The sequence below is a fragment of the Rhodococcus qingshengii JCM 15477 genome (assembly GCF_023221595.1).
GTDB classification, from domain to species: Bacteria; Actinomycetota; Actinomycetes; order Mycobacteriales; family Mycobacteriaceae; genus Rhodococcus_F; species Rhodococcus_F qingshengii.
Genome location: NZ_CP096568.1, coordinates 172663 through 288005, shown reverse-complemented (window position 1 = coordinate 288005; position 115343 = coordinate 172663). Strand labels below are relative to the sequence as shown.

Here is a 115343-nt window from a genome sequence, read left to right as displayed (position 1 = left end):
GCATGACGCGCCACCCAATGGAATATCGCGCCGATGATGATCACCGGACCGGCAAGGTTGGCGGGCAGTAGTGCCCCTACTTGCCGCAACATCTCAGCGGCGGCATCGGCGTTCTTGTCCGTCACATGTACGAACAACAGATCACGGACAGTCGCATCGTGCATCGCGGCCGCGATAAGCGCTGCATGTTCGTCCGTGACGACGATTCCCCCGTCATTCTTCGCTCGACCGATATACGGCGCTAATCCACTGGTGAACGCGAGTTCGGCTGCCCCGCGTGGATCCATGGCCGCCAATTTCACTCGCTGCTGATCGAAACCTTGCGCGACCGTTGCGGCGCGCTCTGCGCCGAACTGAGCCGGTTCGAAAGCTGCGCGCATCTGCGCACGAGTCTGCAGCGTGGCCACGCCGAGTGACTGCGCCTCCAACACGATCGGATGCGACCGCAAATCCATCTGGTCACCGGCCTGCAACGCGAGCGATCCGACGCCGTGCCACCGGCGAACGACACCCTCGGTGAAGACGTACACCGGTGTAACCGCATCCGGTCGGAACTGCTCGAACACCTCACCCACAGCATCGCCACGCTCAACCGGCCCGAACACCACTACCAACATTTCGCGGCACTGGGCGAACGGAGTGGCGCCCTCCAGATTCGCCAGAACTCGCCCCGACTCGACATCAGTCAGCTTGATCATCGCAACCGGCATCGGCTCGAGATCGAGGGCGATCACAACCACCTCATCGACAGGAATATGACCGCCGAGCGCAACAGCACCGGCAACGCAATCGGACGGCGAAGACAAACGAAAAGTACTCACAGGTAACCCCTTTGGGTCGTGGGGGTGCGCTGGTGAGGCGCACCGGACTAGGACAACACCGATGACACTGCCACATGCCTCCGACAGAAAGAGCCATGAACGGCGGTGAAATGCCGCTTGCCCTCGCCGTGCCGGGGGCAGGGCGAGACGCGAGAAAGGCCCTGGTCCAGAGGGTGCGGACCAGGGCCTTCCCCGCGTCTGCGGGGAGGGGTTTAGGCGATCGCGGCGACGACGTCCGCACTATTCGTCACCAAGGCAGCGTGACCCTCCCTGATCGCTCGGTGACACCCTTCGGAGGCGGCCGAGGTCACCGGACCCGGTACCGCCAGCGCGGGTCGGCCGAGCTTGGACGCCCACGTCAAAATGTCACGAGAACCGCCGCGCCAACCGGTCTCTACAACCACCGACGCCTGAGACAGGGCGGCGATCAAGCGATTCAGCGCGAGCGAACGATGCCGAGAGGGGACTGAGTGTGTGGGCGGGTACTCACTGACCACAAGGCCGCCATGCTCCGAGATGTCTCGGAACATTCGCTCATGTGCAGCGGGATGAGCCCGGTCGATGCTTGCTGCTGTGACTGCGATCGTCGCACCGCCCACTGCCAAGGCAGCACGATGTGCGGCAGAAGCAATTCCGAAGGATCCTGTCGAAACGACAGTCCAACCCGTAGCGGACAGGTCACCGGCAATCTCGGAGGTCACATGTTCGCCGTATGCCGTCGACGCCCGGCTTCCCGCGATCGCGATCATGCCCCGATCGGAGTGCAGGGAACCAGTGCCGAGGACCCAGAGCCCAAGAGGGCTCACATCATCCCCGTCTGCGCCGGTGAGGGCGCTAAATCGTTCGCGTGGCCACTCCGCGTCGTCGGGAGTGACGAACCGCCCGCCGAGATGCTCGGTGACCTCGAGGAACTGCGCGGCCCGATCGCCTCGCCGTAGATCCTCAGATCCCAGAGGCAATCCCTCGACGGGCACTCGGTCCCTAACAGCTGCTGCAGCCTCTTCGACTCCGAGCTCCTCGACCAAAGCGACCAACGCCGCGGATGGCCCGTCCGAGACCACGGACAAAAATGCCCACGCCTCACGCCTGCTATCGAAAATTGCACTATCGACACTCGGTACTGAAACAAACACCACGACAGATCCCCTTTGAGTGGGAACAAGGTGAGCTGGTCACGCTCACCGAAAACGAACTAGGACAGCACAAACACTAACCGACAGCACCGACGGAATTGGTCCGAAATGCCCCTGACCCTCGCCGTGCCGGGGGCGGGGCGAGACATGGAAGAAGGCCTGGTCGCGCGGTTGCGCGACCAGGCCTGATCCATGGGTGGTGGCCGGCGAATCCTCGGGATGGCGCAGGCTCCGCTATATCGCAGCGACGCTCTCCGCTGTCATGGCTCCGACCGCAGTGCGCGCTAGTAGCGAATTGGTTCGCTGTGCCTGTGCGATCCACTCTGACTGTTCACTCTCATTGAGTGACAACCATTCTCGCGACGTCAACACTGCGCAGTCGAGTGCTGCAACAACCGTGATTGGTGTGAGAAGCCTCCAAGCGGCTAAACGATAAACATCGGCGAACTGTGCATTGACCGGAGGCCACTGCGCATCTGGGTGCAACCTCGAAAAGGACTGCGCTGCAACGTTCTCCACTGCCGCAGCAACCGGGTAGTGCCGAGACTGCCGAAACTCTCCGCTGTGGATTTCTGTTCGATGATCACTCATGAGCAGGTCTCCTCTGAGACGGTTCCGGCCGCCGCGGTCTGCGCACCTTCATCGCGACGTTTATGCCCGCTGAGCTTGTGATACGGCATGGTGTCAGTCCAACTCCCCCCGACTATGGAAGGAATCGTCACAGACTTTTTGTTGACCCGGACAACCGGGTACCAACCTCCGGACCACTGGACGAGATCGCCCTTCGAGATCGTGTCAGGACCGTAGTTCGTCGCCTTCCCGGACTCGATTTGCTGAGCCCGGACCGCTTCCCAGTAACTGATCTGGTCCTCGCGCTTGGCGATCCTGCCTTCTAGCAGTTCCCGGTAAGCACCTTGCGCAGGTGGGAACTGCTCGACCTGCTTGGTGTCGCCCAGGACAAACAACGTCCGTTCATGTCCGTCGCGCTCGCGCTGGTCCGCCCGCTGATCGGCGTGCAACTTGTCGATGCGGTTCTTCACCGTCACAGGGCTGTAGCGAGCCTCTGTAGTCGCAGCTGCGGACTCTGCACGTCGTTGCGTTTGCCGTGCATCATTCTGGGCGGAAACTGCCTGACCTAGCCGCCTGTGCGCCGTATCGAGTGCTCGGCGATGGCGCTGTTCGGAATGATGACCGATCTTGATCGGCTCTCCCCCGGGAGGCAGCGCTTCGACCGCGCGATGTTCCGCCTTCCACGCCTGTTCCGCTCTATCCGAGCGGCGTTCCGCCTTCAGTTCGAGTGCAGCGACGCGCTCCGCCTGCCGATCGATGCGATCGGCTTCAACCTCGACCGCCGGCCTAGCTGTGGCATCGATTGAAATCTCGACCTCGAAACCCTGCGCCCGTAAGGCATCTGCCGTCATGTCGATCAAGCGAACACGTGGCGCTCGATCGCGACTCCCCCGCATTCCCCACATCGCAATGCTGCGAAACCACCGCCACCCGTGCGCCCGTAGTACCTCGCCGGAACCGTCACCGCGGGAGGTTCCATCGATCAACGTGCCATCAACCGCGCTGTGCGAAATCGTCAACATGCCAACTCCAAAATAACCGGTAGAGGGAGGATGGTCAGTCCGCCCACACTTCACTAGGACACTGATCATTATACTGCCTGACCTGCTAATATATGGGAAACTTTCGATGAAGATGCCCCTGACCCTCACGGTGCCGGGGGCAGCGTGAGGGTCAGGGGCAGCGGGCGGTAGGTTGTGTTCGGAACCCCGCAGTTTCGGCCCCTAGCCGACATGTGTGTGTTGAAGTGGATGAGGGTATTGAAACGGCAGTAGTACAGAGGATGAGGATCCGCACCGATGACGCAGCAAGAGCCGTGGCGCAGGATCTCCAACCCTGTTGATTTGCCGGCCTTTAGCGGTGCCGCCGACCTGCGAGTGCTTGATGCAGAGGTTTTCGAATGCATCCTTCGTGACCACCTGATTCCTCGATCCTCAGAGCGAAAGTACAACGCGCACTGGCGAAACTTTTGGAATGTGCTGGCTTTCGACGATGAATTGGCGGATCGGGCGACGGCCATCCTCGAAGACTTCGTGGATCAAGCTAAAGCAGCTCTCGACGCAGGAGAGTTGGATGACAAACAACAAGGCCGCGCCAGGAAATTCATCGACAAATCGGTCATGGCGCTCGACCGAATCGACAAGGCAGAGGATGCGCCTCTGGCCTGGATAGGCGAGCGGGCAGCACAGTTCAACCCGCGATCACGCGAGGTCATAGAAAAGCTCGTCCAAGCGATCGCGGAACACCGCAAGACTTTGGACAACGAAAAACTCTGGCGAGTACTCAGACGCGTGGGACTGGACCCGGACGCACGCTGACCTCTCATTGATCGCGGCCTTCGCACTGTGGCGGATTCTCCAATACGTCGGTATCGCGACGGTGGGTGGTGTCAGCGCAAAGCCGCGGCGACAGCGAGCTGCGAAAGATCCACTACTGGACCGTCTTCAGCCCAGACCTGAGTCCTACCGACTGTCAGGATTTCGCGAGAAGGCAGCACACACCACGGTTCGACACGCGAGAGCACCTCATGAACGAGAACAGTGGCGTGGAACCGTGTCGGCACAGTAGTGACGTCGAGCAACTCACCTCGCCGCCGCAAATCGGCTGTCGATCGAGCAGTGCCGTTACTGATCACCACTTGCCGAAGCGGAAGACCGCGTAATGCGAGTACTCCAACGACGTGCGGTTCCAGCCAACCTTGTTCGCGCCATGCGGAAAGGATCCCTCGCCCCTTGGGCAGAGAGATCTTCATGATCGCTTCACTCGCATAATCAGCAGCCTGTTGTGATCGTTCCTGGGTGTCGGCCGGCGGGCGACACAACTGCAGAAGTCTGGTGTGCGGAATCGCCGCATTCTGGCGATTACTGCCCGCCATCCATCGCTGGACGGTGCGAACACTGACGCCGGCCGCATTTGCGACGGCAGCCGTATCGACGTGTCCGGTGGAGGTACGCCCGTAGCAGGTCCCCAACATCGCTTCGAGGCGCTTGCGCGTCCAACGAGGGGCCGCAGGAGCCATCACGGGCGATCGATCCCCATCTCGTCGATGCGTTCGAATTCCCAGCCGGCGACATACTGCTCATCGGCATGGTTCGTCATCCACTTGGACACACCTTCATCACCGTTCTGCTCGAACGCAGACCACATTGCTTCGACATCGGCGGGGGTGAGTTCGAGTTGGATCTGGCGGCCCCGCTTGTAGGTCTTACCGGCGGCGCTCGGACCTTGATGACCACGTACGCGAAGGTGACCACCCCGATTTGCGAGTGCCTTGCCTTTCGACGTCGCTCGAAAAGATGCCAGCGCAGCTTTGCGTCCGCGCTGCGTCGTGGCCGCTTGCCGTGATTTCTTTGCCAGTTTCTGCAACGTGTCGGCTCTGGGTTTACCGATCCGTTGGTGTCCCTCTGTCGCTACCCACCGCTGAACCGTACGTTGTGTTACCCCAAGGTCTTTGGCTGCATCTGCAGTGTTGAGCCCACCTCGCTTGTTGAATCCGTACGCAGCGAGCAACAGTCCTCGAACGTCCGGAGCTCCTCGTCCCGGCGACACCGACGCACCGCTCCTTCCGGTGAGGGCACCGAAGATCGTCGAGCGGCGGCCAGGATCTTTGTTCGTGTTCTTACGTGCCATCACTGATCACCGCCGACGGCGTAGTCCGCGGCATTCCAATCCAAATGGAGTTGGTCTTTTCCTCGGTAGCCCTTGCCAGTCAAGAACTCGACCTGATCGGCAAGCAAGGCTGAGCCTTCCCATTTGTACTGTCCGAACCCGCGACCTAACGTCTCTTTCTCTCCAGGCCAGGAAGCGATCGGATCAGGATTGTCGGAGACGTACAGAACGGTGTCGTTCGAGATGGCAACTGGCCAACGGCCACTGGCCTTACCGATCTTCACCACCCGACGGAGGATATTCGCCCTGGCCTTCGCGATGATGTGATGGCGCCGCTCCGGCGCATAACCTGGCCGACCCTTCATGAAATCGCTACTGCCGAGCATGCCCAGAGTGCGCGTGTAGACAACCTTGAGCTGATCGCGGGCGAGCTGAGCATCAGGATCATCGAGGTCCAACGCCGAACGCGCATCCCGGATCCGCTTGTACCAAGGATCGAGAACTCTCCCGTGCTCGTTCCACACATACGCCTCGAGAACTTCCGGCTCATATCCGAGTTCGAGCGCATACTGCATGGTCGGCGTTGTCACCCATTTGGGCTCGTTAATCGAAAGCCCTCTCGGGTTCAAAGGATTCGGGTACCGCCAGTCCGAGGATTCCGGAATCTCGATCTTCCAGTAACCGGGCAGAGACTTGTCGAAAACGGCACCGGCTTCATGATGCTGCGGATCTCCAATTCCGAGTTCGAGACTGGCGATGCCCGCGGCGTGGGATCCGCCTCGGTCATACGCGTGAATAAAGAGATGCTCGGCCTCATCTGCAGTCAGGGGCCGTGACCAGTCGATATCAGTTTCGGTGTTACTCATCTGAGACGGCGGAACCGGTTCTGACGGTGCGAAAACCGTGTCTCGTTCCCGCGAACGAGTGCTGATCATCAGATCGAACCCCGTAGTAGACGCAGACATTGCCCATGGAAACTTCAACGCATCGGCGAACGTCGCTAAGCGTGCCGCCAACACTGCCGGCGTCGGCGCATCGGCGAGGATCGGCATGTCCAATTCGTCCTGACCCATTGCCGAGACGAACGCTACCCAGACACCGCGCTCGTCGCCATGCCACACTCGAGTCCACGTACCCAGACGATCACCGAATTTTCCGCCCAGAGACCAGCCTTCCTTCAAAGCCTCAGTCACGAAAGGGATTCCTGTAGTCAACGTGCGCATTTCTTCAGCACGTTTACGCGGGTCATCTCCGAGAGCCCCTGTCTCGATCCCGAACCGCCGCGCCATGGTATCGGTCACCCAGATCTGCCCGGGTTCGCTCCACCGATCATTCACTGCGGTACCGAAGTTCTGTGCCCGGATCACTTCAGCAATGTGCCCCACATGAAGGATCGGGCCGGGGTCGATAACCTCACCGCTAGGTAGCCATAATCCATCGACGTCGAGTACCCCCGCCGGCCCGGCGAAGTGCCGTCGATCCGCCGCACTGCCTGTTGTCTTCGGGTGGAATCTTACTGCGCGACTTTCGTTGGCGAGCGTCGAAGTTCTCCCTGAGTTTCCGTCTGAAGGTAGGGATATTCCGGACAGCGGCGACATGTTTTCCACCATGTCATCGCTATTCGGAGATGAAACAGACAGCACCGCACGAGTTTTGACCGTGCTGTCGAGCCAGCACTCGATGTGCATCGGGCGCTTTTCGAACGCGAAGGGTGAGGTGAGTCCACACATCGAGCACGGTGCGGCCGGGAAGATCGGTTCGGCGACCCCTCTGCAGCCTTCCGAGTCGTGATAGCTGGCCACCTGCTCCTCCTCGGCGATAACAGATTCGTTCAAGTTCTGCGTGTGATCGGGCAGGGAGGACTGTAGGTCATGACCCCGACTGGATTTCGCTGACAAAATGTCTGAAAGGTGCGAGAGATGGTGTACCTGAGAGGGGCGGGGTATGGGGCTTTCGTCTACAGGTCTGCCGCTGCTGCCAGGATTTCTTGTGTCATCCGATCCTGAAGGGCCGGTTCCGTCGGAATCGGAGGGACCTGTTCCGTCGGAATCGTCATCGCCAAGTACCTTCCACAACCTCAACGCGGTCAATCGCTGACGCCGATCTTCACAATGGATAGTGCGCTGGACCGTGTACCTAGGCGTTTTTCCCGCGCGTTCTTCGCCGATCAGGATCCCTTCGTCGTACAAGGCTCGCAGTGCCGTGCCTCGGTCGATCTGCGGAGCATCCGACATCGACTGTGCTGCTGCCTTGAGAACCTGCTCGAGAGCAGTCGATTCCACGAGCAACTGCGCTTCCCCATCGCGTGGCGTCGGATCAGTGAGCACGTAGCCGAGGCGGATTCCACGCGCATCCTCGCGATATTTCTTCACGTCCTGAAATTCGCCCACAAGTGTCCGTCGCCATCCCAACCTGTTAGCCAGCGGAAACATAGGAGCCTCGCCGGTCCGAACATCGTCGACATACGCCAACCCGGTACGTAGGGCATGGGCGATCAGCTCGCGAACCCGGGCGCCAGTGCGAGAAGGCAAATCAGGATCGGCGGCCGCGGTGATCGCGTCGCGGAGCCCGACATGGACAATCTCGAGGGTCTGATCGACTTCTTCCTCTGTCAATGCGCCCACGTCGAGTAGGAAACGGGTCATAGCAACCCAACCGCCCCAGATCGCGCCCACGGCTTCGGCTTGGCGCACACTCTCTCCACTCGAGCGCAGAGACTCGGCATAATGTGCAGCCGCTCGAGACGCTATTTCGCGAGTCTCGTCCAAATGACTGGCCAGATACTGCAGGAAGCTGGCCATCAACAATGCGCGGCCATGCCGACTCTCGTCCCGGTCGAGAGTGATGAGCTTGTCCAACTCGATCTCATCCGCTTGCAGCGGTACTGCAAGCATGCGCTGCGCTCCCGATCCGGGACGAGGCATCACCTCGGACGTGACAACAGCTGACGCGCGAGGGGGTGTGCCATCGAGAATGCCCAAACCATCACGAGTGGAACGCGATCGAGATTCTCCGTTATGCACCATGCGCGCGAATTCCTCGAGGGACTTCTGAGCGGCACCCCAATCCCGAGTTGGAGCCACGTCATCAGCCCAGTAGAGCGCATCCTTCGCCGAATTCAGTTTAATCCGAAGGGCGTTGAGAGTGTCTCCATTACCCGACATGGACGACGCTGGCCGCCGCCGATCCCACAACTCCCCCCAATGATGCATCGCGATGGATGTCAAAGACGTCTTGTACGAGCCCGGTGAGCCCACGATCAACAGCACCCACGGGTTCGGACCGAGAGCAGATCGATAGACGTGCCCGAGCAACGTCGCGGACACACGCGAGGGAAACTGCGTCAACATCGAGCCCGAATGCGCCAAGAACGATTCTCGGATCCGCGCTGCATCTCGAATCGGTGCAGGCAGGTCGTAACGAGCCAAAGGCCCACTCAGCAATACCGGAGCCACACGTGCTCCCTCACCACTGATCGCACCTCCGGCATGCACAAAGAACCACTCCCCTTCCGGGGTCTGCCGCCATCCCGTGGATCTGAACCGAACGGTTCGCGCGATCGTCCCACCGGCGACCTTGAGTGCATCACGCAACTTTGCTATTCCGGAAGGGCGTGAGTCGTAAGCGGGCGGACCAGGCAACGATTCGACCCAACCACAGTCGCGGTAGTCGAGCGCAGCGATTCGCAGCCGCATGAATTCCCCGGTGTCTGGATGCGTGTAACCGATTATTACCGCTGAAAGTTGCTTGGGCGCAGGAGGATTCGCCTCCTTCTGTCCGACAATTCCCTCTCGCCCCATCAGTTTGGGCAGGTCGATGTCGAACGACTCGTCCTGAGCCTCCAGGTATTCCATTTCGACGATGCGGGCATCCAAACCCAAGACGAGTTTGGCGCTCTCTTCACCATCTTTGGTCGTTGTGATCTCGACCAACTGCATATCGACGATCCGATACGTCGGCGCTGAAATCGCCGAACCGCGCTGAACCGTGGATCCTCCAGACGCGGCAGACACGCCGGTTTCGAGGACACGCGCAGATCCAGACGGCGGACTAGCGGCCTGCTCTTGAGTTGCTGGCACTTCATCGGGATCAGGATCCTGCAGCAACGGCGGTACCGGAACCTGAGCGATTTCATGTGCCCCACGAGCTGCATTGCGCGCCAGACGCCAGGCGGCCACTGCCTCGTCGGCCGCCTGACCTGCCCACTCACTGCCCTCCGTTGCGGCCTGGAGACGGCAACGATCAACAGCTTCACTCAAACTTTCGAAGCGAAGTTCCGATTCCAGGGCCCAACGCTTGGCGCGCTTGAACGAGAGCTGTGAATCACTTGCATCAGTGATCAATGCGACGTGAGCATGAGCCTCCGCTGCCGCCTTTTCGACAAGTAGGTGCTTCCCGCGCACCGCACCCGCGTACGCGTGCGCCGCGACCTCGCCGGCATTGACGGGGATGAATCCGCCGAATTCGTCGTGCCCACTCCACTGCCCTGCCAGTACGTGATCAGAGAAATCGCTCTTGGGCTCAAGCGTCGCCGGTAACAGCAGTTGTACGTGCGCCCCCACTCCCCCGAGCAAGGACGCAAGATCGATGCCCCGATTCCAACCGGCATCGTCGCGATCGAGAACGATTCGAACGGTGACCCCGTGAAAGATCTCTGCACACTCAGGAGGAAAACTGCGCCCACCTTGCGCATTGGTCGTAGCGACAAGACCCAACTGTTCAGCGGTGTCGACATCCTTCTCGCCTTCGAGGAGCCAGACAGTTTGCCCAGTATCGATTGCCTCAAGGATTTGAGGCAATCGATAGAGCACCGCGCGGAATTCGTGGGGTTTCTGCTTGACGCGCCGACCGAGAGGAGAAATGAAAACTTGCCGAAACTGCTTGTGCCGACCCAGCTCGCAGCTGGTGCACTCTTCCCGAATCACTTCCTGGACGAGCTTGCCTTCTTCATTGACGTACGGGTACGCAGTGACATGCACCCATTCGTGATCAAGTTCACGAGCTGCAGATTTCGTCGCAATCGGCTTGGGGAGGGCGCCCAGCTTCCCTCGGCGTCGGCCGGCAGTCCGCTGACGTGCCGACCGCCCGGCGAGGACTGCGGTGGAACTCCCAGGAGGAAGGGGTGTATCGAAGAGGTCTGACGTCGAGATTCCCAGAGCGTCGACTATGTCCTGCGCGCTAGCGGAGCAACCATGGCACTTGAGCAGGATCTTTCCGCCTGCACCATCATCCGTCCACGTCACCGACAGGGACGCGTTGACGTCCGGATGAACTGGGCACCGCGCTGAGAGCTGCGTGGAGCTGCGCACCTTCATTCCACCCGAGGACTCAAGTAGTCCTCGAATGTTCTCCATCGACCACATATGGCCGCGGCGCGCGGGCAAGGTCATCATCTGGTACCGACGGGTGCGTATGTCACAACGACACGGCCCACAAAGGTGGCCTCCCCAAGCGGGGTTGAGCTACCATGAAGACGCACCGCTCCTTTCACGGATCGAGCGGACGGAAAATTCGAGAAAAGCCCCCCTCCTGCCGCCAAGCACGGGGGGTTTTTCGCTGTTTAGGTAAAGATCATGTCCCCACCATCCGTAGTTGCTGGGGTCGAGACCGTCGTTCCACAGCTGCAACCAAACGGTCGACTTGGACATTGCTAGATGCGTACTGGCCGGGATCGAGGCGGTGCAACGACTCCGGATCAAGCTGAACGATGATGTAGTCGGGCACGTCGAAGCCATGAACGAGAGCAAGGACGAGTACTGCGTAGTCGCCAGACGGGAGACCGATCTCCCGGGCGCGTTGCTCGTAGACGTTGTGTTGACATTCAGGCGCCCGAGTTGCAATGAACCCGCGCGGCCCCTTGTGTGGACGTGCCATAGCGCAACCTTAGATCCAATTCGTATCTGATAGCGATTACCCCCATTTCCGGGTGTGTCGCGTGCTGGTGTCGAAACCATGGTGACAGCTCACTCGCCTTCCTTTGATCGCCAGGTATCCCGTCCTCAAAAGAGAGGAGGTCCTTGGAGATCACTCCTGTGACCGATCCCGTCGAAGGATTTTTCGTGAGTCTGCTCCGGGCTCATCACATCTCCGCACTCACAGTCAGGAGATGACACGACAGATGTAGCCAAACGAAACCCGAATCCCTCTACGCGCGAACCTGGGCGCAAAAGTGTGGGGAGCATGGGGAGCGAGACGAAGTTGCAGGTCAATGCACCTAAAATGCTCCCCACACGAGTGGGGAGCATAGTGGGGAGCGAAGTGGGGAACGAGGAGAAAGACGTAAGTTCAAACCAATATTGGAGAAGGAACTACTCCCGCACAGTCCTACTTCGGCCTGGTACCGAGATGGATTTGCAATGCAACCGCTACGACGACACTGCGCGACGGTGCGCCGAACTCCGCGACTTTCTCATCGAGCCAGTCTCGCTGCGCTTTTGTAAACCGCAACTGAACCTGGATTCCACCTCGAATCTGAGGCGACTTCCGTCGCTTGGGCAACGAACTGAATGCACCAGCTTGTTGGCTCTTCGCCGACCTCTGCCTCAGGATCTCCCCTACTTCGCCGATCTGTTCGTCCAAAGCGACTTCGGCGACCTCGGCGTACGTCCCCCCGATCCGCCCCTTCTCAGCCTTGAGCGCCGTAAGAGTGGCGCTATCGATGTAAATCGGCATGTTCTCGACCGCGTCGACATCATCCGGCGCGTCATCGACATTCGTCACCGGAGTGGATGATGCGGCCTGCTCGGCGGGTTTCACATCACCTGCGCCCTCCGGATCGGCCGACGGCGCGGCCAACGAGGACATCGGTGACTTCGCCGGCTGAAGGGCTTCGACAGGATGCGTTTGAGAGGCGCTGTCCGAACTACTCGGTGCCTGCGTGTTCGACGAGACCTTCGGATCTGGCGGGGTTTCGGAACGCTCTGGCTCTTCCGGCATCGGCATGTCTGGTGCTGTGGAATCAACCGCGGGCGACGTCTGCTCAGCGGTATCGACAGGGTCCACGGGAACTGGTGGCCGCGGCGCTCGCGTCGGCGGAAGCATTCGAGCCAGCCCCGCTCCCCTGCGCCCGGGCCCACTCGGCGCGGAAAATGCGTCCTCGAGGCTTTCACGCGCGACTTTTCGTGCGCTCACGACACTGCCTCGACTTCCTGATTGATCTCGGTCAGTTTGCCGATGATTTCCATCGTGAGCTTTTCGTAGTCTTCTGCGAGCCCAGTTGCGTTGCGCGCCAAAAAGTCTTCTTCAGGCTTAGTTCCTGCTCGAAGTGCCTTGAGGCGGCTCTTCTGCGCGGCAGCAGCTTGAGTTTCGAGCTCGTGGGCGAGGATGCCGTGGCGACGTAGGTCGAAGCCGGCCGTTTCCAGGTAGCGGATGTAGGTATCGAAGACGGGAGCTGATTCCCCGATAATCTCGTAGACAGAGTCTCGAACTGCATCTTCGAGCCGAGATGATCGGGACCCGATGCCGAAGAGGACGACGCCGGCGAGGCGGAGGTCCGGATTGACGCGTCGAGCTCGTTTGAAACGCTTCGCAATACGAGTGAGACCGTCAAGGCTGCCTTCATCTGCCCGAGTGGGGATTACCACGCCTTGGCAGCACGCCAGAACGGCATCGAGGATCATGACGTCGCCCGGAGGGGTGTCGAACAAGATCAGATCGTAGTTCGCCGCGATACCGGAAAGGGAACGAAACAGCAGGTCACCTAATGTTTCGGGCTCACCGTCGTCGTCGCTATGCGACCTGTTGGCACGTGAAAACATCAGGCCCTGGATATCGGCGAGCGTGGGGCCACCGGGAACTACGTCGAGACCTGGCCGGACATCCTTGAGCAGCGGGGGCTCAGTGCCGGTGATGAGCGCATTGAGCAGGTCTTGGCCGTCGGCTACGTCGTACCCGAGGTCGCGGGCGAGGTTCCCCTGAGGGTCAAGGTCGAGGATGAGGACTCGCCACCCACCAGCGGCTGCAAGCCCGCCACAGTTGGCGCTCAATGAGGTTTTCCCTACCCCGCCTTTGCCGTTCGCGAAGGCAATGGTGTTGGGAATCTGCTTGTTGAATGCAGTTTCGGAAACGGCTGGTGCGATGTTCTGTGCCATTTGGTCACTCCGACGTTGGTTAGGTTCCGGATGAAAGGTGTCTGCCGATTTTCACGCCCCACAACGCGTAGGACATCGCGTGTGATTGATGGCGGTCATTACGGGGTGTATTCACGCTGCAGTGCACGCAGGAATTGTTGCCCGTAAGTGTGCTGCATTCCCTACGTGATTCGCTGCCTGCATACAGGTAGTGAATCACGGGTGAAAACTACTTGCAAGTCATACGTGAAAACACGCAGGTAAACACGGTGGAAATCACGCCAGAAACCATGCCGGAATTATGGCGGGAAAGTGGGCGTGTGTTGCCGTAAGAACCGATGCCTGGAACTGTGCCGGAAGCCTCGCCAGAACCTCCGGCGGAAGGAGCGAGGGAACCACTACCGGAAACATCGGAGGAAATCGCACGTGAAACGACAGTGGAGTTGAGGCCAGAGAGGCCAGGAGAACAACTGCCGGAAACCGCAGTAGTCGAAACGCCTCAAATCTCAGTGGAAGACGTGCTGGAAGCCGGGCCAGATTTGAGGGCGGAGGCGACAGGAGAATCCACAGAGGAACCCGAGGCAGAAGCTGCAACGGAACGCGTGACGGACGTCGTGCCGTAATCGGGAGCGGATACTGCGGGAGAAAGATCCGAAGACGTCACAGCCGTAGTCAGGCCGAATTCCACCCAAATCGACCCCCCATATCTCGCAGACAGGCCGCCGTCGTCCAACGCGGGCACGAATTCGCCTTTTCCCTGAACAACGGAATTGGTGCCATAAACGGCGGTATAAATCCGCTTGAACGGCAGTTTTGTCCTAGATACTCAATGGGGAGTTTGTCCTAGATACTCAATGGGGAGAACTGCTGGCGTGGTGCGCGACGCGGATCCCCGGCTGGACCGCGATCGTGCCTCTGACTGTTGATCCGATTGCTGAGTCCGACCTCGGTCGTCGTATGCAACGCGTGAAGCAGATCTGATATGTGGACGTGCGGCTGTAGCTCGACGACAAGGTCGACGAGTGTGTCCTCAAGGAGCTCTTCAGCAGCTCGATAGAGCTTCCACAGCTGGGATAGTTCCCACGCGAGAAGTAGGGGGCTGGCGAAGAAGAATCCAGCACACATCTTCCGGATCCTGCGCACTTGAGGATTACTGAATTGGCCTGCAATACGAGGGTCGCCCCAACGTGCAAAGTACGAGCTGGTGGAGCAGTCCACAGCGCTTAGATCTAGCAGTGCGGCGATGCCTTCGCAATCGCTCGTTCCTAAGCCGTTTCTTGCCTCCTGGAGGGCAAGGCCGAGAGCCCGTTGACACGTCGTTGTGTACTCGGAAAGGGTGAGGCGATATACCTCAAGTTCACGCAGATCGGCCACCGTTCGGAAGTCTTGACGTCCTCCGGTGAATTCGGTAGCAACCAGCAGGGCTTCGGTGCCGTCCCAGCGGAACTTGGATTGCTTGTATACCTGCCGATGCCATGCCAGATCATCGATCCAGTGCGCAGGTTCCATGCGCGTCGAACCTAGCGGCAGGGGCATGCCGTCAATGATCGCAGCATTATGGGCCTCTGTCACGAGGAGTCTAGGTGGGGAGGAGTCGGCTATGGGTGACCAGTCGACACACAGTCGACACACAGTCAATCGACGGTCGGTGGCCTACAAGATGGATTGCAGAAGGCAACCGGCGGGGCAGTGAAAGTGAGATGTCGCTCAGATGAGGCCAATGTGGTCGAGTAGTAGTGGGCGTCTGGTGAATAGATGGTGGGCGCTTGGTGGCTCTGTGGCGAGGCTCCCGTTTGCAATGATATGAGACGCATATGGGGCACCCGGCGGCCTCATGGGGGCCTCATGAGGCCGAGTGGGGGCAAGAGGCGAGCGCGAATGGCAGGGTCGTCGTTCCGCGACACGAGAGCAGTCGCCTTCTTGGCTGCGGCTGTAGGAGAACCCGATACCGACCGAATAGGGACCGAAGTCCCATCTGCGTGAATTCGTATGCGGTTATAGAACTTTCAACAGCATTCCGTGGGGCCGGGGTGCGTCTATGTCGCGATATTGAGGGCTCAAAGTTCGGCGAGAGGGGTTCGTGCAGGGTCAAATCGCAGTAGTTGTGACGGACATTACACAGGTAATAAAACCCCGTCCTACCACCGACTTGCCAGCAGTTTGTGTTCTGCTACGAACCGCGCGGTTTATTATCACTGTCGGATAACCGCAGGTCAGATTAGTGTCCTTGCGAAGGTTTACCCGCTTTGCGCCATTTCCCTGTGTTCGGTGGGTGACTGACGTGTTCGTGATGTAACTGCCCGCCGCTATACCTAGTCGTGCGGCACAAGGTCGGAGCCGCGCGACACACGGCCGAAGCGATAGGCGGATAAAGATGATTGTGCGATCAGGATGTGTTCACGCGCCTCAGGGGCAGCCTGAGCGTCTTTCATTGCCCGCCCAGGGAATCAGTCGAGGGGGAGTGCGATGAGCGCTCCACGGGTACCTGAGCAGACACTCGCCCAGGGCGTCTCTATGGTGCGACGCCGGCACGAATCTCTCGAAGCCGATTTCGCAGCACCAGCGAGCGCTACTGATCCGGCACCCGAGGACGACGATCTCGTCGATCCTGTCGTTTCGTCGAATGTCCATCTGCCCACTGCAATTGCGACGCAGCTAGCAGAAGCACGAACCGTACGTCGTCTGACCAACGGCGAGTTCATCATCGCAGCGATCGAAGCGACCCACGACCGGCTCAACGACTTCATCCACCCGGGGGGTGTAGTGGGTGGCCGACTTTTCAAGGCCAGGGGAGTGGGATCGACATCGCCGTCCAAAGTTCCGACCACGCCTGTTGCCTACTCCCTTCGCGCTTCCGACTTCGAAGTGCTCGATGAGCTGAAGAAGGATTTTGCCGCTCGATCCAGAAGCCAACTCATCACTGCGGCACTCACTGCGCACTTCCAGCTTGAGAACGAAAAGGACTGAAACCCATGGTTTTCGAAAAAATCCGCACCACAGCAAAGTCCAAAGCCATCGGGGAAGAGGCTGATCCGGACAACCCGACTGTCCGACGGACTTCCGACTTCACCGCGACTTCGAGGACCAAAGTTCGTCGTCGACCGGTATTCCTCGCGGCCGGGATCGCACTGGTAGTCGTGTTCGTCATCGGCGCTGTAGCTCTGGTTAACGGAATGCGTCAAGTGACGAATGTGCTGGTGGTGTCACAGGACATCGCACAAGGGCAACAGATCACCTCACAAGACCTCACGACCAAACAAGTCAACGCCGATGCTGGAATCGCCTCCGTCGCAGTAGAAGACAAAGCCACCGTGGTCGGACAGGTTGCAGCCGTGCCAATTCCGAGCGGAACCGTTCTTAACCCCAACGCGATCACTTCCGCCGTTATCCCCACCAAGGGCCTGACATTGGTCGGTGTCACCGTCAGCTACGCGAAACTGCCCGCCGAGCCGCTCCGCGCCGGCGACATGGTGCGCATCGTCGACACACCCCGCGACCAAGATGACTCCCCAGTCCAAGGCCCCATCACCAGCAAAGCGCAGGTTGTTTCCACAACTCTCATCGAAGCGACACAGGAAACCACTGTGGACGTGCTGGTGCAGGCGGACGAGGCGTCATGGGTATCAGCTCGCGCAGCGACACGACGTGTCGCGATCGTGCTCGACACCAGAGAGAAGTAGTCAGATGTTCGTCGTACTCGCCTCGGCAACCGGCGCTCCCGGTGTCTCGACGACCGCTCTTGGACTCGCTCTCAGCTGCGAAAACAGCGGCGTACTTTACGTCGAAGCGGATCCCGTCGGCGGATCACCGCTCCACAGTGGATATTTCAAAGGAGCAATGCGCCGAGGACCCCGCTCCCTGATCAACCTCGTAGAGCCTGCGCGCCATGGAAAAATTGGCGAATCGTTCAGTGCCCAGTCGCTGAACATCCCAGAAACCAATGTGTGGGCCGTACCGGGTCTACGTACCGCGTCTCAAGCTGATTCCATGGCAACTACCTGGGGACCTCTCGGTGCTCACCTTCGTGCAATCGACAGGCGCGGCGCCACAGTAGTTGTCGATGGCGGACGTCTCGGGCATCGATCAGGACCGCACGATTTGATAACACAATCCGATCTGATTCTTGTGGTAACTCGTACGAGTCCAACGGCTTTGGGATCACTCAAAGGCGTGCTCGACCAGCTGCGTGCGCAGCTGCGCGCCGTCCGGTCACCGGCTGCTATCGGGCTGGTGGTGATCGAAGACAAGTACTACAGCGCTTCGGAAATCGGCAAGGCGCTTGGAGTCGACGTCGCCTTTACTCTGCCTGATTCACCCAAACACGCGAAAATCTTCTCGGAGGGGCACGAGCTCACAAAGTTTCAGCGAACCCAGTCCCGTTATCTCCGGAACCTCGAAAGCGCATGGCCAAAGATGCAGGCATACATCGAAGAACACCGTCCCGAATGGGTGAATCCTTCCCGGAATCAGCCCCTTCCTGGCAGTCAGCCTGCTCCCGCATCCATTGGAGATCCCTCATGACCGATCGGAACGAACAGGACCCTGCACGTATACCGCTGTGGCTAGTCCTCAACGAGGTCGACGAATCCGATGCCTTGGCTATCGACCATCAAAGCGCGTCGGACGTGCGTGGCGTGGACAGCGGTGAGTCCCACCATCTCGACTCAACCGGCGCGCTTCACACGCAGCATCGAAGTAACAGCGCGGCCGCCAGCCTCCTCAGCGCAGCAGGGCATGGCAATGCCGTACACACGGCAACAATGTCCGAGCCGGCATGGACGCCGCCTCCCGCCACTAGCGAGATCGTCAAATCTATTGACTCCGCAGGTAGCGCAGTTGCGTACCGACGCCTCGTACGCAAGCTCGTAGACGAAGCCTCGCAGGAACTCAGTCAGGTCGTCGCTGCCCGCAAGCACGACGTCGAGTCAGACGAGACCGCCGATACCCTCCTGCCCTATACGCAGGAAGAAGAGCAACACAAGGGTCGGGAGATCATCGCCGACAAGGTCAAGCGGTACATCACGTTCGGAATCGAAAGCGGATCCGGGGCGATCGATGCCGGCGCTGAGAAGCAGCTCGCGCAAGACGTCTACAACACGATCTTCGGTCTGGGTCCGTTGCAAGTCCTCGTCGACGACCCGACGATCGAAAATATCCTTCTGACCGGCACGAGGGTCGTGGTCATGTATCCGGATGGGCGGCTTCAGAAGCGTCCAAAGATTTTCGATTCCGACGAGGAACTCATCGACTGGTTGATCAACCTCGGACAGCGATCTGAGGGCGGCGGACGCACCTTCGCCGTCAACAACCCGCATTTGAGATTGAACCTCCCAGGCAATATTCGCCTCTCCGCGATGGCGTGGACAGTCCCCGAACCGCACGTGGCGATCCGCCTGCACCGCCTCAAGGACATCACTCTCGACACTCTCGTCGGATACAAAGTGATGCCAGACCTCCTCGCGAACCTGCTGGCAGCGATGGTCATCGGCGGTGCATCGATCGTGACTTCAGGTCCCATGGGCTCCGGAAAGACAACCCTCACCAGAGCGCTCGCGAACGCCTTGCCGCTCGAAACCCGTATCGGCACAGCCGAAACCGAACGAGAGCTCTTCCTCCACGAGATGCCCGGACGAGAAGACTTCATCGTGCCGGCCGAGGTGATCACAGGTGGCGGTGAACGCGACTCGACGACCAACGAATTCAAGGGCGCCACCGACCTGTCCGCCATCCTCTATGCATTCGTGCGCATGCAACTCGAACGAGTCATCGTCGGCGAGGTCGCCGGCAAGGAGATCATCGCCATGTTCAAAGCGATGCAGATGGCGAAAGGCTCGCTGTCCACCACACACGCTGACGATGCCAAGGGTGCGATCAACCGATTGGTTACCGTCGCACTCGAAGCCGGCGTGACCGAGCGCTACGCCATTCGCCAGGTGGCTGCCCATATCAACCTGATCGTCCAGCTCGACACTGCCTATTCCACCAACGACGCCGGCGAGCGCGTGCACACCCGCTACATCAGCGAAATCATCTGGATCGAGCCAGGTGAGGACGGAATGCCCGCGGTCTCGACAATCTACGAAGGAATCCCTGGCGGCACAGGCGAATACGGGACATTGCCGCCGAAACTTCGTCGCAAAGTCATCGAGGGCGGATTCCCTGAACAGAGCATCCCGCGCCACTCACTCAGATTCGAGGAAGGGTACTGATGTACACATTGCTCGCAATCCTTCTCGTTCTGGTCCTCCTCGGAGGAATCGCGCTCATCTACAACGGATGGAAAGACAGGAGGGACCCCACCGCCCCACAGCGACATCGCCGATCCCCGATAAAGATCAGCAGGAGAAACAAGATCCTGCTCGTCGCCGGGGTACTCGTCGGCGGTTTGACCTGGATGGTCAGTGGTTGGTTCATCGCGCTGCCGCTCGGACCCGTGATCTTCGTGGGCCTGCCGTTCCTACTCGGGAAACCAGCCGCCGAAGGGGAAATCGCGCGCCTGAATGCAATGGAAGAGTGGGTGCGCAACCTGAGCGGTGTGCTGGCCGTGGGAACTGGAATAGAACAGGCGATCATCGCGACGCACAAGGCAATGCCCGAAGCGCTCACCACCGAAATCAGTCGACTCATCCAACGCCTACGCACCAACACCCCGATCATCGACGCGCTTCGCGGTTTCGCTGACGATCTGGACGACGCCACAGGAGACCTGATCGTCGGATCACTCATTCAAAGCGCCGCCATCCGAGGATCCGGTCTGACAGCAGTGCTCGATCGACTCTCGAGGTCGGTGGCCGAAGATGTCCGGAACAGACGAGCCGTCGAAGCAGCACGAAAAGGCAGTCGGACTACTGCTCGGTGGGTCACCATCATCACCATCGGATTCACCGTCGGCCTGTTCCTTTTCACCGACTACATGACCTTCTACAAAACTCCTGCGGGACAGCTCATTTTCCTCGTTCAAATCGCAGGTTTCATCGCGTGCCTGTTGTGGATGAAGAAGCTCATCCAACCGCCGAAACTGTCGAGATTCCTCGGAACAACCCGGCAGAACTCGAGCGCGAAAAGCGAGAGCTTCATCGAAGGAGTCCTGTCATGACGTTCCAAATTCAAGCGGCCCTGCTGGCGATCGTTCTTAGCGTCGGACTGATCTGCCTTTTTCTCCGATTCGCCCCGGCGCAGGCGTCGCTCTCCGATGTCCTCGACAACCTTGGCGCGCACCGATCGAACGAGGCCCCCGACGAAGCCTTCGACGACGACTCCATCCGTGGGAAGGTCGGAACGCGACTTTTGCCGTACACCACAGACTCCACGATCCTCAGAATCCCGCGATCGGATCTGGCGATACTCAAGATCGGGATTCCGTACTTCCTCGGCGACAAGGTCCTCTCTGCGCTCGTCGGATTGTTGTTCTTCCCTGCACTGAACCTGATGCTCACAGCCCTCGGACACGGGCTTCCCTGGGGAATTCCGACGATCCTTTCGATCGCCGTCGCCGGAGTTCTCTTCATCACCCCCGATATCGATGTCCGCAAAAAGGCAGCCGCCGCCCGCGAGGAGTTCAGCCGCTCTCTCGGCGCCTACATCGAGTTCGTGGCCCTCAACCGCACAGGAGGCGTCGGTGCTGTGCAGAGCCTCGAACGTGCAGCTGCCGTTGGAGATTCCTGGGTCTTCCGACGGCTCGACGAAGAGCTCATGCGGGCTCAACGTTCTGGTCAGGCTCCGTGGGATACCCTCACCCGCATTTCCGGTGAACTCGAATTGCCCGACCTCGCCGACCTTGCGGACATCATGACTCTGACAGGCGAACAGGGAGCGTCAGTCGCAGTCACACTCAGCGCCCGAGCATCTGCGCTTCGCAACGCTCAACTCTCCGATGAACTCGGCAAGGCCGGATCGGCAACGGAGAAGATCCAAGCACCGCTTGCCGTCCTCGGAATCATTTTCATGGCAATGCTATTTATCCCTGCCTTGTCCAACATTGTTCTCGGTTCATAGCCATGGCAACTCTTCAATTACCTACTGAAGGCCGTAACCGCGACCAGAACGCAAACGCTCCACCAGCACATACCCACTCTACGAGCAGTACCTGCCATCACCCCCGAGATAACCTGCAAACGCCAAGTTTCTGTCCTTCTGAAAAAAGTTTTACTCGGACGGTCACAGCGGCACACGAACCGCACCTCTTCTCCAGTAGAGGGCAAAAACAAACAGGAGGACCAAAAATGATCACCAATTTCGCCCACCGTGCTCAGCGCGCAACCACCGTCACAACACTTGCCGGCATCGCGATGATCACAGGCTTCCTCGATCGAGCAGGTGGAACCGCCAAACGACGTTCGGATCGTGGTGGAACGCTCGAACAGGTCATCATCTGGGCTGGCGTCGCAGCCCTCGCAATCGCGGCAATCGCCTACATCGGTCCCGTTGTCATGCGCTACCTCAACCAAATTCAGTAAACGAGGCGTACAGGGGTGGATCGTCGACAGCCTCCTGACATGACGATCCACCCCTCGACAACGAAACTCGAATCTCCTGATCAAGCGATATAGAAGGGTGCGCTGCGATGACTCTCACGAACCGCCACCGGCACAACGACGGAGGCAACATCCTTCGCTTCTGGATCGTCTCCGCCGCAGTATGTCTCTTTGCCCTATTCGTCTTGATACAACTCGGCCCGACGGTGCAGAAATACCTCGCGACCATCGTCTGACAACGCACCACAGAAGGAGGGCACTATGCAGCCATCCACGGCAACCCCACTCGCGCGCTTGCGATCTCAGCTCAGCAGCGACCGTGGTGGCGTCCTTGAAACTGTCATCATCTGGCCGGTCGTGCTCCTACTGTTCTTCGGTGCCGTCCAAGGAGCCCTCTATTTTCATGCGCGCAACGTCGCGATGAAAGCTGGTGAGGAAGGTCTTCGCCAAGCGCGATCCCAGTTCGGCACATCGGCGGCCGGCACAGCGGCCGCGTACGGATTCATCACGCAGACAGGAGCGACGGTACTTCGTGGTCCTGCCGTCTCCGTGACACGCAACCAGCGCGAGGCCACCATCCGAATTGTCGGACAGCCGATTTCACTCATCCCATTCCTGAACCTGACCGTCAACATCGATCAGAGCGCTCCGGTCGAACGCGTTACCAACCCGGGAGACCCCTGGTGAGCGGCCACCGTCCGGAAACAGACCGGGCAACGGAATCCATCAGACCCCGTGGAGGAGAGGTCACCGCAATGACGGACTCAGAGCGATCCGGGAACGGAAAGACGACCGACCGAAGTCACGTGAACCTTATAGAAGCAACCGTTGTGGTCCTGTTTGCCATAGCCGGCACGGCTGCCTTCTACTTCTTCATCCAAGACCCAACGATCATTTTGCAATTCGGAAGCCCGTTGATCCCATGAACACGACATCTCCGACGAGCGGAGAAACCTATGACGAGAACACGCAGAAACCGGCTCCTCACGGCCGCGGCCCTCGCGCTCTTTCTCCTAGTCCTTGGGGTAACGACCGGATTCGACCCCGACATCCTCTTCCTCTACCGACCCATACCGTATTGAGCGCACTGACCAACCTGCGCAGACGAATACACGCCAACGACCGCGGCGCCGAAACCCTCGAGCTCGTCATCATGACGCCCGTAGTCCTGCTGCTGATCGCGGTCATCATCGTTGGCGGGATGGTCACCATGGCCCACCAAAAAGTGGAACACGCCGCAGCCGAAGCATCTCGATCAGCTTCCCTCGCCAGGACCATCTCTCAAGCTTCAACCAGCGCGAAGGAAGCGGCGACCTCAGATCTCGCGGCGAAGGGACTCGACTGCGTCAACCTCTCGATCAGCACAGACACCAGCGGATTTCGTACCCGCCCCGGCGTGACAGCGACAGTGCGAACCACCGTGACGTGCGACGTCTCCCTCGACTCCCTCGGACTCTTCGGGATCAGTGGAGTACGCACCATCCAGCACACAAGCTCCTCGCCGATTGACACCTACCGAGAGAGAGTCCGATGAACAACCTCATCGCGAAGCTCCGCAAGCCGGAAGACGATCGAGGATCGATCGTGCTCTGGACAGTGATTATTGCCTTCGGGCTGCTGCTTTGCCTCGGCCTCGTCGTCGACGGAGGTGGAAAACTCCATGCCAAACAACAAGCCCAGCTGGTAGCAGAAGAAGCCGCACGCGCTGCTGGCCAAGCTGTCATCACCCCCCTCGCCGCCCGCGGTACGGCTGTGATCGTCAACCCTGCAACTGCCATGAGCGAAGCACAAAAGTACTTGGCCGCAACCGACATCAAGGGTGTAGTCGTCCCAACCGGGCCCAACACCCTCCTGATCACCACAACAGCTCACTACACGCCGAAAGTCCTCGGGCTCATAGGTATAGGCGAACAAACGGTCGTCGGAACAGCGCACGTGAACCTCAACCGCACCAACACGGGCGCCGGAGCGATCGGCGCCCCATGAGCGAACTCGGGATCCGGACCCACAACACCGCTCATCAGAGCCTCGAAGGTGCAACTTCTTCAATTATTTTCCGTACGAGCGAGAGGACCCCGACGTGAATGTCGCCGCAGCCCGCCTCAAAGGCCTGCTCTACCTCATCGCCCTCCTCGCGCTCACTGCCGGAATCCCGTTCGCGCTCTACACATTCGCCGGAAACCCCCTCGCCGGCGTTACCAGCCTGACCTTCGACGCAATCAAAGAAGCACTCACCACCCAAGACGACGGAACGCTCTTCCTCTCTGCACTGACAATCATCGGTTGGATCGCCTGGGCCACCTTCGCCTACTCGATCATCATCGAACTCGCTGCAGCGCTTCGCGGTGTCAAAGTCAGACGCATCAAAGGACTTCAATTCCAACAGCACTCGGCAGCGATACTCGTCAGTGGCGCACTCCTACTGATCACCGCTGGCACAGCAACAGCCACCCCCGCGGCCGACATCCTTGGCCCCAACCACGCTTCACCGACCTCGATCAGCGCACCCGCGTTCTTCGACGACGCTCAAACCCAGTCCCCGCAACAGAGCGCCCCTTCCTGGACGAAAACCCCAGCGCAGACACCAGCCGGGACAACCATCGTCACCGAATCCGGCGACACACTATGGGGCCTCGCCGAGCGTCATCTCGGAGACGGAACACGCTATCCGGAAATACAGTCACTCAACCAGAACGCAATCCCAGACGAAGCCTGGATCGACGCAGGCATCACACTGACATTGCCCGCCGCCCCCGAGAAGCAACTCCACGGCGCCTACACGGTCAGGGCAGGGGACACACTGTGGGACCTCGCCGAAACGTATCTGGGTGACGGCTCCCGCTACCCCCAAATTCACGGCGCCACCGGACCACTGACCACCGACGTGATCCAAATCGGCCAACAGCTCTTTCTGACGCCCGCCGCCACCGGTGCAGAAGTAGCTCCACCCGCACCATCGCCCAACTCTGCTGCAGAAACGCCAGCGGCGGAATCATCCGCACCCGCTCCAGAGATTGCACCCGAACCTGTCCCTGAGCCCGCACCACAACCAGCACCCGAGTTGGTGCCGGACGTCGCGGTGTCTCCCACTGCCGCGGCTCCGGAGGCTCCTACTGAGGCAGCTCCGGAAACTCCGGAGGTGCCCGTTTCGTCTGCTCCGTCCGAGGTAGCGGGGGAGCAGTCGCCGTTGGTGGTTCCGGATGTTCCGGAGTTGCAGGAAATGGTGCCCGGTGGCGATGAGATGGCTCAGGCTGAAGCGCGCGCTGCGGAGGAAGCTGCCGCGCGGATCTTCGGTATCGAGATCCCAGGTGCTCCCGCTGCAGAGGCGGCGGAGCCTTCGGTGGCTGAAGCGCCGGCGACAGAGCCTGCCCCCCAACCTGCTCCGCCGGTATCTGTTGAGGTACCCGCCCCCAGCGAGGCTCCTGCTGCCGCCCCAGCGCCAGCACCGGCCCTCGACGAGAACTCAGCCCTCGCCTCAGCCCCCATCGCTCCGGGTGCCCCCGACTCGACCATTTCTCAATCCGAGCAGCTCAACACACCGGAAATCGCACCAGAACCTACGCCAGAACCAACACCAGAGACTGGCGCACAACAGGCCACACCCGCAGACACCCAAGACTCTGAAACGCTCGTCCCTCTAAATACCACCGCCACACAACTGCCGGAAAACGCAGCAGCAACCACGGCCCTCACCTCGACCGACAACGCCCAGGACAGCAAAACCGTCATGGGACTGTCCGCACTCGCCGGCATCGCTCTTCTCGCCGGCGTTGGGCTCTTCCGTCGACGCCAGCAGAATCGCAGGCGCCGTGGTGAACGCATTCCAATGCCCAAGGAGTCGACAGCACTCGTCGAGCAGCAGATTCGTGAGAACGCGGACCCTTCCCTCCTCGCACTCCTCGACAACGCACTCCGCGACGTCGCTGACATCTGCCGTACCAACTCCATCCCGCTACCCGCACTTCTCGGAGTCTTCCTTCACGACCGCAGCATCGAACTCGCGCTCGTAGACGACATTGAACTACCCGCCCCATGGCAACGCGACACCGAGACATCGGCCTGGACCATCACCGCCGACGACGAACTCGACCCCCCACTCACCACCGTCAGCCCCTACCCGGCCCTGGTGGAAATCGGCGAAATCGAAGGCGGATCCAGACTCCTCCTCAACCTCGAACAGCTTTCCCACCTCGGAATCGCAGCCCCCACAGCAGAGGCCCGCGACATCATCCGAGCGCTCGCAGTGTTCCTCGCTTTCTCCCCGCTCGGCGACAACCTCAAACTCACCCTTGTTGGCACAGGCGAAGCTCTCGCGCGCCCGAACACCGACGGATCAGCACTGATCGAATACGCCTCAACCGCCGACGCAGTCCTCGAACGGCTCGCCCGACACACACGGACCGACGCACAAGCCCTCTCGGACAACGGAATCGACGACATCGCGCAGGCACGCATCGAATACACAGACAGCGCTATCACCAATCCCGAAATCATCCTGCTCTCCGAGCCGCTGACACCCGCACAACGCGAAATCTTCGACAACATCCTCGCCAACGCGCCACGAGTCGCGTTCGCCGCGGTCACCGCTGCAGACGACCCCACAGCAGACTGGACACTGACCACCAGAACCGACGGATCCGCCACACTGCGCCGCCCAGGCAGACCCGCCTTCGACCTCACACCCGCACGCATCTCCGAAGCAGAATTCGACGCAATCATCGACGTCCTCGAAACAGCAGACGCCGACCCCATCGCCGACGCCGCTTCCCAGAACGACCCATGGACAGCAGAAACCTTCGACGACCGCATCGCAGAAGCAACATCGGTCGACGACCTCCTACCCCACCAGGCACCGACCGTCCATTTCCTCGCAACAGAACCGAACTTCGACACCGCAACAACCGAATTCGACGACGACGAAGCCGACACCGAACCCCTCACCTACCTCAACCCCGCCGACGAATCATCGATCAACAACACACCAGCCACCGCAGAGAACACACCACCCTTCGCGATGGCGATCGCGCCGACACCAGACAACGCACTCTCCGTCGACGAACACATCTGGATCCACATCCTCGGGACCCCACGCGTGACAGCACTCAACGAAGGATCCGACGTCGGCCGACGACCTCACCTCACCGAACTCGCAGCCCTCATCGCCACCCACCCACACCCCGGAATCCGCGGACCCCAAGTAGACGAAAAGATCTGGCCCAAACAGACATACGCAAACCTCAGCCTCTCCGAACAAACCACAAAACGCACCGCCCGCCGAAACACCGCCTTCACCAGACTCCGCAACTTCCTCGGCGAAACCGCCACCGGAGACCTCGCATTCCCCAAGGTCTTCGACAACACCGGAAACACCCCATACCGCCTCGACGACACCGTCCACACCGACTGGGACATCTGGAACAACCTCATCGGAGGCCACCCCGCCACCGCCGACCACAACGAACTGACCACAGCCGTCGCCCTCGTGGAAGGAACCCCATTCACCACGAAAAAAGCGCCCGCACGATACGGCTGGGCAGAAGAACTGCGCCAGAACATGATCTCCGAACTCACCGACGCCATTGAAGAACTCTCAGCACGTCACCTACAAGAAGGCGACACGCGCATCGCACTCGAACTCGCCCAGAAAGGCCTCGACGTCGACGAATACCACGAGGGACTCTGGCGACTCGCGATCATCGCAACCCACGGCAGCGACGACATCACAGCTACACAGGGCCTCATCGACGCACTGCTCACCAAACTCGCAGAACTCGACGTCGACCCCAACGAGCAGACATCTGAACTACTCCAGATACTCGACGACTTCCACGACACCGCCGGCGAACGCCCGTACCGAATCGCCCAGAGAGCATCCTGATGCGAACCAACAGACCCAGGGAGCCCAATAACTTGACATGCGAGAGTGTGACCTCCAGCCGATACGCTCCGAACAACACCGATAGGGCTCCCGAACCGGAAGCCCCGAAGGGGGAACCATGACCCACAACATCTTCCGTAAGACGGCAGCTTTGACGTTTGGACTCGTCACAGCCACCGCCATTGTCGCCGCATGCGGAACGGACGGCGACACTTACGATCCCGCTCCCACGTCAACACAACAGCCGGTCCTGACGGGCCCGGAGGGTTCGCTCAAGTCACCAGAACAACAGGCAACAGAAGCCGCGACAGCGAAGATCAACGAGTTCTACGCAGTTCTCGCAAGCATCCAGAATGATCCAGCAGTTGATATCAATAGACTGGATGGAGTCGCGGTCGACCCGGTGTTGGCGGGCATCAAAGGGGATATCACGACACAGCGATCGAAGGGTGTCGTGAGTTCGGGTGCGATCACAGTCCTAGATACTTCGGTGACGAGACAGGAAGCACCAAAGGATGCAGAGGGTAACCCCATTGCTGGTGAGGCTTTCGTGGAGATGCGAACATGCGTAGATATCTCGGCATTGAGTTCGACTCTGCCTGATGGGACGAGCGCGTTAAGTCCGAATCGCGCTCCGGAACTCGCGAAGTTCACCGTCAGAAACGCAGCATGGCCGGACGCGAGTGGTTGGCGCATTGCAAGTCAACCAACGAAGCCAGGTACGTCCTGTGACTCGCCGTAAATTCACGAAACACTCTACGAATCTCGAACTTTCAGCCGAATTAGGAGGTGTTCAGTTGAGCATATCAAGAGCTTTCCGTCGCTCCTCAGCGGCGATGTTCAGTATCGCTGCTTGCATGAGCATGATGCTCGTAACTCAGTCATCGGCCTATGCGGCTCCAGGTGATTCGTGGGGCGGTGGCGGGGTTGGAGGTAACACGGTTACCGCAGGTGCTGGCTACATCTCGGTCCCCTCAGGTGGAGGTGTTTCAGGAGCGTCCCCCGGGATGCAAACAGGTGGTGGCGGAGCGGGTGGCGGCGGCGCTGGCGGAGGAGGCGGTGGTGGTGGAGCAGGAGCGAGTGGCGGCGGTGCCGCTCCCGCAAATAGCGGCCCTCCCGTACTGCAACGCAACAGCTGCAGCAACCTCCGAAACAACTGCGCCCCAGCGCCTGCTGCACCAGGAATTGATCTCCCTCCGACCCCGGTGTCTCTTGCGGAGGTGATGAACGTCGTCTCATCTGCGGTCTCGGCGTTGCAGGTTGAGCCGATCGACATCGGAATCACGCCTGAGCCGACAAACACGGGAGAAAAAGTCGGTTTGGTTGGTTTCAATAGCTGGCTATGGGTGAACAACCCTTCGGAGCGGACCACCGGCCCGATTAACCGTACGGTTACTACTGGAGTTATTACAGTCAACCTGAATGCGGTGAACACAGGACTTGCAGTCAATTACGGAGATGGGTTACCGACTATCCCGCCGGTGTGCCCGGTCAATTCAATTCCGTATACCGATGTGGCGATGGATCTGCCGAGTCCGACCTGTAATCACTTCTTAGGCAAGTCTTCTCAGGGCCAGCCCGGTGGGGTTTTCCGTCCGTCGGTCAGCTCGATTTGGGTGGTGTCGTGGTCGGCGATTACCCCTACGGCGAGCTTCGGCGGAACTATTCCGATCACTCCGACCGCTACCACTGAGGTTCGTGTTGGAGAAATGCAGGTGTTGATCACAAAGTGACAGGTTCGAACTGAGTCTCCGCGAGCAAGGCTTGAAAGCTCCCTGAACGAACCCGATCGGGTTCGTTCAGGGAGCTTCCTTTTGCGCGGATGAAGGACTGCCGCAGGGGAATTACTTGTCGGACAACGCGCTGTGCGCGTGGTCGATTTCCTTGAAAGCAGTCGGAATGAGGGATCGGAGTAGGACGCAGATCCGTTCGGCGACGACGTGAGCGGGCTCGTTGGGTCCACACTCGATGAATGGGACATCAAGCAGCGGAAGTCTTTCCTGTCGGGAACCGCGTTCACGGATTCGCACAACGGTCCACCCCATATCTTCGAGTAGGCGGGATTTTCTCGTGTCGCTGTCGAACTTTTCTTTGTGCCAGTACCAGCCGTCGTACTCGACGACGAGGCCCAGTTCGGGTGCGACAAAGTCGATCGGTATCGGGCAGCCGTCCACGCGACGTGGTCCGTCGTAGTCGTAGACCTTAAGTAGTGCGGCGATTTGTGTGCAGACTTCGCTTTCGCGTCGGGAGGTTCCTGCGTTGCATCGGGGGCATCCAGCTCCTCCGTAAGCGCGGTTGGAGATTGTCGCTTTCCATGCGTGGTTCTTGTCGCATGTCCACCACGCTTTCGTTCCGCTTCCCGCTGAATATTCCGTTGGGGGAGCGGTGTTTCGGGTGGGGTGCCATTCCGCCGCGAGGACCGGTCTTGTTGTTGTGAGGTCGTTGAATCCGGCAAGAACTTTGTAGCCGGAGCAGATGGGGCATGAGCTCCCCGAGCTACGCCACTGAACAGCTGCTTTCCACAGATGTTGGTGGGCAGTGCATGACCATAATGCTTCGTGGTCGCTTCCGAAGGTCACAGATTCTGGTGAGCGTGTGTTGTCGGGGTGCCATTCAGGAATCAGGTGTGGGTGGGTGGTAGCGAGGTCGTTGAATCCCTGAAGTACTCGACGATTCGAGCAGTACGGGCAGTCTTGACCGATAGATCGTGACTCCGGGGGTGCTTGCCATTCGTGGCCTTCGTTGCATTGCCACCAGATTTTCTTTTTGCTTCCGATCGTTACTTCTGTCGGTTTCACGGTGTTTCGGGTCGGATGCCATTGGCTGGCCAGCTGTGGCATCACTGTTGCGAGGTCGTTGTATCCTGTGAGCACTGTTCGGTTAGTACAGACGGGGCATCCATAGCCGCCGCCGCTGCGATTGATAATTGTTGATTGCCATTCATGGCCGGAACTGCAGGCCCACCAAACCTTTTTGCCGCTGCCGGATGTGAAGTCGGTTGGGGTGAGTGGGTTTCGGGTGGAATGCCATTCTCGGGCGAGGTCGGGACGTGTTGTTTGTAGGTCGTTGAATCTAGGGAGTACGGCTTTCCCTGCGCAGAATGGGCAGCCCGTGCCCTTCTTCGTTCTGCTGTTGACGGCCGCGCGCCATTCGTGTCCGATTTCGCACTGCCACCAGGCTTGCTGGGGGGTTCCGTTGCCGACTTGTGAGGGGGTCGTGGTGTTTTTCGTAGGGTGCCATTGGGACGCGATCAGCGGGCTTCGTGCGGCTAGGTCGTTGAAGCCGGCGAGCACTTGCCATCCGCCACAAACGGGGCATTTGGATCCCCTGCTGCGTCGCTCAACCGTTGCCTTCCACTCGTGTCCGAGTTTGCACAGCCACCAGGCGGCCTTGTTGCTACCTGTTCCTACCTTGGTGGGGGCGGTGTCGTTGAGGGTTGGGTGCCACTGGGCTGCGAGGAGCGGGTCTTGAGAAGCGAGGTCGTTGATCCCTACCTGAACTACTTTGTTGGTGCATACAGGGCACCCAGTCCCTCCTGATCTGCTGGAGACAGCCGCTTCCCATGAATGTGATAGCTCGCATAGCCACCACACCTTCTTGTGGCTGCTGCGCGTGACCTCTTCGGGCCCTAGTGAATTGCGGCTGGAATCCCATTGCGCAACGAGTTCAGGGCTGGCTGTCGCGAGGTCATTGACACCGGGGATGAGTCGGCGTCCGCTGCAGAACGGGCACCCTGTCCCTCCGGACGTGCGGTTTGAAATGGTCGCTTCCCACTCGTGTCCCTTCGTGCACATCCACCACGCCTTCTTCGCTGAGAAGGCCGAGACTTCAGACGGTTCGTTCGAGTTCTTGTTGGGATGCCACTGATCCGCAATGTTCGGATATTTCGTCGCTAGATCTGTTTCACCGGGTATCGCCCGTGATCGCCCGCAGAATGGACACCAGGTTCCTTCCTTGTCAGTTCGCGCCGCGACTTTGCTTTGGAAAGAATGGTTTCGCGCGCATAACCACCACGCTCGAAACTGACTGTGCACACTGAACTCTGAGGCGCGGCGCTCATTGCGTTCGGTATCCCATTGCGCGGCGATCTCCGGTCGGAGTGTGGCGAGATCGGTTTCTCCGGGAACTACGCGAACTGTCATGTGCGGATCCTTGCGTAGAGGTACGACAGAATTTGGCTTAGTCAGGGCAGGTGCTGCTTATCTCGTGCAGTTGGAGATGGCCAAATCCGGTTCCACCCAATCTGTTTCGGTCTCGATCGCCAGCGGTTCGCCGTAGATGTCGAGATGCCGGAGGTCGTGGTAGAGGTCCCAGCAAAAGTTCGGTTCATCGTGATGGGTGAGGTGTTGGTGCGCTGCCCAGGCGATGATGTTGGCCATTTGAGTGCCGGCGGAGATTTCTGGGGGCGTGGCGGTTTCGATGATTCGGTGCAGGTCGAATTTTGGTGGTGGAGGCAGTTCTGTTGTGGTGAAAAGGATCCCGAACGCGCTGTCGCCTTCGAGGCGGGTGTTGATTTGTCGGAGGAGTGCGGTGTGGAGTGCGTCTTGCTCGGTTCTGTGGCTTTCGGGGGTGGTTCGGGTGTAGACGCTGCCGATGCGGATGTTCTGGTTGCTGATGGTGTGGAGTGCGTTTGAGAGTGCGCGTTGGCGGCGGTGTTTCACGACTGAGCTTTCAGGTTGCACAGATCGAAGGATTTCGGTGTCGACCGGAATTCGATGGCGGTGGGTGACGTGTGCGCGAGTTGCGTCCCAGTCTTGTGCGACATGGGGCCAGTCGTCGGGAGTAGCTTCCAGCCATGCGATTGTGACGAATCCGCTGGCAGATGTTCCGTGTTGACCAACATGGATCAGGCTGGGTGAGGTGAGCGACATCGTTGTTGGCCTTGTCTGTGTGGGGAATTGAGTTTCGAGGGTACGCCTATCGACGTGGCATGGCAACTAATGTGGCCTAGCGGTGTGGCTTAGTAGTAGGGTTGCAAGCAACCTTGGTTGGCCAACCGAGTGTCTATAGTCGGCTACTATTGCGACATGGATCGTTTAGATCGCGCTGTCTCCGACTTCGATTCCGCGATGGCACGGGCGGAAGAAGCGCGGGTCGAATTGCACGCCGCGATCCTTAATGCCTTGAACGAGGGCGTAATTCAGGCCGAGATCGTCCGCCGAACTGGCTACACGCGCGAAACAATCCGCAGGCTGGCTCGCGCAGCCGGTAAATGAATGGCTCAGTGCTGCCGGTGCCGGCGTTCTGCTTTGTATGTGGCGATTCGTGCTGCGTTGGATAGTGGTGTGCGGCAGTCGGATTTGGTGAGGCGGACTGGTTATTCGCGTGAGTATTTTGCGGCGGATTGCGCGTGAGGTGGATGGGGAGTAGGGGGTCATTTCGGCTGGGTGGTGGTTCGGTCGAGGTGGGTGAGCATGGTGGTGAGCATTTCGTGTAGTGCGTCGTGTTCGGTGAGTGCTGTTGTTTTGGTGTCGCTGTCGTCGAGTGTGGTGATGAGGTTGCGGCGGGTGGTGATCGAGGTAATGAGTTCTTTGAGGCGACTGCGGGTGAGTGCTGTTGTGATGGCGGGGAGCCAGGTTGGTGTGGTTGCACGGAGTGTTTATCGGTAGGCGTTGACGATGGGGTCGGCGTTGCCTTTGTTGGTGTAGATGGTGTGTAGGGCTTCGAGGTCGTCGGGGTTGAGGACGGCGGTGTGTTCGATTCGTCGTGTCATGGTTGTGTGCCTTCCGGTGTGGGGGTGTGGGGTAGTTAATGCGGATGTTGTGGGGGCGGCAAGGACGGATTGCACGCGGTCGGGCGTGTCGTGTGGCGGTGACTCGCCAGGGCGAGGGTTGGGTGAGTGGTTCGGTACGGTTCTGGTGATGTGACAGTTCTCCGTAGTGTGCTGCAAAAATTACACTCCAAGAAGTAACTTTTGCAGATCAATAGAAATTTACGCTGATATAGTGGTGCGTATGTCCAGCGATTCCCGGATCCTCGACCTTGCTGACCTGTCGTCGGAGCAGTGGGGTCTGTTCACCATGGCGCAAGCAAAGGGCCTGGGTTTCTCCGCGCAGCAGATTGCTCGCATGGCTAAGGCTGGAATGGTGGAGCGGATCCGCCATGGTGTCTATCGGGTCGGTGGGGCGCCGAGTGTTCCGTCCGAGCGGCTGCGGGCTGCGTGGATGATGATCGAGCCCGGTGTGACTGCTGGTGAGAGGCTACGCGAGGGGTCTCCGGCTGTTGTGACGCACAGGTCTGCTGCGTGGCTTCACGGGCTTGGTGACGTGGATGCGGATGTGATGGAGTTCGCGACGTCGAAGCGGCGGCAGTCTCGTCTGTCCGATGTTCGGTACCGCGTTGCGTCCTATGAGAGGGATGAGTGGACACTCGAGGATGGGCTGCCGGTTACGACGGTGCTGATGACGATCGTCGATCTCGCTTCTGGGCATCTGGATGGTGGGCATCTGGCGGGGATCGTTCGTGATGCTGTTGTCGCTAATCGTGTGGATTCGGAGAGTGTGAGTGAGGCGCTGCGGCCGTTTGCGCATATGTACGGGGTTCGTCTGGGCGATGGCGAAGCTCTTCTGAGTCGCTTCCTGGAGGAAGCTGGGATTCCTCAGTCCACACGTGCGCTGGGCCAGCGTCTGGCTGGTCAAGGAGTGCTTGATCTCCCGAACTCCGCGTTCGTGGATCTTCCGGCGCTGCAAAGCCTTCGAGATACGGTGGCTCTGATGAATTCTCCGGCGCTGCAAAGTTTTCGGGATTCGCTGGCGCTGGTCAATTCTCCGGCGATGCACAGTGTTCGGGATGCGGAGGGGTGGATCCATTCTCCTGTCATGCAGAGCTTTCGGGATGCTGCGCTGGTCAATTCTGAGGCGATGCAAAGTATTTGGGATGCGGCGGCTCTGATGAATTCTCCGGCGATGCAGAGTCTTCGGGATGCGGCAGCTGCTGTGGATCTGCCGGTGGTGGAGGCTGCTCGGAAGATCGCCGACAGCCAGCGGCGCGCGCAGTGACGCGAAGTCGAGGAGCTGCGGCGTTCAAGCGGTCGCTGACGGACCGGCTGAAGAAGGAGTCCCAAATTCGAGGTCGCCCGTTCGAGCATCTGCGGCGGGAGTTCTATCTCCAGCGGTTCCTGGCGCGGATCTTCTCGCAGCCGGAGGGGCGTTGGTTGCTCAAAGGTGGGGCGTCGTTGTTGGTGCGGCTCCCAGATGCACGGTACAGCCAGGATATCGACCTTCTGCATACTGCAGCGGGCCTGAAGGAGGCAGTCGAAGATCTGCGGGAGGCGGCAGATCTGAGTGAACTTGATCCACTTAGCTTCGTGATACGCGATGAGCCTGTCGCGATGACTGGTGGCGTCGATGGCGCGAAACTGAAGGTTGAGGTCTATTACGACGCGCTGTACCTCTTCAGTTTTCCGATAGACCTTTCCACTGAGCTTGTTGCGGTCGGTGACGTCGATTACCAGTCCCCGAGACCGATTGTGGTCATGGAGGGTTTGGCTGCGATGCCGGAGTTCGCGTTGTATCCGTTGCCGGCGCAGATCGCCGACAAGGTGTGTGCAATGTATGGGCGGTACGGGCGGGATGGAGGTCCGTCGACGCGGTATCACGATCTGGTGGATCTGGTACTGATCATTTCTGCGTGGCGTTTCCCGGCGGATGTGTTGGCGCGTGGTCTATCTCAGGAGTCTGAACGTCGTGGATTGGTGCTGCCGGCCGCTATGTCGGTGCCTTCGGTGGGGTGGTCTGCCGGTTACGAAGCGATCGCTCGGACGGTCTCAGGGTTGCCTGGTGGGGTGTTGACTCTGGATTCGGCGTTGGTGGTTGCAGGGCGCTGTCTTGATCCGATTTTGTCGAATCAGGTTGTCCTCGGGTTTTGGGACCCGGATGCCGGTAGGTGGGGTGGATAGTGTTGTGCGGGACTTGGTGTCGGTGGGATGCAACTGTGTGAGTGTTTGTGATGGGTTGCTCCTGAGGTGAATGGGCTTGCTGCCCGAATGCTCCGAATGTCTCAGCGTGCATCGGGATGCGTGGATCGCGCTGGATGACGATCGTTCCGTCCCTGTGCGGAAGAACTTCGACGCTGGGCGGGGACATGTGATGCAGGTGTTGTGGGGGCGGCAAGGACGGTGTGCGCGCGGTCGCGCGTGTCTCGTCGTGTCGGTTGGGGTTGGTGGGAGTAGTGAATCTGGTTGTGGTGTGGTCCGCAACGTGATCTGTGGATAGCCGTGTTTCGCTGGGGATAACTTTGCGCGTTTCCTGGTCGGAGCTTTTCAGGGAATCGGGTCTCTTATAATTTTCGGTAGCGAGAAATGGCTGGTTTCGTTCGAACTGCGGTGTCGTGCAGGCGCCTTGTGTGATCGTATGGAATGGGTGCGGATAGAATTTTCGGTATTCGTTGAAGTTCTTCCGGACTGTCGGTTTCTGGATTTATTTCGGACCTGTTGGTCTTTCTCGCTTTTGACTACATGGTCGGTTTTTCGCCATGTTGTTGCAGGTCAGTAGCGGAAGCTGGACCAGATTGAAAGCGGAAGCTGGACCAGATTGAAAGCGGAAGCTGGACCAGATTGAAGCTTCTACCGCAGTTAATCCGATGTGCGGTTTCTGTGGCCCCCTTTCCGGTGTCTTCATGCATACTGGGTTTTGTTGTCCGATTGTTTCTCTCTGTCGGGTATTCGTTCCGTCCATTCTTGGACCAGTAATTGGGGGTTTTGCACCATGGTTTTTGCAACAGTTTCCGCTCAGTCGATCGTGGAGGAGATGGATGCCGCTTCTAGAGGCCCCCAGGAGGCTTTCGGTTACATCGCGTTAGCGTCGGTGTTTGCGTTCGTGGTTGTGGTGTTGGGTGTGCGGGCGGTGGCTCAGGAGATTCACCGGCGAGGCGGGTATGGCGTGTCGGTGGGGTCAGTCGTTGCGCCTGCGGTGGTGTCGGGGGGTGCGTTGGTGGGTGCGTTGGTTTTCGGGTTCCGGGCGTTCGATCGTGTTGATACGGGGCTGTCGATCCTCGATGCGGCGTTGTCGCTTTTGTTTGTGGTGTGCTTGATTGTTGCGCTCGGGCTGGGGATCTTTGTGTCGACGAAGGCTGTGAAGGCGCTGGCGTGAGGCGGACGGCGGGTGAGTGGCGCCGAACGCTGCTGGCCGGTGGTCGTCGACGGTGAATGGGTTCGATTTCAAGGAAGAATTAACGACGGGGCAGTGATGGGTAAGGCGAAGAGCAAGCGGAAAGCTGTTGTGCGACAGGCCCCTCTGAGGCATTCGCCTGGCGATGATCTCCGGCATGGACTTGCAGTTCGGCAACGAGCGGATATGGCGTTGTCGACTGGTGAGTTGAAGCCGTCGCAGATGCCGTTGTTGTTGGATGCGTTCGACGAGGCGGCGACGCCGGTTGTGAAGTATCTGGAGCCGTGGGGTCTCGTGGTGTGGGAGTTGCGGAGTTTCCGCGCCTCGGGAGTTGTCGGTCCGATGTTGAAGTGGTGGACCGACCTACACGGTCAACCAGCCGCTGTGTTGGCTGCGGATCCCGAGCGGTACTTCATGTTGGGTGGCACTCAGAAGTCGTACTACGGCGCGGCCGATGAGGAGGACATGATTGTCATGTACTGCGGCTATCGGTGCACGAGCCGAGCGACTTTGGATCGGCACGCCTATTTTGCGTCCGAGGAAATGACGGCGCTGATTTTGGCGGGAAGCGAGGGTTCAGCGGATGTCGGTGTGACGCTCGCTGATCTGCCCTCACCATCCGGTGTCGCCTATTTGACGCAAGCGGTGGGCGGATTGGTGCTGCTGTGGAACACCATCGACGATCTGCTATCGGTTCAAGTGGTGCCGATTACGGGTGCTCAGGACTTCATCGTCAACCAGGGGGAGAAGAAGGTTGGGTGGGGATACAGGTTTGGCGAGCACAAGTACCTACCGATGCCGTTTGCCGAGGCGCAGCTGAGTCTACCTGAGAGTGATTCTCCGCCAACCCTTCAGAACGTCGGCGGGTACACCCCAGGGATGCCCGACGATGCGCCGGATTGGTCTCGTAAGGGGATCTATCAGGGGTGGACTTCCGAGCAGATCCTGGCAGTGTTCCTCTCGTTCACACACATGCTTCGCCAGAGCGCGCTGGTGGATTCGTCGACAATTCGGACTGCTAAGTCGTCGTTGAGTGGGCGACGTCGCAAGCCGGGGCTGGTGACGTACTTGTCGTACCGATCTCGTGGGGGATCCCGTGCAACTGCGGGCGAGGACGGGTCCCCGTCGCGGGTGTACTCGCACAGGTGGACTGTTCGAGGCCATTGGAAGCGGCAGTGGTATCCGAGCGAGCAGCGGCATCACCCGATTTGGATCTCGACGTACATCGCGGGGCCGGAAGGTGCGCCGATCAAGACGTCGGACAAGGTGACTTTGCTTTGACAGGCGATCGCTGTTGAGACCGCAGCAGGAGCCGGGTAATCGCCGCTGCTCGCTGTGTCGTGACCTGTGAAAGAGGTGTGCGGGGCTATGACCCGAAATCTCATCTCATCGCGCGATTGGGTTAGGGGCGTTGGTTGCGGTGGCAGAGTGCGAGGGTTCGAAGGGGGAGTATGCGTATCAAGGACAATCATCCGGAACTGTTTCGGCAGTTGCACCCGGCACGAAATGTGGGGCTTGATCCTGGGTCGGTGACGAATTCGTCCCACACGATGTTGTGGTGGCTGTGCCCGGCCGGCCACGAATGGTTGGAGACACCGTTTCAGCGGACATCGCACATGGGGTGGAAGAACGGCGACCGCTACGCCTGTCTGTATTGCGTTGCTCCCGGGTGCGTGGTGAACAGTTGTGGTCATCGAAAGTTTCGGGGCAGTAAGAACGCGTTCTTCCGTGTGCTCGCGCATCCCTGTGACAAATGTGAGATCACCGAGCACGCACGTCTGATCCTCGATGCGCAGGCTGATGCTGGTCCTGCCGCGGTGAAAGTTCTCGAGGACAGCCCATTGTATGCGCTGTTCTGTAGCAGGGGATCCGAGGTCGTGGAGTGGTGGGAGCAGGCATTTCCGCTGTTCGAAGCCTATTTCGTTCGGGAGCTGTACGACCCTGAAACTCTCGAAGCGGACACCCTCGGCGACGCCACCACAGGGCCCGAGACTTGCGAAGCCGTACTCCGCGAGCTCGACCTCGTTGACACCGCACTCAAGGCAACCGACGCCGCCTACAGGCGCGTCCTTGACGAAGCCAGCCGTCTCTACTTGAAAGACTGACTGCCAGGACATCATTGGAGGATCTGCGCTTGACCGACACGCGAGTACACCTCACAGAGCCCATACCTGGGCTTCCCATCTACTTGACCTTCGCGGAGATCAAGCATCTACCAGACCTCACCGCGATATTCCGACAGGCCACCGAAGAAGTTGCACAGGGTACAGATCCCGAGACCATCGCCACGCGCATCAAAAGGAAGGCCAGATTCGCCAACTCCCTCTTCGAACAGGCGATGAACTATCGATACATCACCCAGACGGGAGACTCGTTCAGCTTGATTTCCGCAAGTCAGCCCGGATGGATCAACATCACCGTTCATCCCCACAACGCGGGGGAACTGAGAGTGATCAACAACTTCTTGAACGCCCACGATGAGCTCTACGACGCGAATGCCCTGGACACAGAGACCAATCGCCCCCATTCTTCTGGTGTCTTCAATAATGGATGAGACCTTCGAATGCAGGCGCACGACTAAGAGAGTCCTCGTTGTCCCCCTACATCGGATCGGTTCATTGGAAGATCTGCCCGACTGGTGAATGAACGCATGCGGTGCCGAAATTGTCTGCCCCGCCAAGTAACCTTCACGATGCGACGAGAAGTAGGTCGCCACATTGACCAGACCGAAGCGAAAGCCAAAGTCCTGACCTGCAGCATCCCTTGCAGGTCAGTCACATGTGGCGACCTGATCTCATTCAGTATGACGATTCAGAGCTACCGCGAAACCACCCGTGATAAGCCTGCGCAGCTCCCGCGCAATCATCCCAGTGCGACATGTCGAGACGCGCCCATCTGACCTCCGAAAACTACTGCAGTCCAAGCAGCCCCTGCCATAGCAAGGGTCTGCTTGGACGGATCCGGAGAGCGCAACTACTGGTTAGCTTCCGAAGGGACTTCCCGAGCTGGTCGAACCGGAGCTTCCGGCAGTGTTCGAGCCGCCGTCGTTATCGCCGGGGTTTCCCTCACCGCCACCTCCACCACTGTTGGATTCAGCAGCTGAGATGCCAATTATTTGCGGCCCGGAAGCTTGCGTATCGGACACGAGCACGTTGACCTCGAGGTGGTCTCCTCCGTCCGTCTCGAGGATGATCCGATGATCGCCGTCGTGGGCGTCGGATGGAACATGGAAGGAAACCACTGCGGAACCTTGATCGTCAGTGGTGAATTCGCCGACCAGGACGGGATCGGACGCCATGAGTGCCCTTCCGGCGGTGTTCTTCTTCATCCAGTTCGCGCTGACGACAACTTCTTGACCTCGTGAGAGTGTCGTGTTTGCCGTCGGGGAGTTGCCGGCCCCGGTCCATCCGAGCTGTTGCTCGAGGACCAAGGCTGCACACTGGCGCACCGGTATGGACTTTCCGGTGATCCGGCAGTAGTCACTCGCTTGTGCGTACGAGGTATGAATGTCGACACCCCACTTCCGGCTACCGGCCATAGCCAACGGGTTGGGGTTGCAGACGGCGTCCCCGGCGATGCAGAACGAACTCAGGACCTTGGGATGGGCGTTGACGAATGGCGTCACGTCGACGTGAGCTTCGCCCATCGCCGGGTTGAGGTTCACAGATCCACCCGGCGCCGTGTCGAGTGCGCTTCCGATGTTTCCGGGAGTGCTCGGGATTCGGTTCGGGTCACCGAACAGGATGACCGCATTCAGATTGTTCAACCGCTCCGGCGCGGTCTGCTGTGTTTGAACGAGGAACTTGTTGATTACGTTGGCGCCCTGGGAATATCCGGAGAGGATGATCGGTGTATTTGCGCCCTCGCACTTTCTGCTCACGACGGTGTATAGAAAGTCGAGTTTCCGGACGCCCGCATTCACCGAATCGCGGTACTCGTAGAAGTTGTATTCGGAGTTCCACAATTCGACAGGTATGGCTGGGTAGGAGAGGCCGAGTTGGTTTATCTGTCCGGGGTGTCGTGCGTCGAGTGCCTTGTACGCTGAGTCGACAGGCCAGCCCATTCCGTTGTCGGTGTAACCGACCGGATATGCGTACTCGTCCTCCCGGTTCGAAGACCGGGGGCTTTCCCCTGATCCACGGATGCCGATGAAGAACGGCTTGCCGCAGTCGTAGGTGCCGAGAGCGGGAAGGTACTGGTCCCACACCGAGGTGAAGCTGAACTTCACATCAACCGGGATGTTGCTGCCCACGGTGGTGCCGTTTCCGAGTTGGCCGTAGTCGTTCCAACCCCAGCATTTGGTCACCATGTTCGGCATGGCGGCGCACACGTGCGCTACGCCAGCCGATATGGCATAGGCGTCGCTGACGCCTATCACTTTCGATTCACCAAGTCGCATGTCCTCGACGTTGTAGAAGCGGGTGTCGGTGGTGCCGTCTCCTCGGAAAGCGGGCATGGAGCTGACACAGGTCACTTCACCGGTGGTGAGCAGGGCACACTGATGGGCTCCCATCGAAGGGGAAGCGCTGGCTTTGGCGCCGATGTTCAGTCGGGTGGTCGTGCCGCTGCCGTAGATATTTCTCGGGGACCAGCATGTGACGGCACCGGAAAAGAGCACCGCGCAATCTTGGCTGCCGCCGCCGTTGAGATCGAGTGAGCTGACGTCGGAGACCGACGGCGTGTAGTCCTTGACCCTCGGTTGTCCCATTCCCTGGTTGGGGCCGTCTGGATAGATGGTCCACAACCTGCAGCGGACGGTCCGATCGCTGCGCAGTGCGCACACTTCGGAGGCGTTGACGGCGACGTTGACAGCGGAGCCGAGGTCCATGGGTGCAGGTTCGCTGCTGAACCAACCGTCTGAGGTTCCGTAGCTCCTGCCTTCCGAAATAAACGAACCCCAGCAGGAGAGCGCGCCGGAGACCGAGACTGCGCAGATACCGGCGGGGCCGGCTGCGATCTGCACGATCCCCTCCAACCCCGTGATTGTCGTCGGCGATTCGTACACGAGGCGTTCTCCGTTGGGGAGATAGTTCATTTCACCCCAGCACGTGACGGTTCGGTCGGCCAGGAGTGCACACGTGAATGTCAGCCCGGAAGCGAGCTGGCGTGCATTCTCCACGCCGTCGATCCTGACGGCCGTGGGGTGGACTTGTTGGTTTCCGTCTTCAGGATTCGGCACACCGAGGACCATCCCCCAGCACTGAACATTGCCGTCTTGGACGATCTGGCAGGTGTGGTAGCCCCCGGCTGACATGGTGCCCGCGCCGGTCTGCGGTTGGCCGACCGCAGGTTGCGCGGTAGCTGCACCCGCGGAAAGGGTCAGGACCTGTGCAAGCGACATCACGAGGGCAGCCGCAAACAACAATGTCCACAGGCGGAGGAATCTGCTCACGGATTGGTTGCTGTTGGCACGCCCGAAGAGTGGGAGGTTCATCCGAGTACCACTATGAGGCGCAGAAGCAGGGGGATCTCGGCTTCGATACGCATTATCGGTAGGGGCACTGTGGAAGTCACGTGTTCTCCTCGGGAATGAGAGTTGGCAGCGTATTCGCTCGGGGGAAAGTCTGATTGAGCGACGACACCACCGACATGTTGTGTATCGGAAGTTGCGTGCGTGGGACCGGTAAACCGGAATCCGGGTGGATTACAGGTATAGGTCAGCTGCCGAACATATTGCCGAGACTTCCTGCGCCGCCAGCGCTTCCACTGCTCCCCTCACCACCACTGTCGTTGTCGTCGTCAGGGTTGGGAACGGTAGCACCGATTTGGAAGCTGCGGAGGTGGTAGACGAATTCGTAGGGTTCAGCTGGGTCGACGCAGCCGGTGAGCACGGAGTATGTGTCGTCGGTCAAGCTCGGCAGCGCGACGGTGTATGGGCTGGTGGCCGTGGTGAAGGAAGCGAGCGGGGGGTCGAATGTCGGTGGGGTGGTGGTGACAACGGTCGGGTACACCACGTTGGAGAGGTCACTGATACCGGGAAGGCTCGGGGCGCTGCCGGGGTTGGTAGCGAATTGGTCGAGAGTCTCCTGCAGCGCAGCAGCATCAACGGTGCCGCGCGTGACGATCGGAGTCGAGCACATCGCACCGCCGGTAGCTGTGGCAGTGATGGTCGCTTCGTGTCCGGTGACGGTCGCGGTCAGGAGGGGGGAGTTGCCGGCCACGGTGTAATGCGGTGTTGGGTCGGCGTGTGCAGTAACCGGGGCGAGGAGCAGTCCGGCTGCGAGTGCGCCGCTTACTGCGAGGCCGATCTTGGTACGCAGTGTCATGACACTTCCCTTTCCATGGTGCGCTTTTCTAAGCGCGGTTGTTGATATGGATGTGGTGGCATAGCGATGTGGCGGAGTTCAGGTGAAGTGTGCAGCGCGTGCGTACCAGCTGAAACCGACCAGTCGATCCACCTGGAACGGGTCAAAAGTAGTCGAATGGATCGATGGCGCACAGACCCCAAAAATGGTGGCACAGCCACTATAAGCAAGCCGACCTGATCAGATACGTGGGGCGAGCGGTTGACCGTCCGGGTCGTATTCGAGTCGGACGATGTCGTCGCGGGTGCTGTGGACGATGGTGGCGAGGACGTCTCGGCCGGGTGGGAGGATCCGGATCGTGAGTGTCCCGGATCGTGCCCGGGTGAGTGCGTCCACGGCGGCGGTGATGACGCGGTCGCGTATTTCGTCGGGTGCGGTGTCGAGGGCGTGGTCGTCGAGCAGGACGACCTCGACGCCGCGTGTGCGGGCAGAACGCGCTTCGGCGGCGATGTGTGGGACGGCCAGAGTCGGGGCTCGTAACGTGTCCCGGAGGTGAGCTTCGAGGAGTTGGCAGTCGAGGCGTTCCTGGCCGGTCAGTGGGTCGGCGTCGGTGATGCGTTCGAGGAGGGGTCGGGCGAGGTCGTCCAGGCGTGTGAGTTGGGCGTCGCGTTCGTCGAGGACAGCGGTGTCGGCTGCTTCGGCGGCGATGCGCAGCGTCGTCTCCTGGCGGAGGGCGAAGATCTCGCGTGCGGCGGGCCGGATGGTCCAGGCGAAGAAGGTCGCCATCAATAGCGGTGCGAGGTTGATCGCGGACATCGACAGCCCGTAGGCGGCGCTTTGACCGGTCCGCGCTGCCCAGAGCATGCAGCTGGCCAGGACGGCAGCCATACCTATCCACGCCCACACGGTGCGGCCTCGGACACACATGTAGGTGTAGATCGCCGTCGATGCGGCCAGTGGCCACAACTGCAGGAGCCCGTCGATCGGGACGGGGACGACGACAAAGATCAGATTGACCGCGATCGGCCCGGACAGCGTCAGGTATGCGGCGGCCGGAGCCGCAAGCGGATCGCCCGGAACCCCGATGAGGCCCACTGCGCCGATACTGACGACGATCCAGGCTGCGAACTCGAACCATCCACCTCCGGGGGGATTCGTGGACCAGGCGACCAGAGCGAACGTCGCCACGTACGCGGTGACCACGGTTTTCGCTGCGATGGTGCGCAGACCGAGCAACTCTCGAACATCGTGAACATCGTTGTCGTCGTGAGTCATTCGGATTCCCACCCCAGGTGTACTGTCGTGCCGACGCCGGGGCGGGTGTCCACGTGTGCCGATCCGCCGGGGACGGCGCGCATGCGGCCGAGAATGCTGACGGTGATGCCGAGTCGGTGCGGTGCGACGTCGGAGGCGACGAAGCCGGACCCGTTGTCAGCGACCTCGATTCGGACGCCGGTGCCGGTCACTGCCGCTGTGACCGTTCGTAGAGCTTCGGATCCGGCGTGCAGGCGAGAGTTGCGCAGGGCCTCCGACAGTGCCGACCCCAGTGCGCGAACACAATCGGCAGGCAGGAACGGCAACGACGCGGCAGCGGTGTCGATGACCTCGAATCTGGCCTGGGCGTCAGCGTCGGTGGCCGCGGTCCTCAGGTGGACAAGTGCGTGTTCGAGTGAGAACGGTTGTGCTGGTTCGCTTCCGATACGGAGATCGTCGAGTTCCGCCAGCGTTGTTTCGGAGAGGTCGCGGAGAAGAGAATGCGGCTGACCATGTGAGGCAGCCAGAAGTGTCGAGAGCACGCTGTCATGGATGAGCGCGTCGAAACGTTCACGCTCGACGATACGAGCACGTTGGGCGGCGGCGTCAGCTGCCGCGGCGTATGTCTCGTCGGTGGTGGCATCGAGCACCCGCCCGGTGCGTAGTGCCATCGCGGCGCCGCCGACGAACAAGGTGCAGAACATGATCGCGAAGGCGATCTCCGGGACCAACATCCCTGATTGCGCGCCGTCGCGGGCTACGAGGTTGATCAGCTGTACACCCGTGCACCCGATCACCAGGTGAACGAATGCGACCGGTGTCGACCAGACAAGTACAGCGGCGAGGCTTGCCAGACCGGGGAACGCGGCGAGCCACACGCCATCACTGGCGGGGAGGTCCGGTCCGTTCCACGCCGCCGGCCAGGTGGCCACCGCGATAAGAAACACCGTCGCCGCTAAGGCAGCGGAGGCGCGCATCGCCTGCGTATCGGTTCGAAACGACAGCGCGCCGGGGATGAGTCCGGACCCGAACACGACAACGACCATGGTCGGCGTCCACCACGGGTCCATACGGGGAGCGAGCTCGGTGATCGATGGCCACAAGATCACCAGGTATGCGACGTATCCGATGCTTGTGAAGCGCGCGAACATTCGCAAGATCCGGTCAGTGTCTTCCGTCCGTACGGCCTTCTGGTCAGGGCGAAGCGACTGATGGGTCATCGGATCGGATGCTCCGGCACAGGTAGCCAGCCGTCTTCAAGGGCGCGCTTGTAGAGGTCTGTTTTCGTTCGTGCCGGTCGTCCGGCGTCGGCGTATTTGATGCGGATACGTGCGAGGTAGTCGTTGACCGTATTCGGAGTGAGTCCGGTCATCCGCGCTACGCGATCGGCTTTCTCTCCGGAGGCGTACAAGGTGAGGACGTCTTGTTGCCGTGGGCTGAGCCCGACGTCGGACAGGTCGGGATCGCCGTCGATGGCGGCGGCCCATTCGGTGGTCGCTACAGAGTGGCCGGCGGCGGCAGCGGCGATGGCTTCGATGATCTCCTCGGTCGGCGCCGACTTGCGGACAATACCCAGCACACCTGCCTTCGCTGCCAACCTGACCAGATACGGGTTTTCGGCACCGGTGAACACCAACGCTTCCAGTCCTGCCGCCCGCAGTCGGTCGACATTCGCAGTCGGGGAGGAACCATCCGCCAACCTCAGATCGAGCAGAACGAAATCCAATGGAATCTGCTGATTCAGCAGGTCTGTGACCGTGGCGGCCGAGGCAGCCATTACCAAATCGGGCTGTCCAGAGAGCATCGCTTGGACTCCCAGTACTACCGCGGAGTGATCTTCGACCACACCAATCCGTTTCATGCCGGTCTCTGTCATCGCATCAGCCGTCCTCTATCGAGAGCGCTGAACCGATTTCAGCTACCCGCGTGCATTATCGATATTTCAGCACATCGGTACCTCGTTGGTGTTCGCTAACCAGGCATACGGTCTTCCTGGATCGCCTTCGAGGTCTGTGCAAGCAGTGCGGCAGAAGACAAACGAATGTCAAGTGCCCACGATCAGCGTGTGGATGGCACGCACCTCAGTGAGGCTCCGAGTACGCGCCTCCATGCTTGATTCGGGCACATGCTGACGACTCGAAATCTGCCGGAACACGTCGACCGAAATTCATGACCGAAACTAGATCGACCGAAAGAGGCGAGTGGACCGTTTTCGGTCGGTTCGATAGCATCACTCTCAACGCAGAACGACTAACACGCCTCCGGTGGCTCCGATAGAGGGTCGGCGGCACCGAAACCGCAGAAACGCGTACAGCCGCACAACGAGGACCAGGGGAGCAGACCATGACGAAACGAGACGAGATTCCGCGTAAACCCACCCGCATCCTGACCGCGGGCGAGATTGAACGGGAAGTAGCAGGCATCCGGGCCGGTCTCGAAATGGGCGGAGTCCCCTTCACTGCCGAAGCCGAAACAGCTGCTCGATCGGTACTCGCCGGGGACCTGACGGGAGACGAGGCGATCGAGCTCGCGCATGCCGCGATACGCCGGCGGCACGGACTGTGACCGATACTTACCACTACCCGGGTACGCAAGTACTCCGAAACAGGTTCGGCTACAGAGACCCTCAGATTCTCGCCGAGGTAGAAGGCGCGATCGCTGCTGCCCGAATGGCCGAGCTGGCAGCGAACCCGATCGATGGGCACTTCGACTTCGCGCACCTGCAAGCGATCCACCGCCACCTACTCGGTGACCTCTACGAATGGGCCGGTGACATCCGCACCATCGACACCGCACCAGGCGATCTCGGAATCCTCCACGACCCACCCGCCGCCATCCCCGGCGAACTCGATCGAGTGTTCACCGACATCAACAGCGGCGTCTACGTCAATCACCACAGCCACGAAGCGTTCGTCCAGGATCTCGCCGGCCACTGGGGAGACCTGACCAGCGTCCATCCGTTTGTCGACGGAAACTCCCGCACCCAAAGGGTTTTCTTCGACCAGCTCGCACGCGACGTCGGATGGGTGATCGAGTGGCGTGAGCTCAGCGTCGACGCCGTCCAAGCTGCCCGAAACTTCGCCTACGTCGACGGTGGAACCATCCTCGCCGACGTCTTGCGCCCCGCGATCAAACCTGTCACCGAAGTTCCCGCGGATTCGATCGCCACAGCACCCCGCGGCAGCGCCATGACCTTCCCCGAGCACTGGCAGGCCATGATCGAGCACTACGACACCATGCCCGAACAGACCTATACCTGGGCGAGCCAGATCAAATCCGAAGCACCTCAAGATTACCCGCAGTCGATCGAGATTCGGCCAACTCGCAAGCCGGCCGTTCCGGGACGGGAACTTGCAGACCTCGACACCACCAAGTTTCACACCCACTGGAGTCCCGAGGTCGACCACCAGCTCATGAACAGTCGCACCATCCCACAAGACGGCAGCAGAGAAGAAGGACCGAGACTGTGAGCATCATCGGATACGCACGCGTCTCCACCCTCGAGCAAAACCCCGAACTGCAAGAACATGCACTCCGACAAGCCGGCGCGATCCGCATCTTCACCGACTACGAATCCGGCTCCAAAACGCAGCGCCCCCAGCTCACCGAATGCCTGAATTACCTCCGCGAGAACGACGGCGACGTCCTCGTTGTCTGGAAACTCGATCGCCTCGGACGATCCGTTCGCCACGTCATCGACACCGTCCATAACCTCGGCGAACGCGGCATCGCGTTCCGTTCCCTCACCGAAGGATTCGACACCACCATCGCAGGCGGCGAATTCCTCTTCCACATCATGGCCGCCCTCGCTCAAATGGAACGCCGCATGATTGTCGAACGCACCCACGCCGGCCTCGAAGCTGCTCGCCGCCAAGGCCGACACGGCGGCCGGCCCACCGTCATGACCCCCGAACGCACCGAACTCGCCCGCACGATGCGTGAACAAGGGAGGAGTCTCGACGCCATCGCCTCGACACTCGGCGTCGGCCGGTCTTCCGTCAGTCGTGCGCTTACAATGGAATTCGTCCAGTCTGTGGCTCCCCCCATTCACGGTGCATGACCGGGAATCGTGAGTTCACTATTTTGAGGTTCATCGCAAGAGGGGTCGATACGGCGGATGATCCATCCGCCTGAAGGTGCTCGTATCTATTTGAAGTGCCGATAGAGGGTGGTTCGTCCGACGCCGATGATTTCGGCGATGTCGGTGAGATGCATCCCGTTTTCCCGCATCTGTTGTGCCTGTGCGAGTTTCGTCGGCGTCATCTTCGAGGGGCGGCCACCAGTGCGGCCGTGCGCTCGGGCGGCGGCGAGGCCGACCTGAGTGCGTTCGCGGATGAGGTTGCGTTCGAATTCTGCGAGGGCGCCGAAGATAGAAAAGATCAGTTTTCCGCCGGAGGTGGTGGTGTCGATGGATTCGGTCAACGATTTGAAGCCGACACCTGTCGACGGCCATCGTAAGCTCCCCACTGGCGGCCATTTATGGCGCATTTTGTGGCCATGGTTTCTCCCCGCGTACGGCCAGATAGTTCCCCACCTGCTGTGAGTCAGATTCGGTCCCGGCAACGCTGGGTGGATGAAATCGAGCAGGGAGATCATGGAAATTTTGGAGGCGTACGACCTCACGGGTAGTTATCGGGCGGCGGCGGAGCTGGCTGGGTGTGATCACCACACGGTGGCCCGGTATGTGCAGATGCGCGCTGCGGGGCAGCCGCCGGACCGCCGGCGGCATCGAGCGCGGGCGATCGACGACTTTCTGCCGAAGATCGAGGAGTTGGTGGTCCGCTCGCAGGGCAAGGTCCGCGCGGATGTCATCCACGAACGGATCGTCGCGCTGGGGTTCACCGGCGGTGAGCGGACCACGCGCCGGACGGTCGCGGAGGCGAAGGCCCAGTTTCGGGCTGGTCGGCGGCGAGTGTATCGGCCGTGGGTAACCGAACCTGGGCTGTGGTTACAGTACGACTTCGGTGACGGGCCAACGATTTCCGGCCGGAAGACGACGTTGTTCTGCGCATGGTTGGCGTGGTCGCGATTTCGGGTGGTGATCCCGATCTGGGACAAGACATTGCCGACGGTGGCGGCGTGTTTGGATGCGACATTCCGCCGCTTGGGCGGGGTTCCGGTCTATGTCCTCACCGACAACGAGAAGACCGCGACGATCGATCACGTGGCCGGGATCGCGGTCCGCAATCCGGAGATCGTGGAGGTGGCACGGCATTACGGCACGACGCTGCGGACGTGTTTACCTGCTGATCCGGAGTCGAAGGGAGGAAGTGAGGCGACGGTGCGGATCGCCAAAGCCGACCTGTTGCCGAAGGAGGTGAACCTGCGCGAGCAGTATCACTCTTTCGGTGAGCTCGAGTCGGCTTGCCGGCAGTTCTGCACCGACGTCAACACCCGCGTCCACAGCTCTACTCGGCGGCGGCCGGTCGAGCGGCTGGCCGAAGAGTTGCAGCGGCTGCATCCGCTGCCGAAATCTCCGTTCACCGCGGTGTTCGGCACTACCCGGCGGGTGAACTGGGAGTCGACGATCTCGGTGGAAGGGGTGCGGTATTCGGTGCCGCACACGTTGATCGACACTCGGGTCTGGGCCCGCTTCCATGGTGAGGAGCTGATCGTGACCGCCGTCGACAATGATGGCGGTGCAGTCGAAGTCGCGCGGCACCGCCGCGGCCAACCCGGTTCACCGGTCCTCGACAACGACCACTACCCACCCCGCCCAGACCGCGACGCCGCCGACCGGGTGCCCAAGCCTCGTACCGCCGCCGAGCTCGCCTTCCTACAGTTGGGCCAGGGTGCCAACAGCTGGCTGGTCGAGGCTGCCGCCGCGGGAGCGCGCCGCATCAGGGCGAAGATGGCCGAGGCCGTGGACCTTTCGAAGCTGCACTCCCCGGACGCAGTCGACAGAGCGTTGGGGACGGCGGCGATGACCGGCCGGTTCGCCGATCGGGACCTGATCTCGATCCTCGACTACCAAGTCACCCACGAACACGCTGATCCGGTCCGTCGCAGCGAGAACCACACTCTGCAACCGGGCACCGCCGCCTGGTCCACCTTCGGCCAGACACCAGCGCCGGCCAGCCCAGCCACTACTGACGATGAAAGCGATGACGCCTGATGAGCACCCCTTTGCGCACTGTTACCAGCGCTAACGGCGACCCGTTGGCCGAGGCGATCGACCTGACTAAACGCCTGAAACTGCCCCATATCCGCAGGTCCTTGAGCGATATCATCCCGACCGCGAAAGCCCAACGCTGGGACCCCGCCGAAGTCGTGCGGGTTCTCCTCGCTGAGGAAGCCGCCGGCCGGGACCGGGCGAACCTGCACACTCGCCGCAAACGCGCGGGTTTCCCTACCGGCAAGACCTTCGGCGACTGGGACGAAACGAAATCGTCGATTCCCCGCGCCACCCAGGACGCGCTCCGCACCCTGGAGTGGGTCGGGCGGCGTGAATGTTTCTGCGTCTGTGGGCCTTCGGGAACTGGCAAGTCTCACTTCACCGAGGCACTCGGGCAGGCCGCAGTCGAAGCTGGGCTGGCGGTGTCTTGGTTCACCATCGAAGACCTCGGTGCCCTGGTCCGCCGGCACCGTGCCGACGACTCCATCGCCCGAGCCCTGACGAGGATCATCCGCTCCGACCTGATCATCGTCGACGACATCGGTCTGCTCCCGGTCTCTGAAGACGCCGCCGAAGGATTCTATCGCCTCGTCGACGCTGCCTACGAACGCCGAGCGATTGCCGTCTCGAGCAACCTGCACCCCTCCGGCTTCGACGAGATCATGCCCAAAACATTGGCCACCGCCACCGTTGACCGGCTCCTGCACCATGCGCACGTCGTCGTCACCGACGGCGACTCCTTCCGCCTCACCGAAGCCACCACCGGCAAGGGGGTGAAGCCCTTCAGCTAACCCAAATCAGAAAGCGGGTGGGGAAAAACAACTGGCCGCCACCGGGGAGAACCCGTGGCCACCAGCGGGGAGAACTACTGGCCGCCTACGGGGAGAACTTCGTGGCCATTGACAGACACCGCGGGTGGCGAGATCTTCACTGTCTGCAGCAGATGTGGGAGTGAGCGACCCAACCGGTCCAGGCGCCACACCACCAAGGTGTCCCCGTCGCGAAGATGAGAAAGAAGGTCGGTTAGTTGCGGGCGGGTGGTGGTTGCACCGGACGCGGTTTCGGTCCAGACCTTGAAACAACCGGCAGCGCTCAGGGCGTCGCTCTGCGCATCGAGCGTCTGATCGGTAGTCGAGACCCTCGCATAGCCCTGTGACTCCCGGAATTACGTGGCTCTTTTCGTCGGCGAACGGGATGCCCCAGCCGTTGGCCGTGGACTCGGTGGAGGTCGCAGGGCACGTGAGTGCGGGGCCGTCGGAGGAATCGAGTGAACCTGTGGGTGCTGCGCCGGCGAAAGCCACGCAGGACCCGATGTCAGCAGGGCGGGTTCGTCGCGGTCTTGTGAAATCAAAACATCGCCGGGAATGGTCAGGCCGAGATCGAGAGCTGCCCGGGCGTAGGCGCCACCGAACACCAGCTTCCGGTGCGCTGCTCCCCGAAACTCGATCCGTTCAAAGCCGTGATCGACGCCATGCTCACCGCAGATGTCGACGCGCCATGTTCAGCGTTGGGCAGCCATGATCGCCACAATTCTGTTCCCTGTGTTTGTTCTGTCTTCTCGCGTCAACAAGGCCGCGGAAGACACCTCAGCGTGGTAGTCCCTGTGGAACCGGCGCCGGACCAGCGGTGCGAGCCATGTCTTGACTACGAAATGCGGTCCCTCCCAAGACCAGAGCGCCTGATCTGGGTCCGTCACCTGCCGTAAAACGATACGAGGCCGTCCCTGACCGTGAAAAATTCGAGGCCTGCATCAGACACGGGGTTGCTATTAACCGCTGGATTCAACTCAGACTGACGCGCAGGGGGCCGGTTTGGGGACAGGTTCAGTCACTGATCGGTTAACAAAATCTAACAACATGTCCCGTTCTTTGAGTGCGGCTTCCAGTGCATCGAGGAGGTCTACCAGCACGTCATCTCCGTAGATCTGCGCATTCTTTAGGAGGTGGGCACGTCCGAGGGGACTTAGGTCGGTCATGCTGGCTGCTCCTGGTGTCGAGTTGTTCAGCCAGTTTATTGTCTGCATTCTCGCGCTATGCGTCAGGGTGGGGTTTGCGGGGTGTGAAACGAGTATGGCCGATTTCGACGCTGTCCACATAACACGCTCGGCGTATAGAATCCCTTGATTACCGATGTTCATCGGAGAGTGAACCCGTACCGTCGGCGCATCGCTTCGAGTTCTTCTACGTCTACGTCCACGTCCGTGAAGGTGGACGTACAGTCCTTCGATCGGTTCTCCGGTCTCGTAGGAGATCACCTGTCCGCGGTTGCCTGGTACGACTCCGTGTTTGTCGAGTGGGACGCCGTCGATCCCTTTGGTGATGAATCCGGTGGCGCAGATCGCGGAGTTCGCGTGGAAGGTTGACGGTGGGTCGAATAAGTATGGCAGTCGAGGAGAGAGTGCAGCCGGACGTGCCCGTCCGTGAAGCGTCAGTGGTTTTGTTCTTAACTGAGCGCGGGATGTTGCCTATTTCTATCGAGTCGCGCATTCACTGAGTCAGGCTGTGGCACGGGCAGTCTGGGCAAATTTTCGGGTGTCTGGGGTGCCAATGTGATTGAGGGTGGGCTTACATATCATCAACCCGGCTCGACAGCGTACTGGTAGCAACTGCTGAAACGCCCTTCGAGAGACTGGCCTCGGCCGCACGGTAGTTCATACGCAAGACTTTGCGGTGTGCTCGGTGGAGGGTGACCTTCGGTGTAGTCCGGAATGGAGATCCTTATCGGGATATCTTTACTCACCAGTAGGCAATGTGTCAGGGGCGTCGCGGCTCAGCGGGGTTGGCACTGAAACGTCATTTTCTCACAAGAGGGACGAAAGTCACATTTTCACTTCATGGTCAAATCAGGGTTCTTAGCCAAGTGATCGCTGTGCGGATTGCGCGCGAGTTTCCTATGAATTCGCTGGTAGTGGTTATTTCTAGCAGTTGTGACGGTTGGTTCTGCACGGCAGTACTGCACTTTCGGATCTTAAACCTCCAAATCGGACAATTTTCGCGCTGGTTTTTTCAATTGGAACGACGTAGCGTCCATCGGTGCAATCAATCAGCTAGTTGAGTAGTGAAGTACACGGTGAGTGAAGTGCAGGGCCTGGTTTCGGACTGGGCAAGCCCGAACTCGGTTCTGCGGGGCGGGTAGATCCCGCGGAGGGAAGTCATGTCGTAACACAAGGGCCTGTGGGCTGGTGCCTGGACGGGGCTAGGGACCACGCAGGCGCTCGGCCGGCAACATCTCAGGGCTTGAATCATGTCTTCGCAAGCGAGTTGCAGGCTCGGTTCCGGATGCAATTGCGATCAGGAATTTCACGCTATCTGCATTTTCGTGCGAATCCAGGAGCAATCGACTATGCCAATTCATGCGCGAGCGCATACTCAGGAATCAAGAGGAAATTGGATGACCAGGTCAGTGGCGATTATCGGCAGCAGAGGCTATCCGAGCTATTATGGCGGTTTTGAAACGCTGGTTCGGCGTCTTTCTCCCTATCTGGCCGACTGTGGTTGGGACGTGACCGTCTACGGACGTGACGGGACAACGGATCTGACTGGGAGTGAGCATGATCCGCGGGTGCGATCCGTCACAACGGTCGGTATCGAGACCAGGACATTGAGCACCCTGTCTTACGGACTAAGTTCGGTAGCGCATGCCGCGTGGAAGCGCCCAGATGTAGCTTTCGTAATGAACGTGGCAAACGGATATTGGCTACCCTTGCTCAAGGCACGCCGCATTCCAACTTTGGTGAATGTCGACGGTATCGAATGGGAACGGGCGAAATGGAGCAGGCAGGCCAAGGCGGTATTCCGTGCAGGTGCTTCATTGACCGCACGTTTCGGCGATCAATTAGTATACGATTCTCAAGCGCTCGGGGAGAGATGGCAGGCAGAATTCAAACGAGACGGAGTGTTCATTCCCTACGGCGGTACAATCCCCGAGAAGTCAGCTCCGCGCAATGAACTCGAATCAGGGTCGTATGCACTGATGGTTGCGAGATTTGTTCCGGAGAATTCCATCGAGGAGTTCTTTGCTGCTGCGGAATTACTAAGTCATCGTTGGACTGTGGTCATTGTGGGCTCGTCCGGATATGGCGGCGAATTCGACAATCGAGCTGAGTCACTCTCAGCCAGGTCTGATCGGATCCACTGGCTCGGTCATATCAATGACGATAAGTTTCTATTTTCGTTGTTCGAACACGCGGGGGTGTACTTCCATGGGCACAGCGTCGGTGGGACCAACCCCGCGTTAGTTCAGGCGATGGCCTGCGGTGCGCCAGTAGTGGCGCGAGACACGGCGTTCAACCGTGAGGTGCTCGGGGAGGCTGGACTATTCGTCGAGCCCGAGTCTTCAGCCATTGCAAGACAATTGGAGATAGTGCTTTCCGACAAGGCGCTCCAGGCGAATCTGCGGGCGAAAGTGTTGCAGCGTCAGGGTGCTGCCTACACCTGGGAGGGTGTATGTGCCACCTATGAGAAAACTCTGCGTGCTATGTCCCGGGGCGACGGTGATTGAGTGTTGCTCGTTCGATCAGTGTCGGATCGATTCGGCTTCGACTACACGTGTTGCCGGCTCCGGGGTATCCGTCACTGATCAGGAGTCGTGTTCGTCTCGACGTGTGATGCCGTGATCAATAGTGGAGTTATTGGCGACGATACCTTGAGCGTGGTCTCGACTTACGGCGATGTCTAGCCGAGCAAGACGGAAGGAGATGTTGTCAATTCCTGTGGAGTGAGTTTTCAAGCAGCTCCTATCCGGCGCTTGCAGGCTCGGTCGCCCCGGCGCCGAAGAGGTCGCGTTCTTGGAAGGCCTTCGCCCCGTCTGCCGCTGCGTCGTCAACCGGGTGATCGAGGCCGCCGACAGACCGGCGCCGGATCCGAGGAACTGCTCGGGCCGGTCCGAAGTCGTTGGTGGTCGGGCCGTGCAGATATAGCAATGGAAGTACTCGTTCATTTGTGGTGACTTGCGTACCCAGGCCGGCGGCAAGGCCACTCCCGAGTCCGGCCAACCACGAATGGCTGCTGAACGGGTGGGAGCGTTGTCACACAAGAACTTAACCAGAACGCGGTGTGTGGTGTGCGCCGGGTGAACATTCTCGAAGTGTGGACGTTGGCGACCACGGTGGATAAGTGGTTGGGCAGGAGATCAACGGGTTCGTGCGCGGACAGGGATACAACAGGTTTGGTCAAGAACCGCGAAATGCGCGGCACGCGAGTTCGTTATCGCGAGAATTCGGCTCGGCGGTTACGCTTACGTCACCCACATACAACGGGTCCCCGCAGATCAGTTTTCATACTGTTGCCTGAACAAAAGTCGAAGAGCCATAGTATCGCGCGGATGCCAGCCGAATTATTTCGCAAGAGGGAAGTTCGGGTCCGTAGGTGCGCCGCATGATCAGTGCTCGTAGATCGGCGAAGGCGTTGCAGGTCATATGCGGTGCCCGAACCTTTGATTGTGTTGCCGATACGGCACCCCTCGGACGATAAGTTATCGTTCCGCACATGGCTCAAGATATCGAGGCAAGGATTCTGCGACGGGTTTCCAATCGTGTCGGACAGGAGATGGAGCGACTGAGGGCCGGGACGCGGAGATTCGGTCGTCAAATCTCGGCGTCCGCGTCCATTCTGGGGTATTGGGAACTCGATGCGGTCGAGGAGTCGGAGATATCGACGCACGCGGGTATTTTGAGTATCTCCGGCTGGGCCGCCTCCGAGGATGAAAGCGTAGACGTCGCCGTGCGCCTCAGCGGGAAGTTGCTTGCACTTGCAGTCCCGATCTTGTACCGCTCCGACGTAGCTGAGGCTGTTGGAGACTTCGCGGCAAGGAGTGGTTGGTCGTTCGATCTGGAGGTGTCTCCGTCCTGGGCCGGTGAGGTCCTCGAGGTCGTCGCAGTCACGGCGAGCTGCCGACGTTCCTTCGGGCGACGGTCAATCCGTGTTCTATCCACAGAGGATTCGGGCGACCAGTGTGAATCAGACATGGTTGCAATCGATGACGGTGATGATTTATTGGTGTCGGGGGTTGTCGAGGATGTTGCGGTAAGGGATGGCAGCGTCGACGAACATGGCAGCGTCGACGAACCCTGCTCCGGAGCGGTGATTGCGGGACCGGTCGTTGAGGACGTCGTTGTGGTGGATGGCGGTGATTTATTGGTATCGGGGGTTGTCGAGGATGTTGCGGTAACGGATGGCAGCGTCGACGAACCCTGCTCCGGAGCGGTGATAGCGGGACCGGTCGTTCAGGTCAACGGCTGGGTGGTGATCGACGGACAGGCCGCCGACTTCATCGAAATCTGTATCGACGAACAACCGCCGATTCGGGCCCGCCGGTGCGATCTTCGCCCCGATCTCGTGGACGCCGTGGTGGCTCAGGATTTCGGTGCTGGATATTACGAGTTGGTGCCGATACGGAGGACTGCTGCGACCGACCAGATCACGTTGAAAGTGCGCGCGGTCGGGCGGTCGGGGAGGATCTGGAACTCGACGCCGGTCACCTTCACAGTTGTACAACCGGCACAGCCGGCGGAGTTGCCGAAAGCCGCCTTCGCCCGTGACTTCGAGGTGCCGGTACGTGAACCCTCGGTGAGGCCGCGGATCTGCATTTTTACCCATTCGTTGAGTATCGGCGGCGCAGAGCTCTACCTGGAAGAACTGCTGCTTCGCCTGACTGCTGCCGGTGTCGCGGACTTCATGGTGATCTGCCCCGAGGACGGTGTCATGAGGACCGCTCTGGAGGAAGTGGGCATTGCGGTGCACATTGGTTCGGATCCACCTGCCGATGCGCGCCGATACGTCGATCGCGTCGCCGAGCTGAGCAGTGTGCTGCTGGCGTGGCGTTGTGACGTCGTTATGGTCAACACCATGGGGCAGTTCATCGGGGTCGAGGCCGCGTCGGCGCTCGGTCTGCCGTCCGTATGGGTGATTCACGAGTCATTCGGCATCGACGTGTTCAACCGCCTCTTGTGGGGAGATCGCCGAGCAGAGATGCCGGAAGAAGTCGTGGAACGACTTCGTGTCGCGCTGACAACGGCTAATGCTGTGATCTTCGAATCGGAAGCGACGCGTGAGATGCTTCAGCAGATGGAACCGGCTGCAAGGACACGCTGCATCCGTTACGGAATCGAGCTGGACAAGATTACGCAATACGAGCAGACACATGACCGGGATGCGATTCGTCGAGCGTTCGGCTTCTCTCCGGCCGACCGTGTTCTTCTCTGCATAGGCACCCTCACCGAACGTAAAGCCCAAATCCCGCTCGTGAATGAATTCGCTACCGTTCTCGACGAATTCCCGAACGCGAAACTCGTTCTGGTGGGCTATGTTCCGACGGCCTACGGTGTCGCAGTCAAGCGACGTGTCGTTGAACTCGGGATAGAAGATTCCGTGCAGGTTATCGACGTCGATCCGGATCACTACCGGTGGTACGCATGTGCTGATATTCTGGTTAATGCATCAGATAGCGAATCGCTTCCACGCTCATTCCTCGAGGGCATGGCTTTCGGCCTTCCCATACTTGCCACCGACATTTTCGGTACGGCCGAGGTTGTCTCGGACAGTTCCACTGGCTGGCTGTTCGAACCGCGTTGCGGATCGCAACTCAGGGAAGGACTGCGTCGTGCGCTGGAGTGCAGCGAGACGGAACTCTCGGAAATGTCCGCACAAAGCCGCGGCGCGTCACGCAGTTTCGACGGGCAAGGCTACGCCGCGGAATACAAGGATCTTTTTCTGGAACTCGTGCGCTGATGACGTCCGGTGTTCAGTCACTGTCAGGTAGAGGCGCTGCCGGGGATCGTCGAAAAGGCCGTCGACAGTCACGAGTAGAAACTCAAGGATCCACAGTGCAGGCTGCAGGAATAGTCGAAAACTGGTGAAGGTAAACAGTAGTCAACCCAGCCTGACCCGTTCAGATGCCTCAATGGGTGCCAAGACGGAAAAGCGATGTAGTAGTGACAAGCTTCGGACTCGGCTGCACCGTGGCGAGGCCACCATCCACTTTCATCGCCTGGCAGTAGTCGAATTCCGTCCAAGTCGAAGAAAGGTTCATAGATCCTGTGTCTGGCTTCCTCAATTCTCAAAGGGATATTAGTGGATAAATCACTGCTACGTTTCAAATCATTCTGTGAAGAGGTGCTGTCAATCTGCGACGAGGTAGGTGTCACACCTATTATCTATGGTAGTCTTGCCGTCCGTCATTACACCGGGGATGAAAGTATTCCTGTGAACGATTTGGATTTTCTTGTGCCAGATGCATGCCTCGGGAGTGTGTTGGCAATACTCAACGACAGGGAAATCGAGCACAGCTTCGATTCTGAGTGGCGTTCCCTAATTCTACTCAAGGGAGGTTCGAAGATAGAATTGGATTCTATCGAGTTGTATCACCCTGGCGAACATCATTTCGACTGCTTCGATTTCTTTGGTTTGTCGCTGAAAGTCATCGGCCTCACCGCTCTTAAGGCCGTATACGACGAAGCCGCTTTTAATGATCCGGAAAATCCTAGTTACAAGAAGAAATGCGACATTCTTCGTGACGTGCCTGAATCGCATTTAGGTGTTGTTGACGGCCCACCAGCGGCTGGCTGACAGAGTAGGTGTCGTCGCTACAGCGGCGCGTGACTCATGAATCGCTTTGCTCCTTCGGGATGTACTTGCCGGGTTGTCCACTGTGTTGTGGCGGAGACGCCGGCCCAGTCTTGCTTCGGTGGCTTAATTAGAAGCCTGCCCGACCTCGTTGTCGCGAGGTTGTGGCCCCTTACAGGCCTGCCTCCAAGTGCTTGGCATGACCCTCATCAGGTGACCGGAACTTGTCAAGGCGGTTGAGTCCAATAGGTGTTGAGCGGTTGCGGTTTCGGAGTCCTCTGCAGACTTGGATTCGGCGGCCGGTCGGAGATTTAGACGCTGTCGGGTAGATTAAGAAATTTCGGCGCAGCTGTGGTGCCCAAACGGTGAGGGTGTTGCTCGCGAGCTGCAACGAGGACACTTCTGCAGTCAGCGGCATTTCCGGGGCGAGTCCGAAGTGAACATCGGCGGGAGTGTGCAAGCAGATCCCGGTACGCCGATGCTCGTGGTTACAAGTCAGTGAAGCGATCTGTGAATTCCCTTGCAGCAACTAGTGATCCAAACCGGAAGAGCCCCTTTTTTGGTCGAGCGCGGGTATTTCGCAATTCCCATTCTCGCACCGAGGACCAGCCCGTCCACTTCAATCCCGCGTCAGCAACGTCCATACCCACAACAGCTAGTTCGTGATTGAACTGGAATCGAACGGCCCAGCGTCTGCTCCACCGCACACGCAGTGATAACGTGCACGCAATCGCTGTGGCTACCCGGTGTTGTCAAATTGGGACTGTTATCCGGGTGTTGATGTAGTTTTTTCGGCCTTAGGTGCCAATGCGACAGGTGCAACGTGCGAATGCTCGGTCACAGAGGTAACTCGACCCGCGATGCCCCGCCGGGCAGTCCATCGAAGTCCTGTGGTGTACCTGTACTGATCATCCCGATTGGAGTGCTGACGAATGCAGTATGAAACTACGATTCCGTTCAGCAGGCCGTATCGCACGAAGGAGTCATTGGCGAACATTGAGGCAGTACTGCTCTCCGATCATGCCCACGGAGACGGCCCCTTCACTGCCGCAGCTACCGCCAAGCTCAAGTTGATAACAGGGGCGCCGCATATGCTGTTGACGACGTCATGCACACATGCCCTCGAATTGGCTGGCTTGTTACTTGACCTCGGCGTCGGGGACGAAGTAATTATCCCCAGCTTCACGTTTCCCTCCGCAGCAGATTCTGTGGCCTTACGCGGCGCAACTTGTGTATTCGTGGACATTGATACTTCCACAGGAAATATCGACCCCGACTCGGTCGTCGCGGCGATCACTTCTCGAACCAATGCGATTTACGTCATGCACTATGGGGGTGTTGCAGCCGATATGGAGACTTTACTCTCCCTGTCCGAGCAATACGGACTTCCTATAGTCGAAGACAATGCGCACGGACTTGGAGGCACTTGGCGAGGTAGGAAGTTAGGCACACTGGGAGTGATGGGCACTCTGAGCTTCCATGACACCAAGAACATTCATTGTGGTGAGGGCGGAGCCATTCTGATCAGCGACCAGGCGTTGATGTCGCGTGCGGAGATGATCCGGGAGAAGGGCACCGACCGAGCCAGATTCCTGCGTGGATCGGTGGACAAGTACACCTGGCAGGACCTTGGATCGAGCTACCTTCCAAGTGAATTCAATGCGGCGGTGCTCAGTTCCCAACTTGATGAATTCGATATCATCCAATCCAGAAGGCGCTACGTTTGGGATGCATATTCTCGCGCGCTTCCTGAATGGGCTACTGCGAACCGCGTGCAATTGATGTCGGTTCCTGCCGATCGTGAACATACAGGGCATCTGTTCTACATGCTGACTGCGACCGAACAGGACCGTGATGACTTGATCAGCCACCTCCATGCACTGGGAATTTCAGCACCGTTCCACTACCTTCCACTCGATACGAGCCCCGCCGGTTATAAATTTGGTCGCACACCGACCCCCTGCGTCAGAAGCATGGACTTCTCGTCTCGCCTGATTCGATTGCCACTCTGGGCGAGTATGGACGACTCACATATCGATCGGGTGGTTCGGGGCGTCACAGGCTTTCGCGCCAGCGTCTGACTGCCGCAATATTGTCCATTTGGTCGAAACGACTCTCTACGAGAACGAACTCGAAGTAACAAACGAAAACCAATGTGCCTCACAGCCCGCGTTCCTCCAGCGCCGCAAGACCGTCTACCAGCCCCTGATGAACCGAACCGAACGCATAGTGGCTGCATCCGACATCGCCTGAGTCGTTCGATGGGGGTGTTTGCGCAGTCGGCCGGACTCTGCCACGAAATACCATCGCCCATGGCAAGAGGCACGACTCTGTGGCCGACCCAACCCTGTGGCCACACGGATTCTGCTGGGGATCTCAGCTATCTCCTCGCAGTATCCTTCAGCGTCGTCATAACCGACCACGTGATAGTTCAGTTACGCCAAATCTAAGCTATGTTACGTGACATGAAAAGCTATACCACAGCATTCAATGGGCGAGTTCGTCGTACGTTTAAGGCTAGATCCTCTCGAATGTTGAACGGAGCGCGGAGCTTCTCTCTGAGACGGATCTTGCAACGCTCAGCAAACACCGAAAACGTGAGCGGTAACCTTGACTTTCCTCGCCAGGGGGACGTGGTCAGCCAGAATGTTGTCAGGGTTGCAGGGTGGGCGATGATCGGACAACGAGCTGCCGACGTTGTGCTAATCCAGATTGACAACGAGAAACCGATACGAGCGCGTCGGTGCGAGCCTCGCCACGATGTGGTTGCTGCGAAGGTCCAAGACGTTATGTTTGACGTTGGAGCTGGATTCAGCGAGACAATTGCATTGCCGGCAGGAAAAGCAGATCACAAGGTCTCGATTTCCGTGCGAGCAGTTGCTGCAGACGGTACCGCGTGGCGGTCGAATCGTGTTGTCGTGACCGTTGCCGCGCAAGTACCCGTGCCGGCGTTGCCTTCCGCTGCCAGTTTCGGGGATCTGAGTCGTTCAGCTCCGGAGCTTACGGTGGATAGGCCGCGCGTGTGTGTATTTGCCCACTCCCTGAACATCGGCGGCGGCGAGCTGTATCTGCAGGAGCTGCTGCTGAGGATGGCGGCCGACGAGGTCGCCGATTTCTTGGTGATCTGCCCACGCGACGGCGTATTGCGAGCGGAGCTCGAATCTGCAGACATCGAGGTCCACATAGGATCGGAAACCCCGTCAGACGCGCGCAGATACGTCGACCGCCGCGCTGAGCTTTCCGCGTTGTTGCTCGCTTGGAAATGTGATGTGGTTATTTCTAATACCCTCGGTGAGTTCATCGGCGCCGACGCGGCTATCCAGATTGGAATTCCAGTCGCTTGGGTCATCCACGAGTCATTTCAGTTAGACGTCTTCAATACACACCTGTGGGGTGGCCATCTTAAGAAACCTGACCAGAATGTGGTCGGAAGACTGCGAACGACTCTTCTCAATACTAATGTGAACATATTCGTAGCCGAAGCTACGGAGAACATGTTTCGCGACATGTTGCCACAACTTCGTACCCGCTGCATTCGATACGGTATCGACCTCCCAGTGATTAAAAGTTACGAGGCCGAACACTCCAAGTCGACAATTCGAGAGGGATTGGGATTCGAGGAATCGGATTTCATTCTGCTCTGCATGGGAATAGTTCAGGAACGGAAGTCGCAGTTCGCCCTTGTGTATGAATTCGCCGCAGTCGTCGAAAACTATCCTAATGCAAAACTGGTCATCGTCGGCAACCATCCTAGCCCATACGGCGATTCAGTCATCCGAGCGGTCAACGATCTTGGGATAAGTTCGTCAGTGCGTATCGTTGATATCGATTCAAATACGTATCGCTGGTTTCGTGCCGCGGATGTGCTAGTGAGTGCATCCGATGTCGAATCCCTTCCGAGATCAATCCTCGAAGCAATGACGTTTGGGGTTCCAGTTCTCGCTGCGGACGTATTTGGTGTATCGGAAGTGGTGTCAGATGGAGAAACTGGCTGGCTTTTCGAGTCTAGGAATGCGCAAGATTTACGTTTGGGGCTGATACGCGTGCTTGAAACTACAGCTAGTGAACTGGCAGTAATGTCACTAACATGCCGGCAAGTCAGTGCGAAAAATTTCGATGGACAGAACTACGCCGACGAATTTTCGAAACTGATTTCCGATTTATCGTCGAATCCAAAGGTTATCGAATCTATAGAAAGATCCGGTTGGTCTGCGGGTCAACGTAAATCTTCCTTCGTGGACGGAACGAATATCGCCTTGGAATATCCTGCGTGATTCGTTCTCCACATTGGGAGTTTCCATCGTAATAATCCAACATATGTCGGTGTGAGATTAACTTTCGCGATATGGGAAGTAACCGAGTTAGCTCCATATCCCTTGTCGATGATAGGCGCGCGTGCGCACTCGAATAGACATCAGCATGGAGAATTGCCAAGACAAAAATGGTAGATGCCTCGGGAACATCGGTTTCCGAGGCATCTACCGCTTTCTCGATGATCATCGAGCGATGGAGGTGGCGCGGTTTGGCTTGGTGCCTATCGCGACAAGCGGACAGCTGAAGGCGAGTACGGGGCAGCCGTTGTTAAGGCACTTGGGAACGAAAAAGGCCACGCGACACACATGGGCACGGCGTTCTGTTGACGTTCTGTACTCAGCGGGATATCAGTCGAGAGCGTCGATACAAATCTCGTGCCCGGAGGTACTGATTGGGAAAGCGAGCTTTGAACTTCATCAGGTACCTTGCCCTCACCACGATGACAGCATGGTTAAGAACTCGACTGAGGGGCCGGGTTTGTTCCGCAGTCGCATAGTCCTGAACCTTAGCGAGGTAGGTCCATCGTTCTCTGAGCTTTGCGTCGTCGATCTCAGTTGCGGCAAGTTCGGTGATGATCTGCACGACATCTCGGTTGTAGTCACTCAAGGTACGGCCGACAGCGTGGGGGTCTGACTCAAACTCTGATAGTGCAGTACTCACCGCGGTGGTTATTTCACTGAGCTCGTTGAAATAGCCGATAGGAATGATGGATTCGTATAGTTTGCAAATCTCTTCCGAAGCTTCGGTACGTTGAACTACGAGAGGTTTTCGATGTTTAGCTGCTTCCGCGATGGGAAGACCAAACCCCTCGTAGGCGGAGGGAAAGAATATAAATTGAGCGTTCTCGAGCAGTTCATCGACGGCGCGGTCGGACAGGCCGCCACTCCCGACGAAATGTACCTTTGTGTTTCCAGTCTTTATACCGTCTAGCTTCGTGGGTCCTATGACAACAATTTCCTCGACACACTTCGACAGGTGTGGCAGCGTCTCGCGGACCAACTTGTGATCGAAATCGTTTCCGAAAACGAGGGCATAGCGACCAATTGAAATAAGTGCGCGCACCGTGGTGGGTATGTCAGATGATGATGCGCCAGTGAAAGTATGATTTTCGGGATACCCTTGATATACCGTAACAAATTTTCCTGGACGTTCCGTCTCTGCGCAGCCAAAATAGTCGCCAAAATCATCACGAGAGAAATCGCTGATGGAGATGACTCTGTCGGAAAAGGTAACTGCATCATCGAGGATTGTCCGATACTGGTAATCCTGAGATAGAAGATGATTGCTTCTTATTGCAATAATATCCAGATGGGAGAACGCAATTCTCAGGCAATATTTATTCATTATATGCAATGTTTCGGCATGAAATATCTGACTGGGGCAATATCCGACATCGAAAAGTTCATCAATGTCATGACTTTTTATGAGGCGAATTCCATATGTATCTAGATGGTGAAACTTTGCACTTTCAGATCCAGCGACCACCGTGAATTCGATGTCAAGTAAACTGGAGGACTGGTCACGGATGTACGACAGTAGACTGAGGGCGTTTCGTGACGTTCCATTGTAGGTATTAGAAAGGTGATGAAGGTTGATCAAAACTTTGGTGGGGCCGCTAGTTCCTGCGATGACGTCGGCAAATCGGTCGACTGGATCGATATAAGAGTCAAAATATTTGCGAACAAATTCATTATAGTATGGATATCGCTTGGTCATGATGAGCTCATTAGTTGTCTGCAATGCACTTTTTTGTTCGGCTGTGAAACTTTTAGTTTCCAGATGTGCTACGAACGCGCGGTTCGCCATGACGGAAGAGTAGCCGTACTTGTTGATTCGTAGGCAAAAGTCGTTCTCTTCGCTGTATCCGTGTCCGTAAATTTCGTCGAACAAATTGAAATTCTTTATTAGAGTACGCCGTATTAGCATGCAAAATCCCGGGGTGACCGGAACTATGCTGAATCTGGGAAGTCTCCCACTTAAGGAAGTATGTAAGTCTCGGGCGTAGTCAATATCTCTTTCCAGGATTTCGCTGTTCTTGAAGTTCAGTGGAATTGAGGCAATAGTTGCATTGTTGCTACGTGGGCACACGGTCCCGTGCCGGGATGACAATGCGAGTACTGTGGCCATTTCTTCGATAAATCCCGGCGTTGTAATCGTATCACTGTTGAGTAGGAGGATATCATTATCGGTGGTATCGAGTTCGTATGCGGCTCGATTACATGTTTTGACGAATCCAATATTGGCTTCATTTCGAAAATATCGGAAATTGGGTAGACCTGATATTTTTTCGAGTATAGCTGATTCTAGAAAGTCGGCGTTTGGTCCAACGTCATTGACGAGGATCACCTGATGTAGTGATGTAACGTTGAGCAGCAATGAGTCGATACATTGGGCCAAAGAGTCCCAATCTCCATAGACCGGAACCACAACAGTTACGGCGTTGGGTGGCATACTCTTCTTCATAGGGAGCCTTCTCACTTAGGCTGTGAACCGGGTGCGATTCACTCGACGATCGCAAAGACTAGTGCATGAACTGCCGTTCTCGTTCTCCGGCCTGGACGACGCGGACGATACACGCGTTTAGATTGATGCTCGCTAGGTCGGCACGGGCGGTCTCGCCATGAATTAGACGGTCGTGTTTACTGTCGGATGTCCGCAGTGCGCGACGAATCGGATCGATTCGAGCGGAGGCAGCCAGCATTCTGCACTCGGACTCTACCTGTTGTGAGGAGAAGCCCGATGCTCACTGTTGATGACCGGGGCGAGCGGAACACGGTTGCTGTGGATGGGCGTTCGCGGGACTCGCTGAACGGGACCGTGATTTTTCGTGGTAACGACAACCACATATCTGTCGGCCCCGGTTGTACGAGTGCGGGTATGTACCTGGACTTGGGTTCCGAGAGTTCGGTTCGGATCAACGCCCGCACGGTGCTGAACGACATCTTCGTCTTCACCGAACGAGACGGCCATTTCACCGTCGGGTCGGACAGTGGTTTCAACGGGTCGACACGAATTCTGATGCATGAACCCGGTCGCGTGGATATGGGATCTGGAGTACTTTTCGCTGGCCAGATCGACGTCTCGATCAGCGATATGCACTCGATTATCGATGTCGAGACATCGGAGAGAATAAACCCTGCTAAGGACATCGAGATCGGTAACCGGGTCTGGATAGGACAGCGTTCGATGGTGCTCAAGGGGGCGCGTATCGGCGATGGATCGGTCGTAGGGGCGATGTCGTTGGTTCGCGGGACGCTGCCCGGTAACTGTGTCTGCGCAGGTGTGCCGGCCAAAGTTTTGCGTTCGGGGGCGACATGGCGCTTCGATTTGGTTCCGTCAATGGAGAACCGGTCGAGCGGCGCTGCGGGTCCACCGGTGCGTTCGGATTCGGTACTGACGCGGCTTCGTTCGGCCGCTCGTATCATGCGTGAGGGCTGAACGTCCGATCGGATGTTCGGTTGTCAGATATACTCAAATTTTTCACTACCGTGCTCAGGTGAATTCTGGCCGGAACCGAAGGAGACACTTGCGGTTTTCCATGGTGAGGGAGCTGCGTGATTCACGGGAGCTTCTTCTCAACCTGACTCGACGAGAAATCAAAGCCAAGTACAAGGGGACTGCCTTCGGCCAACTCTGGTCGCTGGCCAACCCTCTGATGGCCATGGCAATTTACACGGTCGTCTTTTCCTACATCATCAAGATCACCCCTGATCCCGGAGACCCTAGTGGCATCGATGTTTTTGCTTTGTGGCTGCTGTGCGCGCTCCTGCCTTGGACATTTTTCACCAATGTGGTTAACGGGGGGATGGTCTCACTCGTCGGTAACGCGAACCTCATTCAGAAGGTCCATTTCTCGCGCGTATCACTGGTGATCGCGAACTCGCTTTCCTCGGCTTTCACTTGGTTGATCGAGATGGCAGTACTGATTGTCGCGCTGGTATTGGTGGGATCGAAGGTCTTGATTTGGCTTCCCTGCCTCTTCGTGGTAATGATCTTGCTCTGGCTGTTTGCAACAGGAATCTCGATGATTGCCTCGATTGCGAATGTGTACTTCCGTGACACTCAACATTTTGTGAACATACTTTTTCAGCTTTGGTTCTATTTAACGCCGATAGTATATCCTGCTGCATTAGTTGTTGAGCAATCCGACAAAATTGGCCCCCTTGTGGCTGGCGTTACTTTGGCGGATATCTACAACTTGAACCCGATCGGGCAATTTTTGGAGGTGATTCGCAATCTCATTTATGACAATCGGATGCCTGAAACTGCGAATTTGATTGCTTGTGTCAGTTGGTCCGTCGGAGCTTTCGTCGTTGGCAGCCTCGTCTTCCAGCGGCACGTGAAGGGATTGGCTGAAGCGCTATGAGCGAGTATGCAATAAACATCGAAGATATATCGAAGAAATTTCGAATATATCACGAGCGTAATCAGACATTGAAAACTGCCGTCATGCGTCGACGGATATCAGTTCACGATGACTTCTGGGCGCTCAAAGACATTTCCTTCGAGATTCCGAGCGGATCGACCTTTGCGCTGGTTGGTAACAACGGGTCCGGAAAGTCAACGCTTCTCAAATGCATCGCACAAATATTGTATCCAACAAAAGGATCTATCAAAACATCGGGCCGACTGGCTGCGCTTCTTGAAGTAGGATCAGGATTTCATCCCGAATTGACTGGTCGCGAAAATGTGTACCTCAACGGGTCGATACTCGGAATGAAGAAGGCTGAAATCGATCGAAAGTTTGACGAAATCGTAGATTTCTCCGGAGTTGAGGAATTTATCGATCAACCGGTAAAGAACTATTCCAGCGGAATGTACGTCCGTCTCGGATTTTCGGTTGCCATCACCGTTGAACCAGAAATACTCGTTGTAGATGAAGTATTAGCTGTTGGTGATGCAGCTTTTCAGGAGAAGTGTACCGCAAAATTCGCTCAAATACGCCACGAAGGTCGCACGGTAGTGGTAGTCGCACATTCGATCGCGGCACTAAGGAATATGTCCGACCACGCGGCTTGGCTCGAACACGGCGAGGTGAAGGCTGTCGGCCCCGCCAGTTCAGTACTCGCGCAGTATTTCGACTCGACGCGGACAGACCTCGGCCGAGACGCGCAAGGTAGAATCCGCTACGGATCGGGTGAAGCACGGTTGGAAGCAGTGGAGGTCGTCGGTTACGGCGAAACATCTGATCTGATGCAGGTGGTTGCCGGCGCGCCGATCGAATTTCGTATCCACTACACCGCCAGCGAGAGAATCGATAATCCAGTCTTCGCTCTCACGATCGAGACTGTGGATGGGATTCTGCTCTGGGACACCAATACTCGTGACTCGGACTTTCCGATCCCGGCTATCGACGGGGGCGGAGTGTTGAATTTCATGATTCCGTCCTTGCCTCTGACTTCTGGGGAGTTCGTCGTACATGCGGCGGTGTCAGACCAGAGCACACAACACGTATTCGATCACGTTAGAGGAGCCGTGCGTTTGCTCGTAGAAAGAGGAAGCTACGGCGTCGAACGGAGCGGATACTTGGCTCTCGGCGGCCGCTGGAACACTACAGACACGATCTGATTATGCCAAATATCTGTCACGAGACGCGCGCCGGTGATGCCAGTCGTCTGCTGCAGGGAACACCGCAATGTTGAAGTCCTCGGACAGTTCGAATTACGGTGAGAACCGGAACAAATTCCGTATGGGGATTGCGACCCGAGAGCCTGAAGTTCGTGGGGCACGGGCCTGGGAACAGCAGTATATTCGGGGTCTCCGCATAACGGATACATTGGTAATTGCGGGCGCCGTATTGGTTGCGCAATGGGCGAGAGTGATGGCCGACGCGACATTCGAGGCCTGGGGGTCCGAGCATCTGCGTTACACTCTCATATCAATTGTTCTTGCGGTCTTGTGGTTGAGCTTTCTGGCGATCAATCGGACTAGATCGCCGCGAGTAGTCGGAAGCGGGCCCGAGGAGTATCGCCGAGTCGTTACGTCCACCGTACGTCTGTTCGGACTGATCGCGATGGGTTCCCTGCTGCTGAAATTCGACCTTGGCCGCGGATACCTCGCGGTAGGATTTTCCGTTGGGCTCATGGGCATTTTAGTCGGTCGACGTATGTGGCGGAGACGAATTGCAGCCAAGCGTGTTCGAGGGCTTTTGCAAACTTCGATAATTCTGATCGGTAGCCGAGAAGCTGTTGCTGAAGCAGATACTTCGTTCGCACGCGACCCAGGTTCAGGATACCGTGTTGTCGGTGCATGCGTTCCGAACTTTGAAATTGGTGCCGAAACCTACATTTCATCTCTTGGCAGAGATATTCCCATCTATGGCGACGAGAGTTGCCTGCTCGAGGCTTTAAAAGTATCCAATGCAGATACCGTAGTGGTCAGTGCGACGGAATATTTAGGTTTAAAGGGAATGCGAAAGCTGGTGTGGGACCTCGAACCCTTCAATGTTGATTTGGTTGTCTCGCCGGGGGTGATCGATATTTCCGGTCCTCGCTTGGAAATGCGCCCAGTTTCAGGATTTCCGTTGATTCACATCGAAAAGCCCCAATATCATGGAGCGAAGAAGTTCGGAAAAAAGTCCTTCGATGTTATTTTCGCGCTACTGGCGCTCGCCGCTACGGCACCATTAATCGCGATTGCCGCACTCGCAATAAAAATCGACAACCGGGGTCCCGCTTTCTATATATCGGAGCGGATAGGTTTGGGCGGTGTGCCCTTCCGAATGTTCAAACTTCGTTCGATGGTTGTCGACGCAGACTCGAAGTTTCTCGGGTTGATGCACACGAACGAGGTGGAGGGCGGGGTGCTGTTCAAGGTTCGTGACGATCCTCGAATGACACGGGTCGGTTCGTGGCTTCGCCGATACAGTATCGACGAGCTGCCCCAGTTCTTGAATGTTCTCCGCGGTGAGATGAGTGTAGTCGGACCTCGGCCGCCACTGCTGCGCGAGACCGAAGCTTACGACGATCAAATTCGTCGCCGATTGTTGGTGAAACCTGGACTGACTGGACTGTGGCAGACCAGCGGCAGGTCCGATTTGCCATGGGATGAGACTGTCCGACTGGATCTACTGTATGTCGAAAACTGGTCTCTAGTTCAGGATTTGTTGATCGTGGTCAAGACCGTGCGGACCGTAATCAGGGGCGACGGTGCGTATTGAGTGAGAATGAACTGGCGCGAACCAGTTTGGCACCTCGTTCGCACGCTACGACTCTCCGATTCTGCATCAGGCACTTGTCGGTGCGGGACACCGCAGAAGGGAACTTCACACGCTGTGAGCATTCATGATGACGGAACGAAGGCTGAAAGACAGGGTGGCCGTCGTCGGGCGACGGGCGGTGTGCACCGCCGTGCTGAACCTACGACGTCACGCAGTCCACTCGCGCGCAAGGTCGGCGGCGGAGCGCTGCTCATCATGTCCACGTTCGCCGTCTGGTTCGGGTACGAATCGGTAGTCACCGTCACCAATGCGATGGCCGCGAGGGACAGCGTAGATCAAATAAAGACCTCCCTACTTGGTGGCAACGCTGACGAGCTCAACAACAGTATCGAATCTGCGGCGCACTCCGTGGATCGATCTCACGCGGCCGCAAATTCGTTGCCATGGCGCATCGCAGCGGCAGTTCCGGTCGTGGGAAGCCCATTTCGCTCGGTGCAAGGCATCATCGATGTTGTCGACGGGTTGGTGTCGGATGTATTGGTTCCGGCGTCGAAGACGGGAGCGGTTCTGTCTGCAGGCGGCTCAGATAGCGGCCATAATTTGAATTTGGCCGCATTTGCCGACGCTGTTCCCGCTCTCGCTCAGGCGAAGGAGGCTTCGGCAGGCCTTGCCGTAGAAGCGGCAGACATTCCGTCGACCTTTTTCTCGCCTGTCGATGGGGTTCGCACTCAACTAGTCGAGCAGACCACCCAGCTCACAGGATGGCTTGACACAGGATACTCAGCAGCCCAGATCCTCCCGTCGATGCTTGGGGCAGAGGGACCTCGCAACTATTTCGTCGCCTTCCAGACAAATGCGGAGGCCCGCGGGACGGGAGGATTGATGGGAGGGTCCGCGATCGTGCGTGCAGAGAACGGCCAGATTTCGGTCGAAAAACCCGAGAGTAATCTCGAACTCGAATTGAAATACGATCCAATCGACCTAGGCCCTGAATTCGAGAAAATGTATGGCGGAGACCTGGCGAGCACCACGAACTGGCAAAATGCGAATTTCAGTCCCCACTTCCCATACGCTGCACAGATCTGGCGATCGATCTGGGCCCAGCATTCCGGCTTGACGGTCGATGGAGTCATCGCAACAGACCCAGTCGCGTTGAGCTACATCCTGTCGGCCGTCGGCCCCATTCAGATGCCTGACGGGGAGATCATCGACGAGTCGAATGTTGTTGACATCACGCTGAACCAGGCCTACTTCCGCTTCGGTGAAGATCAGTATGCCCGCAAGGATTACCTGCAAGATATCGCGAAGGCGGTTATCGAGAAAATAAATTCTCGATCGGGATCCATGAAAGACCTATTCAAGGCGATCTCAAGGGCTGTCAGTGAACAGCGGATATCTGTCTGGAGTGCGAATCCCACAGAACAAGAATTCATTGCGGGGACCGCGGTCGCCCACACCGTACCCGAAGATTCTGCTCCTTACGCCAACGTGATTGTCAACAATGGAGCCGGCGGCAAGATGGATTACTATTTGGCTCGTAGCATCGCGTACCGGGCGGATTCGTGCGAAGATGAACGACGTAATTCCACAGTAGATGTTCAACTGACCAACACTGCCCCCATGCGCGACGACTATCCATCTTACCTGGTCGGGCGAAGAACCGAGGTCACGCAGTATCCTGGACCACCCGGCACGAACCGGTCGGTGGTCTCGCTGTTCGCCACAGAAGGAGCCGAACTCAGCCAGGTAACTATCAACGGCGCTCCGTCCTTTGCGATCATGACGAAAGAGCTTGGGCACCCGGTTTTTACCGTTCAAGTGCTCACCCAACCCGGAAAATCCGCGGATATCCAGTTTCAGATGACAGAACCTGCAGCGTCCGGTGAGGCTCGTGTTCCGATTCAACCGCTGGTAATACCGGCTCATGTAGAGGTGGACGTCCCGACCTGCTGAAGTCGTCAGTGAGTTCCTTTTTCGTGGAGCAAAGAGAGGCATTACTATGATCAATCGCATGTCGTCCGGAATCGTTGTAGGTCTATTGACAGTGATACTGACAATTGGTTCCGGCACTGCACCAAGTTTTGCGGAACCCGCCGCCGCCTCGTCGCCTTCACGCTCGACGGGATTGGTCCATGTCGCCGACAGGCAATGGGAGCTGTCCGTGTACTCGGAATCTATGGATCGTGTGATCGTGTTGGACGTGTTGCGGCCAGAGACCGGAAACGAATCCCTGCCGGTTCTCTACTTGCTCGGCGAACTTTGGGAACAGAAAACAGATGTGAAAGATTTTTTCGCCGACAAAAACGTTAATGTGGTCATGCCACGCGGAGGCGCGTACACATACTATGCCGATTGGAAGAACGACGATCCGGTATTGGGCAGGAATAAATGGTCGACCTTCTTGACCCGCGAGCTCCCACCGATTATCGACGACGTCCTGAAAACCAACGGGAAGAACTCGATTGCCGGAATCTCGATGGCGGCCACTTCCGTTCTGAGCCTGGCCATCGAGGCCCCAGGACTGTACAGCGCAGTGGGATCGTACAGCGGTTGCGCTCAGACAAGTGACCCACTCGGCGCGCTGTACGTCCGAATTCTAGTGGAGGGCAGGGGAGGTGGCGATACCGCAAACATGTGGGGCCCCACAGATGACCCGACGTGGGCAGCGAACGACCCGTACCTTCGAGCGGACAAGTTGCGCGGAACTGAAATCTATATTTCTAATGGCGCCGGGCTGCCAGGCCCTCACGACACATTCGACTCACCGGGCATCGACCGAGACCCGAAAGCATGGGTTGATCGCCTGGTGGTCGGCGGCCTCATCGAAGCCGCCACCAACATGTGCACTAACCGACTGACCTCACGGCTTGACACGGTCGGTATCGACTACACCTTCAATTTTCGTGTCAACCGTACTCACGACTGGGGATACTGGCAGGACGACCTGCATGATTCCTGGCCTATGTTCGAAACTGCGATGCGTGGCAGCACATCCTAAGAATTACGGAGCAAGGATTCACACAGTGGTGATGCGAAGGCGCGGTCCTGCAGGATCGAGAGGTCACACTAATGAGTGAATCCATCGGTGTTGTGATCGTTACTCATAACGGGGAGCGCTATCTGCCCGAGCAGGTTCGATCAATCTTGACGCAGAGTCTTGTGCCCGCACTGATCGTGCTGGTCGACGATCAATCGCAGGACTCATCAGTCTCGACGGTCAGACAACTGGTTGCAGAATCAGGAATCGAACTCCGGGTGGTACAGGCACCTCCGGCACCGGGGATCGAACTTTTCACCAGAATCGCTGCGAATTTCGAGCTTGGCCTGCGTGAGATAGTGCACTGTAGGTTCGTTGCGTTCTCAGATCAGGATGATGTGTGGGAACCACATCGTCTGGCACACCAATCTGAGCGTCTGGTGGCTACCGGAGCGGCGGTCACAGTAGGCGACGGGATGCTCATCGACGAGTCGGGTCAACTATTGAATTCCACGCTTCGCGAGAATTTTCCGGTACTCGATAACTGGGATTCAGCGAGCCCGCTAGCGCGTTTCCGCTCGGTGATCAGATCGCCGATGGCGACGGGGGCCGCGATGATGATCGAAATGGCTTCGGTAGCAACGACGTTACCGGTACCACCGGGTTGGCTTCATGACCGGTGGTTGTCTCTCTTCGCTGCCAGTCGTAACGCATTAGATGTTGATGACGAGATGGTAGTTCGATATCGGATTTCTGACGGCCAAACCGTCGGTGTGAACACCGCGGTCGATAAATCGCCGGTAGCGCGAATCGGAAGCACCCTGGTACAACCGCTTGTGGCGGTGCGCAAAATGCACCATTTGACACGCCGATTGCGCCCGCTTGCCACTGATGAGAGCATTCGGCGTCAGTTGACCTTTGCGCGGATGGCGCACTTATATCTGATGCCGGGTCGCGTTGCCGCGAATTCTCTGGGGTGAGGTAGAGGATCAGTAACCTGCTCCAGAACCGTTTGGTAGAACTGAATTTCGAAATCTCACAGAATTGCTTGACAGGTCTCGCAAGTTGGATAACGGCCCCCGCTGAGACGGAGTACGAGCCCGAACAGTGTCCTGTCGCTCACGTTGCACGTTGTCTAACCCAATGGCAAACGACGATCAACCGTTCTGCGGTGCGGCTCGAACAAGGCCACATTCACAACGATCGGTGGATCGAGGAAAGCGAGTGTGCCTCAACGCCAAGTCCTCGGCGAACACGGGCTTTCTGTCACAGTCGGCAGAGATCCGCTTGTTCTCAGCGCCTCGAGTGATGTTGCGGCACTATCTTTTTCAGACAGTTCGTAGGCCAGAGGTTGACCTGCCCGGTCCGTGGTGGGCCAGGCGATGTTCAGGTCAGGATCGAATGGATTGAGATCGCGGTCGAATTGTGGGGAGTACTCGATGCTGCAGAGATACATGACGGTTGATCCGTCTTCGAGGGACAGAATGGCGTGCCCCAGGCCTTCGGACAGGTAGACCGCTTTGCGGTCGATGTCGTCGATCAGGACGGAATCCCATTCGCCGAACGTCGGGGATCCGACGCGTAGGTCGACGATGACGTCGAGGAATGCTCCTTTGACGCAGGTGACATACTTGGCTTGCCCGGGAGGTGTGTCGGTGAAGTGGATTCCGCGCAAACTTCCTGCTGCAGAAACCGAGCAATTAGCTTGCGCCAGTTCGAGGTTGCGGCCTGTTGCGGTGGTGAAGGCTGAGCTTTTGAACCATTCGAGGAAGACGCCGCGGTTGTCTCCGAATTGTCGGGGAGTGATTTCCCAAGCTCCGGCAATTCTCAGTTCACGGATGTCCATGTCACCATTCCTTGCCGTGTTCGAGTAGGGGGAGGAGGTAGTCGCCGTAGCCAGATTTGCCTAATGTTTCTGCTTGGGAGCGCATTTGGTCGGAGGTGATGAATCCTTGCCTCCAGGCAACTTCTTCGGGTGAGCCGATTTTGAGGCCCTGGCGGTGCTCGATTGTTCGCACGTAGTTGGCGGCTTCGAGTAGGGAGTCCGAGGTTCCGGTATCGAGCCAGGCGGTTCCGCGGGGGAGGATGTCCACTTGTAGGCGGCCTGCATCGAGGTAGTGACGGTTGACGTCGGATATTTCGAATTCGTCTCGGTCGGAAGGCTTCAGGTCTCGCGCGACGTCCACAACGTCGCTGCCGTAGAAATACAGTCCGGGGATGGCGTAGTTCGATTTCGGAGATTCCGGCTTTTCCTCGATGGAGATAGCGCGTCCGGCGTCGTCGAACTCGATGACACCGTAGGCGGTGGGATCGGAGACCCAGTAGGCGAAGATCGCCCCTCCGTCGATGTCCGAGAATCGTTTCAGCTGGGTGCCCAGGCCTGGGCCGTAGAAAATGTTGTCGCCCAAGACAAGCGCAACGGAATCGTTCCCGATATGTTCGGCGCCGAGGACGAATGCTGTTGCGAGTCCGTTCGGTTCGTGCTGGATCGCGTAAGTCAGATTGACGCCGAATTGGGAACCGTCACCGAGCAGGCGCCTGAATTGTTCAGCGTCGTGCGGCGTGGTGATGATGAGAATGTCGCGAATATTCGCCAGCATCAGGGTGGAAAGCGGGTAGTAGATCATCGGCTTGTCGTAGATCGGCAGCATCTGCTTGCTCACTCCGAGAGTGATCGGGTGCAGGCGCGAGCCTGTGCCGCCGGCCAGAATGATTCCACGCATACGTGCAGTGTCCTGTACGTGGGCGGATTGAAGCAAACGGATCGGGCACCGATGGGAAAACGGATCGGGCACCGATGAGCGGTAAGGTTCGAAGGGTTCGGCAAGCTTGAGGAGATGAACGTGCGACTGCTGGTCACCGGAGGTGCCGGGTTTATCGGCGCCAATTTTGTTCACCAGACGGTGGCGTCGCATCCGGGCGTCGAGGTTACTGTTGTCGATGCCCTGACCTATGCCGGTAATCGGAGCTCGCTGACCGAGGTGGAGGATCGCATCCACTTCGTCCACGGTGATGTCGCCGATCAGGGCTTGGTGGACGAGTTGGTAGCGCGATCTGATGCAGTGGTCCATTTTGCGGCGGAAAGCCACAACGACAATTCGTTGAATGATCCGGAACCGTTTATCCGGACGAACGTGATGGGTACGTTCTCGCTCCTGCAGGCTGTTCGGGCGCATAAGGTTCGGTATCACCACATCTCGACGGACGAGGTGTACGGCGATCTTGAACTGGATGACCCGACGCGATTCACCGAGTCGACGCCGTACAACCCTTCGAGTCCGTATTCGGCGTCGAAGGCGTCGAGCGATCTGATTGTGCGGGCGTGGGTGCGTTCGTTCGGGATCGAGGCAACGATCTCCAATTGCTCCAACAATTACGGCCCGTATCAGCATGTCGAGAAGTTCATCCCGCGCCAGATCACAAATCTGATCGACGGCGTGCGTCCCCGGTTGTACGGAGAAGGTCGCAACATTCGCGATTGGATTCACGTCGACGATCACAATCGTGCGGTCTGGGACATCCTGGAACGGGGCACGTCAGGCGAAACGTACCTGATTGGCGCGGATGGCGAAACGGATAACCGAACGGTGATTGCAGCCCTGCTCGAGATTTTCGGGCGCAAACCAGACGAATTCGACTTCGTCACTGACCGTCCAGGGCACGACATGCGGTACGCGATCGATCCGACGCGAATTCAACGGGAATTGGGATGGCAGCCGCGGTATCGCAATTTCCGCAGTGGATTGGAAGCAACCGTGGAGTGGTATCGCGACAACGAAAAGTGGTGGCGTCCACAGAAGGCTGTCACCGAGGCAGGCTATTCAGCTTCGGAAGCTGTAGTGGACTGAGAGTTTAGGCACTTTAGCCAGATCTTTCAGCTATCCCACAGCCCCAGTCATCTGGGACAGTTATTTATTTGGGCGGTAATGATCCTAGGCGAATCTCCTTCGCTGGGCACTCTCTCGACTTGTCGGGCCAGAACGCCGTTCTACCGACAGCCCCACTGTCCGTCCGACACCAAGGATTTCAGCGATGTCATCGGGGCGGCCACCTGGAAACACGCTTGAGGCCGTTTCTGTACTGGTGGGTCGCGTGGGCGGACCAGGGGTGCCCCGCATTATCCGATACATCAGTTAACATGAACTTGATATTTATTCCGTATGCAACGAAGAGGATTCCCCTGTGGCCGAAATTTTCATTCGCCAACTTATCGACGATCTCGACGGAAAACCTATCGACGCAGGATTGGAACACGAAATCACCTTCTCCTATCAGGGCGCTGACTACCGGATAGATCTTCGACCCACCAATGCCGACAAAATCGTGGCGGCGTTCGCCCCGTACATCAATGCGGCGGAGAAGATACCGTCTGTTGGTAAAGCCCGTGTGAAAACCCCCACTGCGACCAAGACATCGGGTTCTGGTCGATCAGCGGAGCAACTGAAAGCGATCCGCGACTGGGCCGGTAAGAACGGCTTCGGCGTCTCCCCGCGAGGGCGAATCAAAGCAGACGTCATCGATGCTTTCGACGCCGCACACTGAAGGATAGTGGATCACTGCATAGAGAGGCCTAGCTGTAGGAGGAACGGACGTTGGTGACGCGGTGCCGGCGGTAAGCGGCGGGCGGTCGTCCTCCGCGTGCTGAATGCGGTCGGTGGTAATTGTAGTGAACATTCCAGACTTCGACGGCGGTGCGTCGTTGCTGCTCGCTGCTGTATTCGCGGGAGTAGAGAAGTTCTTCGGCGAGGATGCGGTTGTACCGTTCGACTTTCCCGTTGTGTTTCGGGGTGTACGGCCGGATGCGGTAGTGCCGAGCTTCGCGGAGTGAAGCGGTGAAATCTGCTGCCCGATAGCATGACCCGTTGTCGGTAATCACGCGCTCGATTCGGGTGATGCCGTGTGCGGCGAAGAAGAGTCGGGCGTTGTTCATGAAATCGATGGCTGTTGCGGCGGTTTCGTTGTCGCGGGCCTCGGTGTACGCCAGGCGGGTGTTCCCGTCGATCGCGGAATGCAAATAGGTGTACCCGACCCGGGCTTGCTTGTTCTTCGTTTTCCGACGCTGCGATCGTTTGGCCTGCTCGGAGCCGCGGCCGTGGGCACGCCACCCGCCGCCGTCGGGGATCTTCCCGAGCTTCTTGATGTCGACATGCACCATCTGACCAGGTCGTTTTGCAACGATTACCTGCGGTTTTCGGTTGGTTTCGCCGTTCGGGTCGATGAACCGGCGACGGTGCAATCCCAGGCCTCTCAGGATTTTCGTGACCGTTCGACGGGCAATGGTGATGCCGTCGGTGCGCAGTTCGAAAGTGATGCGTGAGGCCGACCATTTCCGGGTTCGGCGCATCGCTTCGATCTCGGCCACGATGCCCGCGGCTGTGGCGGTCGGCTGATGATGTGGCGTACTGGACCGGTCCTGTAATCCCAGCTCACCGAACTTGCGATACCGGTTGACCCAGGTGGAGGCGCATTGTCGTGAAATCCCCATTTCGGCGGCGACGTGGGCGATCGGACGACTCTGGCACCGCTCGATCAGGCGTCGTCTTCCTTCCACGGTGAGTGGGGCATTACGGTGTGTCACAGGGCTGGTCCTTTTTGGTCGAGAACGGTTGTGTCGCAACTCCCATTCTTACGCTGAGGACCAGCCCGTCTACTTCAGTCCCGCGTCAGCAACGTCCATACCCACAACACCTAGCAGAAACCGATCAAGGCGGCGGGCAGCACTCCTGATGCTGGCTGTGTGGTCCAGAGATGCCTGTTGCGCCAGAGCGTCATTCGGCTGTGCGTCAGTAGATATACCGCCAGTTCCTTACAAGTGACGAAGAAGCGTGGTGTGCGACCCTCGTTCGCAGGAGCGGGTGGGTGTGGGCCCGAGAATGTTCATCTCGATCGCGCCGGCGGTGCGAAAGCCTCACGCCCGCAACTCGTTGCCACTCTGCAGCGGTTGCTGACGGGGGTAGACGTTGGTGATCACTCGCCGCGAAGTGGCGCGATCGTAGTATCGGTCAGTATCGGCTGATGTCGATACCGACCGGCTGTTCGATAACGCCGCTGCATCCGTTGCGGCAATCAACGAAGCTTTCCCGGCTGCCGGTCAGTGCAGGCGGTGAACCGGCGTAGAACTCGAGCACGGTAATCAACAGTGGGCATCCGCATTGGAGGCAGTCGCGTCCGAGTTCGGTTCCGACGACGGGCACAGTGCTCACGCGATCGACCTTAGGCCAATTTCTCGAACGCGCATCCCCACTGGCAGGCAACGGATCCCGAGCAATTTTCCGTTCCGCCGATGATCCGCGACCGTGATCGCCCACGCATCAACCCAGGCTTCCACCACTCCGTCCGCCGTCCTGGGCATGGTCCGGTCGGATCGAGTGACGTCGCCAATGCGGGCACTTCACCGTAGCTGCCTCGAGAGACGAGTCATCGGTGTGCACTGGCGGTCTCAGGTGTACCTGACACCGTTTCGGTCACGGTAGGCGCGTTGTTCTCGTTGCACGCGAGTTGCTTTCAATGCGCGAGTACTCACCGCTCGCCAGCGTTGCAGGCGTATCAAACACGCGGCGGCTCCGCCTGCCACGATCGCCGAGACGAGGGTGGCTGTCCCTACCGAGTGGGCGAGGCTCCCCGCGATGCCGGTAACAGCGATAAGCAGGACAGGCCACAAGAACAGGGCGCTGAACTTGGCGATGGGTTTCACGGAAAGCTCCTCGAGCTTTCGTCAGGGGAATCCGCACGGAGGTGGGGCGGACTGGCGTGCACGTGGTCGGCTCCCTTGTCGAGGGACTTCCGCGGAGATCATGCGTGCCGGAACCGACGCAAGGTCGGTCCGCGGATCGAGGCTCGCGATGAAAACGGAGAGACTACCGGGCCAATCGTTAACGCCTTCCACTGTATGAGGTCGCATACACAAGGTGGTCCGCCCAGTCGCTCGTCAGTAGTCGACCGGGCGGACCCGTGTGCGCCCAAATCCGACTGAAGAAAAGGCGCACAGTCCAGGTGGCCCATCCGGACTTCTGAGGGGACTCCGGGTGGGCCGTGCGCGTCGGGGCTGACAGCCGACGCGCAGTCGTAGCGGCGCGCGCGGACAAGTGCGCTTGTTCGGCGGGCTGAGTGTGTGCTGCCCAGTACCGATAGTTTTCACACCTCAGAGTTGGTTCGCCGATTCGAGCGGTCAACTCGACAGACTCCACGGACTGAGTTGACCAGTGTCGGTAGAGGTACGCCCCCGATATTTCGGCACTGTCGTCGAATGTGTGTACCTGACCCAACTCTCGCCCGTGCGCGACCAGTAGGTCCGCGACGTCGGAACGTGGGCTGGCGATGGTGGGGCGGCCTAGGTTGTATCTGCGGAGGTGCGACAGGGCCCAGGCATATAAGGGGCGTACTCACCTCGTGGCCGCTATGATTGTCGCGGTTCTAGCACAGTTGCAGCCCATGATCGGGGCGTATCGAACTTGGGCGCCGAGGCTGGTGTCGCTCCGTAGAGAGAAGCAGCTTCGGTGCTGCAGACTGTGCGTCGTAAGGTTGGTCCCCCGCGGCGTGCACGGCCCGCTGGCGCAACACTCACATGTGAGCCGGCGGGCCACCACCGTCTTCTGGTGTGCGTTGCCCGAATAAGTCTGCATCGACGAGTGGTGGACCCCAGTAGAGGATAGATGTGGTGGTCAGTGGCCCGCCGAGGAGAGTGTCGGCTCCCTCGGCGGGCCGGGTGGGCTTCGGCGGCGAACCGTGCGGTTCGAACACGCCCGAAGCCAGCCGAGGCGACCGTCCGGTCGACCGCCCTGCGACCAGGGGAACTGGCTCCGGATCGGTGCCGCTCTCAAACAGCGCAGGATCACGTCACTAGACAGTTCGGTTTCGCGCGGCAGGGCCGCCGCCCTCGGCCCACCGGATCAGCTTCGTCGGGTGGCCGAGGCGGACGGATTCCGGTTGGTTAAAGGAGCCTTCCGGGCGACACGCAGGGTGGGCTCTACTTGGTCGCCAGCTCCGGGCACCGGTATGCCACCGCTCTTTCGGCGACACGAGTCATCAGGTCCACGCTGACCCCGGTCTCGGTCGCCATCGCGGCGGAGACCGTCCCCAGTGCTCCCGGGCCGTGGGCGTTCTCCATGTCCAGGCACACGATGTTCGACATCTGCTGCGCCGCCACGACCGTGACCTGCTCCCCGGTGATGGCGGCGAAGTCGGCAGCGAGTTGGGCAGCTTCGTCGGGGCGTTGCTGGATTTGCGCTTGCGCGCCTTCGTTCATCATCTCCCCGAATTCGTCCCTGGCGGCAGGGGCGGAAGAAGATGCGCCGGCCACAGGCGCAGTAAAGTCCTGCGACGCCGGTTGAGTCTCGTCCTCGTTCGCGCACGCAGTGATCCCCACGGCCATCACGGCAACGACCAGCATCTTTTTCATGCCCGTCATCTCATCAGAGAAACGCGCTCACCGAAACCCGGGCTCCCTTCTGCTCGTGGAATCGAGGAGTTCGACGGGACACGGGTTCTCCGCAGAAATGACCGATCCCCGGGCCGTCCGTTCCGGTGATGCGCTGTGCCTATGTTTGGGGCCTGGACATTCCGGTTAACTTGGACGGAGGATCAATTCGTTCGGCGGTGCGATCGCGGACATCGCTCCGGTTCAGGATTGCACCCTTTCTCATGCAACAGGAGTACCTCCCCCATGTCCTTCGAGCAGGCGGCCATCTCACCGACTGCCTCACCGCTGTCGCTGTCCGTTCCGGCCTCTCCCGAACACATGTGGGTCCTCCGGTCGAATGGTGCGCACCGTCGTTTCTCGTCATCTTCTTTCGCGGGATGCACTCGATGATCTCGTCCTGGCCGTCGACGAAGCCGCTGCCATTCACGCCCGCAGCACGAGCGCTGTGGTGTGCGTCTTCGACAGCGCCACCGGTCCCGGCTCACTGCGGGTGCACCTGACCGCCGCCACCCACGCTCCGGTCGAGGTCTTTACTTCTTCGTTCGGATGGTTCGTGCTCGGGGCACTCGTCGACAACGCCACACTCGACCGCACACCAGCAGGACCCGCGTTCGGCGATCTGTCTGTCACCATCAGTGTGGAAAAAGCCCTCCGAACAGGCGCATAAGCCCCGCCGATCACCGCAATTGCTACGCACCGAACCTGAGGCGGTCCTGGACCGTATCGGCATGCGGTCCATCCATTACGTTCTTCCCTTCACTGTAACGATGATCGATGTCGTGTCGATAGCTCTAGTATTGCTGTGAGGGTAGTGGAGACGACGAGTTGCACGAGTCCATGTGTGTGGGGTCGCCGCGGTCTTCGTAGTCGTGTCCGCTCCGAAGCCGAGGTGAAAACTCATGCCTGCAAATCGTCGTCGCCGTGCTGCTGCTCTCGCGGCGTACCTGGCGCAATTCGCCAGTGTCGGCGACGCCAAAGGGAGACCGAAGGATTCCTTGTATGCAGGGCTTTCCCAGAACGAGCTTCTCCAGCGCCATCAGGACTACCTGCAAGCGTTGATCTGGGCGCAGGCGGCTGCCTTCTCCGACGACGACGACGACCGCGCTCTCGACGACATGAGCCGCCGTTACACCTTTCACTCGTCGTAGGGTTCGACCTCGCCGAGCCCGGCTGATCACCCGGGGCGTATCCGAAAAAAATGGCGCCGTCCCTTTCTGATGATCCGCATTACGTTCGATACGCTCCGGTTGAGCAGCCCCACGGCGCGACATGGGGCCGCTGCAGCCACCAGAAGCGTGCGGCGGCTGCGGGGAAGTCCGGCGGAACGGCGGCGACGTCGCTCCGATTCCCCTGCGGGGGCAGTTCCTTTTGCACGAGAGGAGTGCAGGATGTCGAAGGTCAACGCGTCTAATCCGGCCACAGGATATTTTTCCACGCGGTGTCGACACTGCGGAGATCTCGTCTACGAAGGAGACTGGATCACGCCCCGGGAGCGTCACGAGGTGCAACAACATCACCGAGAGCTGTGCTCGGCGCGGCTGCCCGATGCCGGTGAGGATGCGAGCCGCAGGGGCGAACAGTCTGCCGTCGTGCTGACGATCGTGCGGGCGCCGCAACCGTTGCCTCGTGCTGCAACCGGGTGAGTATCGAATAGGGGCGTCGCCGAAGGGCCAAGACAAAGAATGTCAGCTCCGAGAACAGTGCAGCTGGTTTCGGGCACCGGACTTGCGAGAATCGAGGTGACAGCGATCTCGCGTCCGCTCATTTTTCCGTCAGCTCGGAACTGCGGTCGCTGGAATTCCCTGAGGATTTCAGGTTGGATGATGGACGACCCGAGCTGACTGTAGGCGCGTGCACCGACACAACCACACCCTGCAGTGCACCGGATGGATACAGGTAACAGCGCCAGCGAGTGAGAAATCCGCTCTCAGCGGCCGAGGCTACCGGAGATCAGTCGAACAGTAGGTGCCCGGTCCTGGCCGCTGTGTGAACAATTCGAGGGAGGGAGATCTGCAAGGGATGAAAGCCCCCCCGTGAGATGAGCGATGTCGTGCACGTGACGGATGCCTTGCTTGATTCGGATCGGGCATCACCCTCACCCTGGTATCGGTGCTCGATCCGGTGGGTGCCAGGTTCCCGGCCAGTGTCCCCCCGTAGCCGAATCTGACGAACCGTCGCCGGCTTGCTCGCCGAAGACTGGGATGGGAACTGCGCGTGCAGCTCCGGCGGATTTCGAGGTGGCCCGCCGCATCAGGGTTAGGTGTCCGATCCGGCGGGCCGTGGGCCCGGACCTGGTGAGGACGAGCACACCGAACATCGTACTGCTGCATTACCTCATCGGTTTCGGGTGGTGGAGTCTGACCGAAATCGACGAAGTGGGATATTTTCGACAGATGTTGTTCGGTTATGCCCGGGTGTCGAGTGCATCGGAATTCGACGCTTCTGTGAAGTGTGCGTATCCCCAGTTCGTGCCCAGGTCGCGGTGTCGATAATTCGTGTCGAAAATCTATGTCGATTAACCTGTCGTCTTCATCTTTTCGACAGGCGTGGAGTAGTTCAGGCTGCCTACCAGAGGATGGCGATGGCGGCTTCCGCGGTCACGCCGAGCAATCCGTGTCTGCGTTTTGTTGGTGAGTGCGTGGTGCGGGTGGCGTCATGGGGTGGTTTCGGGTTGGAGTGTTGCTTCGAGTCGGGTGAGTCGTTCTTCGAGGACACCGGTGATAGCGAGCAGTCCGAGCAGGGTTGGTTCGGTGATGTCGCTGCCCTGTTGCGCGTGTTTGAGCAGCGTTGTGCGCAGGAGTGAACACATGGGGGCGTCGTCGCTGATGGGGAGTTGCTCGAGTTTGGCGGTCAGACGCCCCTTGGGGGAGGTCATGGGTAGCTCCTGCACGTGTGTGGATCATGCAGGCCGAACGAAAGGGGCGACTGCCTGCGCGGCGGTAACGGGTGGTGCGCTGGAACCGAGGCGGAAAGCAGCGCACCACAGTGTGTGATGTTACTGCGTCATTGCTGGGCGGTTGGTACGCGGGAGGTAACTGACGGCGCGCCCATGGTGCGAGAACTAACTCGGTACCGATTCACCTGTAGGCGGTGAGGTACTCCTCGGTAGTTCAATTCTCAAGTAGCTGTAACTGTGCGAAGGCTGGTAACCGGGGTGGGTGACACGTAAATTTTCGGGGGCGGCATCACCCGGTCCCCAACGGGTATGGCGAACGCTCCGCCGGTAGCCATCCCTGGTCTATCGGCGGGCGAGCCGTCCGGCGGGTTTTCGGCGTGTGGACTGCGATTCGCTGCCCGGTGGTCAGCGTGGGTTGGGGGTGCGCCACAGTGTCGGGGTGTCGCCGTCGTTGGTGTTGGCGAGGGCCCGGATTCCGTCGGCGTCCTGGGCAAGGATGTCCGCGAATTGCCGTCTGTGGGTGTCGTCGAGTCCGTCGGGAAGATTCGCACCTTCGGTGATGGATGCCGCGGCGCCGTCGAGGTAACGAGCGATCCGCAAGAGCAGCGGACGTGGGGTCGGGACGACGGAGTCGTTCGCGTCGGCGGTGATCATGCCGAGAGTCGACAGTAGGGACAGGCCGGCGACAGCTTCTTTGTCGTCGAGGTTGATGTGCGCGACTTTCAAGGCTTCGGCCAGTGCCGCGGTGGTCAGTCCGACGGCGGCAACGGGCATGGCGATCGTGCGTTCGAATTCGATCAGGTCGGCGCCGGGGGCCTCGTCGGAGAGAGACAGTGCCAGCGATTGCGCGAATGCGATCAGGCGTTCGTCGGTGAAGTCGTTCTGCGCGGTCTGGCGACTGACTCTCATCAGGGTCGCGTATTCGGTGAGTTTGTCGTCGAGGATTTTGCGGGCTTCGGTGTCGGTGATCGTGAGCCCGAGATCGAGGAGTGCGGCCCGGAATTCGGTGGATCGTGCGGCGAGCCAGGTCGTTCGTGGACTCATCGCTGCTCCTGAGAAAAGTGAGGCCGTAGTTGTCGAGGTGAGCTTAGATCGGCCGCGAACCATGGGAATGAAGTGGCCGCCGAAAGTCGCCGGGCGGTGGCAGATCACGGGAACCGTGTGCGCTACATTTTCTTTCCGCAGCCCTCTCTGTTGAGGCGGCGATGCATGCACGGGGTTCGCCGAGATATCGTCACACACCTCCCGGTGAGCCACCCCGCAATCGTGCGCCCGTCCCCTCCAGGGTTGGGCGCATTCGACCCACCTGGCTGGTACTGACGACCAGCCGGGTGGGTCACCCCTTGGGTGTGAGGTGTGTTCTGCTCTTAACGCTTAGGTCAAGTGGCAACAGGCCGAGTAAGCAAGCGATGTCCAGACTCGGGTCCTCCACGACGTACTTTCAGTCGTGGATGTATTGCACGTTCGATTCCTTGGTCTTCTTTTCCAGGTACGCGCCGAGCATCCAGATGAGGTTGTCGGCGCGCGAGTAGTTGCCGTCCGGGGTGATGGCAACACCGATCAGTGAATATTTGAGGAAGTAGCGCAGGGACTGGTTCCGGCTTCCGATCAATGTGCAGAGACGATCGACGTTGGGTTCTACGGTGTCCCGGAATTCGGGAACCCAGAGACGCAGGAGCCTGGTGATGTGGCGGTCGGGTTTGAACCCGTTCCAATGCAGGTTGCGGAGGAATTCACTGGCGAGGGGGTAGCCCATCCCGGGAAGGTCTCGATCGCGGGGCGTCATTAACAGGATGTCGGTGTCGATGTGTTTATCGCCTGGCCAGCGGCGTGGGGGCGCGATCAGGTAGCCGGCGAGGCACATCATCAGATGCTCGTTGTCGAGCGGGTGGTCGGCATCGGCTGCGAGGTCGACGACGGCGCGGGCGATGGCGAGGATCTGGCCGTAGTAGTTCGGCTGATCGGTCAGCAGCTTCGCCCAGCGGATGATTGCTTTCGCATCGCCGGTTCCGCTCTGCCCGCTCAAATGCTCACGGAGGTCAGCGAGCGTCAACGTCCCGTCGAGGACGGCGGTGTGCGTCTTTTCGGGGTCGAAGCCGTAGAGAAGTCCTTCGAGGTGCTGGTCACGGACCTTGACGAAACTCGCCCAGTTCCGGGAGTTGCTGCCGAGGGCGTTGACTGCAGCTTTGAAGACCTGTTGGTTGCTGTAGGTCTGAGTGAGGGGGTTGTCCATCGCTTCCTGATCGAGGTGGCGTACCGCGTAGTCGAGGAACTGCGAGGAGGTAGCTGCATCGGTGGGGAGGCGGTAGTGCCGTTCGATACGTGCTCTGACCTTGGGGTTCGAGAACAGTTGTTCACCGACCAGGTCGTAGTCCAGTTTCTTCACCACTGTGCCCTTCATCGCCCGAAACGGAGTGCGGGAGGCGCTTGCTTGTATGGCCGATGTCCCGCCGAACTGTGGATCGGCCTTAGTGGCAGATTGGTTACCGCGCTGATCTTTCTTCGCCAGCCTCCACCGAGGTGACCGACTATCGGCCTGGTTCTATTTCGAACGGTTTTCGGCAGTGGACCCTGCGCTCGACGCGAGTTCGAGGGCTTGGTTTCTTCCCTGATCGGTGCCGAGCAGAGAACCTGGCCGATAGGTGACCTGCACGATCGTCTGCCCCACCCGCGATGTCACCCAATACATCCGGAAGGTGGGGAGATCGGTCAAGCGCACGTGCGAGGTGCCGGTCTGCCGGGCAACCGATTCCTCGCCGACCGGCGCGTTGAACATCTCCTGTGTTTCGGCGTAGGTGTAACCCTTTGAGGTGAGGACGCTCTGCCAACTCGTGCAGCGGCCCACGAGATCGCGATACGACGCCAGTGCTGCGGTCGCTGCCGCCGCATCGGGGTAGACGACGGCTTGACTGCTGATCGTCTCCACTTCGGCGGCAGCATCGAACGTCCATGACGCGCCGGCCATGTCGGTCATGTCCGCACCGCGCAGGATCCACGATTGATTACTGCACTCTGGCTGCGTCGTTTCCTGGAGCTCGGCGGCTTCCGGGTCGGTGTCCGATTGTGGTGTCCAGCCCGCACCAGGTAATTGCGCTGCGGAAAGGAGCAGCTTCTGCGCAGCGGGTGGCATCGCGACGGCGACGGACAACGAGGTCGTTGGCGAGGCCGACGCAGAGGTTGTCGTTGGCGCGGGAATCGTCGACGAGACCGTCGTGGGCGAGGGTTCCACTGTAGGGCTCTCGGCAGTGCTGCTCTCCGAGGAGCAGGCCGCGAGCAGCGACATCACCACGAGCGCAGTCACAGCGGCACCGATGGAGCGTCCGCTGCGATCACGGAAGGCGGAACGCGTTGGCCATGCGAGGCGTCTGAGCACAGACGGAGTGTAGACGAGCGGTCCAGCTGACCGATTGTGCTCAATCACCATGAGGGAAAGTCGGTCGAAAAACGGTTGAGTGAGATATTTTCGACAGATGTTGTTCGGTTATGCGCGAGTCTCCAGTGCAGATCAGAATCCGGCTCACCAGGTCGATGCGCTGGCGCGGGCGGGCGTCGAGGCCGAGAACATTCATCTCGATCATGCCGGCGGTGCGAAAGCCTCACGCCCGCAGCTCGACGGGGTTCTGGCGCGGTTGCGGGGTGGGGACACGTTGGTGATGACCCGCCTCGACAGATTGGGGCGCTCGGTACTGCATCTGATCACCCTCGGGGCGCAGCTGCGCGAGCGCGGGATCGAATTGAAGGTCCTCGACCAGGGAATCGACACATCGACGGCGGAAGGTCGGGCGATGTTCGGGATGCTGTCGGTACTCGCGGAATTCCAGCGTGAGCTGATTGTGGCGATTATCTATACGCGTCGGTTTCCTGTGAGGGACATGGGGTTACGACACGCCTGCTGACGTCCCTCGCGGATATCCCACACCCAGTGAGTGACGGGGATTAGCTTCGAAGTGTGAATGGTCCGTTTGTTGCCGAGAAGGCGATCGGGCCTGTCGCCGGCAAGGTGACGTGGCTGGTGCTCGATGATCGGCTCGATCCGGTCGATGAGGTCACCCAGTTCGCGTTGTATCTCGACGGCGGCGGCGCGAGCGTCAACACGTTGCGGGCCTACATTCCCCGGCTTGCCCGGTTCCTGAATTGGTGCCATTTCCAGGTAGTGGAGTGGACCAAAATATCTCTGCCGCAACTGATTTTGTACAAGCGGTCACTGGAAGCGGAACCGGGACCCTCCGGTCGGGTGCGTGCCGGCAAGACGGTGAACGCACACATCACGGCGATCGTCGAGTTTCTCAGGTACTGCGCCCGGATGGGCGTGATCGACGACGCGGTCGTCGACAAGTTCGTCGAGGCCAAACATCTGCGCTTTGCTCCGGAGACGATGCCGCAGCGCGAAAACGGCGCGCATCGATACATCACCGCGAAGGTCATCAAGGCCAAGGAAGTGACGCGGCCACCGGAATCCCTCAGCGACGACGAGGTGACCGCGCTCCTCGTAGCGACGGCGAACGTCAGGGACTTCCTACTGATCCAGTTGATGGTCGAGACCGGATTGCGTGTCGGCGAGACCCTGGGGTTACGCCGGGAAGACCTGCATTTCCTTCCGGACTCGAAGGCCTTGGGCTGCGCCCTGCCCGGCGCCCATCTGCATGTGCGACGCCGGGCCAACGAGAACCACGCGCTCGCGAAGAGTCACTACCCGCGCAGTGTCCCGGTCGGCCCGCAGACGACCACGGCCTACCGCGACTACCAGTACGAACGTGATCGGCTTGTACCCGACAGTGGATGCGATTTCGTGTTCATCAACCTGTACTCGACGTCGGCGCCCGATACCGCCATGAGATATCAGAACACCCGAAACTGCCTGACCCGAGTGGCTCGCCGTGCGGGGGTGGAGGCGCGGCTGCACATGTTGCGGCACACGGCGGGTACGTCATGGGCCCGCGCGGGCACCCCGATCGACGTGGTGCAAAAGTTGATGGGACATCAGAGTCCGGTGTCGACGGCGAAATACCTGCACCCGTCCGACGAGCAGATGCGGGCCGCCGTGGACGCCGTCGCACACCGGCGGAACGCGCACGCGAAGACCATCCGATGAGCGCGGTGGCCGCCGCCGGCCATGCGATCACGCCGGGCGACGGCGACCGGTGGCACACGTTTCTGACGGAACGGCTCGATGAGCGGTGGCGCCCGAACGAATGGGACCCGCAGACGCTGATCTTCACCGGCGATCCACACAATCAGAAAACCTTTGTGTATTTGTGCGCCCATCCGAATTGTGTGCACCCGACCGGGGTTCGCAACACCATATGCTCGTTCTGCCTCACCGAAGCCAAGCCGCACAGCAAAACCCTCACGCGCCGCTTTCACGACACCATCGTCGAACCTTGTACGGTCGCCGCCGCCGACGTCCGTTGCGCACGTCCCCGATACTCCACCGCCGGTTTGTGTTTCACACACCAGAGCCGGTTCGCGCACGCGGCGAAGACCCGCGGCATCGGCATCACCGAGTTCATGGCCGACGCGCAACCACTCGGTGCGCTGGCAACCTGCGCGGTCGGGGGCTGCAGTCACCAGGTTTTCCACCCCTCGACACCACTATGCCAATCCCACCGCAGCCAGTATCGGGGCCGTCAGGACCGCGGCGAGCCGCCGATCGACGCGCACGAGTTCGCGGCCCAGGCGCTGCCGCTGATCCGCTCGCACGAATTCACCCTGGCCGGGTGCACGGATCTGGTGCGAGCGGAGCTGCTGTGGATCCTGCAAGAACGCGACCGCCGGGGATTCGGAATCTCCCTCTTGCGGATGCGTAATCTCGTCAAAGCCGCCCACGGCGCGCGCACCCTGTTCGAGGCCACCGCCTCGGACGCGCACGTCGTGAGCTTCCTGCGGATGACGTTGCCGCTGCTGCGGCAGCAGCGGGGCGCATTCGAGGGAATCGATCTCACCGAGCCGGACCGGTGGGGCCCCGAGGTCCTCGACCGGTTCCCCAGCGCCGCGGGCACCCGCAGCCGCAACCTCGTCATCGACTGGTCCGCCGTCGGCTGCGGCTGGCTACGCATGCTCGGCAAGACATGGGCCAAGGAAACCCTGCCCCGATACGAGCACCTGAGGCCGTCGCTGCGGGCACTGACGTGGGCGTCCGAGGCCCTCGAGTTCGGCCCCGCCTTCACCGATCGTCGTGCTGCGGGGCGCGGCGACATCGCCGCCATCATCGACCATTGCCGCCGCAAGACCGCCGCCACCGGTGCGCCTTTCGCGGGCAGCTACGCCGACGACAGACTGGGGAACATCAAGGCTGTCCTCGGGTATTGCCGGTCCGCCGGACACATGGACGAGATTCCCGGGGCATTCGCGCTCACCGCCGCGCACCTGAAACAACGACCGGTCCCTCCTCACCGCGACGACGACGAACCGGGGCGGGCCCTGCCCACCGAGATCGTCGAGGTCCTCGACCGGAACATGACGTTGTTGCGGCCCACGTTCACTGCCGGACACCGCGTCGAGGGATGGTCGAACGACGACTACGCAGTGATGCGGCAGACGATCTATCAGCTGCTGCGCGACACCGGCCGGCGACCGGGAGAAATCACCGCCCTGCGCCGTGACTGTCTCGACACCGATCCCGGTGGCGGCCCGGTGCTGATCTACACCAACGCCAAGGCCAACCGACTCGGGCGCCGACTGCACATCACCACCGCTGCCGCGGCGGCGGTCAGCGCCTGGTTGGCGCGGGTGACGACCCTGCGGCCCGATCGCCGCACCGCCCACCTGTTTCCGCAACTGGATCTGTCGGACCCGTGCTCGGACAAGCACTTCAAGGCGTCCGCGTTCGGCGTCATCTTCCGCCAGTGGGTGGACTCGATCGACGAACTGGCGCCCTTGATCCGGACGGTTCCCCACCCCGGTGGCCTCATCGATCGGCGGGATCTGGTCGCCTACTCGCTGCGCCACACCTACGCACAAAATCATGCCGACGCGGGCACTCCCGTCGATGTGCTCGCCGCTTTGATGGACCACCGCGACCTCGCCGTCACCCAGGGCTACTACCGCATCGGACACCACCGCAAGCGCGAGGCGATCGAACGCGTCGGCAACATGGTGATGGACCGGCGAGGTGCGCTGCGTCCCACACCCGAGCTCATCGAATATGAACGGCGAACCGTCTCCACGCTTCTCGGCGGATGCGTCGAACCGTCGAACGTCAACTCCGGCGGCAAATCCTGCCCGATCAGGTTTCAATGCGGTGGCTGCGACCACTACCGGCCCGACCCCTCCTACATCCCCGAAATCGAGCAGGAAATCCGCAAGATCAAGGCCGACGTGAAAGAGGCCGAATTGTGCGCCGCACCGCAAGTGGTGGACAACCTGCGCTACAACCTCGCCATGTTCGAGGGCATCCTGACCAAAATGACCACCCACCTGCACCGACTCGACCCCGACGAACGCGCCGCCCTCGATGCCGCAATCGGCACCATCCGCCAAGCCCGCGAACACCAACGGCACTTTCTGCCGCTGAGCGTCGCCCACCGCAGAGGCGCTGTCGATGACTGACACCCGCACCGACAGGCTCCTCACGGCCCGCCGACAAGCCAGCCGCGACAAACACGCCCACGCCCTCCGCGCACTCGACCAGCTGGTGCGATCCGGTACCCGGATCACCTACGCGCGGGTCGCCCGCGAGGCCGGCGTGTCGACGTGGCTGCTCTACAACCAGCCGGAGCTGACGACCGCAATCCGGGACGCGATGGCCCAACAGAGCCCACCCCGACACCCGCCAGGCCCCCTCACGTCCGGGGACAGCCTGCGCACCGACCTCGAACTCGCCCGGCACGAGATCGCCGCGCTCCGCACCTCCGAACGCAAGCTCCGTGAGCGGCTGCAACGCACCCTCGGCAACGAAATCGAACAGATCGACCACTCCCAGCTGGCCGCTCGCATCGCCGACCTCGAGGCCCTCGTCGCCAACCTGCGTGTCGACAACGCGCAGCTACGCGAAACCAATACTCGGTTGGTCGAGCTGACCGACCAGCAACGCGACGACCTCGAGACCGCGAACATCCTGCTCCGCCGGTACATGAAAGAAGCCAGCCGCTCGCACCCATGATCGGCGAAACACCTACACCGGCCGCGTGGCTATCGGCTTTGGAGAGAATGGTCGGGGCACAGAAGTGTTGGCGAGGTGCACCAGCCGGCGTCGGCGAGCCACCGTTGCACCGGTACGGGTAACACTGTTCTTGCCGCGGTGGCGAGCTCTCCGGTGAGGATGGGGCCATCTCCGCACAGGGCGCAGGCAACGTCGAAGACCGGCAGGTCGGGTTCGCACTGGCGACAATGATGTTGGGCTACCAGCTCGCCACGCCGGTCTTTGTCGGGACGAAGCCAGCTCACCGCGAGATCGTCGCGCTGATGCGCCGCCTCGGCTCGGGTGGCCGGTTCGTGCCTGCAAGTGGGGCAGGCGCGGGTTGTCCTGCGTGTCCGGCTCGGCCGGGGGACAGTGCCGGATACCGAACCGGACTCCGGAGCCGCGGGCTCGGGAGTTGTTGCGAGAGAGACTGTTCCAGTAGTTTTTGCTGCTGCGGCTTTGTTCAGATGCCCGTAGACGGTAGTGCGAGGCACGCCCAACATGTCGGCGATCTGGACAACGGTGTGTTCACCGCCGTCGTAGAGTTGCTGCGCGAGCTGGACCTGATCGTCGGTGAGTTTCGGTGGGCGTCCGCCCTTGCGGCCGCGAGTCCTGGCCGCCGCCACACCTTCCCGGACATTGTTCACGGCGAGCTCACGCTGGAGTTCGGCCAAAACCGACAGCATTTCGAACATCGCCCGGCCCTCGGCGGTGGCGGTGTCGATGCCCTGCTCGAGAACCTTCAAACCTACCCCGCGCTTGCGCAGGTCGGCGCCGAGCGTGATCAGGTGCAGCACCGAACGACTGAGCCGATCCAGGTGCGTGATGACCAGGATGTCGCCGTCGTCCAACAGGGCGAGCACCACATCCAACTGAGGGCGGGAGGCCTTCGCGCCGCTGACGTGATCGACGTGAATGTTTTCAGTGGTAACCCCCGCCCGGCGCAGCGCGTCGATCTGGTGGGCAGGGTTCTGATCTGCGGTCGAGACCCGGGCATATCCGAGCAGCATCCGTCGACAATACCCCGACGGTGGTTAGTCGACATTGATTTTCGACGGTGTTTTCGACACCTCTTTCGCTCGCATCGGAGGGACACCCGCCGACTCGGATTTCATTCATGTCAGGGTGTCGGGCTCGGCCCTCATTTTTCGAAACCTCGCCCATGATCGGCGACACCGCCGATCGCCTCATGCTGGCATCCACCGCTCGTCACCCATGTAACTCACCAGAGCGATGTCGCCGAATATCCTGATTCCCCAGCTGAAGAGGAGAATCCTTCCTGCCGTCGTATAGATAATGGCGAACACTCGGGACGGCTTGGCCGCTGCGCGGGCACGCGGCCGAAAGGGCGGGCGTCCGCCGAAGCTCACCGACGATCAAATCGCACTCGCCCAGCGGCTGTACGACGCCGGAGAGAACACAGTCGCGCAGATCGCCGCGATGTTGAACGTGCCCAGGACGACGATCTACGGTCACCTCAGTAAGAAGAACACCTCGGCCCCGTCCCAGCTAGCTCGTCCCGCCGCCGAAACACCAGCGACTGCTTTTGCCTCAGTGCGAGTGCCGCGGACGTGCCCGACGTGCGGCTATGAGCCGAGTACGCGAGCGGAAGCTGCTCATCAACGCGGCGACCTGGCAGTTGCCTGGCTCCATCCGAATGCCGACGATCCGGGATCGGTTGTCATCCGATCGCACTGTCACCATTGCGAACCGGAGTCGCCGGCTTTCGACGTCGCGTGCCAGGTGTGTGGGGACGGGCCGATCCTCGCCGGCGATTTCGCGCAGGCCGCCCAATGCGGTGGCGATCTTCCCGCCCCCGTTGCACACTGGCTCCTCGAGAGCGGTTGGACCGTGGAGCCGTCTCTTCTGTGCCCGGACCATGCACGCGAGGTCGCCCGATGATCGAATCGGCACCACAACTTCCTGAACAACGGGAAACACTCGACGGCGACGCTCTCGCCCACGCACTCGCGGCCATGCGGACCGTCCTTGACGGTGCCCTCGCAGGGGTCAGTGGCGCACGCGACGTCCTGCTCGCCACACAGGCCGGGGGTGACTTCGAGTCGGGCCAGGGGAATGGCGGCGAGATCGCCCTCGATTTGTATCTGGCACATGCTGCGGCGGATCTGCGCACCGCATTGTCGCTGATACGCGATCAGTTACGAGACGGACTCTGATCGAGCCCCACAGATCGAGTGCGAGCGTATGACACGAGAGAGCGGAACGACCGAGAGACCGGGGAGTCGCGGCCAGACGGCAGGCGCAGAGGCATCGCGGGTCAATACTCGACTCGGCCTTCCTTCAGCCAATCTTTCCAACTCTGTTTTTCGGTGGTGTTTCGACCTGAACGACCGCCGAGTGGGTTGACCAGCGCACATTGCCAGCATTCATACGTCAGCTGGGTAGCAGGTACGTTCTGTTGTGCATTGCACCGCGGACATAGTGCGGTGTGGGTTCCCGGCGGTGCAGGGGGGTGGCCGGGGTTGACCAGGATTGCTGCGAGTATTCCTATCGGCCCGAAGAAGAATCCTGCGAAGAAGAATCCGAGTTGGCTGCGGTTCTTCTTCGCTGCGATTGCTCCCGCGATTACTCCGAATACCAGCCAGATCACTGCCGCGGCGAACAGGATTCCAGCTATGTCGTTACTCATCTACACTCCTTGTAACGTACTTATATCCCGCCCGCGGTATTTGTCTGTGAAGAGCACATCGTAAAAATTGCTTCAACAGCAAAGTCCTGTTCGGGGGTGTGGGAGGGTGAAATTCGATGAGGTCCTGGAAACTCTAGTTCGATCGAAAACTTTCTGTCCATCCTCTGAACGACTGACAGTGAAACGTGTCTACGCAGATCGAGTTGTCCTCCTAGTGCACATATTTCGGCTGATCAGCGCGACTGGTGGCGTGCCCGGGTCCGCGCCGCACCTGCGTTTCACCCCGCATGAAGGGCCGACGATGTCGACGTTCGTGCCCACCATTGCGATAGGGGAGCCTGCGCACCGGGCGGTGCTATTCCGGTGATCGCATTCGCGCCGCGAAACGGGTGTGCGGGTGATAGCGGTTGCTAAGGTTTCTGTAGCCGGTATCGCCTTTGTCGGAGATCTCAGATTCTGTCATCGGTTTCGACCGGGTGTACTGGCGTCATTACCGCGCATTTTTGGGGAAATGCGAGGGCTGAACTGTTTCGCAGCGTCGGTGAATGGACTTTTGAGGAAATGTCAGCACTCTTCCAATGCTGGTACGAGGTATCCCGGAGGCAGTGTGGGAAGCGGTAGTTGGGAGTCGTCTGCGGCGCGTTCACGTTTTCAGGCGGCGTGGTTCGGTGTCCTTCTTCGGCACAGTGTCAATGTGCTCTGTGGGGTGGTGTACCTGAGCTTTCCGCCGCGCACGACGGTGGGTGTGGCGGTCGCCGTGGTGTTGATCGGGTGGGGTTCCTTTCGTCTGCTGACACGGTCGATGACGTCATCGACCGCGGTATGGGCGGATTACGTGCTGATTGTGGTGGTGGCGGTGACGATTCCATCGACGACCGAAGGTATCGACGTAGTGTCGTCGAACTCGTTGCCGTTGGCGGTGTCCGGGAGTGCGGTGTTGAGTTTCGCGTTCTCGCAGCGGCATTGGCAGGCGGTGTTGGCTGCGGTCGGTATCGCGCTGGCGTTCGCGGTTGGGTTGTCGGGCGTGGTGGGTGTGGAGTCGCCGTGGACGGTGTTCTGGCCGTACTTCTTCCTCGTTCAGTGTGGGATCGGGATTTTCCTGCGGCAGTTGGTCGAACGTGGCGCACGAGCAGCGGATGCGGCGGGTATGCAGCTCGCGGAGACCGAACGAGATGTCGCGGTCGCGCAGGCGCGGCGCGAGTATCAGCGTGAACATTGGGCGACGGTGCACGATACGGCCGCGGCGACGATGTTGATGATCGGGCACGGTGTGCCGTTGACGCAGGAGCGGGTGCGTCGTCAAGCTGCTCGGGATCTGCAGGCACTTCGGTCGGCGCCGGCACTGGAGTCTGGCGAGCAGATAGATCTTCGCCGGATTCTCGACGACATCGCCGTGGAGTTAGGACTCTCAGTCTCCGTGACCGGGGCCGAGCTGGTGCGGGTGTCTGGGACTCTTGCTCATGCGGTAGCGGGTGCGGTCAGGGAGGCATTGACGAACGTCGAGCGGCATTCCGGCACCCGGGCAGCATCGCTGGTGTTGCGCGAGTCCGGGGTCGACATCGTCGATGCCGGCACCGGATTCAGCGCAGCAGATGCCGCCGATACCGAGGGTTCAGCGTCGACAATGGGTCACGGCCGCGGGATCGCCGAATCCATCACCGGGCGGATGACGCGGGTCGGCGGCTCAGCGCGAGTCGAATCCGCTCCGGGAGCTGGGACGAGAATTGTCCTGGACTGGGACACCGAGAGCGCCACGGCTGCAACGGAAAGCGTCGCAGGTGATGCCGCGCGGGTGTGGGAGCTCTCCGATCCTGCCCGCCGCGCGTTTCGGCTCAGCCGCGGGTACGGGCTGGGTCTGGTCGGGGTAGCTGTCATATTGACGACGTTGATCCCGGTGCGCTTGTACGGACCCGAGCTCGTCACCGAGCCCACACAAATGGTGTTGATCGGTGTTCTGTTCGTGGTCATCGTGTTGGGGGCGTGCACGGTCACGGGGATGGCGGTGCCGCGGTGGGTGAAGGCCGCGGGATTCGCCGCGGTGTCGGTGGTGACGTTCGTTCAGCCGTTCACCACCGACGATGCGTTCGGCACGGGGGAGCATTGGGCGTTCGGGATGACCGGATGGGTGTTGCTGCCGCTCCTGCTCACATCGCCGGTGCGAATGATCATGGCGGCGTTGGTGTTCTTACGAGTGGTCACCGCCGCGGCGGCGGTGATCGGCGGCGAGATGAACGCGGGAACGTTCGAGCTGTTCGGGTACAGCCTGGCCAGTGAATTGGCAGTACAGATGATCGCCGGGTTCTTCGCCACTGACCTGCGCCGCACCGCACGGTTAGCAGCGGAGGAATCCGAGGCACAGTCCTCGCTGATCGCCGGCCAGGAGATCGCGGACCGCGTGCAGGCCGATTATCGGAGCCGTTATACCGCGCTCGAAGAAACCACGGTGCCGCTGCTGCGGGCCCTCGCCGAGGGATCGATCACCGCCGATTCCGACGGAGTGCGCGCGCGGGCAGCGGTCGAGTCCGCTCGGATGCGCCGATTGTTCCTGCACGCGGACGGGCAACTGCAGCTTCACCCGCTGGCACGCGAGATTCAGGATCTGACCGCGCTGGGGGAGAGGAACGGGGTATCGGTGGTGGTGGAGATACCACCAGATCTGTCCTCGGTCGACGGGCAGGTTCGAAGCAGTCTTCTCGCGGTCCCGGCACTGGCGGTCGCTGCTGCCCGGGAGCATGCCCGGATCGTGGTCACCGAGACCCCGGAGCTTCAGGTCAGTGTCGTCGCCGACTGCGACCCCACCCGCGTCGACGATCTGGAAGCGGTCGAGACGACGGGGATTCAGGTACGGGTCGAATACGACGAGGGCCTGATCTGGGTGCAGGCCACCGCCGCACCTACCTCAGCGTACCCGCCCGAATCAAAGCAACCGACCGCATCAGGGCACGCGCCGTCACTGTCTGACGCTGCGCGGTGAACACCACCAATCCAGGGCGAGATGCCCGCAACGAAAGGGCCGATTCGATGACTGCACCTCACCTGACCGAGATCACCGTCGCGTTGATCGACGACCACGACGTGGTGCACGAAGGCCTCGCCTCCTGGTGCGCCGGCGCGACCCCACCGATCGAGGTCGCCGGACGATACCTACGGCCGACAGAGTTTCTGCGTGATCGAGCAGACGGGCAGGGCGCGCCGATCGATGCGGTGGTGCTCGATCTGCAGTTCGGGGACGGATCGCCGCTACCTGCCTTGGACATGGTGAGCACTCTCACCGACGCCGGATACCGGGTCATCATCTATTCGATGCGCAGTGACGCGGCGACGATCTTGGACTGCATCGACAACGGTGCGGTGACGTACCTGACGAAATCGGAAGGCCGCCAACATCTCGTTCCTGCGATCGAGGCTGCGGTGACCGATCATCCGTATGTGTCGCCGAGTATGGCCGGAGCGATGTCCGCCGATACTCGGGCGTCTCGTCCGTCGTTGTCGGAGAGGGAGAGGGAAGTGCTGATCCAGTGGTTTCGGACCGAATCGAAAACCTTCGCCGCCAAAGCCCTGTACATCACCGCATCCACCGTCAACACACATTTGGGGCGCGTACGCACCAAATACGCCGCGGCCGGCCGGCCGGCGTCGACGAAAGCAGCACTCGTCGCCCGCGCTTTGCAGGACGGAATCATCAGCATCGACGACCTCTAGCCCGAACAATCTCGGCGGGGGTTGTCCGGCACGCTCGTGTGTGACGGTGGGAGAAGAAGCGTCGAGTCTGGGCGACTCACCAAGCGAGAGTTGTTGTGAGTTGCGCACGAGGAAACTCTGCGATGCCGACTGTTTCTTCATTTGCTTGCAGGCATGTACTTCGATCGACTGACAGACAGCTCTGTGTCGTGATTGATAAAACCGACATGCTGCGCAATGCGCAGCATGTCGGCGATCGAAATCAAGCTGTCGAGAGGAACAGAATGTCATATACACGAGGTCAGACGGTTTCGCGTGCAAGACCGCTCGCGCCGAGAACTGTCGGCCATGCGGCGTTGGCCGCGCTCGCGGCGGTCGCTCTGACATTCGGCTTGATTTCGACACCGACTGCCCAGGCAGACGAGACCACGTCGAGCGTGCTGTTCGTCGTCGACACGTCGGGGTCGATGGCGGGATCACCGTTGGCGCAAGCGAAGGATGCACTCCGTGCCGGGATTGGAGCACTCTCCTCGGGACAAGCTGCCGGTCTGCGTTCCTTTGCGGGCGACTGCGGTAACGGTGGACAGTTGCTGGTTCCAGTGGCAACCGACAATCGCGACCAACTCAACAACGCCACTAATCAACTCACAGCAGGAGGCACCACCCCCACGCCAGATGCTCTGCGCGCAGCGGCCGGGGATCTCCCGTCCACAGGCGATCGCACCATCATCCTGATCAGCGACGGCCAGAGCACCTGTGGAGATCCCTGCGTGGTCGCAACTGAACTCAAAAATCAGCTCGGCATCGACTTCCGCGTCCACGCAGTCGGTTTCAACGCTCCGGATGTAGCGGAAAGTGAGCTCAGCTGCATCGCAAATGTTACTGGAGGGCGATACTTCACAGCGACGAACACCACGGAACTCAGCGACGCTATATCAGCTGCCGTCGCCACCGGATCAGGAGAGATACGCAGCGACATCGATTGCGATTCACCTACTTTCATCGGAGTTCGAGGCTCTGGCGAATCACCACAAAGCCCTGATCTTTCCTACTTCCGGACGCACGCGCGCACGAACAAGCCGTACACGGAAGAGGGGGCAGTCAACCTCGGTATGGGTGAGCGCCTCGCGCCGATGTTCGGCTTCCTGCAACGTCAACAGTCCGTCGACTACGACTTCAACATCATGTCGGTGTCGTACCCCGCCATCAATGTGGAAACGGCCAACATCGGCTACTACACGAACGACTACCGGGAGTCCGTCGACATCGGTGCATCGAATTTGGGACGAATCATCTCAGCACTGCATACGAAATGCAGCGACAGTGCACGCATCGTCCTCGCCGGGTACTCACAGGGAGCAAATGTCGTCAATCGATACCTAGCGCAGAAGCAGGCTGTTACGGCACCGGAACTCGCACTCGTCAAATCTGTCGTGTACTTCGGTGATCCCAACCTCCGCCCAGGCCGCGCCGGTGAGCGGCACGAGGGAACGTCGTACAAGGCTCTCGGGGTCGTCGCGGCGGGTGTTACCAACGGTGACGCCGACATCAGCGATTATCTCTCGTCTCACCCGAACGTGGTCAGTTCGTTCTGTCTGAGTGGAGACATCATTTGCAATCCTCCCGTGGATGTCGTGTTCGGGAAAGGAATCCACGGATCGTACGGCTCCCCAGATACGAAGATCACCTGCCCGGTCAACGGGGAAAAGAATGTGGTGCTCTACCAGTGCGGCGCCTTCCGCGTAATGCGGGATCTTGGTTACGCCCTCCCCTCAGTCGAGCGCACTCCGACGCTGCTGCAACGAGGGCAGGAGATTTTGTTCTCAGTGGGAGGCTGGATCGCAAATCAGCCCAGCTTGGCGCTCTTCGCCTCGACACCTCAGGTGGTTGGCGATTTCACGACCGATGAGAACGGAAATGCGACAGCGCTGGTACGTGTTCCGGATGATGCTGACTTAGGCGATCATCACCTGATCGTCCAACAACCAGGTGGGCGTTCTGTATCGGTACCAGTCACAGTGGTCGACTCGTCCTCGATGTCGACTCCTGTGTTTTCATTTGGTCCGGAGGATGGGTTTGAGGATGGCCTCGGGTCCGGAAGCGGAAGCGCGGCCATCTTGTTCGGGAGTTGACATCTGAAACACACGAATGGCGTTCATCCTCGGACTAGCAATTCCCGCAGACGAGGTTCTGACGGGAGATTGCAACACGGGTGGTTTCAAATTTTCCGACCGAGGTGGATCGTGCAGGCGCTCGGCTGGTTTATCCCAGCCGAGCGCCGTTTCTACTTCGTCGAAGAGATTGAGTTGTCGAGGGCGGTCGCACGGTTGACGCTGGTGGTTACATCCAGACACTTCATTGCGGCATGGCAAACACCCGAATCCTTGTGCGGTGATAATCCGTACCCAAAAAATGCCCCTCGTAACTGGTGTCAAGGGACAGTAGGAACTGCCCAGGGGCGGTCGTGAGACCTGCCCGCTGACGGTCACGAGAACTGCCCGGTGGTGGCCATGGGATCTGCCCAGTGGGCTTGCGGCCACCACCGACCAGAGCACTCAGCTCAAGGGACTCACCCCTCGGCCGGCGAGTGCCTGGGTAAGTCGCACGGAGTCTCCGCTGGTCTGGCACACGTGGGCGTGGTGCAGTAGCCGGTCGACGGTGGCGGTCGCCAGCGTCTTGGGCATCAGCTCGTCGAACCCGGACGGGTGCAGGTTCGAGCTGATCGCGACCGACCGCTTCTCGTAGGCGGCGTCGACGAGCCGGTAGAGCCCCTCGGCGGCATCCTGGGCGACCGGCAACAGGCCGATGTCGTCGACGACAACGAGATCGGCGCGCAGCACACGGGCGATGGCCTTGGACACCGTGTCGTCGGCACGATGGCGGCGCAGCAGGACCCCGAGGTCTTCCAGGGTGAACCAGGCGACCTTCAACCCGGCCTCGACGGCTTGGTGACCGAGTGCCTCCAGTAGGAACGTCTTCCCGGTCCCCGACGGCCCGCACACGACGAGGTTTTCCCGACGGTGGACCCATTCCAGGGTGCGGAGTGCCTGCTGGGTCGGTGCCGGGATCGAGGATGCCTCGGGCTGCCACGCATCGAACGTCTTCCCGGTCGGGAACCCCGCAGCCGCCCTGCGGGTGGCCAGTGCGGAGCGTTCCCTTCCGGCGACCTCCTCGGCGAACAGAGCCTTGAGCACCTCGGCGGGCTCCCAGCGTTGGGCCTTCGCGGTCGCGACGACCTCCGGTGCGTGGCGACGGATGTGGGGCAGCCGAAGCCGCCGCAAGAGGTCCTCCAACTCGGCCGGCAACGGCGGCGCGGACGCCATCGATGGTGTGGTGGTCTTGGTCGTCATCGGGTCACCTCGTTCCCCTCGCGGCTGTCGTGCTGGCTGTCGTGCTGGCCGAGACGTGCCCATCCGGCGGTGCCCTGGGTCAGCGACCGTTCTTCGCCGGCACGGTGCTCGCCAACAGCGGGTTGCCGGGCGTGGTGGTCGAGGATCGAGGACAGATCGGCCTCGGCGAACCGGCCGTGGACGGCGGCGTGGCCGAGTGCCCAGTCGACCTCGACGGGGTCGAACAGCTTGGCCAGGCTGAGGGCTTCGGCCATCTTGACCCTCATCCGCGGCGTGCCCGCCGCAGCGGCCTCGACCAGCCACAGGCGGGCGCCCTCGCCCAGGTCGAGGAACTCGGCTTCCGCTGGGTTCTTCGCTCGCGGCTGCCGGTTCAACGGACCTTCCGGCTGCGGTGGGAAGTGCTCGTCGTTGATCCTCGGCGTGCCCGGCGTCGCGCGCGCGTGGCGGGCGACCTCGGCGGGTCCGTCCTCGCCGACGTGAACGATGACGACCTCCTCGCCGTCGCCGAGTCCTTGGGCACGAACCCACACCGTGGCGCCGAGCAGGGTGTGTGGCACCGAGTACTGGCCGGACTCGAACATCACCATCGGCGTGTTGCCCGGCACTACCCGGGTGGTGCCGAACGCGACTGTGTGCGGCTGTGTCGGGACCGGGTGTAGCCGTGTCCGCTCTTCGGCCAACATCTCGACCGGTGGCCGCTTCGTGGTCCGGTGAGCCCGGGTGTTGACCTTCTGACAGAACGCCTCACACGCCTCCTCGAGCTCGCTAAACGACGCGTACTCCTCACGCAGGTTGGTGTCCTTGGGCACCAGGTCGGCCTTGCTGATCTTCACCGACGACTCGGTGCCGCCCTTGGACGCCGGATCCGCCGGCACACAGGTGTGGACCACGACCGAGTAGTGCTCGGCGAAGGTGACGAGCTGTCCGTTGCGGACCGGGATCCCGGCGATGTGCTCGGTCGTGACGGTCTTCTCGTTGTCGGTCAGCACGTAGGTCGGCACCCCACCCAACCGGCGGAAGGTCTGGTCCAGCGCGGCGAACACGGACGGCATGGTCTTATCGCGCAGCGCGATCACGACCCGGAACCGCGACCACGCCAGCCACGCCACGAACTCGCCGGCGTCAAGGTGGTCGGCGACTTCTATCGCAACTACGAGCAAGGCCTGCCGTCCGAGCTCGCGCTGCTCAACCTCTTCGACCCGACCAACGGCGTGCCGGTCGCGATCATCGACGCCTCCGACATCACCGACATGCGCACCGGCGCGGTCACCGCCATTGGCGCCAAGCATCTCGCGCGCAAGCACTCGAAGGTGCTCGGCCACATCGGCGCGCGCGGCACCTCGTACTGGAACGTGCGGCTGCTGCACTCGATCTTCGAGTTCGAAGAGATCCGCGTGCACTCGCGGCGGCCGCAGAGTCGCGAGGCGTTCGCGGCGCGGCTCGAGCGCGACCTCGGCGCGAAGATCACGATCACCGAGGACTGGGAGTCGTGCGTGCGCGGCGCCGACATCGTCGTCGAGGCGTCGCGACTGGAGAAGCCCGAGCCGAAGCTGAAGACCGCGTGGATCAAGAAGGGCGCCTGCGTGATCCCGTACGGCACGATGAGCGCGGTCGAGCTGTCGCTGACCGACATCATGGACAAGATCGTGATGGACGACTGGGGCCAGGCGAAGGCCGGGCCGCTCGGTGCGCTGCGCGCGCACGTCGATTCAGGCCGGCTCTCCGAGCGCAACCTGCACGCCGAGCTCGGGCAGATCGTCGCCGGACTCAAGCCGGGCCGCGAAAGCGACGACGAGACCAATCTGTTCTGGCACCGCGGCCTGTCGCTGTCGGACATCTCACTCGGTGCCGCGATGCTCGAGAAGGCGAAGCGCATGAAGCTAGGCCAGTCGCTGCGCTTCCGCTGATATCCGGAGCCGGATTCGTGCCGATCGTCAACGCCCGCATGTATTCGGTTACGCCGTCGTGCAAGGCCGACTGGAAGCGCGTGCTCGGCTGGGCGCTCGATCGCGCCGGGCTCGACTGGCCGCTGGTCGACCACGACGCGCCGGCGCCGCTGGCGGCGCTGTGGGCGCGCGACGACCTGGGCGCGGTGATGATGTGCGGGCTGCCGTTCGCGCAGCGCAGCCCGCGGCCGACGCTGGTCGCCGCGCCGAAGCCGTCGCCGGCGCGCTACGGCGGCGCGGCGGCGTACTGCACCGACATCGTCGTCGCCGCCGATGCGCCGTACCGCACGCTCGAAGACACCTTCGGCGGCGTCGTCGGCTACACGCTCGCCGATTCGATGTCGGGCGGCGTCGCGCTGCGTCGGCATCTGGCACGCTACCGCACGCCGCAGCGGCCGCGCCTGTATCGCGCGAGCGTCGGCAACCTGATCCATGCGCGCGGCGTCATCGAGGCGCTGGCCGCGCGCCGCATCGACGTCGGCCCGCTCGACGGCTACAGCCACGACCTGCTGCGCCGCAACGATCCGCGCTTCGCTGCGGAGGTGCGCACGGTTGCCGTCACCGAGCTGCGGCCGATACCGCCGGTGGTCGCCACCGCGCCGATCACGCCCGACGAGCTGGCGCGGCTGCGCGCGGCGCTGCTCGAAACGCGCCATGCGCAGGCGCTCAACGAGCCGATGCAGCGCCTGCTGCTCGACGGCTTCGTCGTCCCCGACCCGACCGACTACGACGTGCTCGCCGCGCTCGCGCGCGCGGACACGACCCCTTTCGAGGAGCTCTGATGAAGCGACTGTTGGCCATCGTTGCGCTTGCCGCGTTGCCGCTCGTGAGCGCGGCGCAGGCTTATCCGGCCAAGCCGATCCGCATCGTCGTGCCGTTTCCGCCGGGCGGGCCCACCGACGTGCTCGGGCGCGTCGTCGGCGACGGCATCGGCGAGGCGCTGCGCCAGACCGTGCTGGTCGAGAACAAGTCGGGCGCGGCGGGCAACATCGGCGTCGACCAGGTCGCGAAGGCCGCCGCCGACGGCTACACGCTCGGCGTGATTCCAGCCGGCAACGTGGCGGTCAACCCGACCCTGTTCGCGAACCTGCCGTACAAGCAGTCCGACCTCGCGCCGGTGACGATGCTGGCGACGGTGGAGAACGTGCTCGTCGTCAATGCCGAGGCGGTGCCGGCGCGCAACCTGAAAGAGCTGCTCGCGCTGGCGAAGCAGAAGCCGGCGGCGCTCAGCTACGCGTCGCCGGGCGCCGGCAGTCAGGCGCATCTCGCCGGCGAGCTGCTCGAGCTGAGCGCGGGCGTGCACATGCTGCACGTGCCCTATCGCGGCATCGCGCCGGCGGTCAACGACCTGGTCGGCGGTCAGGTGTCGATGATGTTCGCGCCGTTCCAGACCGCGCTGCCGCACATCAGGAGTGGCAAGCTGCGCGCGATCGGCGTCGCCAGCCTGAAGCGCTCGCACGTCATGCCCGAGCTGCCGACGATCGCCGAGCAGGGCGTGCCGAAGTTCGAGGCGGTGTCGTGGTATGCGCTGATGGCGCCGGCCGGCACGCCGGCCGACATCGTCGAGAAGCTGAGCGCCGAAGGCACGCGCGTGCTGGCGCGCCGCGACATCCGCGAGAAGCTCGCGGCGCAGGGCATGGAGGCCGCCGGAGGCAGCGCGCAGCAGCTCGCCTCGACAGTGCAGGCCGAAAGCCAGCGCTGGGCCGAGGTGATCCGCAAGCAGAACATCAAGCCGGAATGACCGGCGTTTGCGCAAACCTGCCACGCCCATGAAGATTCAACCCGGCGCACTCGCGCTCGAAACGCTGCAGGCGATCCACGCCGGCGGCGAGACGCTCGCGCTCGACGACACGGCGCGCGCGGCCATCCGCGCGAGTGCCGACGTGGTGCAGCGCGCGGCCGGCGGCGCCGAGCCGGTCTACGGCGTCAATACCGGCTTCGGCAAGCTCGCCAACCAGCGCATCGATGCGGCGCAACTCGACACCCTGCAGCGCAACCTGATCCGCTCGCATTCGGTCGGCGTCGGCACGCCGCTCGCCGGGCCGGTGGTGCGGCTGATGCTCGCGCTGAAGGCGGCGTCGCTCGCGCGCGGCCATTCGGGCGTGCGCGAGGAAGTGGTCGACACGCTGCTCGCCGTGCACAACGCAGGGCTGGTGCCGTACGTGCCGTCGCAAGGGTCGGTCGGCGCGTCGGGCGACCTCGCGCCGCTCGCGCACATGACGCTCGCGCTGATGGGCGAGGGGGAATACCTGGAAGGAGAAACACGCCGGCCAGCGGCCGGCGTGTTGAAGCAGGCTGGCATCGCACCGCTGACGCTGGCCGCGAAGGAAGGGCTCGCGCTGATCAACGGCACGCAGGTGTCGACGGCGCTCGCGCTGCACGCCTTGCTCACCTTCGAGCCCGTGCTCGAGGCCGCGCTCGTGGTCGGCGCGCTGACGGTCGATGCCGCGCGCGGCAGCGACGGGCCGTTCGATCCGCGCATCCATGCGCTGCGCGGCCAGCCCGGGCAGATCGACGTCGCGCAGTACTACCGCGCGCTGCTCGCCGGCAGCGCGATCCGCCGCTCGCACCTGACCGGCGACGACCGTGTGCAGGACCCGTATTCGCTGCGCTGCCAGCCGCAGGTGGTCGGCGCCTGCCTCGACCAGCTGCGCCACGCGGCGCTGGTGCTGGTGCGCGAGGCCAATGCGGTGACCGACAACCCGCTGGTGTTCGCCGACGACCGGGGCGAAACCATCCTTTCGGGCGGCAACTTCCACGCCGAGCCGGTCGCGCTCGCCTGCGACGCGATGGCCGTCTCGATCGCCGAGGTCGGCGCCATCGCCGAGCGCCGCATCGCGATGCTGATCGACGCCGGCGTGTCGCGGCTGCCGCCGTTCCTGACGGCCGACGCCGGCCTGAACAGCGGTTTCATGATCGCGCACGTGACCGCCGCGGCGCTGGCGAGCGAGAACAAGTCGCTGGCGCATCCGGCGAGCGTCGATTCACTGCCGACGTCGGCCAACCAGGAAGATCACGTGTCGATGGCAACGTTCGCGGCGCGCCGGCTGCAGCCGATGATCGCGAACACCGCGCACATCCTCGGCATCGAGCTGCTGGCGGCCGCCGAGGGCATCGACTTCCTGCGCCCGCTGCAGAGCTCGACGGCCCTCGAGCAGGCGCACGCGCTGGTGCGCGCACAGTGCCCGCGCGTCGCCGCCGACCGCTATCTCGCCCCCGACATCGAGCGCGCGACCGCGCTCGTCACCGGCGGCGCGCTGTCGCGCGTGTTCCGCACGCTGCCGGGGTTGCCCGCGTTGTGGACGCCGGCCTGACGCGACACGATCGAAATCTTTCACGCCCACCACCCATCAGGAGCTGCACATGCCCCTCGTCAAGACCGCCATCGTTGCCGCCGCGCTCGCGGTGTTCGCGCCGTTCGTTGCGGCGCAGGAAACCAAGGTCGCGATCGCGATCTCGGGCTGGACCGGCTTCGCGCCGCTGACGCTCGCCAAGGAAGCGGGCCTCTACAAGAAGCACGGCCTCGACGTCACGATCAGGAAGATCCCGCAGAAAGACCGCCACCTCGCGATCGCGTCCGGCGACATCCAGTGCGCGGCCACCACCGTCGAGACCTGGATCGTCTGGAACGCCAACGGCGTCGCGACGACGCAGATCTTCCAGCTCGACAAGAGCTACGGCGCCGACGGCATGGTGGTGAAGCCGAACGTCGCGAAGATCGCCGACCTGAAGGGCAAGACCGTCGCGGCCGATGCGCCGGGCACGGCCACGTACTTCACGCTGGCGTGGATGCTGAAGAAGAACGGCCTGTCGATGAAGGACGTGAAGGTCGTGAACCTGTCGCCGCAGGCGGCCGCCAACGCCTTCATCGCCGGCAACGCCGAGCTCGACGCGGGCATGACCTACGAGCCGTATCTGTCGGCGGTGCGCGCCAAGCCCGAGGCGGGCAAGATCATCGCGACCACGCTCGACTATCCGATGGTGATGGACACCTTCGGCTGCACGCCGAAGTTCCTGGCCGACAACCCGAAGGCCGCGAAGGCGCTGGCCGACGGCTACTTCGACGCGCTCGAGATGATCAAGTCCGATCCGAAGAAGAGCTTCGAGATCATGGGCGCCGACGTGAAGCAGAGCGCCGAGCAGTTCGAGGGCTCGCAGAAGCACCTGCGCTGGCAGGACCGCGCCGCCAACCGGAAGTTCTTCGCCGGCGAGCACGCGCAGTTCAGCAAGGAAGCGGCCGACCTGCTGCTCGAGGCCGGGATCATCAAGCAGGTGCCGGACCTGTCGAAGCTGGCCGACACGCGGTTCATCCAATGAAAGCCATGGCTGCCCAAACTCCCATCGATGCATTGACGCCCGCGCCGCGCGCGCCGGCCGCTGCGGCCGATGGGCCCGTGCGCCGTGCATCGTCGATGAAACCGCTGACGCCGGTCGGCCCCGCGACGCGCGTCGCGCTCGGCATCGCGTTCTTCGTGCTGTTCGTGGCGCTGTGGGCCGGCATCACGCTCGGCGGGCTGGTGCCGAAGACGTTTCTCGCCGACCCGCTGACGATGCTGGCCAGCGGCTGGACGCTGCTCGCCGAACACGGCTTCGCGAAGGACATCGGCATGACGGTGTGGCGCGTCGTCGGCGGTTTCGTGATCGCCGCGCTGATCGCGCTGCCGCTCGGCGTCGCGATGGGTGCGTACAAGCCGATCGAGGCGTTCTTCGAGCCGTTCGTCTCGTTCGCGCGCTACCTGCCGGCGTCGGCGTTCATCCCGCTGCTGATCCTGTGGGCCGGCATCGGCGAGGCGCAGAAGCTCGCGGTGATCTTCATCGGCTCGTTCTTCCAGCTCGTGCTGATGATCGCGGTCGCGGTCGGCAACACGCGGCGCGATCTGGTCGAGGCCGCCTACACGCTCGGCTCGAGCGACTCGAGCCTGATCCGCCGCGTGCTGATTCCGAACGCCGCGCCGGAGATCGCCGAGACCTTGCGCATGGTGCTCGGCTGGGCCTGGACCTACGTGATCGTCGCCGAGCTGATCGGCGCCTCGAGCGGCATCGGCCACATGATCACCGACAGCCAGGCGCTGCTCGCGACCGACCAGATCATCTTCGGGATCATCGTCATCGGCCTGATCGGGCTGGTCAGCGACTTCGCGTTCAAGTGGTTCAACCGGCGGTTGTTCCCTTGGGCACAGCTCGGAAGGTAATTGCGAACATGGCCACCATCCTCTCCATCAAAGGTGTCTCGCGCCGCTTCGCATCCAACGACGGCCGCGAAACCGTCGCGCTGCAGGCGACCGACCTCGACGTCGCCGAGAACGACTTCATCACGATCCTCGGGCCGTCGGGCTGCGGCAAGAGCACGCTGCTGCGCATCGTCGCCGGGCTCGATACGCAGACCAGCGGCGACGTGCTGCTCGACGGCCGGCGCATCGAGGGGCCCGGCGCCGATCGCGGCATGGTGTTCCAGAGCTACACGCTGTTCCCGTGGCTCACGGTGCGCGACAACGTGTGCTTCGGGTTGCGCGAGCGCGGCATGAGCCGCGCCGAGCAGCTCGAGGTCGCCAACCGCTTCATCGCGAAGGTCGGGCTGCGCGGCTTCGAGAACCACTTCCCGAAGCAGCTCTCGGGCGGCATGCAGCAGCGCACCGCGATCGCCCGCGCGCTCGCCAACGGCCCGCGCATGCTTCTGATGGACGAGCCGTTCGGCGCGCTCGACCACCAGACGCGCGAGCTGATGCAGGAGCTGCTGCTCGGCATCTGGGAAGCCGAGCGCAAGACCGTGCTGTTCGTGACGCACGACATCGACGAGGCGGTGTTCATGGGCTCGCGCGTCGTCGTCATGAGCGCGCGGCCCGGGCGCATCAAGCTCGACCGCGCGGTGCCGCTGCCGCACCCGCGGCACTATTCGGTGAAGACGACGCCGCAGTTCGCCGCGTTGAAGGCCGAGCTGACCGAGCAGGTCAGGGCGGAGGTGCTGGCAGCGCAGGAGGCTGCGCAGGAGGCGGTGGCCTGAATCGGCGCGTCGGCGTGTCGCGGCCCGGCCGGCGCGTACGATCGCGTCAGGAGGCAACGCCATGACCGATCTCAACACCCAGCACAACCGCGTCGTCTGGTTCGACGTGCCGGTCGCCGATCTCGACCGCGCGATCAAGTTCTACGGCGCGGTGCTCGCGATCAACGTGAGCAAGGAGTCGTTCGACGGCGTCTCGTTCGCGGTGCTCGAGCATGGCCCCGGCAACGGCGGCTGCCTCGTGCCGGGCGCCGGCGAGGTGTCGTCGACGCAGGGCATCCTCGTCTACTTCAACGTCGACAGGCGCATCCGCGACGCGGTCGCGAAGACCGAGTCGAACGGCGGCAGGGTGGTCCAGCCGATCCACGGGATCGGCCCGCACGGCTTCCGCGCCATCGTGCTCGACAGCGAAGGCAATCGCATCGTGCTGCATTCGCAGAGCGATGCCTGAGCCGCTGCGCTGACGCGGCGCCGCGACCACGCCGGGCAGCCGCCGAACGGCTGCCGGGGTTACGCCGACAGCAGACGTCAGCCCAGCGCCGCCAGCTTCTCCGCCAGCTCGTTCGGCATGTCGACCATCACGTCGTGGCCGCACGGGAACTTGACGACCTGCCAGCCGGGCTTGCCGTCGTACAGCTTCGCGAAGTAGCGGAACGGGCTCGGATCCCAGCCGTCGGCCAGGATGTAGACGCGCTGCTTCACCGCGCTGCCGCCTCCCGCGAGCAGCAGCGGCATCTCGTAGGTGGCGAGCGCCTGCGGCACGCAGCGCCGGTTCACCCAGTCGCGCTTGTCGGCAACGACGTTGAACGCTTCGGCCGGAATCGGCTGCATCAGGCCGCAGTGCTTGTCGAGCGCGGCCGCGTGGAAGCCGCCGATGAATTGCGCCGACACTTCAGGCGGTAGCGCCTTGGGCAGGAGAGCCATCAGCGAGTCGCCGTGCTCCGGCACGAAGGCGTCGAGGTAGACCAGCGACCTGATCTTCGGCGCGATGCGGTCCGCCACGCCGGTGATCACCATGCCGCCGTACGAATGGCCGACGAGGATGACGTCGTCGAGCTCTTCGGCCTCGATGCAGCCGAGCACGTCGCGGATGTGCGTTTCGAGCGTCACGTTCTCGCCCGAGAGATGCGCGCGCTGCCCGACGCCGGTGTGCGTCGGCGTCAGTACGCGGTGGCCGGCCTTGCGCAGCGCGGCGGCGGTGTCGCGATAGCACCAGCCGCCGTGCCAGGCGCCGTGCACGAGGACGAAGTTGGCCATGGTGCCTCCTAGTGTCGGTATGGTGCGGCCAGCGTAGCACTGCCCGGCCGCCGGTTCAATGGCCGCGCTGCAGCGCCGTGCGCAGGGCGTCGGTGGCGGCAAGCCGCCCGACCTCGAAGCCGTTCCAGTTGCGCAGCATGATGTCGCTGAGCCCACGCAGGAACGCCGCGTCGCCGGCGTCGAGCGCCAGCGCCGACTCGACGACGGCGGCCATCGCGGCCTCGGCCGCACGCGTCTGCCCGTCGTCGATCTTGATCGCGACGCCGAGCCCGCGCTCGGGCAGGGCGGCGCAGTAGACGGCTTCGGCGCCGACCTTGCAGAACACGCGTTCGCCGAAGTGCTCGATCACCCGCGTGTCGAACCGGCCGCTGCCGCCGACCATGAATGGCGCCGCGGCCATCGCGTCGCGCAGCCGCCGCGCCGCGCGCGCGTGGCTTTCAGGCAGGCCGACGCCGCTGCCGAAGCGTGCGAAGCCGAGCGCCAGCGCGCGCAGCGGAATGCCATAGGTCGGAATCGAGCAGCCGTCGATGGCGCGCGGCGCGGCATCGAGATCGCAGCCGGTGGCGGTGGCCAGCGCGGCGGTGATCTCGCGCATCACCGGATGCGCGGCGTCGACGTAGCCGCGCGTGAAATCGCGCAGGTCGCGCGCGCCGGCCATGCGGCACGCCACGCAGACGAAGCCGGCGTGCTTGCCGGAGCAGTTGTTGTGCAGCGGGCCGGGCCGCTCGCCGCGCGCCGCCAGCGCCTGCGCGCTCTGCAGATGCGACGGCCAGTGCACGCCGCATTCGAGGATCGTCGCGTCGGTGCCGGCCTTCGCGAGCATCGATGCCGCGGTGCTGACGTGCAGCGGCTCGCCGCCGTGCGACGCGCAGGCCAGCGCGAGCTCGTCGTCCGTCAGGCCGAGTGCGTCGGCCGCGCCCGATTCGACCAGCGGCAGCGCCTGCAGCGCCTTCACCGCCGAGCGCGGAAAGATCGGCCGGTCGATGTCGCCGAGCGACGCGACGACGGCGCCGTCGGCGTCGAGCACCGCGACGGCGCCGCGATGCTGCGACTCGAGATGGCCGCCGCGCGTCAGCTCGACCAGAACGGGATTCACGGGCGCCTCGCGTCGGGAACGGGACGCGTGCATTCTGCGCCCGCGTTGTGTCGAGTCGTTTCGCCGGCGCCGTCGGAGCCCCGCCGCACTCGGGGTAAACACTCTCGGACGACCACTTCCTGCCGACACCCGTGCGCGCTTAAATGCCCGCCGGAACCTTCAGCGTCGCCTGACGCAGACGCGGGTTTCCGAACGACCTCAAGGAGACAAAGTTATGACCCGAAGGCATCTCCCAGTCGTCGCCGCGATCGCGGCCGCGGCCGTCCTCGGCGTGACCTCCTCGGCCCGCGCCGCCGAAGTCGACCACAAGCGCCTGATCGCAGCGGACAAGAATCCTGCCGACTGGCTGACGTATCACGGCACCTACAAGTCCTGGCACTACAGCGGGCTCGACCAGATCAATTCGAAGAACATCAGGAACCTCAAGGTGGCGTGGAGCCACGTGACGCCGAAGTCGACCCGAGGCCTGCAGTCGTTCCCGCTGGTGGCCGACGGCATCCTGTACTACAGCGGCTCGCACAACCAGGTGTTCGCGCTCGACGGCGCGACCGGCAACCTGATCTGGGCCTACAAGCAGAAGCTCAACGAAGACCTGGTCTCGAAGCAGACGCACTCGCCGTACAACCGCGGCATCGCGCTCGGCGACGGCAGCATCTACATGGGCACGCTCGACGGCAAGCTGGTCGCGATCGACATGAAGACCGGCAAGCAGAAGTGGGAGACCAAGCTGGTCGATTCCGAGAAGCTGACCGTCGGCTTCACCGGCGCGCCGTTGTTCGTCAACGGCAAGGTGATCATCGGCTCGCAGGGCGGCGAGTGGCCGTATCGCGGCCCGATCTTCGGTGTCGATGCGGCGTCGGGCAAGCAGGTGTGGCGCTTCTTCACGGTCGGCGGCAACGACGACACCGAGACCGACCAGCGCAAGACCTGGGGCGGCGACTCGTGGAAGACCGGCGGCGGCGGCGGCTGGATGGCCGGCGGCTACGACGCGAAGACCAACACCGTCTACTGGGGCACGGCGAATCCCGCGCCGCTGTACGACTGGGGCGGCGCGGAGTGGAAGACCAAGGGCGCACGCCCGGGCGACAACCTGTACACGACCTCCGTGCTGGCGCTCGATCCCGACACCGGCAAGCTGAAGTCGTATCACCAGGAGCTGCCGCACGACGCGTGGGACTTCGACAGCGCGGTCGGCGAGTTCGTGCTGCTCGAGCGCGGCGGCAAGTCGTACGTCGTGCACCCGAACAAGGGCGGCTTCGTGTTCGTCTACGACCCGCAGCTCAAGGTGCAGAACGTCTGGCGCGGCGTCAAGAACATCAACTTCGTCAAGGACATCGATCCGAAGACCGGCGAGCTGCAGGGCCGGCGCGACATGGCCGAGGGCAAGCACACCGCGCTGTGCCCGTACATCGCGGGCGGCTACAGCTGGAACGCCGGCTCGTACAACCCGGTGACGGGGCTGTACTACAAGGTCGGCAACGAGTGGTGCATGGACCTCGAGGTAGTGAAGACCACGCCGATCCTCGAGCCGATGGCGCAGCTCAACATCGGCTCCAACTTCACCGTCAACAAGACCAACCCTGACGGCAGCAAGGCGCACGGGCACGTCAGTGCGCGCGACCCGATCACCGGCAAGCTGAAGTGGGAGGTGAAGTACGACGAGCCGCCGCTGGCGAGCCTGCTGTCGACCAAGGGCAACCTGGTGTTCGTGCCCGATGCGCGCGGCTACCTGCGCGCGCTCGACGCGAGCACCGGCAAGGAGCTGTGGAAGCACAACAACGGCCAGGGCCACAACGGCGGCATCATCAGCTACATGGCCAAGGGCAAGCAGTACATCGCCGTGGCCACCGGCTGGGGCGGCTTGGCGGGCGACGACTACAAGGTGCTCTACGGCGAGCCGTTCGCCAGCATGCCGACGGACCAGGGCGCGCTGGTGGTGTTCGGGCTGTAGAGCCGACACCGATCCGAAGCAACGGGGCAGGGCGCGGCTCCCTGCCTCTTCTCGGAGGGACCGGCCGCGGGCCGTAGGGTGCACCAATGAGCAACGCTGTGCGTAGTGCGCTCGGAATCTGTGCGCTGGCCGTATCGGCAGGTGCGGCCGGCCAGTACGGCCCGATGTCATCGCGCCAGGCGCCGGCCAGCGCAC

Annotated in this window: 97 protein-coding genes and 5 pseudogenes (2 of these 102 only partly in view); 62 read left to right on the top strand and 40 right to left on the bottom strand. The window is 60.6% G+C overall.

The genetic code is table 11. From position 1 onward, the window contains the following. The 4 genes and pseudogenes from M0639_RS34905 to M0639_RS35365 form a co-directional block, all read right to left on the bottom strand. Positions 1-821, bottom strand: partial view of a DUF4192 family protein gene (locus M0639_RS34905; protein ID WP_248671253.1) — the 5' portion only. 160 nt of this gene lie to the left of the window's left edge; only the first 821 of its 981 coding nucleotides appear in the window; the start codon lies at positions 819-821; the stop codon falls past the left edge of the window. Positions 822-1033: 212 nt separating this feature from the next. After that, positions 1034-1957, bottom strand: a complete 924-nt coding sequence (locus M0639_RS34900) for a DNA-processing protein DprA (RefSeq protein WP_082893315.1) — start codon at positions 1955-1957, stop codon at positions 1034-1036. Positions 1958-2541: 584 nt separating this feature from the next. Further along, positions 2542-2994, bottom strand: coding sequence for a hypothetical protein (locus M0639_RS35370; RefSeq protein ID WP_486970054.1), 453 nt, complete (start codon positions 2992-2994; stop codon positions 2542-2544). After that, a pseudogene (locus M0639_RS35365) lies at positions 2995-3375 on the bottom strand (DUF3560 domain-containing protein); the annotation flags it as partial. It abuts the gene before it with no gap. A gap of 447 nt (positions 3376-3822) precedes the next feature. Here M0639_RS35365 and M0639_RS34890 point away from each other — a divergent pair. Continuing rightward, the gene (locus M0639_RS34890) at positions 3823-4341 is read left to right on the top strand and encodes a hypothetical protein (protein WP_052416914.1); all 519 of its coding nucleotides are present in this window, start codon (positions 3823-3825) and stop codon (positions 4339-4341) included. Positions 4342-4412: 71 nt separating this feature from the next. Here the strand turns inward: M0639_RS34890 and M0639_RS34885 are convergent, their stop codons facing one another. From M0639_RS34885 to M0639_RS34855, 7 genes are all read right to left on the bottom strand, one after another. After that, entirely contained in the window at positions 4413-5042 is a 630-nt protein-coding gene (locus tag M0639_RS34885) for an HAD family hydrolase (RefSeq protein WP_228232972.1), read from the bottom strand. Beyond that, on the bottom strand, positions 5042-5653 hold the full coding sequence (locus M0639_RS34880; RefSeq protein WP_064075534.1) for a hypothetical protein: 612 nt from the start codon (positions 5651-5653) through the stop codon (positions 5042-5044). Before M0639_RS34880 ends, M0639_RS34885 begins: the two co-directional genes overlap by 1 nt. Further along, positions 5653-10947: a telomere-binding protein gene (locus tag M0639_RS34875; RefSeq protein WP_228232974.1), complete on the bottom strand. Its 5295-nt coding sequence runs from the start codon at positions 10945-10947 to the stop codon at positions 5653-5655. The genes M0639_RS34880 and M0639_RS34875 overlap by 1 nt, the downstream gene beginning before the upstream one ends. Before the next feature lie 256 nt (positions 10948-11203). Next, a complete protein-coding gene (locus M0639_RS34870; protein ID WP_042446037.1) occupies positions 11204-11506 on the bottom strand; it encodes a hypothetical protein in 303 nt (100 codons plus the stop codon). 450 nt (positions 11507-11956) lie between these two features. Then, positions 11957-12763 carry a hypothetical protein gene (locus M0639_RS34865; RefSeq protein ID WP_156525101.1) on the bottom strand — a complete coding sequence of 269 codons (807 nt, stop codon included), beginning with the start codon at positions 12761-12763 and terminating at the stop codon, positions 11957-11959. Beyond that, the gene (locus M0639_RS34860) at positions 12760-13722 is read right to left on the bottom strand and encodes a ParA family protein (RefSeq protein ID WP_064075538.1); all 963 of its coding nucleotides are present in this window, start codon (positions 13720-13722) and stop codon (positions 12760-12762) included. The genes M0639_RS34865 and M0639_RS34860 overlap by 4 nt, the downstream gene beginning before the upstream one ends. 822 nt (positions 13723-14544) lie before the next feature. Beyond that, the gene (locus tag M0639_RS34855; protein WP_082893316.1) at positions 14545-15273 is read right to left on the bottom strand and encodes a hypothetical protein; all 729 of its coding nucleotides are present in this window, start codon (positions 15271-15273) and stop codon (positions 14545-14547) included. An 894-nt stretch (positions 15274-16167) separates the two neighbouring features. Between M0639_RS34855 and M0639_RS34850 the strand changes: the two genes are divergently transcribed. The 14 genes from M0639_RS34850 to M0639_RS34785 all read left to right on the top strand — a co-directional run bounded on the left by M0639_RS34850 (position 16168) and on the right by M0639_RS34785 (position 29786). Continuing rightward, entirely contained in the window at positions 16168-16668 is a 501-nt protein-coding gene (locus M0639_RS34850; protein WP_156525102.1) for a hypothetical protein, read from the top strand. 5 nt (positions 16669-16673) lie between these two features. After that, entirely contained in the window at positions 16674-17381 is a 708-nt protein-coding gene (locus M0639_RS34845) for an SAF domain-containing protein (RefSeq protein WP_064075539.1), read from the top strand. A gap of 490 nt (positions 17382-17871) precedes the next feature. Beyond that, a complete protein-coding gene (locus tag M0639_RS34840) occupies positions 17872-18222 on the top strand; it encodes a hypothetical protein (protein WP_197486220.1) in 351 nt (116 codons plus the stop codon). Next, entirely contained in the window at positions 18219-19910 is a 1692-nt protein-coding gene (locus M0639_RS34835; RefSeq protein WP_064075541.1) for a TadA family conjugal transfer-associated ATPase, read from the top strand. The genes M0639_RS34840 and M0639_RS34835 overlap by 4 nt, the downstream gene beginning before the upstream one ends. Continuing rightward, entirely contained in the window at positions 19910-20797 is an 888-nt protein-coding gene (locus M0639_RS34830; RefSeq protein ID WP_011133360.1) for a type II secretion system F family protein, read from the top strand. The genes M0639_RS34835 and M0639_RS34830 overlap by 1 nt, the downstream gene beginning before the upstream one ends. After that, positions 20794-21696, top strand: a complete 903-nt coding sequence (locus M0639_RS34825; RefSeq protein WP_064075542.1) for a type II secretion system F family protein — start codon at positions 20794-20796, stop codon at positions 21694-21696. The genes M0639_RS34830 and M0639_RS34825 overlap by 4 nt, the downstream gene beginning before the upstream one ends. A 227-nt stretch (positions 21697-21923) precedes the next feature. Beyond that, the gene (locus M0639_RS34820; RefSeq protein ID WP_054186639.1) at positions 21924-22157 is read left to right on the top strand and encodes a hypothetical protein; all 234 of its coding nucleotides are present in this window, start codon (positions 21924-21926) and stop codon (positions 22155-22157) included. Between the two features lie 107 nt (positions 22158-22264). Beyond that, the gene (locus tag M0639_RS34815; protein ID WP_156525103.1) at positions 22265-22411 is read left to right on the top strand and encodes a hypothetical protein; all 147 of its coding nucleotides are present in this window, start codon (positions 22265-22267) and stop codon (positions 22409-22411) included. Positions 22412-22436: 25 nt separating this feature from the next. Next, complete coding sequence (locus M0639_RS34810) at positions 22437-22862, top strand: TadE family protein (protein ID WP_046380341.1); 426 nt, start codon at positions 22437-22439, stop codon at positions 22860-22862. 391 nt (positions 22863-23253) lie between these two features. Next, positions 23254-23709 (top strand): TadE/TadG family type IV pilus assembly protein, encoded by a 456-nt coding sequence (locus tag M0639_RS34805; RefSeq protein ID WP_225989395.1) that lies wholly within the window; start codon positions 23254-23256, stop codon positions 23707-23709. Continuing rightward, positions 23706-24161: a pilus assembly protein TadG-related protein gene (locus M0639_RS34800; protein WP_064075543.1), complete on the top strand. Its 456-nt coding sequence runs from the start codon at positions 23706-23708 to the stop codon at positions 24159-24161. The genes M0639_RS34805 and M0639_RS34800 overlap by 4 nt, the downstream gene beginning before the upstream one ends. Positions 24162-24255: 94 nt before the next feature. After that, the gene (locus tag M0639_RS34795; RefSeq protein WP_064075544.1) at positions 24256-28053 is read left to right on the top strand and encodes a LysM peptidoglycan-binding domain-containing protein; all 3798 of its coding nucleotides are present in this window, start codon (positions 24256-24258) and stop codon (positions 28051-28053) included. A 118-nt stretch (positions 28054-28171) separates the two neighbouring features. Then, on the top strand, positions 28172-28795 hold the full coding sequence (locus M0639_RS34790; RefSeq protein WP_064075545.1) for a hypothetical protein: 624 nt from the start codon (positions 28172-28174) through the stop codon (positions 28793-28795). 481 nt (positions 28796-29276) lie between these two features. Continuing rightward, complete coding sequence (locus M0639_RS34785; RefSeq protein WP_156525105.1) at positions 29277-29786, top strand: hypothetical protein; 510 nt, start codon at positions 29277-29279, stop codon at positions 29784-29786. Between the two features lie 111 nt (positions 29787-29897). On the opposite strand, the gene M0639_RS34780 is transcribed toward M0639_RS34785, so the two are convergent. The 3 genes and pseudogenes from M0639_RS34780 to M0639_RS34775 all read right to left on the bottom strand — a co-directional run bounded on the left by M0639_RS34780 (position 29898) and on the right by M0639_RS34775 (position 32924). Further along, complete coding sequence (locus M0639_RS34780) at positions 29898-30227, bottom strand: DUF559 domain-containing protein (RefSeq protein WP_064075529.1); 330 nt, start codon at positions 30225-30227, stop codon at positions 29898-29900. 96 nt (positions 30228-30323) lie between these two features. After that, positions 30324-32195, bottom strand: a pseudogene (locus tag M0639_RS35355) (zinc-ribbon domain-containing protein); the annotation flags it as partial. A gap of 57 nt (positions 32196-32252) precedes the next feature. Next, positions 32253-32924, bottom strand: coding sequence for a hypothetical protein (locus tag M0639_RS34775; RefSeq protein WP_064075528.1), 672 nt, complete (start codon positions 32922-32924; stop codon positions 32253-32255). Between the two features lie 156 nt (positions 32925-33080). Between M0639_RS34775 and M0639_RS34770 the strand changes: the two genes are divergently transcribed. The 7 genes from M0639_RS34770 to M0639_RS34740 all read left to right on the top strand — a co-directional run bounded on the left by M0639_RS34770 (position 33081) and on the right by M0639_RS34740 (position 39714). After that, positions 33081-33269 (top strand): hypothetical protein, encoded by a 189-nt coding sequence (locus tag M0639_RS34770; protein ID WP_054801088.1) that lies wholly within the window; start codon positions 33081-33083, stop codon positions 33267-33269. A gap of 738 nt (positions 33270-34007) precedes the next feature. Then, a complete protein-coding gene (locus M0639_RS34765; protein WP_064075527.1) occupies positions 34008-35051 on the top strand; it encodes a type IV toxin-antitoxin system AbiEi family antitoxin domain-containing protein in 1044 nt (347 codons plus the stop codon). Beyond that, on the top strand, positions 35048-35950 hold the full coding sequence (locus M0639_RS34760) for a nucleotidyl transferase AbiEii/AbiGii toxin family protein (RefSeq protein WP_064075526.1): 903 nt from the start codon (positions 35048-35050) through the stop codon (positions 35948-35950). The genes M0639_RS34765 and M0639_RS34760 overlap by 4 nt, the downstream gene beginning before the upstream one ends. An 808-nt stretch (positions 35951-36758) precedes the next feature. Further along, positions 36759-37142 (top strand): hypothetical protein, encoded by a 384-nt coding sequence (locus M0639_RS34755; protein WP_156525098.1) that lies wholly within the window; start codon positions 36759-36761, stop codon positions 37140-37142. Between the two features lie 204 nt (positions 37143-37346). Then, positions 37347-38441 (top strand): hypothetical protein, encoded by a 1095-nt coding sequence (locus M0639_RS34750; RefSeq protein ID WP_064075524.1) that lies wholly within the window; start codon positions 37347-37349, stop codon positions 38439-38441. 170 nt (positions 38442-38611) lie between these two features. Beyond that, the gene (locus M0639_RS34745; protein ID WP_064075523.1) at positions 38612-39265 is read left to right on the top strand and encodes a zinc-ribbon domain-containing protein; all 654 of its coding nucleotides are present in this window, start codon (positions 38612-38614) and stop codon (positions 39263-39265) included. A gap of 29 nt (positions 39266-39294) precedes the next feature. After that, on the top strand, positions 39295-39714 hold the full coding sequence (locus M0639_RS34740) for a hypothetical protein (protein ID WP_156525097.1): 420 nt from the start codon (positions 39295-39297) through the stop codon (positions 39712-39714). Positions 39715-40140: 426 nt separating this feature from the next. Here M0639_RS34740 and M0639_RS34735 read toward each other — a convergent pair whose 3' ends face one another. The 5 genes from M0639_RS34735 to M0639_RS34715 all read right to left on the bottom strand — a co-directional run bounded on the left by M0639_RS34735 (position 40141) and on the right by M0639_RS34715 (position 46535). After that, positions 40141-42552, bottom strand: a complete 2412-nt coding sequence (locus M0639_RS34735) for a cutinase family protein (RefSeq protein WP_197486219.1) — start codon at positions 42550-42552, stop codon at positions 40141-40143. A gap of 265 nt (positions 42553-42817) precedes the next feature. Then, positions 42818-43426: a hypothetical protein gene (locus tag M0639_RS34730; RefSeq protein WP_064075520.1), complete on the bottom strand. Its 609-nt coding sequence runs from the start codon at positions 43424-43426 to the stop codon at positions 42818-42820. Between the two features lie 219 nt (positions 43427-43645). Further along, positions 43646-44680, bottom strand: coding sequence for a hypothetical protein (locus tag M0639_RS34725; RefSeq protein WP_064075519.1), 1035 nt, complete (start codon positions 44678-44680; stop codon positions 43646-43648). Then, entirely contained in the window at positions 44677-45879 is a 1203-nt protein-coding gene (locus tag M0639_RS34720) for a sensor histidine kinase (protein ID WP_082893312.1), read from the bottom strand. Before M0639_RS34720 ends, M0639_RS34725 begins: the two co-directional genes overlap by 4 nt. After that, on the bottom strand, positions 45876-46535 hold the full coding sequence (locus M0639_RS34715) for a response regulator transcription factor (protein WP_064075518.1): 660 nt from the start codon (positions 46533-46535) through the stop codon (positions 45876-45878). The genes M0639_RS34720 and M0639_RS34715 overlap by 4 nt, the downstream gene beginning before the upstream one ends. A 467-nt stretch (positions 46536-47002) precedes the next feature. Here M0639_RS34715 and M0639_RS34710 point away from each other — a divergent pair, with 467 nt between their 5' ends. Genes M0639_RS34710 through M0639_RS34700 form a run of 3 tightly spaced genes read left to right on the top strand, consistent with a single transcriptional unit; the run spans position 47003 to position 48719 of the window. Beyond that, complete coding sequence (locus M0639_RS34710; RefSeq protein ID WP_064075517.1) at positions 47003-47224, top strand: hypothetical protein; 222 nt, start codon at positions 47003-47005, stop codon at positions 47222-47224. Next, positions 47221-48129, top strand: coding sequence for a Fic/DOC family protein (locus M0639_RS34705; RefSeq protein WP_064075516.1), 909 nt, complete (start codon positions 47221-47223; stop codon positions 48127-48129). The genes M0639_RS34710 and M0639_RS34705 overlap by 4 nt, the downstream gene beginning before the upstream one ends. Then, a complete protein-coding gene (locus tag M0639_RS34700; protein ID WP_064075515.1) occupies positions 48126-48719 on the top strand; it encodes a recombinase family protein in 594 nt (197 codons plus the stop codon). Before M0639_RS34705 ends, M0639_RS34700 begins: the two co-directional genes overlap by 4 nt. An 86-nt stretch (positions 48720-48805) precedes the next feature. Here M0639_RS34700 and M0639_RS34695 read toward each other — a convergent pair whose 3' ends face one another. Continuing rightward, on the bottom strand, positions 48806-49081 hold the full coding sequence (locus M0639_RS34695) for a recombinase family protein (RefSeq protein ID WP_428481026.1): 276 nt from the start codon (positions 49079-49081) through the stop codon (positions 48806-48808). Between the two features lie 151 nt (positions 49082-49232). Here M0639_RS34695 and istA point away from each other — a divergent pair, with 151 nt between their 5' ends. Together istA and istB (M0639_RS34685) are read left to right on the top strand one after the other, a co-directional pair. Beyond that, complete coding sequence (gene istA / locus M0639_RS34690) at positions 49233-50774, top strand: IS21-like element IS1415 family transposase (RefSeq protein WP_030538069.1); 1542 nt, start codon at positions 49233-49235, stop codon at positions 50772-50774. Next, positions 50774-51565, top strand: a complete 792-nt coding sequence (gene istB, locus M0639_RS34685) for an IS21-like element IS1415 family helper ATPase IstB (protein ID WP_003944771.1) — start codon at positions 50774-50776, stop codon at positions 51563-51565. Before istA ends, istB (M0639_RS34685) begins: the two co-directional genes overlap by 1 nt. Before the next feature lie 137 nt (positions 51566-51702). On the opposite strand, the pseudogene M0639_RS34680 reads toward istB (M0639_RS34685), so the two are convergent. Then, positions 51703-51924, bottom strand: a pseudogene (locus M0639_RS34680) (recombinase family protein); the annotation flags it as partial. Between the two features lie 1059 nt (positions 51925-52983). Next, positions 52984-53133: pseudogene (locus M0639_RS34675) on the bottom strand (ferredoxin); the annotation flags it as partial. A 1031-nt stretch (positions 53134-54164) separates the two neighbouring features. On the opposite strand from M0639_RS34675, the gene M0639_RS34670 reads away from it, so the two are divergent. After that, entirely contained in the window at positions 54165-55274 is a 1110-nt protein-coding gene (locus M0639_RS34670; RefSeq protein WP_064074552.1) for a glycosyltransferase, read from the top strand. 268 nt (positions 55275-55542) lie between these two features. Here the strand turns inward: M0639_RS34670 and M0639_RS34665 are convergent. Beyond that, a pseudogene (locus tag M0639_RS34665) lies at positions 55543-55748 on the bottom strand (IS256 family transposase); the annotation flags it as partial. 512 nt (positions 55749-56260) lie between these two features. Here M0639_RS34665 and M0639_RS34660 point away from each other — a divergent pair. The 4 genes from M0639_RS34660 (at position 56261) to M0639_RS34645 (ending at position 63609) form a co-directional block, all read left to right on the top strand. Continuing rightward, positions 56261-58501, top strand: a complete 2241-nt coding sequence (locus M0639_RS34660; RefSeq protein ID WP_064074554.1) for a glycosyltransferase family 4 protein — start codon at positions 56261-56263, stop codon at positions 58499-58501. A gap of 342 nt (positions 58502-58843) precedes the next feature. Continuing rightward, positions 58844-59338, top strand: coding sequence for a hypothetical protein (locus M0639_RS34655; RefSeq protein WP_156525041.1), 495 nt, complete (start codon positions 58844-58846; stop codon positions 59336-59338). Between the two features lie 929 nt (positions 59339-60267). Further along, positions 60268-61416 (top strand): dTDP-4-amino-4,6-dideoxygalactose transaminase, encoded by a 1149-nt coding sequence (gene rffA / locus M0639_RS34650; RefSeq protein WP_064074555.1) that lies wholly within the window; start codon positions 60268-60270, stop codon positions 61414-61416. A 708-nt stretch (positions 61417-62124) separates the two neighbouring features. Beyond that, positions 62125-63609 carry a glycosyltransferase family 4 protein gene (locus M0639_RS34645; RefSeq protein WP_197486176.1) on the top strand — a complete coding sequence of 495 codons (1485 nt, stop codon included), beginning with the start codon at positions 62125-62127 and terminating at the stop codon, positions 63607-63609. Positions 63610-63985: 376 nt separating this feature from the next. On the opposite strand, the gene M0639_RS34640 is transcribed toward M0639_RS34645, so the two are convergent. Next, positions 63986-66112, bottom strand: coding sequence for a glycosyltransferase (locus tag M0639_RS34640; RefSeq protein WP_082893199.1), 2127 nt, complete (start codon positions 66110-66112; stop codon positions 63986-63988). A gap of 276 nt (positions 66113-66388) precedes the next feature. Here M0639_RS34640 and M0639_RS35055 point away from each other — a divergent pair, with 276 nt between their 5' ends. The 7 genes from M0639_RS35055 to M0639_RS34605 all read left to right on the top strand — a co-directional run bounded on the left by M0639_RS35055 (position 66389) and on the right by M0639_RS34605 (position 74765). Continuing rightward, positions 66389-67087: an acyltransferase gene (locus M0639_RS35055; protein WP_197486177.1), complete on the top strand. Its 699-nt coding sequence runs from the start codon at positions 66389-66391 to the stop codon at positions 67085-67087. A gap of 88 nt (positions 67088-67175) precedes the next feature. Further along, complete coding sequence (locus tag M0639_RS34630) at positions 67176-68015, top strand: ABC transporter permease (protein ID WP_228232805.1); 840 nt, start codon at positions 67176-67178, stop codon at positions 68013-68015. Beyond that, on the top strand, positions 68012-69217 hold the full coding sequence (locus tag M0639_RS34625; protein WP_064074561.1) for an ABC transporter ATP-binding protein: 1206 nt from the start codon (positions 68012-68014) through the stop codon (positions 69215-69217). The genes M0639_RS34630 and M0639_RS34625 overlap by 4 nt, the downstream gene beginning before the upstream one ends. A gap of 67 nt (positions 69218-69284) precedes the next feature. Beyond that, the gene (locus M0639_RS34620; RefSeq protein WP_082893201.1) at positions 69285-70808 is read left to right on the top strand and encodes an exopolysaccharide biosynthesis polyprenyl glycosylphosphotransferase; all 1524 of its coding nucleotides are present in this window, start codon (positions 69285-69287) and stop codon (positions 70806-70808) included. A 114-nt stretch (positions 70809-70922) separates the two neighbouring features. After that, positions 70923-72761 (top strand): DUF4012 domain-containing protein, encoded by a 1839-nt coding sequence (locus M0639_RS34615; RefSeq protein WP_197486178.1) that lies wholly within the window; start codon positions 70923-70925, stop codon positions 72759-72761. A gap of 58 nt (positions 72762-72819) precedes the next feature. After that, positions 72820-73806, top strand: a complete 987-nt coding sequence (locus M0639_RS34610) for an alpha/beta hydrolase (protein WP_228232810.1) — start codon at positions 72820-72822, stop codon at positions 73804-73806. A 71-nt stretch (positions 73807-73877) separates the two neighbouring features. Next, positions 73878-74765, top strand: a complete 888-nt coding sequence (locus M0639_RS34605) for a glycosyltransferase (protein WP_064074564.1) — start codon at positions 73878-73880, stop codon at positions 74763-74765. Positions 74766-75016: 251 nt separating this feature from the next. Here M0639_RS34605 and M0639_RS34600 read toward each other — a convergent pair whose 3' ends face one another. Continuing rightward, a complete protein-coding gene (locus M0639_RS34600; RefSeq protein WP_064074565.1) occupies positions 75017-75631 on the bottom strand; it encodes a dTDP-4-dehydrorhamnose 3,5-epimerase family protein in 615 nt (204 codons plus the stop codon). A 1-nt stretch (position 75632) separates the two neighbouring features. Beyond that, the gene (gene rfbA / locus M0639_RS34595) at positions 75633-76508 is read right to left on the bottom strand and encodes a glucose-1-phosphate thymidylyltransferase RfbA (protein WP_064074566.1); all 876 of its coding nucleotides are present in this window, start codon (positions 76506-76508) and stop codon (positions 75633-75635) included. A 120-nt stretch (positions 76509-76628) separates the two neighbouring features. Here rfbA and rfbB point away from each other — a divergent pair, with 120 nt between their 5' ends. After that, positions 76629-77633: a dTDP-glucose 4,6-dehydratase gene (gene rfbB, locus M0639_RS34590; protein WP_064074580.1), complete on the top strand. Its 1005-nt coding sequence runs from the start codon at positions 76629-76631 to the stop codon at positions 77631-77633. Positions 77634-77967: 334 nt separating this feature from the next. Next, the gene (locus M0639_RS34585; protein WP_064074567.1) at positions 77968-78327 is read left to right on the top strand and encodes a histone-like nucleoid-structuring protein Lsr2; all 360 of its coding nucleotides are present in this window, start codon (positions 77968-77970) and stop codon (positions 78325-78327) included. A gap of 28 nt (positions 78328-78355) precedes the next feature. Here M0639_RS34585 and M0639_RS34580 read toward each other — a convergent pair whose 3' ends face one another. The 4 genes from M0639_RS34580 to M0639_RS34565 form a co-directional block, all read right to left on the bottom strand. Next, on the bottom strand, positions 78356-79363 hold the full coding sequence (locus M0639_RS34580) for an IS481 family transposase (protein WP_064074568.1): 1008 nt from the start codon (positions 79361-79363) through the stop codon (positions 78356-78358). Positions 79364-79787: 424 nt separating this feature from the next. Further along, on the bottom strand, positions 79788-79988 hold the full coding sequence (locus M0639_RS34575) for a hypothetical protein (RefSeq protein ID WP_054801272.1): 201 nt from the start codon (positions 79986-79988) through the stop codon (positions 79788-79790). Between the two features lie 236 nt (positions 79989-80224). Further along, positions 80225-80479, bottom strand: a complete 255-nt coding sequence (locus M0639_RS34570) for a hypothetical protein (RefSeq protein ID WP_064074570.1) — start codon at positions 80477-80479, stop codon at positions 80225-80227. Positions 80480-81751: 1272 nt separating this feature from the next. Then, positions 81752-82192, bottom strand: a complete 441-nt coding sequence (locus tag M0639_RS34565) for a hypothetical protein (RefSeq protein ID WP_064074571.1) — start codon at positions 82190-82192, stop codon at positions 81752-81754. A 349-nt stretch (positions 82193-82541) separates the two neighbouring features. Here M0639_RS34565 and M0639_RS34560 point away from each other — a divergent pair, with 349 nt between their 5' ends. Both M0639_RS34560 and M0639_RS34555 read left to right on the top strand, forming a co-directional pair. After that, positions 82542-82871, top strand: a complete 330-nt coding sequence (locus tag M0639_RS34560) for an ATP-binding protein (protein WP_064074572.1) — start codon at positions 82542-82544, stop codon at positions 82869-82871. Between the two features lie 232 nt (positions 82872-83103). Next, positions 83104-83352, top strand: a complete 249-nt coding sequence (locus M0639_RS34555) for a hypothetical protein (RefSeq protein ID WP_064074573.1) — start codon at positions 83104-83106, stop codon at positions 83350-83352. Between the two features lie 1505 nt (positions 83353-84857). Here M0639_RS34555 and M0639_RS34550 read toward each other — a convergent pair. The 4 genes from M0639_RS34550 to M0639_RS34535 form a co-directional block, all read right to left on the bottom strand. Further along, positions 84858-85079: a hypothetical protein gene (locus tag M0639_RS34550; protein ID WP_064074575.1), complete on the bottom strand. Its 222-nt coding sequence runs from the start codon at positions 85077-85079 to the stop codon at positions 84858-84860. 426 nt (positions 85080-85505) lie between these two features. Then, positions 85506-86144 (bottom strand): hypothetical protein, encoded by a 639-nt coding sequence (locus M0639_RS34545; protein WP_064074576.1) that lies wholly within the window; start codon positions 86142-86144, stop codon positions 85506-85508. Between the two features lie 397 nt (positions 86145-86541). Continuing rightward, the gene (locus tag M0639_RS34540; RefSeq protein WP_064074577.1) at positions 86542-87501 is read right to left on the bottom strand and encodes a hypothetical protein; all 960 of its coding nucleotides are present in this window, start codon (positions 87499-87501) and stop codon (positions 86542-86544) included. Between the two features lie 141 nt (positions 87502-87642). Next, on the bottom strand, positions 87643-88473 hold the full coding sequence (locus M0639_RS34535) for a sensor domain-containing protein (protein WP_156525043.1): 831 nt from the start codon (positions 88471-88473) through the stop codon (positions 87643-87645). Between the two features lie 79 nt (positions 88474-88552). On the opposite strand from M0639_RS34535, the gene M0639_RS34530 reads away from it, so the two are divergent. The 4 genes from M0639_RS34530 to M0639_RS34515 are packed head-to-tail and all read left to right on the top strand — an operon-like array spanning position 88553 to position 93201. Continuing rightward, positions 88553-88996, top strand: coding sequence for a recombinase family protein (locus M0639_RS34530; RefSeq protein WP_231915124.1), 444 nt, complete (start codon positions 88553-88555; stop codon positions 88994-88996). Positions 88997-89049: 53 nt separating this feature from the next. Further along, positions 89050-90192, top strand: coding sequence for a tyrosine-type recombinase/integrase (locus M0639_RS34525; RefSeq protein ID WP_082893248.1), 1143 nt, complete (start codon positions 89050-89052; stop codon positions 90190-90192). Positions 90193-90197: 5 nt separating this feature from the next. Continuing rightward, on the top strand, positions 90198-92648 hold the full coding sequence (locus tag M0639_RS34520; protein ID WP_248671228.1) for a tyrosine-type recombinase/integrase: 2451 nt from the start codon (positions 90198-90200) through the stop codon (positions 92646-92648). After that, positions 92641-93201 carry a DUF6262 family protein gene (locus tag M0639_RS34515; protein ID WP_064074903.1) on the top strand — a complete coding sequence of 187 codons (561 nt, stop codon included), beginning with the start codon at positions 92641-92643 and terminating at the stop codon, positions 93199-93201. The genes M0639_RS34520 and M0639_RS34515 overlap by 8 nt, the downstream gene beginning before the upstream one ends. A gap of 29 nt (positions 93202-93230) precedes the next feature. On the opposite strand, the gene M0639_RS34510 is transcribed toward M0639_RS34515, so the two are convergent. Then, entirely contained in the window at positions 93231-94229 is a 999-nt protein-coding gene (locus tag M0639_RS34510; protein ID WP_064074902.1) for a recombinase family protein, read from the bottom strand. Positions 94230-94515: 286 nt separating this feature from the next. Between M0639_RS34510 and M0639_RS34505 the strand changes: the two genes are divergently transcribed. Next, positions 94516-95121, top strand: a complete 606-nt coding sequence (locus M0639_RS34505) for a helix-turn-helix domain-containing protein (RefSeq protein ID WP_064075564.1) — start codon at positions 94516-94518, stop codon at positions 95119-95121. After that, positions 95118-95396, top strand: coding sequence for a hypothetical protein (locus M0639_RS34500; RefSeq protein WP_064075563.1), 279 nt, complete (start codon positions 95118-95120; stop codon positions 95394-95396). The genes M0639_RS34505 and M0639_RS34500 overlap by 4 nt, the downstream gene beginning before the upstream one ends. A 101-nt stretch (positions 95397-95497) precedes the next feature. Here M0639_RS34500 and M0639_RS34495 read toward each other — a convergent pair whose 3' ends face one another. Further along, positions 95498-95869: a hypothetical protein gene (locus tag M0639_RS34495; protein WP_064075562.1), complete on the bottom strand. Its 372-nt coding sequence runs from the start codon at positions 95867-95869 to the stop codon at positions 95498-95500. 607 nt (positions 95870-96476) lie between these two features. On the opposite strand from M0639_RS34495, the gene M0639_RS34490 reads away from it, so the two are divergent. From M0639_RS34490 to M0639_RS34480, 3 genes are all read left to right on the top strand, one after another. Then, the gene (locus M0639_RS34490) at positions 96477-98843 is read left to right on the top strand and encodes a sensor histidine kinase (RefSeq protein ID WP_156525107.1); all 2367 of its coding nucleotides are present in this window, start codon (positions 96477-96479) and stop codon (positions 98841-98843) included. 47 nt (positions 98844-98890) lie between these two features. After that, entirely contained in the window at positions 98891-99571 is a 681-nt protein-coding gene (locus tag M0639_RS34485; RefSeq protein ID WP_064075565.1) for a response regulator transcription factor, read from the top strand. A gap of 263 nt (positions 99572-99834) precedes the next feature. Then, positions 99835-101682, top strand: coding sequence for a cutinase family protein (locus M0639_RS34480; protein WP_197486222.1), 1848 nt, complete (start codon positions 99835-99837; stop codon positions 101680-101682). Positions 101683-102105: 423 nt separating this feature from the next. Here the strand turns inward: M0639_RS34480 and istB (M0639_RS34475) are convergent, their stop codons facing one another. Together istB (M0639_RS34475) and M0639_RS35350 are read right to left on the bottom strand one after the other, a co-directional pair. Continuing rightward, on the bottom strand, positions 102106-102900 hold the full coding sequence (gene istB, locus M0639_RS34475) for an IS21-like element helper ATPase IstB (protein ID WP_183591811.1): 795 nt from the start codon (positions 102898-102900) through the stop codon (positions 102106-102108). Then, the gene (locus tag M0639_RS35350) at positions 102897-103583 is read right to left on the bottom strand and encodes a Mu transposase domain-containing protein (protein WP_428481027.1); all 687 of its coding nucleotides are present in this window, start codon (positions 103581-103583) and stop codon (positions 102897-102899) included. The genes istB (M0639_RS34475) and M0639_RS35350 overlap by 4 nt, the downstream gene beginning before the upstream one ends. Before the next feature lie 216 nt (positions 103584-103799). On the opposite strand from M0639_RS35350, the gene M0639_RS34465 reads away from it, so the two are divergent. The 8 genes from M0639_RS34465 to M0639_RS34430 all read left to right on the top strand — a co-directional run bounded on the left by M0639_RS34465 (position 103800) and on the right by M0639_RS34430 (position 111295). Beyond that, the gene (locus tag M0639_RS34465) at positions 103800-104807 is read left to right on the top strand and encodes an ornithine cyclodeaminase family protein (protein WP_422125135.1); all 1008 of its coding nucleotides are present in this window, start codon (positions 103800-103802) and stop codon (positions 104805-104807) included. Between the two features lie 17 nt (positions 104808-104824). Continuing rightward, positions 104825-105628, top strand: coding sequence for a phosphate/phosphite/phosphonate ABC transporter substrate-binding protein (locus M0639_RS34460; RefSeq protein WP_197486149.1), 804 nt, complete (start codon positions 104825-104827; stop codon positions 105626-105628). Next, positions 105628-106587, top strand: coding sequence for a tripartite tricarboxylate transporter substrate binding protein (locus M0639_RS34455; protein ID WP_064073800.1), 960 nt, complete (start codon positions 105628-105630; stop codon positions 106585-106587). Before M0639_RS34460 ends, M0639_RS34455 begins: the two co-directional genes overlap by 1 nt. Positions 106588-106615: 28 nt before the next feature. Beyond that, positions 106616-108160, top strand: a complete 1545-nt coding sequence (gene hutH / locus M0639_RS34450; protein ID WP_064073801.1) for a histidine ammonia-lyase — start codon at positions 106616-106618, stop codon at positions 108158-108160. 49 nt (positions 108161-108209) lie between these two features. Further along, on the top strand, positions 108210-109163 hold the full coding sequence (locus tag M0639_RS34445; RefSeq protein ID WP_064073802.1) for an ABC transporter substrate-binding protein: 954 nt from the start codon (positions 108210-108212) through the stop codon (positions 109161-109163). Beyond that, positions 109160-110038, top strand: coding sequence for an ABC transporter permease (locus tag M0639_RS34440; RefSeq protein WP_064073803.1), 879 nt, complete (start codon positions 109160-109162; stop codon positions 110036-110038). The genes M0639_RS34445 and M0639_RS34440 overlap by 4 nt, the downstream gene beginning before the upstream one ends. A gap of 8 nt (positions 110039-110046) precedes the next feature. Beyond that, the gene (locus tag M0639_RS34435) at positions 110047-110847 is read left to right on the top strand and encodes an ABC transporter ATP-binding protein (RefSeq protein ID WP_064073804.1); all 801 of its coding nucleotides are present in this window, start codon (positions 110047-110049) and stop codon (positions 110845-110847) included. 61 nt (positions 110848-110908) lie between these two features. After that, positions 110909-111295 carry a VOC family protein gene (locus M0639_RS34430; RefSeq protein WP_054802625.1) on the top strand — a complete coding sequence of 129 codons (387 nt, stop codon included), beginning with the start codon at positions 110909-110911 and terminating at the stop codon, positions 111293-111295. A gap of 77 nt (positions 111296-111372) precedes the next feature. On the opposite strand, the gene M0639_RS34425 is transcribed toward M0639_RS34430, so the two are convergent. Both M0639_RS34425 and M0639_RS34420 read right to left on the bottom strand, forming a co-directional pair. Beyond that, complete coding sequence (locus tag M0639_RS34425) at positions 111373-112101, bottom strand: alpha/beta fold hydrolase (protein ID WP_064073805.1); 729 nt, start codon at positions 112099-112101, stop codon at positions 111373-111375. Positions 112102-112156: 55 nt separating this feature from the next. Beyond that, the gene (locus M0639_RS34420) at positions 112157-113197 is read right to left on the bottom strand and encodes an asparaginase (protein ID WP_156525009.1); all 1041 of its coding nucleotides are present in this window, start codon (positions 113195-113197) and stop codon (positions 112157-112159) included. Positions 113198-113411: 214 nt separating this feature from the next. Between M0639_RS34420 and M0639_RS34415 the strand changes: the two genes are divergently transcribed. After that, on the top strand, positions 113412-115148 hold the full coding sequence (locus M0639_RS34415; RefSeq protein WP_064073807.1) for a pyrroloquinoline quinone-dependent dehydrogenase: 1737 nt from the start codon (positions 113412-113414) through the stop codon (positions 115146-115148). An 86-nt stretch (positions 115149-115234) separates the two neighbouring features. Beyond that, positions 115235-115343: the 5' portion of a c-type cytochrome gene (locus M0639_RS34410; protein WP_197486150.1), read on the top strand. The gene runs 293 nt beyond the window's last position; only the first 109 of its 402 coding nucleotides appear in the window; its start codon is at positions 115235-115237; its stop codon lies off the right edge, out of view.

Coding starts and splice junctions, on each gene's coding strand:
- M0639_RS34890 (WP_052416914.1), top strand. CDS start 3,823: ATGACGCAGCAAGAGCCGTGGCGCAGGATCTCCAACCCTGTTGATTTG.
- M0639_RS34885 (WP_228232972.1), bottom strand. CDS start 5,042: ATGGCTCCTGCGGCCCCTCGTTGGACGCGCAAGCGCCTCGAAGCGATG.
- M0639_RS34880 (WP_064075534.1), bottom strand. CDS start 5,653: ATGGCACGTAAGAACACGAACAAAGATCCTGGCCGCCGCTCGACGATC.
- M0639_RS34875 (WP_228232974.1), bottom strand. CDS start 10,947: ATGAAGGTGCGCAGCTCCACGCAGCTCTCAGCGCGGTGCCCAGTTCAT.
- M0639_RS34870 (WP_042446037.1), bottom strand. CDS start 11,506: ATGGCACGTCCACACAAGGGGCCGCGCGGGTTCATTGCAACTCGGGCG.
- M0639_RS34860 (WP_064075538.1), bottom strand. CDS start 13,722: ATGGCACAGAACATCGCACCAGCCGTTTCCGAAACTGCATTCAACAAG.
- M0639_RS34850 (WP_156525102.1), top strand. CDS start 16,168: ATGAGCGCTCCACGGGTACCTGAGCAGACACTCGCCCAGGGCGTCTCT.
- M0639_RS34845 (WP_064075539.1), top strand. CDS start 16,674: ATGGTTTTCGAAAAAATCCGCACCACAGCAAAGTCCAAAGCCATCGGG.
- M0639_RS34835 (WP_064075541.1), top strand. CDS start 18,219: ATGACCGATCGGAACGAACAGGACCCTGCACGTATACCGCTGTGGCTA.
- M0639_RS34830 (WP_011133360.1), top strand. CDS start 19,910: ATGTACACATTGCTCGCAATCCTTCTCGTTCTGGTCCTCCTCGGAGGA.
- M0639_RS34825 (WP_064075542.1), top strand. CDS start 20,794: ATGACGTTCCAAATTCAAGCGGCCCTGCTGGCGATCGTTCTTAGCGTC.
- M0639_RS34820 (WP_054186639.1), top strand. CDS start 21,924: ATGATCACCAATTTCGCCCACCGTGCTCAGCGCGCAACCACCGTCACA.
- M0639_RS34815 (WP_156525103.1), top strand. CDS start 22,265: ATGACTCTCACGAACCGCCACCGGCACAACGACGGAGGCAACATCCTT.
- M0639_RS34810 (WP_046380341.1), top strand. CDS start 22,437: ATGCAGCCATCCACGGCAACCCCACTCGCGCGCTTGCGATCTCAGCTC.
- M0639_RS34800 (WP_064075543.1), top strand. CDS start 23,706: ATGAACAACCTCATCGCGAAGCTCCGCAAGCCGGAAGACGATCGAGGA.
- M0639_RS34790 (WP_064075545.1), top strand. CDS start 28,172: ATGACCCACAACATCTTCCGTAAGACGGCAGCTTTGACGTTTGGACTC.
- M0639_RS34785 (WP_156525105.1), top strand. CDS start 29,277: ATGAACGTCGTCTCATCTGCGGTCTCGGCGTTGCAGGTTGAGCCGATC.
- M0639_RS34775 (WP_064075528.1), bottom strand. CDS start 32,924: ATGTCGCTCACCTCACCCAGCCTGATCCATGTTGGTCAACACGGAACA.
- M0639_RS34770 (WP_054801088.1), top strand. CDS start 33,081: ATGGATCGTTTAGATCGCGCTGTCTCCGACTTCGATTCCGCGATGGCA.
- M0639_RS34765 (WP_064075527.1), top strand. CDS start 34,008: ATGTCCAGCGATTCCCGGATCCTCGACCTTGCTGACCTGTCGTCGGAG.
- M0639_RS34755 (WP_156525098.1), top strand. CDS start 36,759: ATGGTTTTTGCAACAGTTTCCGCTCAGTCGATCGTGGAGGAGATGGAT.
- M0639_RS34750 (WP_064075524.1), top strand. CDS start 37,347: ATGGCGTTGTCGACTGGTGAGTTGAAGCCGTCGCAGATGCCGTTGTTG.
- M0639_RS34745 (WP_064075523.1), top strand. CDS start 38,612: ATGCGTATCAAGGACAATCATCCGGAACTGTTTCGGCAGTTGCACCCG.
- M0639_RS34730 (WP_064075520.1), bottom strand. CDS start 43,426: ATGACACTGCGTACCAAGATCGGCCTCGCAGTAAGCGGCGCACTCGCA.
- M0639_RS34725 (WP_064075519.1), bottom strand. CDS start 44,680: ATGACTCACGACGACAACGATGTTCACGATGTTCGAGAGTTGCTCGGT.
- M0639_RS34720 (WP_082893312.1), bottom strand. CDS start 45,879: ATGACCCATCAGTCGCTTCGCCCTGACCAGAAGGCCGTACGGACGGAA.
- M0639_RS34715 (WP_064075518.1), bottom strand. CDS start 46,535: ATGACAGAGACCGGCATGAAACGGATTGGTGTGGTCGAAGATCACTCC.
- M0639_RS34710 (WP_064075517.1), top strand. CDS start 47,003: ATGACGAAACGAGACGAGATTCCGCGTAAACCCACCCGCATCCTGACC.
- istA (WP_030538069.1), top strand. CDS start 49,233: ATGAAATCGAGCAGGGAGATCATGGAAATTTTGGAGGCGTACGACCTC.
- istB (WP_003944771.1), top strand. CDS start 50,774: ATGAGCACCCCTTTGCGCACTGTTACCAGCGCTAACGGCGACCCGTTG.
- M0639_RS34670 (WP_064074552.1), top strand. CDS start 54,165: ATGACCAGGTCAGTGGCGATTATCGGCAGCAGAGGCTATCCGAGCTAT.
- M0639_RS34660 (WP_064074554.1), top strand. CDS start 56,261: ATGGCTCAAGATATCGAGGCAAGGATTCTGCGACGGGTTTCCAATCGT.
- rffA (WP_064074555.1), top strand. CDS start 60,268: ATGCAGTATGAAACTACGATTCCGTTCAGCAGGCCGTATCGCACGAAG.
- M0639_RS34645 (WP_197486176.1), top strand. CDS start 62,125: ATGTTTGACGTTGGAGCTGGATTCAGCGAGACAATTGCATTGCCGGCA.
- M0639_RS34640 (WP_082893199.1), bottom strand. CDS start 66,112: ATGAAGAAGAGTATGCCACCCAACGCCGTAACTGTTGTGGTTCCGGTC.
- M0639_RS35055 (WP_197486177.1), top strand. CDS start 66,389: ATGCTCACTGTTGATGACCGGGGCGAGCGGAACACGGTTGCTGTGGAT.
- M0639_RS34625 (WP_064074561.1), top strand. CDS start 68,012: ATGAGCGAGTATGCAATAAACATCGAAGATATATCGAAGAAATTTCGA.
- M0639_RS34620 (WP_082893201.1), top strand. CDS start 69,285: ATGTTGAAGTCCTCGGACAGTTCGAATTACGGTGAGAACCGGAACAAA.
- M0639_RS34610 (WP_228232810.1), top strand. CDS start 72,820: ATGTCGTCCGGAATCGTTGTAGGTCTATTGACAGTGATACTGACAATT.
- M0639_RS34605 (WP_064074564.1), top strand. CDS start 73,878: ATGAGTGAATCCATCGGTGTTGTGATCGTTACTCATAACGGGGAGCGC.
- M0639_RS34600 (WP_064074565.1), bottom strand. CDS start 75,631: ATGGACATCCGTGAACTGAGAATTGCCGGAGCTTGGGAAATCACTCCC.
- rfbA (WP_064074566.1), bottom strand. CDS start 76,508: ATGCGTGGAATCATTCTGGCCGGCGGCACAGGCTCGCGCCTGCACCCG.
- M0639_RS34565 (WP_064074571.1), bottom strand. CDS start 82,192: ATGACGGGCATGAAAAAGATGCTGGTCGTTGCCGTGATGGCCGTGGGG.
- M0639_RS34560 (WP_064074572.1), top strand. CDS start 82,542: ATGGTGCGCACCGTCGTTTCTCGTCATCTTCTTTCGCGGGATGCACTC.
- M0639_RS34555 (WP_064074573.1), top strand. CDS start 83,104: ATGCCTGCAAATCGTCGTCGCCGTGCTGCTGCTCTCGCGGCGTACCTG.
- M0639_RS34550 (WP_064074575.1), bottom strand. CDS start 85,079: ATGACCTCCCCCAAGGGGCGTCTGACCGCCAAACTCGAGCAACTCCCC.
- M0639_RS34545 (WP_064074576.1), bottom strand. CDS start 86,144: ATGAGTCCACGAACGACCTGGCTCGCCGCACGATCCACCGAATTCCGG.
- M0639_RS34540 (WP_064074577.1), bottom strand. CDS start 87,501: ATGAAGGGCACAGTGGTGAAGAAACTGGACTACGACCTGGTCGGTGAA.
- M0639_RS34515 (WP_064074903.1), top strand. CDS start 92,641: ATGACTGACACCCGCACCGACAGGCTCCTCACGGCCCGCCGACAAGCC.
- M0639_RS34510 (WP_064074902.1), bottom strand. CDS start 94,229: ATGCTGCTCGGATATGCCCGGGTCTCGACCGCAGATCAGAACCCTGCC.
- M0639_RS34505 (WP_064075564.1), top strand. CDS start 94,516: ATGGCGAACACTCGGGACGGCTTGGCCGCTGCGCGGGCACGCGGCCGA.
- M0639_RS34500 (WP_064075563.1), top strand. CDS start 95,118: ATGATCGAATCGGCACCACAACTTCCTGAACAACGGGAAACACTCGAC.
- M0639_RS34495 (WP_064075562.1), bottom strand. CDS start 95,869: ATGAGTAACGACATAGCTGGAATCCTGTTCGCCGCGGCAGTGATCTGG.
- M0639_RS34485 (WP_064075565.1), top strand. CDS start 98,891: ATGACTGCACCTCACCTGACCGAGATCACCGTCGCGTTGATCGACGAC.
- M0639_RS34480 (WP_197486222.1), top strand. CDS start 99,835: ATGTCATATACACGAGGTCAGACGGTTTCGCGTGCAAGACCGCTCGCG.
- istB (WP_183591811.1), bottom strand. CDS start 102,900: ATGACGACCAAGACCACCACACCATCGATGGCGTCCGCGCCGCCGTTG.
- M0639_RS35350 (WP_428481027.1), bottom strand. CDS start 103,583: ATGTTGGCCGAAGAGCGGACACGGCTACACCCGGTCCCGACACAGCCG.
- M0639_RS34455 (WP_064073800.1), top strand. CDS start 105,628: ATGAAGCGACTGTTGGCCATCGTTGCGCTTGCCGCGTTGCCGCTCGTG.
- hutH (WP_064073801.1), top strand. CDS start 106,616: ATGAAGATTCAACCCGGCGCACTCGCGCTCGAAACGCTGCAGGCGATC.
- M0639_RS34445 (WP_064073802.1), top strand. CDS start 108,210: ATGCCCCTCGTCAAGACCGCCATCGTTGCCGCCGCGCTCGCGGTGTTC.
- M0639_RS34440 (WP_064073803.1), top strand. CDS start 109,160: ATGAAAGCCATGGCTGCCCAAACTCCCATCGATGCATTGACGCCCGCG.
- M0639_RS34435 (WP_064073804.1), top strand. CDS start 110,047: ATGGCCACCATCCTCTCCATCAAAGGTGTCTCGCGCCGCTTCGCATCC.
- M0639_RS34430 (WP_054802625.1), top strand. CDS start 110,909: ATGACCGATCTCAACACCCAGCACAACCGCGTCGTCTGGTTCGACGTG.
- M0639_RS34425 (WP_064073805.1), bottom strand. CDS start 112,101: ATGGCCAACTTCGTCCTCGTGCACGGCGCCTGGCACGGCGGCTGGTGC.
- M0639_RS34415 (WP_064073807.1), top strand. CDS start 113,412: ATGACCCGAAGGCATCTCCCAGTCGTCGCCGCGATCGCGGCCGCGGCC.